The following is a 110,873-nucleotide window of genomic DNA, read 5'->3' as shown; positions in this document are numbered from 1 at the left end:
GACCCGCCCGGTGTCTGCGTGCACAGCAGCGGCGTGTAGCCCGCGCCGGTCAGCACCTGCTCCACGACCTGCGCGAGCGCCGGGAAGATCGGGTTGCCCAGCTCGGGCGTGATCAGCCCGATGAGCCCGGCGCTGCGCTGGCGCAACCGGGGCGGTCGCTCGTAGCCGAGCAGGTCCATCGCGGCGACCACCGCCTGGCGGGTGGCCGTCGACACGCCCGACTTGCCGTTGAAGACCCGGCTGACCGTCGCCTCGCTGACCCCGGCCTGCGCGGCGATGTCGCTCAACCGGGCGGTCACGCCGTCCATGTGGGTCCCTTTCCGTCGCGGCGACACGCGCAAACACGAAGGAAAGTCCTTGCAAAGACTTTCAGCAAGGCCTTGACGGTCACATTTCGGGCGCCAGGCCCGCTGAACCGAGGCAGAGCGCGGCTTGGCGGGCTCCGGCGGCCATCGCCGCGGCGATGCCCGTGCCCGCGAGGTGGGCGACCAGGAACCCGGAGACGAAGGCGTCACCGGCGCCGTTGGTGTCCACGATCTCCTCGACGGGCACGGCGGGCACGCGGTGGATCGCGCCGCCGACGACGGCCAGCGCGCCGTCCGCACCGAGCGTGGCCACGGCGGGCTTGTCGAGCGACTTGAGGAACACCAGCAGGGCGTCCCGGTCGGCGAAACCGTCGTCGTTGAGGAACACGTGGTCGGCCGCGTCGAGGAAGTCGCGGTGGAACTCGGCGGCGCCGTCGTAGTCGTGCAGGTCGCACCACACCGGCACACCGGCCGCACGGGCCGCGGCCAGCAGGGGCCGGGCGTGGTCGGCGAGGTCGATCACCGCGGCGTCGGCTGACGCCAGTGCCGCGAGCGCGCGCTCGTCGTGCTTCGGTTCGCGCAGCCGGGGGAGTTCCAGGTAGATCGACACCCGTCCGCCGTGCGGGTCCATCAGGTTGAGGTGCTGCTCGGTGGCGGTGTCGACCACCTCGGCGATCACCTCGACCCCGGCCCGTTCGAGCACGTCGAGCACCGAGCGGCCGGCTTCGTCGTCACCGATGACGGTCCGCAGGGTGACGTCGGCGCCCAGCGAGGCGAGGTTCAACGCCTTGCCGGCCGACGTGCCGCCGACAGTCGTGCGGTGACCCGCCGCGAACGCGGTGTGCGGCCTCGCTTCCGGCAACCGGTCCAGCACGACCAACCGGTTCCACGACACCGGACCCGCGACGAACACCCTCGGCCTGCGCATGGCCGCCATTGTGCGGGGTGATCAACAAGCCCGCCAACGCCGCACGAGCAAGGCTGCAAATGCTGTCTTGCTTATGTCTATAACTTCAGTGTTGACCAAAACGACTTTGCTTCCCGCCCAGGTGTGATGAGGTGGTGATCGCACGCTTCCGTTCCGTGACCAACGCCTGGACGGACAACCGCGTGCGCCACAGTTCCAAGTCTTCGAGAAGGGTCCTCGATGCAGCACACCAAGCAGCAGCGCAAGAAAACCGGCGGGTGGACCGCCGCTCCCGTCGCCACGGCGGTCGCCACGCTGGGAGCACTCGTCCTGCCCGCGTCCCCGGCGCACGCCGCCGTCATCGCCGTGCCGTGCGACGCGGCCGCGTTGGTCGACGCGGTGGCGGTGGCCGACGCCTCGCCGGGCGAAGACACCTTGACCTTGACGCCGAACTGCGTCTACACGCTCACCAGACCGGCGGTCGAGGGGGGATCGGAGGGGCTGCCCAGGATCATGGGCAAGCTCACCATCCAGGGCAACGACGCCACCATCCGCCGTGCCCCGGACGCGCCCCAGTTCCGGCTCATCTCCAACTGGGGCGACCTGACCCTCGACCGGGTCACCCTCACCGGCGGCCACGCGCCGGACGGGGTCGGCACCGACACCTCGGGGGAGGGGATGCCGGGTGACAGCGGTGGCGCCATCCAGAACTGGGGTCCGCTGGCGATCACCGACAGCGTGATCAGCGGCAACCGCGCCGGTTCGGGCGCTCCCGGTGCCGACGCCACCGCCACCACGGGTGCGGGCCGCGGCGGGCTCGGCGGCTTCGGCGGCGGGATCTCCTCCTTCATGTCGACGACGGTGCGGGCGGTCACCATCACCAACACCGTGATCACCGGCAACAGCTCGGGCGCGGGTGGCCGGGGCGGCGACGCCACGGGTGGGTCGACCGGTGGCCGCGGTGGTTCCGCGGGCTTCGGCGGCGGCGTCGAGAGCCTCAGGGGCGGTGCGCTGCGGATCGTCGGCAGCACGATCAGCGGCAACGTCACCGCCGACGGCGGTGCGGGCGGCTCGGGAGGCAGCGCCGGCGGCACGGGTGGGGACGGCGGCGGTGGCGGCGTGGGCGCGGGGGTCTTCCTGTCCACGCAGGAAGGCGTTGTCCTGAACCCGGTCATCGCATCGACCCTGGTCCAGCGCAACCGGGCGGGTCGGGGTGGTGACGCGGGCGCTCCGGGCAGCGGTGGCTTCGAGGGTTGGGCGGGCACCGGTGGCAGCGGTGGCGGGATCGGCGTCTTCTACGACACCTTGACCCTCGACGGCAGCAAGGTCGCCATGAACGGTGCGGGCGGCCCTGGAGCGGGTTACTTCCCCCTTCCGGCTTACGCCGGTGGCGTCTACGCCCTGAGCGCGCGGGTCGAGTCGGCCAACGGTGCCTACGTGCGCGGGAACCGGCCGGACAACTGCTCTCCCGTCGAGTCGGTGGTCGGCTGCGCGAACCCCCGCACCGCTCCGCGTGCGTACGCCCCGGCCGGTGACCGCCGGGTCGAGGACCTCGCGCTGGCGGTGCGCACCGCGGCGGCGACGGCGCGGTGAGCGGCCACCTCCAGGGGCGTGGTCGAACGATCTTCGGACCTCTGTTGACTCGATGATTTCAGTGATGAACAAAACTGGCATTTCACCGGCAGTGCGCCGGTAGGCAACGCCGAAAAACTGCCCGGAGCCCCGATCACCTCCGGAGGTGACCGGGGCTCCGGTGGCGGGTCAGGCTTGTTCGGACCACCAGCGGCGGCCCGTTTCGGGCAGGGTGGAGATCGGGTCGTAGTAGGGGTAGCGGCGGTCGAGTGCCTCGGGGTCGTCCAGTTCGATGCCGGTGCGGTAGTTCTTGGTCCAGTAGGAGATGCCCAGCTCGCGGTCGTACTCGTGGAGCTGGTGGACCCAGCGCTTGCCGACGTACGGGACGTCGCAGACGATGCGCGGCGTGGCGTAGCCGGGCAGGTAGCCCATGATCGCGTGCTGGAGTTCCTGCGCTTCCCAGACGGCGACGCGCCAGTGCTCGGCGTTGGGGATCATGTCGCACATGTAGAAGTAGTACGGCAGGATGTTCGCCTCGCCTTGGAGTGCGAAGCACAGGTCGAGCAGGTCGTCCGGGGTGGCGTTGACGCCCTTCATGAGCACGCCCTGGTTGCGGACGTCGCGGACGCCGACTTCGAGGGCGGTGCGGGCGGCTTCGGCGACGAGTGGCGTCACGGACTGCACGTGGTTGACGTGGGTGTGGATGGCGAGGTTGACGCCGCGGCGGCCGGCGGTGCGGGCGACGCGTTCGAGTCCTTCGACGACTTTGGGCTGGAGCCAGTGCTGGGGTAGTCCGGCGAGGGCTTTGGTGGCGAGGCGGACGTCGCGGACGGTGTCGATGTCGAGCAGTCGCATCAGGAACGACTCGAGTTGGGGCCAGGGGACGTTGGCGACGTCGCCGCCGGAGACGACGACGTCGCGGACGCCGGGTGTGCGCTTGAGGTAGTCGATCATCTGTTCTTGGCGGTCGACCGGTTTGAGCGTGAGCTTGTGCTTCTGGACCTGGGGGGTGGAGTTGCCGACGAGGTCCATGCGGGTGCAGTGGCCGCAGTACTGGGGGCAGGTGGAGACGAGTTCGGCGAGGACTTTGGTGGGGTAGCGGTGGGTGAGGCCTTCGACGACCCACATCTCGGCTTCGTGCAGGGAGTCGCGGGTGGAGTGGGGGTGGCTGGGCCAGTCCGGGTCGCGGTCGGAGCGCACGGGGATCATGTAGCGGCGGATGGGGTCGCGGAGGAAGGCTTCGGTGAACGCCTCGGGGTCCAGGGATGCGTCCGGGGCGATGGTGTTGAGCATGTGGGGTGGCACGAGCATGGACATGGTGGCTGATTGCTGCTGGTCGGCGGCCAGTTCGTCGTAGAACCGGTCGGTGAGCAGGTCGCCGGTGAGGGTGCGCAGCTGTTTGGGGTTCTTGACGCAGTTGGCGCGTTGCCACTGGGCGTCGCGCCACTGGGTGTCGGTGACGTCGCGCCAGCCGGGGAAGCGTCGCCAGTCGGGTTCGACGAGTTCTTGGCGCACGTAGGTGTAGGGCTGGAGGTCAGCCCTGTGCTGCGTGGGTGCGACCTCGTGCAGCGCAGTCATCCATGCTCCCTGTCGGTCGAGTGGCGTGAAGATATGCTGCCAGATGGCCGGTTGGGCGTAAATATTTCGGCAGGGAGCGTTTCGGGGCGTTCGTGCGTTGGGGTGGGTATGCGCGTGTTGGTGGTTGTGCTGGTCGGCTTGGCCGTGGAGGTCACCGCTCTGGTGGCGGCGTTCGGCGCCTGGGGTCTGCTGCCGACCCTGGGTCTGCTGGTGCTGGGCGGGGTGGTGGGTTCGGTGTTGATGCGTCGTGAGGGCGCGCGGACGATGGCGGCGTTCTCGGAGGCGTTGCGGACGCGTCGGGCGCCGCACCAGGAGATCGCGGACGGGGTGTTGATCGCGGCGGCCGGGTTGTTGATCGTGTTGCCGGGGTTCGTGAGTGACGTGGTGGGGTTGGCGTTGTTGTTCCCGCCGGCGCGGCGGTTGTTGAGCAGGCGGATGGCGCGGCGCGCGGAGGAGCGGGAGCGGGCGATGGTGTTGAACCTGCGGTACGGGCAGCACCCGATGGCGGGTGGTGTGGTGGTGGATGGCGCGGTCGTGGACGGCGCGGTGGTGGATGGTGATGTGGTGGAGGTGCGGCCGGAGTCGCCGTCGACTCGGCCGGAGTTGACCTGATCGGGTGTCGCGGGCGGTTTCGCGCTGCCGGAGTGGTCCGGCCGTTCCTAGGCTTCGCCCCGGGTTGTTCCTAGGGAGAGGTGGGGTCGTGTCGGGTGATCTGCGGATGGACAACGTCGATCGGGTGTTCGCGGTTTTCGACGTGGACGGTGATGGCGGGATCAGCTGGGGGGACTTTTCGGCGGCGGCTGTGGGCGTGGGCCGGGAGTTCGGGTTGGGTGTGGAGTCGTCCGAGGTCAGGGGGCTGGTGGCGGCGTATCGGGAGGTGTGGGAGTACATCGTCGGCGCTGATCTGGATGCTGATGGTGCGGTGAGCCGGGGTGAGTTCCGGGATGCGCACGAGGCGGGTCGGTTGTCGATGGGCGGGTTGTTGGAGAAGTGGTTGGCGGTGTCGGGTCGGAATTTCGAGTTGGCCGATCGTGACGGTGACGGTCGTCTGGACGGGAGTGAGTTCGCGGGGATCTACCGGGGGAACGGGGTGACGGATCCGCAGGTGGCGGCGATCGCGTTCGCGGGAATGGACCTGGATGGTGACGGGCGTCTGGATCTGGTGGAGTTCCAGACGCACGTGCGGGGTTTCTTCACGGAGGCGGACGTGTCGGCGAAGGGCACGCATCTGCTGGGTGATGTCTGACCGGTGGCTTCCGGCCGGGTGGGTGGTGGGTTCGGCGTGTCGGTCGGGGGTGGTGTGGGTACGTGAGACGGCATGACCGTCATCGGTGTGCACGCCTCGCATGAGCAGGTTCACCCTTCCGCGTTGTTGGCCGCGGTGCGGCGGGCGGAGGAGGTGGGGTTCGACGCGGCGATGAGTTCGGACCACTTCTCGCCGTGGAGTGCGCGGCAGGGTCAGAGCGCGTTCGCGTGGTCGTGGTTGGGTGCGGCGTTGGAGGCGACGGGTCTGCCGTTCGGGGTGGTGAACGCGCCTGGTCAGCGGTATCACCCGGCGATCATCGCGCAGGCGATCGGGACTCTGGGTGCGATGTACCCGGGTCGGTTCTGGGCGGCGTTGGGCAGTGGTGAGGCGAGCAACGAGCACATCACGGGTGGCGGGTGGCCGCGCAAGGAGGTGCGCAACGCGCGGTTGCGGGAGTGCGTGGACGTGATCCGGGCGCTGTTGGCGGGGGAGGAGGTCAGCCACGACGGTCTGGTGACGGTGGATCGGGCGCGGTTGTGGACCAGACCGGATGAGCCTCCGCTGTTGATCGGTGCCGCGGTGAGCGAGGCGACGGCGCGGTGGTGTGCGGAGTGGGCTGATGGGTTGATCACGGTGAACGCGCCGACGGAGCGGTTGGAGCGGATGGTCGCCGCTTACCGGGATGCGGGTGGTCGGGGGAAGTTGCACCTGCAGGTGCATTTGAGTTGGGCGGAGTCGGAGGACGAGGCGCGGTCGGTGGCGCACGAGCAGTGGCGGAGCAACGTGTTCGGGCCGCCGGTGTGCTGGGACTTGGATTCGGCGGAGGCGTTCGACGTGGTGTCGGAGGACGTCACGGTGGAGCAGGTGGCGGCGGTGGTGAACGTGTCGTCGGACTTGGGGTGGCACGCGAAGGTGATCCGCGAGTACGCGGAGTTGGGGTTCGAGGAGGTGTACCTGCATCACGTGGGGGTGGAGCAGGAGCGGTTCCTCGACGTGTTCGGCGAGCGGGTGCTGCCGGAGGTGCGGTCGTGAAGTTGACCAGGACAGCGGACCTGTGGTGGAAGAACGCCGTCGTGTACTGCTTGGACGTGGAGACGTTCCACGATTCGAACGGTGACGGGCACGGTGATTTCCGGGGGTTGATCGACAAGATCGACCACTTGCACCGGTTGGGTGTGACGTGTGTGTGGTTGATGCCGTTCTTCCCGACGCCGGATCGGGATGACGGTTATGACATCACGGATTTCTACGGGGTGGACCCGCGGTTGGGGACGCTGGGGGATTTCGTGGAGTTCGTGCGGACGGCGCGTGACCGGGGGATGCGGGTGATCGCGGACCTGGTGGTGAACCACACGTCGGATCAGCACCCGTGGTTCCAGGCGGCGCGTGATCCGGAGAGCCCGTTCCACGACTGGTACGTGTGGGCGGACGAGCCGCCGGCGGACGCGTCGGAGGGGGTGGTGTTCCCGGACAAGGAGAAGTCGCTGTGGACGTACGACCGGAAGGCGAAGCGGTATTACCTGCACCGGTTCTACCGGCACCAGCCTGATCTGAACGTGGCGAACCCGGCGGTGCGGGACGAGATCGCGCGGGTGATGGGGTTCTGGATGGAGTTGGGGTTGTCGGGGTTCCGGGTGGACGCGGTGCCGTTCTTGTTGGAGGCGCCGATCGATGCGCTGCCGGATCCGCACGACTACCTGGCCGATCTTCGCGCGTTCCTGTCCCGGCGCAACGGTGAGGCGATCTTGTTGGGGGAGGTGAACCTGCCGTACGCGGAGGCGATGGCGTTCTTCGGGAAGTCGGATGGTGTGGGTGACGAGTTGCACATGTGCTTCGACTTCATCGGGATGCAGCAGATGTACTTGTCGTTGGCGCGGGGGGACGCGAGTCCGTTGACGCACGCGTTGAAGGAGCGGCCGGAGCCTCCGCGTGATTGTCATTGGGCGACGTTCGTGCGCAATCACGACGAGTTGACGTTGGACAAGTTGACGGAGCCGGAGCGGCAGGAGGTGTTCGCGGCGTTCGGTCCGGACGAGGACATGCAGTTGTACGGGCGGGGGTTGCGGCGTCGGTTGCCGTCGATGCTCGGTGGTGATCTGTCGTGGATCAAGATGGTGTACAGCTTGTTGTTCTCGTTGCCGGGGACGCCGGTGTTGTTCTACGGCGAGGAGGTCGGGATGACCGAGGACCTCTCGTTGGAGGGCCGGTTGGCGGTGCGCACGCCGATGTGGTGGGACTCGGTGGTGGAGCAGCGTCGTGACGAGGACTCTCTCCTCGGGTGGACGCGGTTGTTGGTGGAGCGTTATCGGGAGTGTCCGGAGTTGGCGTGGGGGAAGTTCACGACGATCGACACGGCGGATCCGGCGGTGTTCGCGCACCGGTGCGAGATCGACGGTGGGACGGTGATCGCGGTGCACAACTTCGCCGACCGGGATGTCGAGGTGGAGTTGCCGAAGGTGGAGGGTGAGCTGACCGATCTGCTGGTGGACGGCACGGTGACGCCGAAGGACGGGACGGCGAAGGTGGAGCTGGGCCCGTACGGGTGTCGGTGGTTCCGTCAGGTGGTGAGCCGGTAGCCGTGGGCGGGGCGGTTGGCCATGCCGTAGCCGGGGGAGGACTTCGGCTTTGCCGGTGGTGACGAGGTGTTCGAGTAGCGGCGGGCGCTGACGCGGGAGAGTCCGGCGTCGTCGTCCACGACGAGGGTGCGCACGGGGGTGGGGTGGGGTGATCCTGGGGCCGATGGCCGATGGCCGAGGAGCAGGTGCGGCGCACGCTGCAGATCGGCCAGGGCGACCCGGCCGCGCTGGTCACCAGCCCGTTCGCGGCGGTCGCGTACGCGGCGCTGGCCGTGGTGCTGGTGGTGGCGGTCGTCCTGCGGGTCCGCCGCCGCGCCTGAACCGTCCGCCCCGCGTGCCCGGCCCGGGAACTCCCCGGGCCGGGCACGTCGGCGTTCCTGTTCGGTCGTCCACAGTGTGTCCCTTGCGGAATCTCGCCCGTTCACGTGAAGATATCCGCGTCCTGACCCTGTCGACCGAAGGATTTCCATGACTTCGCCGTACGGTCTGCACCGCGTCCTCGATCCCGCCGGGGTGCTGCCGCAGCAGGCGCACCGGCTGGACGCCACGCCGGTGTGCGGACCCGACGAGGTCGTGGTCGACGTGTCCCGGCTCAACCTCGACGCCGCCTCCTACCGGCAGCTGCGCGAGCAGTACGGCGTCGACGGCGTGCGGCGGGCCGTGCTGGACATCGTCGCCGCCCGCGGCAAGATGCAGAACCCCGTCACCGGATCGGGCGGCATGCTGCTGGGCACCGTCCGCGAGGTCGGCCCCGACTCGCCCCTCGGGCTGCGCGTCGGCGACCGGATCGCGACCCTGGTGTCGCTCACCCTCACCCCGCTGCGTCTCACCGATGGCCTCGCCCGCTGGGACGGCGCCGACGAGCAGGTGCCGTGCGAGGGCACCGCGGTGCTGTTCGGCCGCTCCATCGCCGCCGTGCTGCCCGACGACCTGCCCGAACAGCTCGCCCTGTCGGTGCTGGACGTGTGCGGGGCGCCCGCGCTGACCGACCGGGTCGTGCGCCGCCGCACCGCGCCGTCCGTGCTGGTGCTGGGCGGCGGGGGCAAGTCCGGGTCGCTGTCGCTGGCCGCCGCCCGCCGCGCCGGCGCCTCCCGCCTCGTCGCGCTGGTGCCCACCGAGAAGGAAGCCGACGCCGTCCGCTCGGCGGGCCTGGCCGACAGCGTCGTCGTCGCCGACGCCCGCGACCCCCTCGCCGTCGCCGCCGCGGTCGGGACGCGGGTGGACGTGACGGTGGTGTGCGTGGACGTGCCCGGCTGCGAGCACGGCGCGATCCTGGCCACCGCGGACGGCGGCACCGTCGTGTTCTTCTCCATGGCCACCTCCTTCCCCGCCGCCGCGCTGGGCGCCGAAGGCCTCGCCGCCGACGTGGAGATGCTCGTCGGCAACGGCTACGTGCCAGGTCACGCCGCGTTCGCCCTCGACCTGCTGCGCGCCGAACCTGCCGTGCGGGCGTTGTTCGAGCACCGGCAGACTCAGCAGGCGTGACTACAGTGAACGGCGCCTCCGCGGCGACGAGCGCGTCCACGCGCCTGCTCGTGGGGGGACGAATCCACTCCCCGACCGCCCCCGACGCCACCGCCATGGCGATCACCGACGGCACCGTGACGTGGCTCGGCCAGGACGCCGCCGGCCTCGCGCTGCACCCCGACGCCGACGTCGTGCGGCTCGACGGCGCGTTCGTGGCACCCGCGTTCGTCGACGCCCACGTGCACGCCACCTCCGCCGGGCTGCTGCTCACCGGCCTGGACCTCACCGGCTGCCGCTCCCTGGCGGACCTGCTCGACGCCGTGCGTGCTGCCGAGGGCCCCCTGGTCTGGGGACACGGCTGGGACGAGACCCGCTGGCCGGAACGCCGCCCGCCCACCCGCGCCGAACTGGACGACGCCGCCCGCGGCGCGCGGGTCTACCTGTCGCGGATCGACGTGCACTCCGCCCTGGCGTCCACCGCGCTGCTCGACCTCGCCCCCGACGCCCGCACCGCGGACGGCTTCAGCCCGGACGGGCCGCTGTCGCGCGCCGCGCACCACCACGTGCGCCGTGCCGCGAAGGCCGCGATCCCCGCCACCCGCCGCCGTGCCGCCCAACGGGCGTTCCTGGAGCACGCCGCGTCACGAGGCATCGCGTCGGTGCACGAATGCGCCGGACCCGACATCTCCGGCCACGACGACCTCGCCGACCTGCTCGCCACCGACCTGCTCGACGTCGTCGGCTACTGGGGCGGCACCGACCCCGGCGACCTGCCCGTGCGCGGCCTGGCGGGCGACCTGTTCGTGGACGGCGCCCTGGGCTCCCGCACCGCCGCGGTGTGCGAACCGTACGCCGACGCCGACACCACCGGCGCGCTCTACCTCGACGCCGACGCCATCGCCGAGCACCTGGTCACGTGCACCCGCGCGGGACTGCAGGGCGGGTTCCACGTCATCGGCGACGCCGCCGTCGCCGCCGTCGTGGACGGCTTCGCGAAAGCCGCCGCCACGGTCGGCGTGCCCGCCCTGGCCGCCGCCCGCCACCGCCTCGAACACCTCGAGATGGTCACCCCCGAGCAGGCCGACCGGCTGGGCTCCTGGGGTGTCGTCGCCTCCGTGCAACCCCTGTTCGACCGCGAGTGGGGCGGCCCCGGAGGCATGTACGCCCAGCGCCTCGGCGTGGAGCGCGGCACCGCGCTCAACCCGTTCTCCCGGCTCGCCGCCGCCGGCGTGATCCTCGCGCTGGGCTCCGACGCCCCCGTCACCGCCGTCGACCCGTGGGCCACGATCAAGGCCGCCGTGCATCACCGCACCGAGGGCCACGGCCTGTCCCCGCGCGCGGCGTTCACCGCCCACACCCGCGGCGGCTGGCGTGCCGCCGGCGTCGACGACGGCGTCACCGGAACCCTCCAACCCGGCGCGCCCGCCACCTACGCCGTGTGGGAGGCGGGGGAGCTGGAGGTCGCCGCCCCCGACAGCCGCGTGCAGCGCTGGTCCACCGACCCCCGCTCCCGCGTCCCCGCCCTGCCCGCGCTGGACGGCCCCGCGCCCACCTGCCTGCGCACCGTCCTGCGCGGCCGCACCGTCTACGACCGGGAGGCCTGACGTGCACTCCCGACCCCGTGACACCGGACGACCGGCCGCCCACGACACGCCGCGACCGGCCGCCGCCGGACACCCCGAGCCGTCGCCCGCACCGGGACCGCGGCAGCGGACCCGGACCGGCGACCGGCCGTGTCCAGCAGCACCGTGACCGAATCCAGCCGACAGGAGTGAAACCGATGGCGTTGCTCGACCTCGACCCCCGGGTGGTCGCCACGGCGCGGGAACTCGCCGCCAAGGCCGCCGAACCGGTGGTGGCGCTGGCCAAGGCCCACACCACGGTCGCGGTCGAGCGCGCCACGCTCCGCCTGGCCGGCATCACCGGCGCCGACACCACCCACCGCGCCGGCGACGTCCCCTGGGTCAACCGCGTCGTGGACACCGTGCGCGAGCACTGCGGCCTCGAACACGGCGTCGCCCTGCCCGTCTTCCACGCCCTGCGCGAACACGACCTGACCAGCCTCACCCACCTCGCCGAGGCCACCGCCGCCGGCCAGGTCCGCTACACCCTGCCCACGGGCCGCGACCGGGAACGCGCCCGCAAGGCCGCCACCGCCGCCGTCACCCGCGGCCTGCGCACCGTCGACCGCAACCGCGCCCACCGCGACAAGCTCGTCGCGAAACTCGGCGACCCGCCACAACGACCCTGGATCTACCTCATCGTCGCCACCGGCGACATCGACGAGGACGTCGTCCAGGCCCGCAACGCCGCCCGCGCCGGCGCCGACGTCATCGCCGTCATCCGCTCCACCGGCCAGTCCCTGCTCGACTACGTCCCCGAAGGCGCCACCCACCACGGCTTCGCCGGCACCTACGCCACCCAGGAGAACTTCCGCATCATGCGCGCCGCCCTGGACGAGGTGTCCAAGGAAGTCGGCCGCTACGTGCGCCTCACCAACTACGCCTCCGGGCTGTGCATGCCCGAGATCGCCGTCCTGGCCGGCCTGCAACGCCTCGACATGATGCTCAACGACTCCATGTACGGCATCCTGTTCCGCGACATCAACCCCGTCCGCACCTTCGTCGACCAGCGCTTCTCCCGGCAGGTCCACGCCCGCGCCGGCATCGTCATCAACACCGGCGAGGACAACTACCTCACCACCGCCGACGCCGTCGACGCCGCCCACACCGTCACGGTCTCCCAACTGCTCAACGAGCACTTCGCCCACGAAGCGGGCCTGCCCGACCACCTCCTGGGCCTGGGCCACGCCTTCGAGATCAACCCCGACCTGCCCGAGTCGTTCCGCCTCGAACTCGCCCACGCCCTGCTGGCCCGCGAACTGTTCCCCGACGCGCCGCTGAAGTGGATGCCGCCCACCAAGCACATGACCGGCGACGTCTTCCACGGCTACCTGCTCGACGGGTTCTTCACCCTCGCCGGGCTGCTCACCGGCCAGTCCATCCTGCTCGTCGGCATGATGACCGAAGCCGTCGTCACCCCGTTCCTGTCCGACCGCGACCTCGCCCTGCGCAACGTCCGCTACGTCCTGGGCGCCGCCGGCGGCCTGCGCGAGGACTTCCGGCCCGCACCGGACGGCCTCATCGTCACACGCGCCCACCAGGTCCTCGGCGAGGCCGTCGACCTGCTGCACCGCATCGTCGACGACGGGCTGCTCGACGCCATCGCGGACGGCACGTTCGGCCTGATGAAACGCCCCGCCACCGGCGGCCGGGGCGCGGACGGCGTCGTCGAGAAAGCCGACGACTACCTCAACCCCGCCGCGGACCTGCTGGAGGCACACCCGTGAAGCGCCACGTCCGCCCCTACGGCGACACCACCGGCGACGGCATGGTGCAGACCTCGTTCACCCTGCCCGTCCCCGCCGGACCCCAGGCGGACGGCGCCGCCCAGCAGCTGGCCAACAAGATGGGCATCGACCCCGCCATGGTCGTGCACTCCCACCCCATCGGCGACGACTTCACCTTCTTCGTCGTCTACGGCTCCGTGCGCCACATCGTCGACCTCGACGACGTCCGCGTCGTCGAACGCGACTACCCGCTGCTGCCACCCGCCGAGGTCAACACCGCGATCAAGAAGCTGCTGCGCCGCAAACTCGTCGTCGTCGGCGCCTGCATCGGCACCGACGCCCACACCGTCGGCATCGACGCCATCCTCAACATCAAGGGCTTCGCCGGCGAGAAAGGCCTCGAGTACTACCGCGAGCTCACCGTGGTCAACCTCGGCGCGCAGGTCTCCGTGCCCGACCTCGTGCGCCGCGCCCGCGCCGGGAAAGCCGACGCCGTCCTCGTCTCCCAGGTCGTCACCCAACGCGACGCGCACCTGCTCAACACCCGCGAGATGGCCGCCGCGTTCCGCGAGGCCATGGGGGAGCGGCGGCCGCTGCTCATCGCCGGCGGACCGCGCTTCGACCCGCTCATGGCCGCAGACCTCGGCGTGGACCGCGTGTTCGGCCGCGGCACCACCCCCGGCGAAGTCGCCAGCTACCTCGTCCACGCCCTGCAGCACCGGAAGGAACACGCGTGAGCCTCACCGAGGGATCCGCCACCGAAGGATCCGCCACCGAGGGATTCAGCGTCACCCACCGCCGCTACGTGCCCCACGCCCACGCCCACTACGGCGGCGCGCTGGTCGACGGCGCCTACTCGCTCGGCCTGTTCGGCGACGTCGCCACCGAGCTGCTCATCCGCACCGATGGCGACGAAGGACTCTTCGCCGCCTACTCCTCCGTCGAGTTCCTCGCGCCCGTGCGCGCCGGCGACGTCATCGAGGCCACCGCCACCCTCGTCCGCGTCGGCACCCGCTCCCGCGAGATCGACTTCGAGGCCCGCGTCGTGTGCCGCTCCGCGCCCGACCGGGGCCCGTCCGCCGCCGACGTCCTCGACCCGCCCGTCGTGGTCACCCGCGCCCGCGGCACCGTCGTCGCCCCGAAACGCTAGCCGGGCCCGTACGCGGGCTCGGTCGGCTCCTCGCACACGTCGACCAGGTTCACCCGGTACTCCCGGCGCAGCTGGTCGGCCAAAGCCTCGACGTCCACGCCGAACGCCTCCACCACCCGCGCCGACGCCGGCGTGCGCTCCACCCGAGCCGCGTCGGCCAGGTCGTGGTGCCCCGCCGCACGCAGCCGCTCGGTCAACCGCTCGTGGTTCTGCGCCTGCGTGCGCTCCTCGCGCACCTCGCGCACCCGCTCGTCGTCGCGCAGCGCGTCCACCGCCCGCCGCATCTCCTCGTCGGAGTCGAACAACACCTGCAACGACGCGCAGTACGGGCCGGCCGTGCCCGCGACCCGCCGATCCGACCCGGACAGCACCGCCAGCAAGGCCACCCCCGTGACCAACGCCAGCACCACGGTCGACAGCAGCGGTCCGCGCAACACGCACACCACCCTGCCACGGACCGTCGTGACCCGGCGACCGCACGTCACCCCGCCGTGGCGCCGCCCGCCGCCGCACCCCGCCGGGCCTCTGCCACTATCGACGCGTGATCAGCATCGACCCCGCCTCGTCCGTGCCGCCCTACGAACAGGTCCGGTCCCAGCTCGCCCGCCGGATCACCGACCGCGACCTCGCCGTGGGCACCCGCCTGCCCACCGTGCGCGCCCTGGCCGCCGACCTCGGCCTGGCCGTCAACACCGTCGCCCGCGCCTACCGCGAACTCGAGGAAGCCGGCCTCATCGACACCCGCGGCCGCGCCGGCACCGTCGTCAGCGCCGCCGGTCAGACCGGCCGCGAACAGGTCCTGCGCGCCGCCCACGGCTACGCCGCCACCGCCCGCGACCACGGCCTCACCACCGACGAAGCCCTCGACATCGTCCGCGCCGCCCTCACCGACACACCCCACCCGTAGGGTGACGCGGGTGGCCACCGAACACCCCGGCGACCCCGCCCGGACCCTCGCCGTGCTGTGGCGCACCGCCGACCGCGCCGCCCGCAAGGACCTCGGCGTGGACCGCATCGTCGCCGCCGCCGTCGACCTCGCCGACACCGAAGGCCTCACCGCGCTGTCCATGCGCCGCGTCGCCGAACGCCTCGGCGTCGGCACCATGTCCCTCTACACCCACGTCCCCGGCAAAGCCGAACTCGTCGACGCCATGATCGACGCCGTGCAGGCCGGGACCCCGCGGCCCGCCGAGGTGCCCGGCGGGTGGCGCGGCCGGCTCGCCCGCATCGCCCGCGACAACCTCGACCTGCACCTGCGCCACCCCTGGCTGCTCGACGCCACCACGCACCGCGCCGTCCTGGGCCCCCACACCGCCGCCAAGTACGACTACGAACTGCGCGCCGTCGACGGCATCGGCCTCACCGACGTCGAGATGGACGCCGTCCTCACCCTCGTCCTGGGCCACGTGCGCGCCGCCGCCCGCGTCACCGTCGACGCCGCCCGGACCCGGCAGCGCACCGGCCTGACCGACGAGCAGTGGTGGCAGGCCGCCGCGCCGTTGCTGGCCAAGGTCCTCGACCCGGCCCGGTTCCCCACCGCCGCCCGGGTCGGCGCCGCCGCCGGAGAAGCCCACGGCGCCGCCCACGACGGCGACCACGCGTTCACCTTCGGCCTCGACCGCGTCCTGGACGGCATCGAAGCCCTCGTCCGCACCCGTCAGTAGGGCCGCTTGGGCATCATCACCCACAACACGAGGTAGATCAGGAACTGCGGCCCCGGCAGCAGGCACGACAACACGAACGCCCACCGCACCGTGCTCGCCTTCCACCCGTACCGCGCGGCGAGCCCCGCACACACACCCGCGATCATCTTCCGGTCCTGCGGCCTGGTCAACGTGGTCATGCCTCCACCTTCCCCGCGCGCCCAGCCCACGACATCGGTGGGCACCCTGATCCCTACCCCGACCCGCCGGCCCCCAATCCCAGGGCAACCCCACCCCGCCCCACACGTCCACCCACGACACCACCGGCGGGGGAGGAGCCGGCCGGCCCTGGACGCCGCAGCCCCGCCCACCCGACATGGCGTGAACCCGCACCGCGGGGGAGCAGCCGCCGGTGTCCTACCGGTACCGGGTCGGGTGAGGTGGCGGCGCGGGCTGGCTGCGGGATCGTGACCGGCGGCTCGTAGGCTGACCCGGTGGTCGCAGCTCCCGTGACGCCCGATCAGCCCGTCGCCGACACGCCCCCCGCCCGACGCCGGGACGTGCGCGGCACGCTGCTGCGGCTGGTGCTCGCCGCCGCGGGCGGTGGCGCGGTGTTCCTCAGCTTCCCCCCGCGCACCACCTGGTGGCTCGCGCCGGTCGGGTTCGCCGTGCTCGGCGTCCTGCTGCACGGCCGCCGCGCGCGTGCCGGGTTCGGGCTCGGGCTGGTGTGGGGACTGGGGTTCATGGCGCCGCTGCTGCGCTGGACCGGCGAGTTCGTCGGCCTCGTCGCCTGGCTGCCGCTGGCCCTGCTGTGCGCGCTGCTCATCGCCATCGGCACCGCCGCCGTGGCCGTGGTGTCGACGCTGCCCGGCGCGCCGCTGTGGATGGCGCTGGTGTGGGTCGCCGACGAGGCACTGCGCTCGGTCGTGCCCTTCGGCGGCTTCCCCTGGGGCAAGATCGCGTTCGGCCAACCCGAGGGCTGGTACCTGCCGCTGGCCTCGATCGGCGGCGCGCCGCTGGTCGGGTTCGCCGTCGCCCTCACCGGCTTCGGCGCCGCCCACCTGGTCCGCGACTGGAAACTCGGCGTGCCCGCGCTCGTGCTGCCCCTCGCGGCCGGTGTCGCGGCGTCCGCGCTCGTGCACACCGACCCCGACCAGGGCGCCGCCACCGTCGCCGCGATCCAGGGCAACGTGCCCCGCGCCGGCCTGGACTTCAACGCCCAGCGCCGCGCCGTGCTCGACAACCACGTCGCCCGCACCCTGCGACTCGCCGAGGACGTCGCCGCCGGCCGCGCCGAGCAACCCGACCTGGTCATCTGGCCCGAGAACTCCTCCGACATCGACCCCTTCCGCAACATCGACGCCGCCAACGAGATCCGCCGCGCCGTCGAGGCCATCCGCGCCCCCGTCGCGGTCGGCGCCGTCGTCATCGACCCCGACGACAAGCTGCCCCGCAACACCGTCGTGCTCTACGAACCGGGTGTCGGCGCCACCGACACCTACACCAAACGGCAGCTGCAGCCCTTCGGCGAGACCATGCCCTACCGCGAGTTCTTCCGGATCTTCAGCGACACCGTCGACCGCGCGGGCACCTTCCAACCCGGCACCGACCCCGAGGGCTTCACCATGGGCCCCGCCAAGGTCGCGCTCGACACCTGCTACGAGGTCGCGTTCGACGGCGTGGTCCGCGACTCCATCACCGAAGGCGCGAACCTCATCGCCATCCCCACCAACAACGCCACCTTCGGCTACACCGAGATGACCTACCAGCAGCTGGCCATGTCCCGGATCCGCGCCGTCGAGCACGGCAAATCCGTGATCGTCGCCGCCACCAGCGGCGTCAGCGCCATCGTCGCGCCGGACGGGGCCGTCACCGCCAGGACCGGCATGTTCACCCCCGACGCGCTGGTGGCCACGGTCCCGCTGCGCGGGGAGGCTACGCTGGCCACCCGGCTCGGCGCATGGCCCGAGTGGGTGATGACCGCTCTGGGCCTGATGGCCGTGGCGATCGCCTTGACAGTGACACGACGACGGACGCGTCCGACCCCCGGTGCCGGGGTCGGCGAGGAGGAAACGGATGGCGGACCAGCAGGCGCAGCCTGACCGCGAGCTCGGGCCGGTGCTGGTGGTGATCCCGACCTACAACGAGCGGGACAACATCGGGAAGATCGTGAAGCGGCTGCACGCGGCGCTGCCCCGGGCGCACGCGCTCGTGGTCGACGACGGCAGCCCGGACGGGACCGGGCAGCTGGCCGACGACATGGCCGCCGCGGACGACCGGGTCCACGTGCTGCACCGCACGGAGAAAGCCGGACTGGGCGCCGCCTACGTCGCCGGCTTCCGGTGGGCGCTGGAACGCGACTACGCGGTCGTGGTGGAGATGGACGCCGACGGCTCCCACGCCCCCGAGGACCTGCCGCGCCTGCTCGACGCCCTGCGGGACGCCGACCTCGTGCTCGGCTCCCGCTACGTGCCCGGCGGCAGCACGGTCAACTGGCCCAAGTACCGGGAACTGATCTCCCGCGGCGGCAACGTGTACTCCCAGATCGCGCTCGGCGCGAAGGTCAAGGACATCACCGGCGGGTTCCGCGCCTTCCGCGCCGAGGTCCTCGAACGGCTCAAGCTGGGCACCGTCGCCTCCCAGGGCTACTGCTTCCAGATCGACCTGGCCTGGCGCACCATCGAGCTCGGCTACCGCGTCGTCGAGGTCCCGATCACGTTCACCGAGCGTGAGATCGGCGAGTCGAAGATGAGCGGCAACATCGTCCGCGAAGCGCTGTGGCGGGTCACGAAGTGGGGCGTGCGGCGCCGCGCGACCCAGCTGCGCGACCTGTTCACCGCCAAGTCGAAGACCCCCAGCAGCCGCTGACACCACAGCACACCCGGTACACGCGGAGGGGCCCGCCGGAACGGATTCCGGCGGGCCCCTCGCACGTCACACTGGTCAGGCGGTGCGGGTGCGCCGCCCCTTCAGCTCCTCCAGCCGCTCGTCCAGCAGCTCTTCGAGCTCCGGGATCGTGCGCCGCTCCAGGAGCATGTCCCAGTGCGTGCGCGGCGGCTTGACCTTCTTCTGCTCCGGCTCGGCGCCGTCGATGATCTTCGACTCCTGGCCGTGCAGGCGGCACTCCCAGGTGTGCGGGATCTCGGCGTCGTCGGAGAACGGGACCTCGAAGTCGTGGCCCTTGGGGCAGGCGTACCGCACCGACCGGCGCGGGGCGAGGTCGTGATTGCGGTCGGTCTCGTAGCTGACTGCTCCGAGCCGGCTACCCCGTAGAACGCGGTCGGCCATGGCGGTGTCCTTTCGCTCGGCTCAGGGCCGGGGCCCAGGCTTGTTGCTCACCGAGTGCAACGATCGGACTGCTCCGTTCGTTCCCGGCTTCACGGTCATCGTCGCCCACAGTGACGTCTTTCACCCGTCAACGAAGGCTTCCTCCTAAGGGATGCAATCGCGGCCGGTTCGTGACGCGTTATCAAGCTACCGGGCGACCCCATCACACTGATGGAGCAGTCCTGGCAGAAGTCGTGCGGCTGCGACAGCTTAGACCGACCACGCAGGGCGACGTTACGGCGGGTTTAACTCGCCGGTAGTGACGTCTGTCATGGTCACGGTCACGCAAAGTTATTCCGATGAGTTTCGGGGCCACCGCCACGCAGGGTGGCGGCACGAGTGTGGTGGGTGGCGGACATGAGGATGAATCACCCGTCCGGACCGCACCCAAACGTCCAATCGGACGCTTTACCCGTTCGATAACTTCAGTGTCACCCGAAAGTGTACTTTTCGGCGAGGCGGTCGAGCAGCTCGCGTTGGGCCTTCACCACTTTTACCCGCGCTTCGACAAGGGAAAACCAGGCGACGCGGTCCACTTCCGGGAACTCGCGGTGCACACCGGACCCGCGCGGCCACTCCAGGGTGAACGTCCCGGGAACCACCCGTTCGGGGTCGAGGTCGGCGGCCAGTGCCCAGGCGGTCACGACCTTGCCGCCGGACTGGCGCACCTCGCCCAACGGCACCAGCTCGCCGGCGGGCACCGGCAGGCCCAGCTCCTCGGCGAACTCGCGGCGGGCGGTGGCCTCCGGCTCCTCGTCGCCCTCCGGCTCGCCCTTGGGGATCGACCAGGCACCCTCGTCCTTGCGCGCCCAGAACGGCCCGCCCATGTGCCCCAGCAGCACCTGCCGCTGTCCGTCGACCACCCGGTGCAGCAGGATCCCCGCACTGCGCCCGCCCGTCACGCCCACGCCCCCGACCCACGCCCAGTCCCCGCACACCCGGCCCTCATGCGCACAGTGTGGCGGTGGCGGGGTGTCAGGTCTTGCGGCGGGTCCGCATGTGGATCTGCTCGCCCTGCTTGCCGAACAGGCTCAGGATCTCCACCGGCTCGCCGTCCGCCGGGCCGAACCAGTGCGGCAGCCGCGTGTCGAACTCCGCCGCCTCCCCGGCGACCAGCACCACGTCGTGGTCGGCCAGGATCAGCCGCAGCCGCCCCGACAGCACGTAGAGCCACTCGTAGCCGGTGTGCGTGCGGGGATCCGGCTCACCCCGGTCCGGGATGATCATCTTGAAGGCCTGCAGGCCGCCCGGCTGCTGGGTCAACGGCAGCACGGTCATGCCGTTGCGGCGGATCGGCACCGGCCGGATCCGGGGATCACCCACCGGCGGCGCGCCGACCAGCTCGTCCAGCGGCACGCGGTGCGCGCGGGCGATCGGCAGCAGCAGCTCCAGGCTCGGCCGGCGCTGCCCGGACTCCAGCCGCGACAGGGTGCTCTTGGAGATCCCCGTGGCCGCCGCCAGGTCGGCCAGCGTCGCGCCCCGGCTGGTGCGCAGGTGCCGCAGCCGCTCGCCGACCTTGTCCAGCACCTCGTCGGTCGGATCGTCGGCGAAAGGGTCGTCGTCACTCATGTGGTGTCCCGGTTCCGGCAACAAGGATTGTCCAGTGTGGGACGCCGGGACGGGCCGCGTCCACCCCCGGGCGCGTCCACCCCGGGCGTCAGGTGAGGCTGAGCTGGTGGGCGTCGACCGTGGCCGGGCCGAGGTCGCCGGTGCGGTAGTGCGTGCGGCACAGCACCTGGTAGCGCACCTCCACCAGGTCGGTCGCCGCGGTGTCGGCGACCAGCACCGTGTCGCCGGCCCGCACGACGTCGCCGTCGTGGACGCGGGCGTTGAACCGGCCGGGGCGCCCGCACCAGCACAACACCTCCACCTGGATGGCGTTGAGCTCGTCGGCCAGCTCGAACAGCCGCTGCGAGCCGGGGAACAGGCAGCTGCGGAAGTCCGTGGCCAGGCCGAAGCAGTACACCTCCAGGTGGGCGTCGTCGGCGAGCTCGGCGAGCTGGTCGACCTGCTCGGCGGACAGGAACTGCGCCTCGTCCACGATCACGTAGTCCACCCGGCTGCCGCGCGCCCAGTGCTCGCGCACCAGCGCGCACAGGTCCATGTCCTCGTGCACCTCCAGCGCGTTGCGGGCCAGGCCCATGCGGCTGGAGATGGTGGGGGTGCCGGAGCGGTCGTGCCGCACGAGGAGCAGCCCGCGGCGGCCCTGACGTGCCTGGTTGTGGTCGATCTGCAGGGCCAGGGTCGACTTGCCGCAGTCCATGGGCCCGAAGAAGAACCGCAGCCTGCCGGTGGGCGTGAGACCGCGGCCGGCCCCGGCGGCGGGCACGGAGGACAGCGCGTCGGTCGGGTCCGGGGCGGGGATGATCGGTTCCACGGCGGGCCACCCTAATGCGCGGTGCCAGCGGGGGCCGCCGCGACCTCCTCCGTGCGGTGGACGGGGCCGTCCCGCCGCCGGCGGCCGATCCGCGCGGGACCGGTCGCGGGCGGCGGAGGAGGAGTCGTGCGCGGGATCGTCACGGCGGCGCGCGGCCCGCAGGCGGTGCCGGGCGGTCAGCGGACGGCGACGGCGTCGACCTCGAACAGCATCCCGGGCAGGGCGAGGGTGGCGACGCCGAGCAGGGTCTGCGCGGGCGGCCGGTCGCCCCAGACGCGGCGCACGTGCTCCAGCAGCACGGCGAGCCGGTCGGCGTCGTGGCCGACGACGTAGGTGCCCAGGCGGGCGACGTGGCGGTAGTCCAGGCCGGCCGCGCGCAGGGCGGTGCCGAGGTTGGCGAACGCGCGGCCGACCTGCTCGGCGAAGTCGTCGGACACGACGTGCCCGTCGGCGTCGGAGCCGTACTGGCCGGCGACGAACACCAGGTCGCCGGTGGTGGCGGCGAGGTGGCTGTAGCCGTAGCCGGTGGGGTCGTGCAGCGCGTCGGGGTTGGTGAGGGTGTGCGGCACGGTGGAGGGTCCTTCCGGTCGGGGTGGGGGGTCAGGTGAGTCGGGCGCGGGTGGCGGCCGGGGCGTCGGGATCGGCGCGGCGCACGTCGGCGTCGAGGTCGGCGAGCGTGCGGGCGGCGAGTTCACGGCGCCAGGCCAGGTCCGCGCGGGCCATGGCGGTGTCGATGGCGCAGCGGGTGGTGTGGGGGCCGCCCGCGCGGATCTCGGTGCAGCGGAACGCCGGGTCGGCCCCGTCGACGGCCGCCACCACGTCCATCAGCGTGACGGTGTGGGGTGGCCGGTCGAGCAGGTAGCCGCCGCGCGGGCCGGGGGTGGAGCGCACGATGCCGGCGCGGCCGAGGGCCTGCAGCTGCTTGGTGAGGTAGGCCGGGGGCAGGCCGTGGTGCGCGGCGAGGCGGGCGGCGGGGACGGGGGTGTCGCCCGCCCACGCCAGGTCCAGGCAGCAGTGCAGGGCCCACTCGACGCCCTCGGTCATCTTCACGACGACCACCCTAGCCGAATCCTGGACATCAAATATCCAGATTTATTGCCGAGATATACCGCTTCGCGATATAACCTGCGGTGTGAGAGGTATGTCGGAGCAGGTGTTCCTGGTGCTCACCGCGTTGGCGGAGGAGCCGTTGCACGGCTACGCGATCGTGCGCGCGGTCGACGGGCTGTCGGAGGGCCGGATGCGGCTGCGGGTCGGCACGCTCTACGGGGTGCTGGACCGGCTGGTCGCGGAAGGCCTGGCCGAGCGGGACCGCGAGGAGGTCCACCAGGGCCGGCTGCGCCGCTACTACCGGCTGACCGACGCCGGGGTGCGGGCGCTGTCGGCCGAGGTGGCCCGGCTGTCGGCGAACGTGCGCGCCGCGTCGTCGGTGCTCAGGGCGAGGGGGGCGCTGTGAGATCGAACCTGGAACGTCGCTACCGGGCGCTGCTGCGGCTGCTGCCCGCCTGGTACCGGGCCGAGCGCGAGGAGGAGATGGTCGGCATCTTCCTGGCCGACCGCACCGACGACCTGGACCTGGAGCACGGCTGGCCCGGCTGGGGCGAGACGGGCGCGACGCTCGCGCTGGCGGTGCGGGTGCGGCTGGGCGCGCGCCGTCCGGCCGGCACGGTCGCGCGGCTGCTGGGGCTGACCGGCCTGCTCGGGCTCCTGGTCGCCGCGGCGCAGTCGTGGACCGTGACGCTGCGCAGCGGCTGGGCGGTCGACACGCAGGGCTGGTGGTTCGACCTGGCGGCGGTGGCCGCGTTCGCGGCGCTGGTGGCGGGACGGCGCGCGCTGGGCCGGGTCGCGGCCGGGCTGCTGGGCGCGATGGGCCTGGTACCGGTGGTGTGGTCGGTGGCGGTGGGGTTCCCGCCCTGGCTGACGCTGCTGTGGTACGCGCCGACGTGCGTGGCGGCGGTCGCGGTGGTGGCGGGCTTCCACCGGGAGGCGCCGCCGGTGCCGCGGGTGTGGTGGGCGATCGCCCTGACCGGGCTGGTCGCGGGCGGCGCGTCGGTGCTGTTCGCGCCGGGGCTGTCGTCGACGACCGTGCTGGCCGCGTGGCTGATCGCCGCGGTCGTGGTGGCCGCGTTCCGGCCCTGGTCGGTCCGCCGGTCCGTGCCCGCCGCCTGATGACCACGCCCGCCCGGGACGAGCGCCCGGGCGGGCGGGCGGTCACACCTTGGCCGGCACCGGGTTGCCGGTGGCGGCGATCGCCTTGCGCACCGGCACGAAGATCAGCAGCACGAGACCGATGACGAAGAACGCGACCAGCGAGACGATCGCCAGGCGGAACGAGCCGGTCGCCTGCCCGACCGCCGCGAACATCGCCATCCCCAACGGCGACGACGCCCGCTCGCCGACCTCGTAGAGGGAGAAGTACTGCGCCTCCCGGCCCGGCGGGATCATCTGGCTGAACAGCGACCGCGCCAACGCGTTCGTGCCGCCCAGCACCAGCCCGATGCCCACCGCGAGCCCGTAGAACTGGACCTGCTGGCCCGCCTGGACGAAGTACGCCGCCCCGACCACCACGATCCACACGCACAGGCTGGCCATGATGGTGCGCTTGGCGCCCCACCAGCGGGCCACCCAGCCGTGCAGCATGCCGCCGAAGAACGCCACGAACTGCACGATCAGGATCGTGGTGATCAGCACCGTCTCGTCCAGCCGCAGCTCCTCGCGGCCGTACTGGGCCGAGACGTTGGCCACCGTCGCGATGCCGTCGGCGAAGATCAGGTAGGTGCCCAGGAACGCCAGCGTGAGCGGGAACATGCGGGCCTGCCGCGCGGTCTGGCGCAGCTCGGCGAACCCGGCGGTGATCACCGACGCACCGGCCTCGGTGCCGTGCGGCGGCTGGTGCCGCTTGAGCCGGGCCAGCGGGATCAGGGTGAACCCGGCCCACCACAGGCCCGAGATCACGAACCCGATCCGCACCGCCGCGCCCTCGCTCACCCCGACCGCGTCGTGGCCCAGGAACAGCCCCAGCTGCACCACCAGCGCGAGACCCCCGCCCAGGTAGCCGAACGCCCAGCCGCGGGAGGACACCGCGTCGCGTTCGTCGGGGGAGGCGATCTCGGGCAGGAACGAGTAGTAGACGACGATCGACGCGCCGTAGCAGATGTTGGCCAGCACGAACAGCACCACGCCCAGGTGCCAGTCGTCGCCGCTCACCGCGGCCAGGGCGGCGGTGGCGACGGACCCGGTGAACGCCAGGACGCCGAGCATCCGACGCTTGTTCTGCGTGCGGTCGGCGATGGCACCCATCACCGGCAGCACCACCACCTGCACGATCGTCGCGAACGCCACCAGGTAGCCGAACAGCGACCCGGCGGGGAAGTACAGGCCGAACAGCGAGATGTCGCAGCGCTCCAGCGCGCCGTCGACGCAGGCGTCCGGGCCGTTGCGGGCGGTGTCGGCACGGGCGGCCTCCGAGGCCACCGCCGTCAGGTAGCGGGAGAGGAACACGGTGATGACCGAGGTCGGGAACACCGAGTTCGCCCAGTCGTACCAGATCCACCCGCGCTGTTCCCGCTTGCGGTCCACGGCGGGTGCGGTGCTGTCGGCCACGCTCATGGAGGCGGACTGTATATCGCCCGCCACCCGATGGTGGTGATCACCACCAACCTGTTGCCAACCGGCCTCCCGCGGGTCACGCGGCGCCGCTCAGCCCGCCCACGCCCGCCGCTCGACCAGCACGTCGCGCAGCCGGTCGGGCCGGTCGGTCACCAGCCCGTCGACCCCCAGGTCCAGCAGCCGCCGCATCTGCGGCTCGTCGTCGATGGTCCACACGTGCACCTCCAGACCGCGGCGGTGCGCGGCACGCACGAACCGGCCGTCGACCACCAGCAGCCGGCCCTGGTTCACCGGCACCTGCGCCACCATGCCCCGCACCGGCAGCCCCACCAGCGGCACCCGCCCCGCCGCCCACAGCGCACCCGCCGACCGGGGACCCATCGACGTCAGCAGCCCCGGCCCGCCCAGCCTGCGCAACCGGGCCAGCCGCTTCTCCGAGAACGACGCCAGGCACACCCGGTGCAGCGCGTCGCACCGGCGCAGCACCTCCAGCACCGGCACCACCGCCGAGTCGGCCTTGACGTCGATGTTCACCAACGCCTCCGGCAACTCCTCCAGCAGGTCCTCCAACCTGGTGATCGGCTCCCGCCCGCCCACGTTGGCCCGCCGCACCGCCGACCACGGCTGCGCCGCCACCAAACCCGTCGCGTCGGTGGTGCGGTCCAGCGTCGCGTCGTGGTGCACCACCACCACACCGTCCGAGGTAGCGTGCACGTCGGTCTCCAGGTACCGGTAACCCTCCGCGGCGGCGCGGCGGAACGCGGCCAGCGAGTTCTCCATCCCCGACAGCTCGTCGAGGTGCCAGCCCCGGTGGGCGAACGCCCGGGGGTGCGGTCCGGACAGGTACGGGTGGTTCGCGGTCACACCCGGAGTCTGCCCTGGCGGCGTGGCGCGAGGGTGACCGGTGGGTAGCGGGCTACCGTCGCGCGCCATGGAGTTGGTGACCGAGGCCGTCGCGGCGCGCCGTGAGGAAGCCAGGCACTGCGCCTGGTGCGGACGCCGCCTGCCCGACAGCGGCCGGATCGGGCGGCCACGCCGCTACTGCGCGCAGCCGTGCCGGCAACGCGCCTACGAACGCCGGGCCGCCGTGCAACGCGGCGGGCTGCCCGAGGACGCGGTGGTGCTGTCCGCGGGGGAGCTGGCCGACCTGCAGGACCGGCTGTTCCAGCTGCGGTGCGCCGCCGAGGACGTCGCCACCGCCGCCGCGGACGGTGCGGACGGCACGGAACTGCGGCGGCTGGCGGGGGAGCTGGTCGACACCGCGCGCGGTCTGGAGCGGTTGCGCTGAATCGTGTCGGCTTGCCCACCGCGTGTGGTCTCGACCATCATGGCGCGCGGGTGGGCGAGGAGGGGCGCGTGAACGGCAACGGCGCGTTGCACCGCGAGGTGCTCGACCGGGCCGACGTCGGTTTCGGTGTGACGGACGCGAACGGCACGCTGGCCTGGGTCAACCCGGCGCTGGCGGAGATCCTGGGCGTACCGGTGGACCACGTGGTCGGCCGGTCGCTGCCCGCGCTGCTGCCCGGCGCCCCCGAACGGCCCCGCTCCGGTCTCGCGCTGCTCACACCCAGCGCCTACCGCAAGGGCCACCGCTGGCTGGAGGTCACCTGCCAGCACCTCGACCCCGACTCCGACGAACAACTGCTGTACCGGGTGGTGGACGTCACCGCGTGGCGCGACCGCGAACTGGAAGCCACCCACGAGGCCGACGCGCTGCGCCGCGCCCAGGTCCTGGGCCGCATGGGCACCTGGGAGTGGCACGTCGCCGAGGACCGCGTCGTGTGGTCGGACACCCTGCTGGAGATGTTCGGGTTCGACCCGGACACCGAGCTGGACTTCGACGGCTACGCCGCGCTCGTGCACCCCGACGACCTGTCCATGATCCAGGCCACCCTCGAAGAGGCCATGCGGTCCGGCGCCGGGTTCTCCTACACCCACCGCATGCTGCTGGCCGACCGCACCGTCGAGCGCTGGTTCGAGTGCTTCGGCGAGGTCGTCCCCGACGAGGACGGCTCACCGCTGCGGGTCCTGGGCACCGCGCACGACATCACCCGCGCCCGCCGCGTGCACGACGAACTGCTCGCCCTGGCCGAACAGGACCCGCTCACCGGCCTGGCGAACCGGCGCGCCGTCACCCGCGAACTGGAACGCCAGCTCGCCGGCGGCGGACCCGGCGCGATGCTGCTGCTGGACCTGGACAACTTCAAGGACGTCAACGACCTGCGCGGCCACGCCGTCGGCGACCGGCTGATGAAAACCCTCGCCTCCGCCCTGCGGTCACGGCTGTCGCCCTCCCAGCTGATCGGCCGGCTCGGCGGCGACGAGTTCGCCGTCGTACTGCCCGGCGCCACCCCCGCCGACGCCGCCCGCGTCGCCGAAGGACTGCGCGATGCCGTAGCCACGCTGCCGCTCGTGGGCGCCGCCCGCAGCCTCACCGTGTCCACCGGCGTCGCCGAATACGGTCCCGGCGACACCTGGGAACTCGTCCTCGCCAACGCCGACCTCGCCCTCTACGCCTCCAAAGCCGCCGGCCGCAACCGGGTCACCGTCTACGAACCCGGCCACTACGCCGACACCGCCAAACGCGTCTCCGTGCTGGACCGGCTGCGCGCCGCCCTCGACCACGGCGGCCTCGCCCTGCACGCCATGCCGATGGTGGAACTGGCCACCGGCACCACCCTCGGCCACGAACTCCTGCTGCGCCTGGAAGACGGCCAGGACCCCTACCTCGGCCCCGCCGAGTTCCTGCCCGAGGCCGAACGCTCCGACCTCGTCCTCGACATCGACCGGTGGGTGCTGTCCACCGCCATCGACGCCCTCGTCGGCCACCCCGACCCCGAACTGCGGTTCAACGTCAACATCTCCGGCCGCACCCTCGAAGACGAGGACTTCGGCGGATTCGTCCTCGACCGGCTCGCCACCGCGGGCGTCGCCCCCGGCCGCCTCGGCCTGGAGATCACCGAAACCGCCGCCGTGACCAACCTCGACGCCGCCCGCGCCCTCGCCCTGCAACTGCGCGGCTTCGGCTGCCGCATCATCCTCGACGACTTCGGCTCCGGCTTCGGCTCCTTCGTCCACCTCAAACACCTGCCCATCACCGGCATCAAGATCGACGGCGAGTTCGTCCGCGGCATCGAGGAACGCTCCACCGACGCCGTCCTCGTCGCCGGCATCGTCCGCATCGCCCAAGGCCTCGGCCTGACCGCCGTCGCCGAATGGGTCGAACGCCCCGCCCAGGTCGACGCCCTCGTCCGCCTGGACGTGCGCATCGGCCAAGGCTTCCACCTCGGCCGCCCCCTCCCGCTGGCACAGGTCCTCTCGGCCCAGCCGCAGCCACCGAACGGCGCATTGTCGCCACACCTGACCGGTGCGGAGGATGGGGCGCGTTCCTGATCTCCGCCGCCCTCCCCGATGGGAAACCACCGCCGTGCCCGGTACCCCCGACAGCCCCGCGCGCGGTGTCCGCCGCGTCGAGCTGAGCACCAGCGACCCCGAACCGATCGCCGAGTTCTACGCCCACCTCCTCGGCTGGGTGATCATCGCCGAACCCGACGGCTCCTTCACCGGCTGGGTCGGCGACCGCCTCGCCACCCGCGTCCACCCCGGCGACCCGGGCTGGCGCATCGTGTTCGCCGGCCCCGAACCCCGCGACCTCGACCCCACCGCCGCCATCGACACCGGCCGCGTCCTGCACGGCCCCTGGGCACCCCGACCCCGCCCCGGCGAACCCTGCTGGGTCGAACTCATGACCACCACCCCCGCCGACGACTACTGGGCCGGCGAACTGGGCTGGCACGTCCGCGACCCCGACGCCGACTTCACCCTCTACGACGCCACCATCGCCGGCGACCGCCGCCCCGTCGCCGGCCGCCTCACCGCCACCGGCGGCTGGACCTGCTACTTCTCCGTCCCCAACGCCACCACAGCCGCCGCCGACGCCACCACCATGGGCGCCACCATCCTCATCCCGCCGAAAGAAGTCCCCACCGGCACCGTCACCGCCATCGCCGACCCGGCCGGCACCGTCTTCGCCCTCCTGGAAAACCCCACCGGCTGGGGCGGCACCTGGTCCTCCACCCAACAAGCCCACGCCTAGGCCCAGCACCCCGCCGACTCTTCTGATCTTTCTCAGTCCACCAACCCCGGCGGAAACCCACCGGTCGCGATCGGCCCCCACCGGTCGATCGCGACCCGGATCAGCGACTTGCCCTGACGGCGCATCGCCTCCCGGTACTCGTCCCAATCCGGGTGCTCACCGGCGACACACCGGTAGTAGTCCACCAACGGCTCCAGCGCCTCCGGCAGATCCAGCACCTCCGCCCGCCCGTCCACCTGCACGTACGGGCCGTCCCACTCATCCGACAGCACGCACACCGTCACCCGCTCGTCCCGCCGCGCGTTGCGCGACTTCGCCCGCTGCGGGTACGTCGACACCACGATCCGGCCCTCACCGTCCACCCCGCACGTCACCGGCGACACCTGCGGCCGCCCATCAGCACGCGCCGTGATCAACAGAGCACGGTGCCGGGGCCGCAGGAACGCGACCAGGTCGTCTCGGGACACGATGTCAGCGGTGGCGATTCTCGGCATACCCACCAGCCTAGGAGAAGAACACCCGACGAGAAGATGACCGCGCCTACCACGCGACCGGCGACGGCCCGCTGAACCACCCACACCGGGGGAGCGGTGCTCAGGCGCGGCTCATGATGTCGGCCACCACCTCCGCCTTCGCATCCGCGTACTGCTGCACGTACGTCCACTCCCGCGCCGCCAACTCCCGCTTCGTCCGCTCGTACAACACCCGATCCGCCTCCGACGCCCGCAACCGGTCCCGGAACGCCACCATCCGCCCCACCTCCGGCTCACCCGCCGTGAACACGTGCAGGTTCACATTCGTGTCCGGCCCCTTGAACATCCGGTGCTCCAACCACCCCGGCTCCCGCAACCTCAGCACGTACCCCGCCGCCTCCAACGCCGGCACGTACGACGCCTCGTCCGCCGAGTCCGCCACCGACAACACCACGTCCACGATCGGCTTCGCCGCCAACCCCGGCACCGACGTCGACCCCACGTGCGCCAACCCCACCACCGCGGCACCCAACGCACCCCGGATCCGCGCCGCCTCCCGCTCGTACAACCCCGGCCACGCCGGGTCGTACTCCACCAACACCACCCGACCACCCAACCTCGGCGCCACCCCCACGTGCGCCGCCCGGATCTCCTCCTCCGACAACCCCACGACAACCCTCCCGTCACCGAGCCGACCGACCGACCGGCACAAGGCTCTCACCGCGGCAACGGTGACGACCCACCCACCGCGAACAGATCACCCACCGACCCCACCCGCTCCCGCACCTCGTCGGCCAGGAACACCAGGTCCTCCACCACCCGGCACGCCGCGACCTCCTCCCACGACACCGGCGTCGACACCGACGGCCTCGCCCGCGCCCGCAACGAATACGGCGCCACCGTCGTCTTCGCCGGGTTGTTCTGCGACCAGTCGATCAGCACCTTCCCCGTCCGCTGAGCCTTCGCCATCCGCCACACCACCTCGTCCGGCGACTCGCCCGCCAACCGCTGCGCCACCCCCTTCGCGTACTCCGACGTCCGCTCCGGCGACGACACCGACACCGCCGCGTACACCTGCAACCCCTTCGACCCCGACGTCTTCACCACCGGCGCCAACCCGTCCTCCACCAGCACCTCCCGCACCCGGCACGCCACCCGGCAGCACTCCACCACCGTCGCCGGCTCACCCGGGTCCAGGTCGAACACCACCAGGTCGGGGGAGTGCCGCCCACCCCGCGCACCCACCGTCCACTGCGGCACGTGCAACTCCAACGCCGCCAGGTTCGCCAACCACACCAACGTCGCCAGCTCCTCCACCACCACGAAATCCGCGTACTCCGCACCCCGCGACGACCCCGGCGTCTCCACCCGCACCGTCCGCACCCACTCCGGCGCGTGCGACGGCGCGTTCTTCTCGAAGAACGACTTCCCGTCCACCCCGTTCGGATACCGCCGCACCGTCAACGGCCGACCCTCCAGATGAGGCAACAACACCGGCGCGATCCGCGTGTAGTAGTCGATCACCTCCGCCTTCGTGAACCCCACCTCCGGGTACAGCACCTTGTCCAGGTTCGTCAGCTTCAACCGACGCCCCTCCACCGCCACCACCGCGTCAGCCGTCACCACGCCGCACCTCCCCGGGCACCCTGTCCGGCCGCAACCCCCGCCACGTCGGGAACCGCATCCGACCATCCGCCGTCCACTGCCGGTACGCCACCTCACCCACCAACTCCGGACGCACCCACCGCGCACCCCGAGCCCGCTCCCGCGGCACCTCCGACACGAACGGCGACCGCGCCACCCCCAACGCCGACAACCGCGCCGTCAACCGCTCCAACTCCGCCTGGTCGAACCCCGTGCCCACCGACCCCGCGAACACCAACCCGCCCTCACCGTCCGGGATACCGAGCAACAACGACCCCACCACCCCCTTGCGCTTGCCCTCACCCGGCCGCCACCCCCCGACCACCACCTCCTGCGTCGCCACCGCCGTCACCTTCACCCACTGCGGCGACCGCGAACCCGGCACGTACCGCGAATCCAGCCGCTTCGCCACCACCCCCTCCAACCCCTGCTCCCGACTCGCCGCCAACACCGCCGCCCCCTCACCCGGGAACGCCCTCGGCGTCAACCAGTGAGCACCCCGCAACCCCAAACCCTCCAACAGCTCACGACGCCGCGAATACGGCAGGTCCAGCGTGGGGGAGCCGTCCAGGTGCAACACGTCGAACACCAGGAACGTCACCGGCGTCCGCGCCACCAACCGCCGCGCCTGCGCCTCCGACGCGTGCATCCGCCGCTGCAACGCACCGAAACTCGGCCGACCACCCTCCAACGCCACGATCTCCCCGTCCAACAACACCTGCGTCGCACCCAGCTGCTCACCCAACCCCTGCAACTCCGGGTACGTCCCCGTCACGTCATTGCCCAACCGGCTCGTCAACCGCACCCGGCCACCCTCGACCCGCGCGACCGCCCGCACCCCGTCCCACTTGAACTCGAACGCCCACTTCGACCCCGGCCCCGGCAACTCCGCCGCCGGAGTCGCCAACATCGGCGACAACGACTCCGGCAACGGCACCCAGTCCGGCCGCACCGGCTCGTGCCGCCGCCGCACCATCCACTCCTTGCCCTCACCCTCCCCACCGGCCGCATCACGGCGGAAGAACACGAACTCGCCCTCCACCCGCGACCCGTGCAACACCACGTCCACCTCGCGGTCGGACCACTTCACCGTCTCGTAACGACCCCGGTCCCAGATCACCATCCGACCCGCGCCGTACTCACCCTTCGGAATCACCCCCGAAAACGACGCGTACTCCAACGGGTGATCCTCGGTGCGCACCGCCAACCGGATCGTCCCCGGCTCCGGCGGCAAACCCTTCGGCACCGCCCACGACACCAACACCCCGCCCCGCTCCAACCGCACATCCCAGTGCAGCCGCGACGCGTGGTGCTCCTGGATCACGAACGTGTCGTCACCACCACTCGGCAACACCGCGTCATCACCCGGCACCGGCTCCGGCGTCCGCCCCGGATCCCGCTTGCGCCGGTACTCCGAAAGATCCCCACCCATCCCGCGCCGCCACGCCGTCAGGCGGGCTTCGCCTTCTTCTTCGCCGGAGGCTTACGCGACGACCCAGACGACCCCGACGAGCCGGACGAAGCCGCCTTCTTCGCCGCGGGCTTGCGCGCCGCCGACTTCCCACCCCGCGCCGACTTCGCCTGCTCCACACTCCGCTCCAACGCCGTCATCAGGTCGATCACCTCACCGGCCTCCTCCACCTCAGGCCGCTCCGGCAACTCCGCACCCTCCGCCTTCGCCGCGATCACCTTCTGCATCGCCTCGGTGTAGTCATCGCTGAACTCATCCGGATCGAACGACCCCGCCATGCTGTCCACCAACGACGACGCCATCTTCAACTCCTGCGGCCGAACCTCCACATCCGCACCCAAGAACTCGAAATCAGGCTTGCGCACCTCATCCGGCCACAACATCGTGTGCATCACCAACAAATCATCACGCGCCCGCAACATCGCCAACGTCTCCCGCTGACGAATCGTGATCTTCACCACCGCGAGCTGCCCACTGCGCTCCAAAGCGGTCCGCAACAACACATACGGACGCGTCGCCGCCTTGTCCGGCTCCAAATAATAGGACTTCTGAAAATAAATCGGATCGACTTCCTCGACCGGCACGAACTCCAACACGTCGATCGCGTGATCGGTGTTCAACGGCAACTTGTCGAGATCCTCGGCCTCCAACACCACGACCCGACCGTCGTCCAGCTCGTAACCCTTCGCGATATCGGCGTAGGCGACCTCCTCGCCGCACACCTGGCACACCCGCTTGTACCGGATGCGCCCACCGTCCTCCCGGTGCACCTGGTGGAACCGGAAGTCGTGCTCCTCCGTGGCCGTGTACAACCGGACACCGATCGTCACCAACCCGAAGGAGATCGCCCCACGCCACACGGACCTCATGCCACGTGACTACCCGCGAACAGCACGATCCGCACCAGCACGTCACCCGAACGGACTAACAATCAGGCATGCCGCGACCACCACCGAGGCACCCTCAACCACCCTCACGCCACAACCGCCCCGACCGCACCCGCTCCACACTCCGCCGCAACGCCACCCAACAGATCCACCCCCGCACTACACACCGAACACACCCGCCGATGCCGAACCACGCCACACAGCCCTCATGACCCCTGCGCACACCCGTGCGAACATCGACTCGCCCAAGTCACCCGCACGGACCAACCCACCTCACTCCTGCTGCGGCAACCGCGCCAACGACGCATACGTCCGATTACTCGCCACCGCCGCCCGCCGCTCCCGCGCCGTCGCCTCGATGTAGTTCTGCGACGTCGCCAACGACGCGTGCCCCAACAACGCCATGATCTCCGACGCCGTCGCCCCGTCCTCCGCCAACCGCGTCGCGAACGTGTGCCGCAACGCGTGCAGGTTCGCCCCGGACGGCACCCGATCGTGCAACCCCGCCCACCGGAAGCACGACCGCACCAAGTACTCCAACCCACCCCGCCCGATCGGCTCACCATGCCGATCACGCAACAACGCCGACCCCCGATCGAACCGACCCTGCGGAAAACGCCGCCGACACGACGCCACGTACTGCTCGATGATCCGATCCATCGCCGGCTCGATCGGCACCGACCGATCCCGATTCCCCTTGCCCGCCACGTGCAACCGCCGCTCACCGGGCCGACCCACCACCGACGCGTGCGTCAACGTCCGCATCTCCGCGGACCGCAACCCCGCCACCAGACCCAACGCCAACACCAGCACATCCCGCTCCGGCCACGGATCACGCCCACGCCGCGCACCCTCCGCCGCGGCCGCCAACAACCGCTCCGGCGTGTCCTCACCCCGCAACGGCTTCGGCACCAGCGGGGGAGTCTTCGGCCGGGCCACCGCCCCCATCGGATTGCCCGCCACCAGCTCCTCCGCCACGCAGAACGTCAAGAACTGGTTCCACGTCGACCACGCCCGCAACACCGACGACTTCGCGTGCGAATCCGCGAACACCCCGAACGCCGCACGCAGGTTCCGCGCCGTCAGGTCCGACATCTCCAACAACTCCGGGGGAGTGCCCGCAGCCTCCGCCAACAACGCCGTGACCCCGGCCAGGTCACGCCGGTACGCCGCCGTCGTGTGCGGCGAATCCTTCCGCGGCCGACGAGCGAGGAAGAACGACTCCTGAGCGGCAAGCACCAACATGTCGATCTTCCTACCGCACACCACCGACAAAACCCGCCGACCGCACCGCGACGACGCGCACCAGAGGGGGAGGGGAGCGGGACGGAACGGCAGCCCGAGCCGACACCTCGCGGGGGAGTTGACGTGCCTGACCCCGCCTCCCGAGCGCCGCGTCGACTCCGACGTGTCGACCACGCACCGATCCCCGGTCACTTCATGATCAATTCATGGATAATTGCCATTATCCATGAATCGCGGGTCCGGAAGGGGTGGAGGCCCCGACCGGGGGATGCCACTCCCGAACGCTCCGCCGGCAGCCGATCTGCCCCCGAAACCGACATCCTGCGCACTACGCGACACATCACGCTCATCTTGGCCACCAGACAAGGCCACCGAAGGGCTTTGGCGCCCACCGAGGACCCGACCCTCGATGATCAACACTCAGGTGCGAGCCGGCCGGGCATGCCGTCCCGACGCCCGCTGACGCCACCCAGGATCCGTCACTGTGACGTTTCTACGGCGGTGTGCCGGAGCGACTTGGCAACTGCCACCGGCCTTCCGGCCCGGCACGCCCCGCCGCCAGCCCTCGAGCCCGGCCTGCCGGCGTCGTGCGCACGAAACGTCGAGGCGCGTGGCGGCGGCGCGGACGACGCGTTGGCGACGGTGTCGTGCGCGCGTGCAGCACCTGTGTGTTCGCGTGGCCGGTCCGCAGCCTCGTGCCCCTGCCGACCGGCCCACCCGCAACGCCGATAATCTACATTATGTTAAGTAAGAGGTTCAGGGCCGCTTCCCCAGCACGTCGAAGTAGTGCGCGTTCTCCATGACGCCGAGCACGTTGCCGAACGGGTCGACCACGCTGGCGGTGATGTAGCCGTCGCCGCGGACCTTCGGCTCGTCGTGCGGCGTTGCGCCGAGTTCGGCGAGGCGGTCCAGCGTGGCCCGCAGGTCGTCGACGGCCCAGTACGTGATCGCCCCGGCCGGTCCGCTGTGCACGTCGTGCGGTGCGTAGTCGCTCTTGACGATGCCGAACTCGTGCTCGTAGTCCCCGATCCGGAACTCGATGTAGCCGCCGGGGACCTTGAAGTACGGCTCGATGCCGAGCAGTTCGGTGTACCAGGCGGCTGCGGCGTCGAGGTCGTCGGCGAAGAAGCTGGTGGTGGTGAGTCCGCGGAGCATGGTGGTCCCTCTTCCGGTGTCCTGTCGTGTTCGTCGCTTCTCCCCCAGCTTGGCGGTCAAAGTGCTCACCGATTGAGCACTTTTCGGGCGAGACTGGGTCCATGCGTGCGGACCGTTTGGTGGCTGTCCTGTTGTTGATGCAGGCGCGGGGGCGGGTGACGGCGGCGGAGTTGGCCGGGGAGCTGGAGGTGTCGGTGGCGACGGCGCGTCGGGACCTGGAGGCGTTGTCGTCGGCGGGTGTGCCGGTGTACCCGCAGCCGGGGCGTGGTGGTGGTTGGCGGTTGGTGGGGCGTGCGCGGACGGATCTGAGCGGGTTGACGGCGTCGGAGGCGCGGGCGTTGTTCTTGTTGGTGGGTCCTGCGGCGTCGGGGTCGCCGGAGGTGCGTGCGGCGTTGCGGAAGTTGGTGCGGGCGTTGCCGGAGACGTTCCGGGAGGGTGCGTTGGCGGCGGCGGACGCGGTGGTGGTGGATGTGGCGGGTTGGGGTGAGGTGGGTCGGGGGCGGCCGGGGTTGGTGGGTGTGTTGGAGGAGGCGGTGGTGGGGCGTCGGCGGGTGGTGTTGGTGTACGAGGGGCGTGGTGGGGTGCGGTCGGAGCGGGTGGTGGAGCCGTGGGGGTTGGTGGACAAGGACGAGGTTTGGTACTTGGTGGCGGGTACGGGGGCGGGTGAGCGGACGTTCCGGGTGGATCGGGTGGTGTCGGCGCGGGTGACGGAGGAGGTGTTCGAGCGGCCGGTGGGGTTCGACTTGTCGGTGGCGTGGGAGCGGGTGGTGTCGGAGGTGGAGCGGCGGCGGGGGTCGGTGTCGGCGGTGGTGTCGGTGGAGCCGCGGTTCGCGCACGTGTTGCGTGATCAGTTCGGGCGGCATTGCGAGGTGTTGGCGGAGGTGGGTGGTCGGGCGAGGTTGCGGTTGTCGGCGCCGGCTCCGCTGATGATCGCGCAGGTGTTGGCGGGGTGGGGTGGGTTGGTGGAGGTGGTGGAGTCGGGGGCGGTGCGGGCGGAGTTGGCGCGGTTGGGTGCGGAGTTGGTGGCGCTGCACGGTTCCGGGTGAGGCCGCTCCCCCGGGTCGGCGCGGGGTTCTCACATCCGGTCGTGGATGCGGTTGCGCATGGGCTTGTCCTCCAGTGCCTTCAGGGCGGCGTCGACGAGGGTGGTGAGGGGGTAGGGCAGTTCGGCGTCGAGGTCGTGGGCGGCGGCGGTGGTGGCGGTCCACTCGGTGTCGAGGGTGGGGAGGATGGCGCGGGCGTGGTCGGTGAGGTGGACGATGCGGCGGCGGGCGTCGTCGCCGGGTTTGAGGTCGACGAGGCCGTCGCGGCGCATCTGGTTGACGGTCTGGCTGACGGCGGAGTGGGTGATGCCGATGGTGTCGGCGAGGTCGCGGATGGACAGCGGTCCTCTGGTGTGGACGAGGTGGATGACCGGGGTGTAGCGGGGGCGGAAGCCCGGTAGGCCGAGGTCGGTGTAGACGCGGGCGACGTCGCCTTCGAGGAGGTCGAGGAGGTGGCGGAGGCGGGTGCCGAGGTATTGGCCGGCGGGCGTGTGGTCCACTCCCCTAATGTAACAGCGCTGTTGTATCTGTGAGGAGGGGTGGATGTACCCGGAGATCGAGCCTTACGAGCACGGGATGTTGGACGTCGGTGACGGCAACCTCGTGTACTGGGAGGTGTGCGGCAACCCGGAGGGCAAGCCGGTGGTGTGCCTGCACGGTGGGCCGGGGGCGGGGTGCTCCCCCGGCATGCGTCGGCAGTTCGACCCGGAGGCGTACCGGATCGTGCTGCTGGACCAGCGTGGCAGCGGGCGGAGTCGGCCGCACGCGAGCGAGTACTCGACGGACCTGTCGGTGAACACGACGGCGCACCTGGTGGCCGATATCGAGTTGCTGCGTGAGCACTTGGGCATCGAGCGGTGGATGGTGTTCGGCGGGTCGTGGGGTTCGACGTTGGGGCTGCGGTATGCGCAGCTGTTCCCGCACCGGGTGACGGAGATCGTGCTGGTCGCGATCACCACGGGCCGGTATGCCGAGCTGGACTGGTTGTACAACGGGCTGGGGATGTTGTTCCCGGAGCAGTGGTCGAGGTTCCGGGACGGTGCGGGCGAGGGTGCGACGGATCTGGTGGCGGCTTATCACGCGCTGCTCAACGACCCGGATCCGGCGGTGCGGGAGAAGGCGGCGACGGACTGGACGGACTGGGAGTCCTCGATCGTGTCGCTGGACCCGGAGTACGAGCCGGGGCCGCGGATGGCGGATCCGGCGTGGCGGATGGCGTTCGCGCGGTTGTGCGCGCACTACTTCAGCCATCGGGTGTGGTTGGCGGACGGGCAGGTGTTGGGGGACGTGGAGCGGTTGCGCGGGATCCCGGCGGTCCTGGTGCACGGTCGGCTGGACCTGCAGGGTCCGTTGTGGACGGCGTGGGAGCTGGCCCGGGCGTGGCCGGACGCGGAGTTGGTGGTGGTGCAGGGCGCGTCGCACGCGGCGTCGGACCCGGGGATGGCGGAGGCGGTGCTGGCGGCGACGGACCGGTTCGCGCGGCGCTAGCTAGGGTCGCCAGACGGTGGTGGTCCTGACCGTGACGCCTTCGAGGTCCGCTGGTACCGGTACCCCGAATGCGTCGACCCGGGTCCAGTTCTCGGGCATGAAGGTGCGGTGGGGGTCGCCGACGAGGACGAGGGTGCCGCGTCGGTGGGCGGCGAGGAGGAAGGGTTCGACGCGGGCGGCCATGTCGCGGTCGTAGAAGACGTCGCCGGCGAGCAGTACGTCGGTGTCGGGTTCGGTGTCGAGCAGGTCGCCGGGGGTGATGGTGAGGGTGACGTCGTTGGCGCGGGCGTTGAGGGCGATGGCGGCGGCTGCGACGGGGTCGACGTCGTTGGCGGTGACGATGCCGCCCGCGCGGGCGGCGGCGACGGCGACGAGGCCGGAGCCCGATGCCAGGTCCAGGACGCGGCGGCCGGCGACCAGGTGGGGGTGGTCGAGCACGTGTCGGGCCAGTGCCTGTCCGCCTGCCCAGGGGAACGCCCAGAACGGCGGTTCGGGTGACCCGGTGCGTTCCCAGAGGGCGACGATGTCGTCCGCGGTGCGCAGGACGATCTCGGGGGTCAGCGGGACCGGTCGCGCGCTGGTGACGGAGAGGACGAAGTCCTGCACTACGCGGAGAGCCTTTGTGGTTCGACGGCCCGGGAGAGCCCGTCCAGTGACAGTCCGACCGCGTCGCACAGGGCGGCTACGGTGAAGAACGCCGGTGTGGGGATGCGGCCGCGTTCGATCTTGCGCAGCGTCTCGACCGAGATGCCGGCCGCGGTGGCGACGTCCACCATGCTGCGTTGTCCGCGGGCTCGGCGGAGCAGTTCGCCGAGGCGTTCGCCGCGGTCGCGGTCGGACTGGGTGAGTGGCTGTCGCACCATGCTGTGATAGTAATACCGGTATTACTATCACGGTTGGGAGCTTGTGGTGATCGAGTTGAAGAGCCCCGGCGAACTGGACGCCATGCGTGCCGCGGGGGTCGTGGTGGCCGACGCGCTGGCCGCGGTCCGCGAGCACGCGACGGTCGGGGTGTCGCTGCTGGAGCTGGACGGGATCGCCCACCAGGTCATCCGTGACGCGGGTGCCGGGTCGTCGTTCCTGCACTACCTGCCGTCGTTCGCGCCGACGCCGTTCCCGGGTGTCATCTGCGCCTCGGTGAACGACCTGATCGTGCACGGCATCCCCGACCGCTACCGGCTGCGCGACGGTGACCTGGTCAGCATCGACTGCGGCGCCCACCTGGACGGCTGGCACGGCGACTCGGCGGTCAGCTTCGTCGTCGGTCGGGCCGAGCCCGCCGACCTGCTGCTCATCGACACCGCCCGGCGGGCGCTGGAGGCCGGGATCGCCGCCGCCGTGCCGGGTGCGCGGATCGGTGACGTGTCGCACGCGATCGGGGTGATCGGCCGTGCGGCCGGGTACGGCATGCCCGCCGACTTCGGTGGCCACGGCATCGGCCGGGCGATGCACGAGGCGCCCGGTGTGCCGAACGAGGGCGCGCCCGGTCGTGGCCTGACCCTGCGTCCCGGTATGACGATCGCCATCGAGCCGATGTTCCACGCCGGTGGGAGCGACGCCTACTACGCGGCCGAGGACGGTTGGGCGCTGCACACCGTCGACGGCAGCCGTGCCGCCCACGTCGAGCACACCGTCGCGGTGACCGAGGACGGGCCTCGCGTGCTCACAGCCCCCCGGCAACCCGCAGCACCGCGCCGGTCGTGAACGAGGCGGCGTCGCTGAGCAGCCAGGCGACCGCTTCGGCGATCTCCTCCGGCTCGCCGGGTCGGCCGAGCGGGATGGCCGAGGCGACGCGGTCGGGCCGGTCCGGTACGCCGGACAGCTCGTGGATCCCGGTGCGGACGGTGCCGGCCGCGACCGCGTTCACCCGGATCCCGCGCGGGCCCAGTTCCTTGGCCAACCCGACGGTCATCGCGTCGACCGCCGCTTTCGTCGCCGCGTAGTGCACGTACTCCCCCGGTGACCCCAGCGTGGCCGCGGCCGACGACAGCGACACGATCGACCCGCCCGCCACCAGGTCCCGTGCCGCGCGTCGTGCGCACAGCAAGGCGCCCACCACGTTGACGTCCACGACCCGGCGCAGGTCCTCGGTGCGCAGGTCCGCCAGCGGGCCGACCGGGCTGGTGATCCCGGCGTTGACGACCACCCCGGTGACCTGTCCCAGTTCGGCGGCGGCGTCGAACAGGGCGTCGACGTCGGTCTCGTCGGACACCTCGGCCCGCACGGCGAGCCCGTCAACCTCGCGTGCCAGAGCTTCGGCCCGGTCGGCGGCGGCGCGGTAGCCGAGCACGACCCGGTGGCCGTCCGCGGCCACCCGCCGCACCACCGCGGCGCCGATGCCCCGGCTGCCGCCGGTCACCACGATCAGGCCAGCCATGCCGTGACCTCCGCGTCCACCACGTCCTGCGCGGTCACGAGCATGTGCGCCAAGCCGGGTACGTCCACCAGTCGTGCGCCCGGGACGGCTGCGCACAGCTCCGCCTGCACGGGCCGGAACGCCGGGTACTCCTGTTCGCCGCGCACCACCAGCAGCGGCACGTCCAGTTTGGGTGTCTGCGCCAGCAGGTCCAGCGGTTCCACCGCGGCGCGCGAGGCGTCCGTCCAGTCGTAGGACTCGATCGCGCCGACCTCGATCGACGCCTCCACCACCGCCTGCACCCGCACCGCCGGGTTCACCACCGCCACCCGCCGCACCGGCACCACGCCGCGCGCGGCCGTGGTCAGCGCGATGTGGCCGCCCGCCGAACCGCCCACCAGGTCCACCGGCCCGTCGTCGCAGCCCAGCCGCTCGACCGCCGCGGCGACCAGGCCGGGCATCGCCGCCACCGCCGATTCGACCATCGCCGCGTACCCGTCGACCACCTGGTCCGGGCCCTCGCCCCACGGCGGCAGCGCCGCGTACAGCCGCCACGCGTCGACACCGGTCAACGGCAGGGCCTCGGCCATCGCCTCCGGTGTCCCCGGCTCGCCCATCAGGTGCCACACCACCACCAACCGCCGGCTTCCCGTCGCCGGCGGCACCGCAAGGAACCGCACCCCGGCGGCCTCACCCGTGATCGTCATGGCCCCGAACCTACGACCCCGGCGGCCCCGATGGCGTCCACCCAGCGCGAACACCGCCCACGCACAGCCACCGCAAGCCGCCCGAACGCGTGAATCCCCACCCCGATGTCACTCGAACGGCCCCGCCAGGGCACCCTGAAGGTGTGACCGAGCCGCGTTGCGCCGCGATCTCCGCGGACCTCGACGAACCCCAGGCGGGCACCGCCGCGACCGCCACCGCCTGGATCTGCCTCGAACAACCCGGTCCCTGGGGACGCGACGCGCTCACCCAGAGCAGGCTCGACCCCGCGCTCGGCGCCGAACTGGCCCGCCGCGCCGCCGACACAGGGGTCCGCGTCCTGCTCATCCGCCGTCCCGGCCGCCACGCCGACACCCACCACGACGCACCGCGCCGCGTCTACCTCGCCGCCACCACCCCCGGCCGGCCCCGGCTCGAGCAGGCCGACCTGGCCGACCCCGCCGCCCTGCTCGACCTGGACTTCGCCGCCCTCGCCGCCGGAGAGCCCGCCGGTCTCGGCAGCCCCGTCACCGGGCCGCTGCTGCTGGTGTGCGCCAACAGCCGCCGTGACGTGTGCTGCGCCCTGCGCGGCCGGCCCCTCGCCGAAGCGCTCGCCGCGGCCCGACCCGACACCGTCTGGGAGTGCACCCACACCGGTGGCCACCGCTTCGCACCCACCGGCGTGCTGCTGCCCACCGGCTACACCTACGGCCGCCTCGACGCCGAGTTCGCCGCCCGGCTGCTCGACGAGGCCGCCCTCGGCCGCGTCGTCACCGACCGCTGCCGGGGCCGCTCCACCCACCCGCCGCGCGGTCAGGTCGCCGAACTGGCCGTGCGCGACCTGACCGGTGAGCACCGCGACGTGCTCGCCGTCCGCGGCGACACCGTGCAGCACGTCGACGGCCGCGCCTGGAGGGTCACCGTGGAGGCCCGGGACCTACCGGCCACCCGGCCGGCCAGTTGCGGTGCGGCGCCCACCCCGGCCACCGGGCTCGTCGCCACCGCGGTGGAGCGGCTCGTCCCCGTCGGCTGACCCGGCGCCCGGTACGGCGGCGTGGAACAGCCCCAGCCCCACCGCGTACGGGTCGTCCAGCCCCACCGTCCGCAACGCCGCCTCCGGCAGCGCCAGCAACGACACCGCCACACCCAGGAAGTAGGCGTCCAGCAGACCCGCGTCCCGCGTCGTGCTCGACAACCCCGCCGCCGCGTGCAGCCCCGCGCCCGCCTCCGCGTTGGACACCGCCATCCTGCCCAGCGCGGCACGCACACCCGGACGGCGCACCGCTTCCAGGTACAGCTCCACCATCGCCAGCAGCTGCGTCGGATCCTCGACCACCGCGCGCCGCAGCAACGCCGGGTACAGCTGCGCCACCTCCGCGGGCGAGATCCCCTCCGGTGTCGTCTCCCTCAACCGCCGCACCGCCGCGGCGTGCAACGCGGTCATGCGGGCCGCCGCGGCGCCCAGCAGCGCGTCCCGCGTCGGGAAGTAGTTCTTGGTCGTGCCCTCCGGCACCCCGGCCGCCCGGTCCACCGCGCGGTGCGTCAGCCCGCGACCGCCCTCCGCCGCCAGCACCGAGATCGCACAGTCGCACAGCAGGTCCCGACGGCTCGTCACGGGGACGGGACACTAGCCGATCCCGCACCGCCCGCCGTCGCCACCACCCGCCCCGCTTCCAGCACCAACCACACCCCGCACACGCACCGCACGTAGTCCACCCGGCCGTGCGACGACACCGGGTACACGCGCTCGGCACTGGGCCACCCGCAACAAGGGCATCTGGTGTTCACCCCACCAGCGTGGTGTCATGGTTCAGTGCATTTCAACCCTTACGGAGGGGCCGCGGCGGAACTCGCCGCCGCGCTCGTCAACGCCGACCCCGACAGCGGCGCCGCCGACCTGCTCGACCTGCTGCGCGAGCACGGCTACAAACCCGTGGGCGCCCTCGACGAGCGGCAGGCCCGCGACCTCACCGCCTGGGCCGCCCGCCTCTCACCCGTCTTCGACCACACCCCCGACCAGGTCGACCTGGTCAACGACCTGCTCGCCGAAACCGCAGCCAAGCCCTACATCTCCACCCACGACGACCGGCCACCCCACCTGCACTTCGCCCCCGAACACGCGCCCACACCCCACCGCGTCCGCGCGTTCACCGCCGCCGGTCTCGCCCACGCCGTCTGCGCCGACCCCCGCCGGCTGGGCCGCTGCGCCCGCCCCGGCTGCCGCACCGTCTACGTCGACACCTCGCGCAACGGCCGCCGCCGCTTCTGCACCACCCGCTGCGCCAACCGCGTCCACGTCGCCGACCACCGCACCCGCACCGCCTGACCCACGCTCACTGCATGACGCGGCGGCCGAAGCGGGCGCTGCCGAACTCCGCCGCCTCGCCGATCAACGCCGAGCCGACGTCCGTGCGGCCCCGGAACCACGCGTGCCGGAACCACGCGTCCTGGTGGAACACCACCTCGCCGAACAACGCCCGGCCGCCGAACCGCACGTGCCGGAAATCCGCCCGACCCGACACCTCGGCCCGCCGCAGGTCCGCCCGACCCGACACCTTCGCCCGCGCGAACACCAACTGGTCGGCCACCTGCGCCGACCGCAACGACACGTTCCCCGCGAACACCGCCAGCCCGAACGACACCGACCGCGCGAACAGCGCCTCGGAGAACACCGCGTGCCGCAGGAACCGCGCACCCGCGAAGTTCGCGTCACCCGTCACCGTCATCGCCTCGAACCGGGCGTCACCCACGAACACCGCGCCCATCAGGTCCACCTGGTTCACCCGGCACCCCGACAGGTCGAGGTCCACCAGGATCGCGCCCGGCGCCACCACGTCCATCCCCGGCCAGAAGTCCGCACCCGGCCGCAGGTGCGACACCAGCTCCCGCTGCACCGCGGTGCGCCACGGCGCGTCCAACCCCCGGCTCACCCCGCCCCGCAACGCCGCCAACCACGCCGTCACCACCGCCTGCCGCCGCCGCGGCACCTGCCGGCCGATCTCGGCCAGCAGCAGTAACCCCTCCTCCTCACCGGCCCGGAACATCCGGTTCGCCTCACGCCACACCGACAGCGGAGCCGGTGCCGCACCCGCCCGCGGCTCCACCCGCCGCCGCGCGTGCTCGTCCAACAACGTCTCCGAACGCGACGCGCGCGCATGGCGCACACCAATCCAGACGATGACCAACGCCACCGCCAACGGACCCAGCCACGACGACATACCCCCGATCATGCCCCTGTCGCGTACGTCGACGGGCGTAGTTCCCGTCACCGCTTCGTGCCCGACGCCGGGACACCCGTCCGAGCGGAGCATCGACGGCATGGAACCCACCCGCACGCCACGCGCCTCCGACACCGACCGCGAGCTCACCGCCGCCCGGCTGCGCGACGCCGTCGGCGAAGGCCGCCTCACCCTCGCCGAAGCCGACCACCGCATCACCGCCGCCTACGCGGCCGTGCACCGGCACGACCTCGACGTGCTCACCGCCGACCTGCCCGCACCGCCACCACCGCCGGCCGCGCCGCCCGCACGCCACCGGCCGCCGCTGCTGCCGGTCGTGCTGCTGGTGCTCGCCGTCGCCTGGATCGCCTCGCCCCTGCCGTTCCCGTGGCCCCTGCTGCTGATCGCCCTGCTCGTCCACCGCGGCCTGCACCGCCGCCGCACCCGGCGGCACGACCCGATCACCCCCGCGGCCTGATCCACCCGCGGCCCGTCCTGCCCTAGAGTCCGGCACATGGACCTGACCGACGCGTGCTTCGCGGGCGCCGCCCGACAGGCCGAGCTGCTGCGATCCGGCGCGCTCACCTCACGCGACCTCGTCGCCGAATGCCTGCGCCGCATCGACCGGCACGACCGCGACCTCAACGCGTTCCGGCTCGTGTTCACCGAACGGGCCCTCGCCGAGGCCGACCACGCCGACGCCCAGCGCGCCCAAGGCCGCGACGCGCCCCTGCTCGGCGTGCCCGTCGCGGTCAAGGAAGACCTCGCCCTCGCCGGACTGCCCACCACCAAGGGCACCGCCGCCGTCGACACCACCGCGCCCGAGGACGCCGAGATCGTCCGCCGCCTGCGCGCCGCCGGCGCCGTCATCGTCGGCCGCACCCGCATGCCCGAACTCGGCCTGTGGCCGTTCACCGAGTCCACCTGGGCCGGCGCCACCCGCAACCCCTGGTCACCCGCCCACTCGCCCGGCGGATCCAGCGGCGGGTCCGCGGCCGCCGTCGCCGCCGGCCTCGTCGGCGCCGCCATCGGCACCGACGGCGCGGGCTCCATCCGCATCCCCGCCGCCTGCACCGGCCTGTTCGGCCTCAAACCCCGACGTGACCACGTGCCGCTGACCCCCGACCGCGACGTCTGGAACGGCCTGGTCGCCGCCGGACCCATCACCCGCCACGTCGCCGACGCCGCCCTCCTGCTCGACGTCCTGGCCCCCGGCCACGACCACACCGCCGCCGTCACCGACACCCGCACCCTGCGCATCGCCGTGTCCCTGCGCACCTGGGGACCCGGCATCCCGGTCGACCCCGAGGTCCGCGACGCCGTCCTGGACACCGCGGGCCTGCTCGCCGACCTCGGCCACGACGTCACCCGCGTCGACCGCGACCTGCACGACATCACCGGTCCCGCCGCGTTCGCCGCCCGCTACCTGCACAGCGCCGCCACCACCGAACAGGCACTGGACCGACCCGACCGGCTCGACCCGCGCACCCGCGCCGTCGCCGCCCTGGGCCGCGCGCTGCCCGCACCCGCCGTGCGCACCGCCCTGGCCCAGACCGCGAAACTCACCCGCGACGCCAACCGGCTGTTCACCGACCACGACCTGCTGCTCACCCCCGTGCTCACCCGACCGCCCCTGCGCGTGGGCGAGTGGAACCGGCGACCCACCGTCGCCGCCCTGCTCGCCGCCGCCCGCATGACCACGTTCCTGCCGCTGTGGAACATCACCGGCAACCCCGCCGCGTCCGTCCCCGCCGGCCACACCCGCACCGGCCTGCCCCTGGCCGTGCAACTCGTCGCCGCCCCCGACGACGACCGCACCATCCTCACCGCCGCCGGCCAACTCGAACGCGCCCACCCCTGGACCGACCGCCGCCCACCCACCACCTGACCCTCAGAACGCGCGTGTCCCACGTTCGCGTCGTGCGTGTCCTACGTTCAGGACCCCCGAGTTCAACGCTCGGAACGGCTACCGGTCGAGCTCCGCCTGCCACCGCCGCAGCCATTCCGGCACGCGGCCACCCGACACCGCGTCCGACTCGCCCCGCACCACCTGCCGCAGCACGTCCCGCGCACCCGCGGCCAACTCCGCCAGCACCTCCTCGCGCACCACCGGCCACTCACCCGACGACGACGCCGTCGCACGCAACCGCGCATACGTCTCCCACTCCGGACGCGCCGCGAACGCCCGCCGCCGCAACCCCACCGCCCGCCCCACCCAGCCGGCGCGCAGGCACTCGTCCACCCCCAGATCCACCAACCGGGTCGCCGCCCCACGCCCACCCGTGGCCACCAGACCCCGCTCCACCCACTCCAACGCCTCCGCCGACCGGCCCGCGTCCCGCAACACCGTCGCCACCTGCAGGTAGTGCCACCCCGACGACAAGTCCTTCGACAACACCAACACCTGCAGGTCCACGTCACCGGTGTGCTCGGCCAACTCCTCCATCACCCGCAGCAACGCCCACCGCTCCCGGTCGTACCGGCCGGTCTCGCCGAACCCGATCACCGGCAACCGCTCGAACCGCGCCACCGCCTCCGCCCGGTAGAACGCCAACCCCTCCGCCCCCAACGACGACGCGTAGGACGCCAACCGCACCTCCGGCGGCTCGGCGAACCCCGTCTGCACCCGCAACAGCCACGCCGCCAACTCACGCCCGTCCACCGGCGGACCGTCCGCGCACGCCACCGCGTGCAGATCCAGCACCCGATCCACCAATCCGGCCAACGCCCCGCGCTGCGCACTGCCCTGCGCCGCCGTCACCAACACCTCGACCAGCTCCCGCGCCACCACCTCCGCTCCCGACCCGGCCCGCACCAACGCCGACAGCTCCGCCACCACCGACGCCAGCTCGTCCCACCGCGCCGGCCACGGCACGTCGACACGGGCCAACACGGTCGCCGCACGACCCGGTAATGCGTCCACCGCGACATCCAACCGCACCTCGGCCCACCCGACGAGACCCCGCCACCACGCCGACGACCACGCCCACCCGCCCCACCACGCGAAAGGGGCGCCGGCACCCGCGCCGACGCCCCACCCACCGAGTCCAAGATCACCAACCGGGCATCACTCGTGCAGCGACCGCGGCGGCTCCGCCTCCCCGACACCCACCTCACGCACCGGCGACCCCGCGCCCAACGCGCCCGGATCCGCCCCGCGCCGCACCGACGCCTGCTCCATCGGCCCCGGCACCTCCTTGCGCGCCACCGCCTCGGCCGCCCGCACCGCCTCGGCCACCGCCGGATCCGGCGCCGTGTCGAACCACTCCGCCACCGACGCGTCGTCCGCCTCCGGCGACGAGGTCACCGGCTGCTCGTAAGCGGGCGGCTCGTACCGGAACACACCGTCCTCGCCGGGCGCGCCCAGCATCTTCGCGAAACCCTCCAGCGCCTTGCCGTAGTCCGACGGCACCAGCCACACCTTGTTCGCGTCACCCTGCGCCATCTGCGGCAACGTCTGCAGGTACTGGTAGGCCAGCACCTCCGGCGTCGGCTTGCCCGCCTTGATCGCCGCGAACACCTTCTCGATCGCCTTCGCCTGACCCTGCGCCTGCAGGTACCGGGCCGCCCGCTCACCCTGCGCCCGCAGGATCGCCGACTGCCGCTCCGCCTCCGCGGTCAGGATCGCCGCCTGCTTCGCGCCCTCCGCCGACAGGATCTGCGCCTGCTTCTGGCCCTCCGCGGACTTGATCGCCGCTTCCCGCTGGCCCTCCGCGTTGAGGATCATCGCGCGCTTCTCCCGGTCCGCGCGCATCTGCTTCTCCATCGAGTCCCGGATCGAGGGCGGCGGGTCGACCGCCTTCAACTCCACCCGCGCCACCCGGATGCCCCACCGGCCCGTCGCCTCGTCCAGCACACCGCGCAGCTGGTTGTTGATCTGGTCACGGGAGGTCAGCGTCTCCTCCAGGCTCATCCCGCCCACCAGGTTGCGCAGCGTCGTCGTCGCCAACTGCTCCACACCCACGATGTAGTTCGAGATCTCGTACACCGCCGCCCGCGGATCGGTCACCTGGAAGTAGACGACCGTGTCGATCGACACCGTCAGGTTGTCCCGGGTGATCACCGGCTGCGGCGGGAACGACACCACCTGCTCGCGCAGGTCGATCCGGGCCCGCACCCGGTCGAAGAACGGCACCAGGATGTTCAACCCCGGCGCGGCGGTCGTCCGGTACCGGCCGAGCCGCTCGATCACCGCGGCCGTGGCCTGCGGGATCACCAGCACCGACTTCACCGTCACTATCAGCACGAACAGCACCAGAACCGCGATGACGATCAGCGTGGTGGTCAACTCTCCCAGCCTCCACTCAGGCCCCGGACAGCACCACTGCGGTCGCGCCCGAGATCTCGACAACAGTGACTTCGGCGCCGGGCTCGATGACCTCGCGGTCCAACGACCGCGCCGACCAGACCTCGCCACCGATCCGCACCCTACCGCCGTGGCCGTCCACAGTGGACACGACAACGGCCGTGCTGCCCACCAGGGCCTCCACCCCGGACCGGTGGCCCTGACCCAGCGCCATCCGGCGCTTGATCGCGGGCCGAGCGCCCGCCACCAGCCCCAACGACACCACGCCGAACACGATCGCGCTGACCACCACGTCCGCGCCCAACGCCGACGCACCCGCCGCGCCGAACGCGGCCAGACCCAGCATGACCAGCACGAAGTCGCCCGACAGCACCTCGGCCGCCACCAGGACGACACCGAGGATCAACCAGATCAGCGCGGCCACCGGTCCATCCTCGCACCTTCCGCCACCGGCGGTGCGGCGTTTCAGCCGGTCGGCTCGGTCACGAAGTCGATCAGCCGCTCCACCGCGCCGATCAGCGGCGTCTCCAGGTCCCGGAACCCCGACACGCCCGCCAACACCCGACGCCACCCCTCCCAGGGCTCACCCCAGCCCAGCGCCGCGCACACCCCCTCCTTCCACGGCACGCCCCGCGGCACCACCGGCCACGCCGCGATCCCCACCGACGCGGGCTTCACCGCCTGCCACACGTCCACGTACGGGTGGCCGGTGACCAGCACGTTCCCGTCCCGGACCGCCGAGACCAGCCGGGACTCCTTGCTGCCCGCCACCAGGTGGTCCACCAGCACACCCAGCCGCCGGCCCGGGCCGGTGCCGAACTCCGCGATCCGGTCGGCCAGCACGTCCACCCCGTCCAGCGGCTCGACCACGACGCCCTCCACGCGCAGGTCGTGCCCCCACACCCGCTCCACCAGCTCCGCGTCGTGCAGGCCCTCCACCCAGATCCGGCTGTCGCGGGCCGTGCGGGCACGCAGCCCCTCGACCTTCACCGACCCCGACGCCGTCCGCGCCGGCGCCGCCTGCGTCGGGGCGGGCCGCACCAACGTCACCGGCTGCCCGTCCACCAGGAAACCCGCCGGGCGCAGCGGGAACAGCCGGTGGCGGCCCTGCCGGTCCTCCAGCACCACCTGACCGTGCTCGAACCGCACCACCGCGCCGCAGAACCCCGACGCCGGGTCCTCCGCCACCAGCCCGACCTCGGCCACCACCTCGGGCACCGTCCTGCGCTTGCGGCCCGACAACACGTCGCGGCCGTAGTCGTGTGATCGCACGGCCGGCGACGTTACCGGCCGGCGGCCACCGAGGGGTGGTCGGGGAAGAACCCCGCGAACACCTCGCACCACGCCGCCAACCGGTCCCCGTCCACCACCGCCGACCAGCGCTCGATGCCTTCACGCAGGTCGGGGCAGGCGTAGGCGAAGTCGACCGCGTCCGACGCCGGGTCACCCACGCACGGCCGCGGGTCGATCGCCACCGGCCCCCGGTCACCCGCGTCCAGCACGTTGCCGAAGTGCAGGTCGCCGTGCAGCAACGTGACCGGCACCCGGTCCCGGGCCAGCGCCGCCGCCTTCGCGTGCGCCGCGTCGTGGTCACCCGGATGCCGCTCGCGCAGCACGCCGAACACGAAGTCCACCCGTTCGCTCAACGGCGGGAAACCCTCCGGCGGCGGGATGTGCAGCCCGCGCAGCACCTCGGCCAGCTGCGGGCCGTCCTCGGCGGGCGTGCCCGGCACCAGGCCCTCCAGCAGCAACGCGCCCCGCGCCGGCTCCGCGGCCAGCACCCGCACCATCCGCGGCGACGGCTCCCACGCCCGCAACGCCGCGTGCTCCTGCGCCGCGATCGCCGGCTCCGGCGTCACCTTCAACACCACCGGCTCACCGCCGCGCGTGCACAACACGGTGTGCGACGTGCCGCCGGACAACGGCCGCACCACCTCCAGGCCCCAGTCCCGGCACAACCCCGCCACCAGCGCGTCCACCCCGGCCAACCACGACCGCACCCCCGGGCCGAACCGCCGCACCATCCGCTCGTCCAACGACGCCACCCCGCCGCCCCCCTCAGCCGTCCAACCTCAGGATGAACTCCTCCACGTCCTCACCACGCCCCTCGGCGAACCCCACGTCCTCGCCCACCGCCACGAACCCGCACTTCTCCAACACCCGCAGCGACCCCAGGTTGTCCACCGCCGCCCGCGCGTACAGCGGCCGCAGCGGCTCCTCGCGCAGGAACAGCTCCAACGCCGCCGTCGCCAGCCCCTTGCCCCAGTGCTCCCGGTCGATCCAACAGGTCACCTCGGGCTCGCCGAACTGGAACAACCGGGCCACGTGCCCCACGACCTCGCCGTCGAACACCACCGTCCGCGCCACCGCCGAGTCGTCGGCCAGGATCCGCGCCCACCGCACCAGGAACGCCGCCCGGTCCGAGGGATCCGCCGAGGTGAACGCGGCCATCCGCACCGCCTCCGGATCACGCTGGTGCTCGAAGAACACCAACACGTCGGCGGCGGTCACCTCGCGCAGCTCCACGTCCACGCGGCAAGTACACAACACCCGCCCCCGACCCGGTGGAGATCCCCCGCACCCCGGCGTCGGCGAAGGTCAGAACGCGGGCCAGGGGATCGCCGGCCAGTCGTTGGACGGCTCCGGGTACACCCCCACCGCCAGCAGCTTCTCCACCCGCTCGGTCAACGCCCGCACCTCCGCGCGCGTCAGGTGCTCGTGCAGCCGATCGGCCAGCGGCCCGTCCAGGCACGACCGCAGCCGGCGCAGCGCCTCCACCGCGTCCCCAGGCAGTTCCTCGCCCAACCACCCCCACAGCACCGTGCGCAGCTTGTCGTCGCTGTGCAGGCAGATCCCGTGGTCCACCCCGTACACCGCGCCGTCCAGCGCGTGCAGCACGTGACCGCCCTTGCGGTCGGCGTTGTTCACCACCACGTCGAACGCCGCCATCAACCGCACCCGCGGGTGGTCGGCGTGCACCAGCACCGCCGGCTCCCCGTACCGGTCGTGCGCCCGCAGCACCGAACGCCACCCCGGCCGCACCCCGTCCACCGGCACGATGTCCACCAGGCCGTCGTCCTCGTGGGTCTCCACCCACAGCTGCACCATGCCCGACCCGAACGGGCCTTCCCGCAGCACCGTCGGCGGCACCAGGTGCACCCCGGCCGCCTCCGACACCAGGAACGTCGCCACCTCGCGGCCCGCCAGCGTGCCGTCCGGGAAGTCCCACAACGGCCGCTCGCCCCGCACCGGTTTGTACACGCACTGCGCGGTCACGCCGTCCAGGCTGATGCCGCAGAACAACGTCGCGTTCGACGCGTCCACCAGCCTGCCCTCGACCTCGATGCGGCCACGCCGCAGCAGGTCGAGCACCCCGTCGTCAGCCGGACCCACCGCCGCGCTCAGCCCTCGTCCGAACGACGGTAGCCGTTCTGCCGCGGGCACACGTGCCCCTCCGGGTCCAGCGGCTCCGAGCACAGCGGGCACGGCTTGCGGCCCGCCCGCACCACCCGGTCGGCGCGCTCGGCGAACGCCCGCGCCTCCACCGGGCTCAGGAACACCCGCACCGCGTCCGGACCCTCCTCGGTGTCGTCGAGCACCACCGCCTCGTCGACCTCCTCCTCGGTGATCGCGAGCAGTTCGATGACCACCGCGCGGGACTCGGCGTCCCAGCCCAGCCCCATCGTGCCGACCTTGAACTCCTCCTCGACCGGCACCGCCAGCGGTTCGGTGTCCCGGAGGTCCTCGGGGACCGCGTCGGGGACGTCCGCGCCGAACCGCCGGTGCACCTCCTCCAGCAGCGAGCCGATGCGCTCGGCGAGTACGGCGACCTGTTGCTTCTCCAGCGCCACGCTGACCAGCCTGGCCTCCTCGGAGGCCTGCAGGTAGAACGTGCGCTCGCCAGGCTGCCCGACTGTGCCGGCGACGAACCGGTCGGGCTGGCGGAATACGTGGATGACGCGTGCCATGACAACGACGACCCTAGGCCACGCGAGCAAGATCGGCAGCCCTGCCCCTCGCTTTTCGGCGACCAGCGAACATCGGTCCCGGTCGATCGGCGCCGGCCGGTCCGCCACGCGCCCCGCTAAGGTCGCCCCCGTGGTGAAGATCGCACCGTACGGAACGTGGACATCGCCCATCGCCGCGGCCGACGCCGCCGCGGCCGGTGGGGGCCTGCACTGGGTCGACCTGCACAACGGTCGTCCCTGGTGGGCCGAGGGACGACCCGCCGAGGGCGGCCGGGTCGCGCTGGTGCGCGACGGGCAGGACCTGCTGCCGCCGCCGTGGAACGCGCGCAACCGCGTCCACGAGTACGGCGGCCGGCCGTGGGTCGTGCTGGACACCCCGGAGGGGACGCGCGTGGCGTTCACCAACTGGGACGACCAGCGCGTCTACGTGTTCGACCCGGACGACCCGCGGCCCGTGCCGCTCAGCCCCGAGCCCGCCCGGCACCACGGCTACCGCTACGCCGACCTCACCGCCGGCCCCGACCACGCCGAGGTGTGGTGCGTGCGCGAGACCGTGACCGGTGACGCGCGCACCGACGTGCGCCGCGACCTGGTCGCGCTGCCCCTGGACGGCTCCCCGGTGCGGGTGCTGGCCGCCAGCCACCACTTCATGACCGGGCCCCGGCTCTCGCCCGACGGCCGCCACTACGCCTGGATCGGCTGGGACCACCCGCGCATGCCGTGGGACGGCACCGAGCTGTGCGTCGCCGAGGTCGGCTCGGACGGGCACCGGGTCCTGGCCGGCGGCGAGTCCGAGGCCGTGTGCCAGGTCGAGTGGGAGGGCGACAGCCTGCTCGCCCTGACCGACCCGGACGGCTGGTGGAACCTGTTCCGCATCGGCCTGGACGGCTCGTCGAAGAACCTCGCCCCGTGCGCCGAGGAGCTCGGCGGGCCGATGTGGCGGCTGGGCAACCGCTGGTTCGCCACCATCAGCCCCGGCCGCTACGCCGTGCTGCGCTCCGGCGCGCTCGCCGTGCTCGACGAGCGCAGCGGCACCGTCACCGACGTCGACGTGGACCTGCCCGCCTGGCACGCGCACCTGGCCGTGCACGACGGCGTGCTCGTCAGCGGCGCCGCCGGACCGCTCGCCGAGTCCGCCGTGGTGTCGCTGGACCTGTCCACCGGCGTCCTCACCGAGCACACCTCCAGTGAGTCGACGCTGCCGGTCGACTACCTGCCCGTGCCCGAGGAACGGGTGTTCAGCGGGCCAGACGGCGACGTCCCCGCCTACGTCTACCCGCCGCGCAACCCCGACTTCGCCGGGCCCGACGACGAGAAACCGCCCTACGTCGTGCACGTCCACGGCGGGCCCACCGGCCGTTCGGCGCCCGTGCTGGACGCCGAGCTGGCGTACCTGACCAGCCGCGGCATCGGTGTGGTCGCGGTCAACTACGGCGGCTCCACCGGCTACGGGCGGGCGTTCCGCGAACGGCTGCGCGAGCAGTGGGGTGTGGTCGACGTGCAGGACTGCGCCGCCGTCGCCCAGGCCCTGGCCGACACCGGTGACGCGGACGGCGAACGGCTCGCCATCCGCGGCGGCAGCGCCGGCGGCTGGACCTCGGCGGCGTCGCTGACCTCGGTGAAGACCTACCGGTGCGGCATGGTCGCGTTCCCCATCCTCGACCTGGCCGGCTGGACCGGCGAGGGCGGCGAGACCCACGACTTCGAGTCCCGCTACGTCGAGGGCCTGGTCGGGCCGTGGCCCGCGGCGGCCGACCGGTACGCCGAGCGGTCACCGTCGAACCGGGTCGACCGGCTGGCCGGGCCCGTGCTGCTGCTGCAGGGCCTGGAGGACGAGATCTGCCCACCCGAGCAGGCCGACCGCTTCGCCTCCGCGCTCGACGGCACCGGCATCCCGCACGCCTACCTCACGTTCGAGGGCGAGCAGCACGGGTTCCGCAAGGCCGAGACCATCGTCGCCGCGTTGGAGGCCGAGCTGTCGTTCTACGGGCAGGTGTTCGGCTTCACGCCCGAGGGGATCCCGCTGCTGGAGCTGCGCCGGTGACGGTCGACCGACCCGAAGCCCCACCCGCGCACGACCGACCGGTGGCGGCCGACCGACCCGAAGCCCCACCGACGCGCGCCGAACCGGTGGCGGCACCGACCGGTGGTGCCGCCACCGGGCCCGCGCTGTTGCGGTCGGGCGACCGGGTGGTGGTGGTCAGCCCCGCCGGACCGTGCCCGGCCGAACTCCTCGACGCCGGGGTCGCGTGGCTGCGCAAGTGGGGCCTGGACGTGCGGGTGGACCCCCACGCCCTGGACACCCACCCGACGCTGGACTACCTGGCCGGCCACGACGCCGACCGCGCCCGTTCGGTCGAACAGGCGTGGCTCGACCCGTCCGTGGCCGGGGTGCTGTGCGCCCGCGGCGGGTACGGCAGCCTGCGCATGGTCGACCTGGTCGACTGGACCGCCGTCGCCGCGCACCGCAAGGTCTTCCTCGGCTCCAGCGACACCACCGTGCTGCACGAGCGGTTCTGGCGGCACGGCGTGCCCACCTGGTTCGGGCCGATGATCGGCACCAGGGCGTTCGTGGAGGACGCCGACGCCCGCGACCGGCTCCGCCACGCCCTGTTCACCGGCGTCGCCGCCTACCGCGGGGTCGGCCTGGTACCCGGCGTCGCCCGCGGTGTCGCAGTCGGCGGCAACCTCAGCCTCCTCGACACCCCGCCCCCGCCCGGCGCGATCGTGCTGCTCGAGGACGTCAACGAAGAGCCCTACCGCCTCGACCGGATGCTCACCGGCCTGCGGCGGTCCGGCTGGTTCGACCAGGTCGCCGGACTCGTCCTCGGCTCGTGGACCGGCTGCGGCGACCCCTCCGCCGTACTCGCCGACCGGCTGGGCGGGCTCGGCGTGCCGATCGTCGCCGACGCCGGGTTCGGCCACTGCGACGGCCAGCTCACCGTGCCTCTCGGCGTACCCGTCGAGATCGACGGCCACACCGGCGAGGTCACCGTGGTGGCGTGACGATCCAGGTCCCCGGCGGCCGGCTCGCCACACCTGCGAGGGCCACGATCCACAAAGGACCGGATCCCCTCCTGAGAAGGTTGACCCCACCCGAGCCGATCGGTCGATCCCCCGGCGGCGCCAAGCGGACTACCCTCCGGCCTGCCGGCGGGCACCGCAACCTCGGACGCGCCGCAGCCCGTGCCCCACAGCCAACGCGAGGCACGCCCCACCGCCACCATCGGCGTCAAGAAGTACCGGCGCCGCACGTCGTGGGCATGGCCATGCCCACGACGTGCGGCCACCGCTGGCGCCCAACCGAGAGCGGACGCGATGGCAGGCACCATTCGCCCAGCCGTTGGGCGCGTCCCCCAGGGTTCCTGGGCGTCCCCAGCGAGTTGCCCTGACGGCTGCGGCGAGTCCTTTGCCCGATCGGGTGCACCTCGATCGTGGCCTCGGACCAGTGCCGACTGGCCGGTGGTCAGCGGTTGGTGGGTCAGAGGTGGTGGTAAGCCGCCAGTTGGTCAGTGGTTGTCGCGGAGCATCTGGTTGTCCCGCAGTGTCTGAGTGTCCCGCCGCACCTCCTCTGCCCGGTCGCCGATGGCCTGGATCTCGGAAGCCAACTCCGGGTGGGTGGCCCGCACCTTGGCCAGCGCCGCCATCAACGGCTCCAGCAGCGCGATGGCGTCGTCCTCCGCCAGCGCCTCGCGCACCACGACATCCACCTGACCGACCTGACCGGCGAGGCTGCGCAGCGACGCGGCGTTGTCGCGTGCCCACTGCGACACCGCCCGGTCGGCGGCGCGCCTGTCCCGTTCGGCACGGACGCGACCCTCGGCCGTCGCGCCCAGTTCCGACGGGCGCAGCCTCAGGTACCGACGCTCCGCGGCCTGCCTGCTGGCCACCCCCAGCGCGGGTGCCAGCTCGGCCCAGCTCGTGCCCAGCTCACGAGCCGCGGCGATCAGCTGCGGTTCCCACCCGGCCAGCTCATCGCGCAATTGCCGCAGAAGCACCAACGCGGACAGCACCTGCCCCGCGCTGAGGTCTTCCCCGGTGGCCACCGCCCGGACGGTCTCGTAGTCTCCGATCGCCATGACGTCAACTTACCGACGACATCAGGTGTTGTCAACCGGATGACGACGTGGTACAACTGAACCCGGCAGCGCAACACCAGCGCATTGACCAGACAAACCAGGAGGTGTTCCCGATGTTGATGCGCACGGACCCGTTCCGGGAGCTTGACCGGCTGGCGCAGCAGTTCTTCACCGGACCGGGCACCTGGTCGCGGCCGACGCCCATGCCGATGGACGCCTACCGCACCGGGGACGAGTTCGTGGTGGAGTTCGACCTGCCCGGCGTCACCCCGGACGCGATCGACCTCGACGTGGAGCGCAACGTGCTCACCGTGAAGGCCGAGCGTCGCCCCAACCGCACCGACGACGTCGAGATGCAACTGTCCGAGCGGCCACTCGGGGTCTTCTCGCGCCAGCTGTTCCTCGGCGACTCGCTGGACGTCGACCGCATCAAGGCCGACTACGACTCCGGCGTGCTGACGCTGCGCATCCCGATCGCGGAGAGGGCGAAGCCGCGCAAGATCACCATCGGCCAGACCGACGGCGCACCGAAGGAGATCAACGCCTGACATTCCGACGCCGTCGGCTACCGGACGTGCACCGGGTCTGCGGCAGGTAGGCCCGGTGCACGTCACCCTCATCCATGACATCCCGACCGGCAGGGCGAGCACCCGGCGGCTCGCACCCGAGTCGGCCCGACCAAGGCAATGGCCGATCCACGAAGCCCGCGAACCGTGGCAACACGCGCCGCAGGCCTCCGCTGGACGGCCCGACGCCTCCTCTGCGTGGCATGGCGATGGGAACGAACGGAAATCGGTGGATCGCGCCCGCCGGTTCCCGACAAGATCGCCGACCATGCGACCAGCGCCGGGGGAAGTCCTGCACTTCTCCGAAGACCCGACGATCACCAGGTTCGAGCCTCACGTCGCCGCCACCGCCCGGCAACCCGAGGCCTACGTCTGGGCGGTCGACCGCGCACGGGCGCCCGACTACTGGTTCCCGCGCCAGTGTCCGCGCGCGATGGCGTGGGTGGAGCCCACCACCAGCGCCCGGGACCGGGCCTGGCTGGGCGTCGAACGGGTGCACGCGATCGAGTTCGGCTGGCTGCGCCGAATGCAGACCGCGACGCTGTACGCCTACCGGTTCGACGTCCGCCCGTTCCGCCCGTTCGGTGACCCGCCCAACGCGCACGTCGCCACCGAACCGGTCGCCCCACTCGGCGCGCCCGAAGCGGTCGGTGACCTGCTGGCGTTGCACGAGGACGCCGGCATCGAGGTGCGGCTGATGGCCACCCTGTGGCCGTTCTGGCACAGGGTGGCCGTGAGCACGCTCGGGTTCAGCGGAATCCGCCTGCGCAACGCCCTTCCGCAACCGACCTGACCAACCGGACGGAAGTCGCGCGCCACCGGTCGCACCGGTGCCAGAACCGCCACTTCTACCTCCAGGAGACAGGGGGCATGCCTCATACGGTCAGGCGAAGGTTGCCCACATACCGACCGGTCGGTACCCTCGCGGCGTGGACGAACGGCGCATCGACGCGGTGGTGCTGGACTGGGGTGGCGTGCTCACGGTCTCCGTGCCCGCCTTCATCGAGGACTGGCTGACTTCGGAGAACATCGACCGGGACCGCTACGGCCGGACCATGCGGAGCTGGATGGGACGCGACGCGGCACCCGACAACCCGGTGGCCCGACTGGAGACCGGCGAACTCACCCCCGACGAGTTCGAGGCGCTCCTGGCCGCCGAACTCGTCACCCTCGACGGACGCGAGGTGGGGTCGAAAGGTCTGCTGCGGCGCATGTTCGGCAGCGCCCACCCCGACCCGAAGATGGTCGACCTGGTCCGGGAACTGCGCGCCGATGGCCTGCGGACCGTGCTGCTGTCCAACAGTTGGGGCGAGGGCTACCCCGAAGAACTGCTGCTGGAGCTGTTCGACACGATCGTGATCAGCGGGCGGATCGGGTTGCGCAAGCCGGACCCGCGCATCTTCCAGCACACTCTCGACCAGATCGGCCTGCCCGCGCACCGGTGCGTGTTCTTCGACGACGCACCCGTCAACGTCGAAGCGGCGCGGTCGGTCGGCCTGCACGCCCACCGGCACACCGACGCAGACACGACCCGCGCGGTGATCGCCCAGCTCACGGGAGTCGCCGCATGACCGAACTGCCCGGCCTGGACCTCGACCGGCTCGCCGCCCACCTCGGCACCGGCCCGTTGACCGGCGAACTGATCCCCGGCGGCCGGTCCAACCTGACCTACCGCGTCACCGATGGCACCCACCGCTGGGTGCTGCGCCGACCGCCGCTGGGCCACGTCCTGGCCACCGCGCACGACATGTCCCGCGAGCACCGCGTGATCAAAGCCCTCGCCGACACCGCCGTGCCCGTGCCGCGGGTCGAGCTGCTGTGCGAGGACGCCGACGTCATCGGCGCGCCGTTCTACCTGATGGAAGAGGTGCCCGGCGTCGCGCTGCGGCACCGCGACCAGTGCCCGTGGCTGACCCCGGACAAGGCCCGCGCCCTGTCCGAACGGCTGGTCGACGTGCTCGCCGACCTGCACGCCGTCGACCCGAAGGACGTCGGACTGGCCGACTTCGGCCGACCGGACGGCTTCCTCAAGCGCCAGGTCGCCCGCTGGGGCAAGCAGCTCGACGCCTCCCGCAGCCGTGAGCTGCCCGGCATCGACGAACTGCGCGACCGGCTCGCCGACAGCGTCCCCGACTCCGCGCGCGCCACGATCGTGCACGGCGACTACCGGCTGGACAACGTCCTGGTCACCGAGGACCCGCTGGACATCAGCGCGGTGCTGGACTGGGAGATGGCCACGCTGGGCGACCCGCTCGCCGACGTCGGCCTGCTGTGCGTGTACTGGAACGGCATCGGCGCGCGCGAGGACGACCCGATCACCGGCACCGTGCCGACGTTGCCCGGGTTCGCCGGCACCGACGAGCTGGTGCGCCGCTACGCCGAGCGCAGCGGCGCCGACACCGGCGGCCTGGCCTGGTACACGGCGTTCGCCTACTTCAAGCTCGCCGTGATCCTCGAGGGCATCCACTTCCGCTTCACCCGCGGCCAGACCGTGGGAGCGGGGTTCGACCAGATCGGCCAACTCACCCTGCCGCTGGTCCGGCAGGGACTCGCCGCGAGCTCAGGGGAGCACTGATGGACTTCGCCTACGACGCCAAGACCGAGGAACTGCGCGACAAGCTGCTGCGGTTCATGGACGAGTTCGTCTACCCGGCCGAACCGGTCGCCGAACGGCAGTTGGCCGAGGCCGAGGACCCGTGGGCGCGGCCGCCGGTGCTGGACGAGCTCAAGGCCGAGGCACGTCGGCAGGGGTTGTGGAACCTGTTCCTGCCCGACCCCGAGCACGGCGGCGGCCTGACGAACCTGCAGTACGCGCCGCTGGCCGAGATCACCGGCCGCAGCCCGCACCTGGCGCCCGAGGCGCTCAACTGCGCCGCGCCGGACACCGGGAACATGGAGGTGCTGGCGATGTTCGGCACCGAGCAGCAGAAGAAGCAGTGGCTGCGGCCGTTGCTGGACGGCGAGATCCGGTCCGCGTTCTGCATGACCGAGCCGGACGTCGCGTCCTCCGACGCCACCAACATCGCCACCAGCATCGTGCGTGACGGCGACGAGTACGTCATCAACGGCCGCAAGTGGTGGTCGTCGGGCGCGATGAACCCCAACTGCGCGATCTTCATCGTGATGGGCAAGACCGACCCCGACGCCGAACGCCACCGCCAGCAGGCGATGATCCTGGTGCCGCGCGACACGCCGGGCGTGCACGTCAAGCGCGGCATGCACGTGTTCGGCTACACCGACGCCTCCCACGGCGGCCACGCCGAAATCGTCTTCGACAACGTGCGCGTGCCCGCGGACAACCTGATCGCCGGCGAGGGCGAGGGCTTCGCGATCGCCCAGGCCCGCCTCGGCCCCGGCCGCATCCACCACTGCATGCGGCTGATCGGCATCGCCGAACGCGCGCTGGAACTCATGTGCCGCCGGGCCATCTCGCGCGTCGCGTTCGGCCGGCCGATCGCGCGGCAGGGTGTGGTGCAGGAGTGGATCGCCGAGTCGCGGGTGCGGATCGAGCAGGCCCGGCTGCTGGTGCTCAAGACGGCGTGGCTGATGGACACCGTCGGCAACAAGGGCGCCCACACCGAGATCCAGGCGATCAAGATCGGCACGCCGCTGATGGCGGAATGGGTGCTGGACAAGGCGATCCAGGCGCACGGCGCGGGCGGCGTGAGCCAGGACTTCCCGCTGGCCGAGCTGTGGGCGTCGGCGCGCACCCTGCGCCTGGCAGACGGCCCCGACGAGGTGCACCGGATGTCGTTGGCGAAGCGGGAGCTCAAGCGGTATCTGTGACGGGGTGAGCGACTACGACGTCTTCCTCGCCGACTGCCCGGCCCGCACGACGCTCGAGGTCGTCGGGCACACGTGGTCGGTCGTGGTCGTCGTGGCCCTCGGCAACGGGCCGCTGCGGTACGGGGAGCTGCTGGACCGGATCGGCGGCATCAGCAACAAGATGCTCACCCAGACCCTGGCCCGGCTGCGCGGCAACGGGCTGCTGACGAGCGCGGACGGGTGGCACGAGCTGACCGGGCTCGGTCGGTCGCTGCTCGCGCCCGTCCGCGCGCTCGCCGCGTGGGCGGAGGAGCACACCGGCGAGCTGCTCGACGCTCGGCGGGAAGGTCAGGACGCGCAGGCTGTGGGCTCGCGTGGTCGCGCCGGGGCGGGGTGACCACGCGAGCGTGCGGCGCGTGAGCACACGACCCGGGGCGTCCGGTCCGGCGCCGTGCTGGAGGCGGGCGGCGGGGGTGCAGGCCGAAGGTTGCCGCGCGGTGGGGCTTGGCGGTGGGTGTTCCGAGAGGGGGAGGCTGGGTGGGGGCCTAGGGCCGGGTCGAGGCGGGCCTTGTTGTTTCTTCCGACGTTTGAGGTGAATGATAACGCCGTGTTTTTTGACGCCGGAGTGACGATCACTCGATCGTGAACGCGGTAGTCGAAGAAGACGCAGGTCAGAGGGTTGCGGTAGGAACCGATTGGTTCCTGTGGGCGTGCGAATGTCGGGGGCATGAACCGTGTCTCCGTTGTCACCGGCGCGAATCAGGGCCTCGGATTCGCCCTCGTCGAAGGACTGGTGCGCCGTGCCGCGCCGACCGATGTCGTCTACCTCACCGGCCGGGACGCCGGGCGGGTGGCGGACGCGGCGGACAGGATCGGGCGCGGTCGTATCAGGACGCACGTGCTGGATGTCAGGGACGGGCAGGCTGTCGGTGCATTCGCCGATGACCTGCGGGCACGTCACGGTGGGGTGGACACCGTGCTGTCCAACGCGGCGGCGCGGCTCACGCCGGACGTGCCGTGGAGCGAGCAGGTCGGTCCGTTCGTGGACACCAACAACCTGGGCACCACGCGTGTGCTGCGCGCGTTCACGCCGCTGCTGCGCCCCGGCGGCGCGTTGCTCGTCGTCGCCAGCTCCTTCGGCACCCTGCGCCAACTGCCGACGCACCTGCACGGCCACTTCGCCGCACGGTCGCTGGACGACATCGACGCCACGATGCTCGCCTGGCGCGACTCCGTACTCGCCGGCACGGCGGCCGACCGGGGCTGGCCGCACTGGATCAACGTCCCGTCGAAGGTCGGCCAAGTGGCCGCCGTGCGCGCGATCGCCGCGCAACGCCGCGCCGCCGACATCGCGACCGGCACGCTGGTCGCCGCCGTCTGCCCCGGCCTGGTCGACACCGACGCCTCCCGGCCGTGGTTCGCCGACATGAGCGACGCGGCGAGCCCGGCCGAGGCGGCGGGGCCGGTGCTCGACCTGGCGCTCGGCACCCGCCGACCGGAGCACTACGGGGAGCTGGTCCAGTTCGGCCGGGTGCTGCGCTGGGCGTGAGGCACGGCGGCGAGCAGGGTGCGCGTGTAGTCGTGCCGCGGTGACAGCAGGACCTGCTCCACCGTGCCCTGCTCGACCAGCTCGCCCCGGTACATCACCGCGACCCGGTCGGCGATCGTCCAGGCCAGGCCCAGGTCGTGGGTGATGACCAGCGCGGCCAGGCCCAGCTCGCGGCGCAGTCGCAGCAGCAGCGCCAGGATCTCCCCGCGCACGGAGGCGTCCAGGGACGCCACCGGCTCGTCGGCCACCAGCAGCCGAGGTCCCAGGGCCAGGGCGCCCGCGATCACGACGCGTTGGCGCTGACCGCCGGACAGCTCGTGCGGCAGCGACGGGAAGAACAGCTCCGGCGGCCGCAGTTCGGCCTGCGACAACGCCTCGGCGACCCGCGCGGACTCGTCGCCGTCCACCCGGTGGATGCGCAGACCTTCCGCGACCGCCTCGTACACCGAGTGCCGGGGGTTCAGCGCGCTCGTCGGGTCCTGCAGCACCAACTGCACCTGCCGCCGGTAGGCGCGCAGACCCGACGCCGACCGGGGGAGTTCGCGCCCCTCGAACAGCACCCGGCCCGAGGTCGGCTTCCGCAGGCCCAGCAGGGTGCGGGCCAACGTCGTCTTGCCCGAGCCGGACTGGCCGACCAGCGCGACGATCTCCCCGGCCCGCACCTCCAGGTCCACCCCGGCCACGGCCTTCGTCGCGCCGAAGGACACGTGCAGGTCCGAAGCGCGCAGCAGCACCGGCCCACCGGCACCCTCAGACGGCGTGACCTGCCGTGACGCCGGATCGCCCACGGTCGGGAACGCCGCCGCCAACGCCTGCGTGTGCGGGTGGGTCGGCGACGTGATCACCTCCCGCGCCGGTCCTTCCTCCACCACCTGCCCGTGCCGCATGACGGCCAACCGGTCGCACGTCGACGCCAGCACCGACAGGTCGTGGCTGATCATCACCAACCCGATGCCCCGCTCGGACACCAGCCGCTTGAGCACGTCGAGCACCTGCGCCTGCACCACCACGTCCAGCGCCGTGGTCGGCTCGTCGGCGACGACCAGGCGCGGCTCGCACGCCAGCGCCATCGCGATCATCACCCGCTGCTTCTGCCCACCGGACAGCTCGTGCGGGTAGGCCCGCGCCGCGCGGGCGGGCAGCTCGACCTGGTCCAGCAGCGCCGACACCGACCCCGTCACGCCGTGCAGCCGCATCGGCTCGGCGATCTGCTCACCCACCCGGTGCACCGGGTTCAACGCGTGCATCGCGCCCTGGAACACCACCGACGCCGCCGCCCACCGCACGGCCCGCAGCCGGCCCCACGACATGCCCCGCACGTCCTCGCCGTCGAGCAGCACCTGCCCCTCGACGCGGGCGGTGCGCGGCAGCAGCCGCAGCACCGACATGGCCACGGTCGACTTACCGCACCCGGACTCCCCCGCCAGCCCCAGCGTCTGCCCGGCCGCCAGCCCGAGCGACACCGACCGCACGGCCGTCACCTCGCCGCGCGCGGTCCGGTAGTGCACGCTCAGGTCACGCAACTCCAGCAGGCTGCTCACCGCTCCCCCTTCAGCCGCGGGTTGAGCACCGTCTCCAGGGCCCGCCCGCACAGCGTGAACGCCAGCACCACGCACACCACGCCCAGACCGGGCGGCACCAGGAACCACCACGCCCGCTGCGACACCGCGCCGTGCATGTTCGCCGCGTGCAGCAGCGACCCCCACGACACCCGGGTCGGGTCGCCCAACCCCAGGAACGACAGGGTCGACTCGGCCACGATCGCGCTGGCCACGGTCAACGTCGTGTTCACGAACACCAGCGGCAGCACCGCGGGCAGCACGTGCCGCCCGATCACGTGCCCGTGCCCGCCGCCCAACGCCCGCGCCCGCTCGATGAACGGCCGCGCCTCCACCGCCAGCGTCTGCGCCCGCACCAGCCGCGCCGTCGCCGGCCACGACGTCACCCCGATCGCCAGCACGATCGTGCCCAGCCCGCGGGGCAGCACGGTCGACAGCGCGATCGCCAGCACCAGCGACGGCAGCACCAGGAAGAAGTCGGTGAACCGCATCAGCACCGCCGACACCCACCCGCCGAAGTGCGCCGCCGCGATCCCGACCACGGTACCGATCAGCACCGACAGCACCGTGGCCGCGAGCCCCACGACCAGCGAGATCCGGGTGCCCCACCACGTCAGCAGCAGCACCGACCGCCCGTTGTGGTCTGTCCCCAGCCAGTGCGACGCCGAAGGCGGCTCCCACGGCCGCGCGGTCACCCGCGTCACGTCCAGCCCGGACGCGTCGGTCACCAGCGGCGCCAGCACCGCCAGCACGGTGATCACCGCCAGCCCGATCAAGCCGACCAGGCCGCCGCGCTGGGAGGCGAACTCCCGCCACGTCGCCCGTGCCGCGGCCCGCCGCCGCTGCCACGCGATCGCCGTCACGACGCACGCACCCGCGGGTCGAGCACCCGGTACAGCAGGTCCGCGACCACGTTCATGGCGATCACCGCTCCCGCCAGCACCACGAACGTGCCCTGCAGCAGCGGCAGGTCCGGCCCGGTCAGCGCCTCGTAGGTCAACAGCCCCAGCCCGGGCCAGGAGAACACCGTCTCCACTGTGATCGCGCCCGACACCACCAGCCCCAGGTGCAGGAACACCAGCGTCACGGTCGGCAGCAACGCGTTGGGCACCGCGTGCCGCCGCCGCACCAGGTCGTCGCGCAACCCCTTCGCCCGCGCCGTGGTCAGGTAGTCGGCGTGCATCTCCTCCAGCAACGACGACCGCATCACCAGCAGGTACTGCGCGTAGACCACCGCGATCATGGTCAGGCACGGCAGCACCATGTGGTGGGCCACGTCCACCGCCTGCGACACGAAGTCCGACGGCGTGTCCGGGTAGCGCATGCCGCCGCTGGGGAACAGGTCGCCGGTGGCCAGCGACAGCAGCATGCCCAGCCAGAACGTCGGCATCGCCCACTGCGCCAGCGCCAGCCCGGTGGAGATCCGGTCCGACCGCGACCCGCGCCGCCACGCGCCCCGGATGCCCAGCCACAGCCCGATCACCACGGCCAGCACGGTCGACGTGCCGGTCAGCAGCACGGTCGGCCACAGCCGTTCGCCGATCAGCTCCAACACCGGCCGGCTGTAGACGTAGGACGTGCCGAAGTCACCGCGCACAGCCGCCGCCAGGTAGTCCGCGAACTGCTCGGTCAGCGGCTTGTCCACGCCCAGCCGGGCGCGCAGCTCGGCGAGCTGGTCGCCGGTGACCGGGCGGCCCCGCGTCATCGCCACCACGGGGTCGCCCGGGATCACCCGGAACAGCAGGAAACCCAGCGCGACCACGAACAGCAGGCTGACCAGCGCGCCGCCGACCTTGCCCGCCAGGTGCCGGATCACTCGCGGTCCTCCGCGCGCAGCCCGCGCCGCCGCCCCATCAGCCACACGCCGCCGACCAGCACGACCAGCGCGCCGCCGACCACGCCGAGCACCAGGCCGGTGTTCGAGCCGGTGTCGGAGCCCGCCGTCGCGACCGGTGTCGCGCCGTAGTAACCCCACACGCCGTTCTGCGCCATGATCACGCCGCCCGGGTCGGGCTGCACCGGGAACGAGGCGAACTTGTCGCTGCGGTAGGCCTCCAGCGCGTTGTCGTAGCCCAGCACCACGGCGGGCACCTGGTCGTAGAACCGCTGCTGCATCTCCAGCACCAGCTCGCGCCGCTTGGCCGGGTCGAACTCGGCGCGCTGCCGCGCGTACAGCGCGTCGTACTCGGGGTCGCAGAAGAACGTGTCGGTGGTGCCGCCCTTGCCGTCGGCGTTGGGCCGCTGGCCGCACGTGTGCAGCGACAGGATGAAGTCGGGGTCGGGGTTGGTGCCCCAGCCGGAGAACACCAGGTCGAACGTCCCGGCGGTGCTGGACTCGTTGAGCTGGTTGTCCGACACGATCTGCACGTCCACCGCGATGCCCAGGTCGGCCAGCGACCGCTTGACGAACTCGCCGGTCTGCTCGTCGTAGGCGCGGCTGGCGTGCCCGAGCAGCCGCAGCTCCATCCGCCTGCCCTCGGGTGAGACGCGGATGCCGTCCGCGCCGCGCGCGTAGCCCGCCCGGTCCAGGTCGGCGTTCGCCGCGGCCGGGTCGTACGGGTGCGCCGGTTCGGGCTTGAGGTGGTAGTCGCCGAACACGGGCGGGATCGGGCCGGTGCCGCGCTGCGCGTAGCCGCCGTTGACCCGTTCGATGATCGCGTCGAGGTCCAGCGACTTGGCGATCGCGCGGCGCACCACGACGTCCTTCAACGCCGGGTGCCCGTCACCGATGGGCTGACCGGCGTTCGTCGCGGCACCGGAGTTGATCACCAGCTCGTTGAACCGGCGTCCCTGCGCCTGGTTGCGGGTGATGCCCTCCTTGTCCTCGAGCGAGTCGAACTGCGCCGGACCCATCCGGTTGACCAGGTCGACCTCGCCCTTGCCCAGCGCCTGCACCGCGGCGTCGGAGGTCTTGTAGTAGGTGAACGTCAGCTCGTCGTACTCGGGCGCGCCGCGCCAGTAGTCCTTGTTGGCCTTGAACCGGATGAACTCGTTGGCCCGGTACTCGGTCAGGACGAACGGCCCGCTGCCCACGACGGGGGTCTGGTCGTTGCGGTACTCGCCGATGTCGGTGACCTCCGACCACACGTGCTCGGGCACGATCGGCACGTCCAGCGCGAGCATGGTGGCCTGCGGCTGCTTGGTCCTGATCACCAGGGTGCGGTCGTCGGTCGCGGTGACGGACTCGAAGGTGGCGGTGAAGCTGCCGTTGGCCGTGGCGGCGACCTCGTCGCGCATCATCAGGTTGTAGGTGAACGCCGCGTCGCGCGCGGTGATCGGCTGCCCGTCCGACCACTTCTTGCCCTCGGGCACGTGGAAGGTCCACGTCAGCCGGTCCGGCGAGGACTCCCACCGGTCGGCCAGGCCCTCCACCGGCCGCTGGTCCTTGACGTCGTAGGCGGTCAGGTAGTCGTACATCAGCCTGCCGACCTCGGTGCCCGCCTGGAAGATCGACAGGAACGGGTTGAGCGAATCCACCTGCTGGGTGATCGCCACCCGCAGGGTCACCGCCTGTTGCGCCGGCGCCGGTGTGGGCGCGAGCAACACCACCAATGCCATCGCCGCCGTGACCGCGCCGAATCGCCGGATACCCACAGTGACCGCCTCCCGCCCGTGAGTGGAAGTCAAGAAGTAACCACTACGTCGTGGCGCGCGTCAAGAACCGACATGGCCTCGGTACGGTGACGGCATGCGGATCTTGATCTCGGCGGACATGGAAGGGGCGACGGGGGTCACCTGGACCGCCGACGTCGTCCCGCAGACCGAGCAGTGGCAGCGGTTCCGCCGGCTGTTCACCGGCGACGTCAACGCCTGCGTCGCGGGCCTGCTCGCCGGCGGCGCGACCGACGTGCTCGTCAACGAGGCCCACTCGTCGCAGCGCAACCTCCTGCTGGAGGACCTGCACACCGGCGCCAGGCTGCTCACCGGGCGGCACAAGCCGCTGTCGATGATGCAGGGCGTCGACTCCGGCGTGGACGGCGTGGTGTTCCTCGGCTACCACGCGGGCGCCGGCCAGGAGGGCGTGCTCGCGCACACCTACCTGGAGAACTCGATCACCGGGGTGTGGCTCGACGGCGTGCCCGCGAGCGAGGGCAGGCTCAACGCCGCGCTGGCCGCCGAGCACGGCGTCCCCGTGCTGCTCGTGACCGGCGACGACAAGGCGTGCGACGACGCCCGCGACTACGCGCCCGACGCCGGGTTCGTCGCCGTCAAGGAGTGCGTCAGCCGCTACGCCGCCGTGTGCGCGCCACCCGCGGTCACCGCCGAGCTGATCACCACCGCCGCCCGTGCCGCCACGAACCGCGCCGGACGGGTGCCGGGTGCGGCCGCCCCGCACCGCGTCGAAGTGGAGTTCGACGCCACCCACCTGGCCGCCGCCGCGGCGGTGGTCCCTACGGTGGAGCGGGTCGGAACACGCCGGGTCGGGTTCGACGCCGAGTCCATGACCCTGGCGATGCAGGCGTTCAAGGTCGTCACCGCGATCGCCGCGGGGGCGGTGGAGGGCATCTATGGCTGAGGACGTCGTCGACCTGTGCGCCGCGCTGCTGCGGTTCGACACCACCAACCACGGCCGCGGCGAGTCCGCGGGCGAACGGGAGGCCGCCGAGTTCGTCGCCGCCCACCTGGACGCGGTCGGCGTGCCGGCCACCGTGCTCGAACCCGCGCCGCGCCGCGGCAACGTGCTGGCCCGCGTGCCCGGCACCGAACCGGACCTGCCCGCGCTGCTCGTGCAGGCCCACCTGGACGTGGTGCCCGCCGACGCCGCCGAGTGGAGCGTGCCGCCGTTCGCCGGCGTCGAACACGACGGCTACCTGTGGGGCCGCGGCGCGGTCGACATGAAGGACATGATCGCCATGGTGCTGGCCGTGCTGGGCGGCTGGTCCCGCGAGGGGCGCCGGCCGCGCCGCGACATCGTGCTCGCGTTCGTCGCCGACGAAGAGGACCGCGGCGAGTTCGGCGCGCACTGGCTGGTCGACCACCACGCCGACTTCTTCGCCGGCTGCACCACCGCGATCGGCGAGTCCGGCGGCTTCTCCTACCCCGTCGGCGGCCACCGCGTCTACCCCGTCGGCACCGCCGAGCGCGGCACGTCCCACCTGCGGCTCACCGCCACCGGGCGGGCCGGGCACGGCTCCCGCCGCAACGACGACAACGCCGTGGCCAAGCTCCTGGCCGCGCTCGCCCGCGTCGCCGCCATCGAACACCCCGTGCGGCTCACGCCCACCGTGCGGGCGTTCGTCGAACGGGTCGGCGCCGCGCTCGACGTGCCGGTCGACCTGGCCGACGTGGACGCCACCATCGCCCGCTTCGGCCCGGCCGCCCGCCTGGTCGAGAACACCGTCCGCAACAGCGTCACGCCCACCGTGCTGCGCGCCGGGTACAAGGTGAACGTGATCCCCGGCAGCGCCACCGCCGACCTGGACGTGCGCACCCTGCCCGGCACCGTGGACGACCTGCTGGCCTCGATCGACGCCGCCCTCGGCCCGGACGTGCGGCGCGAGTTCCTCGCCGACGAGCCGCCCGTGCAGGCGCCGATCGACTCGCCGTGGTTCGACGCGATGGCCGCGGCGCTGCGCGCGGAGGACCCCGGCGCCGTGGTCGTGCCCTACTGCCTGGGCGGCGGCACGGACGCCAAGGCGTTCACCCGGCTCGGCATCGACTGCTACGGCTTCGCCCCGCTGTCCCTGCCGCCCGGCTACGACTACCGCGCCATGCCGCACGGCGTGGACGAGCGCGTTCCCGTCGAAGGACTCCGCTTCGGCACCCGCGTCCTCGACCGGTTCCTCTCCTCGTAGCCCTCGTTCACCCGATCGGGGGGATCAGGCCGCGTATCCCCACCCTCCGTACCAGGCTCCTAGCTCGTGGAGTGATGGTGAAGGAGGCCGGCTCATGTTGGCGCGGATCACCAGGGCAGCGGTAGCGGCGGCGCTCGTCGTCGGTGTCACCTCGTGCGAGAGCGGGGTGTTCGACCGACCGGGCGGCGACACCACGACCGACCCGACGACCACCCGACCCACCGGAACCGACACGGGCACGACCACCACGACCACCACGAACGGGACCCGGTACGGCTGGTTCCTCCCCGAGGGACCGGATTCGCCGAGCTTCCCCGAGGACAACGTGTACCGGCCGCTGAAGTCGCTGGACTGCACGACGGCCCAGGCCACGCTCGACGCCCAGTGGAGGTCGATGACGAGCCCGCGCAACGTGCTGCTCTACCAGGCCGCCGTCCACCTGTGCCGGGGCGAGGAGTCGGCGGGCCGCGCGGTGTTCGACCGCGCCTCCCGGTACGGCTGGGCGGTGAACCACGGCGGCGACGGCAGCGGCGAGGTCGACTGCGCCACCTACCAGGCCGTGCGCAGCGTCCTGGAGCAGCGGGACCCCCGCTCCTTCACCTGCGTGGAGGGGCGACCGCCGGAGTGGCCGGACGACGTCGACCGTGACGACCCGCGCACCGACACCGACCGGACCACCACCAGCACCACTACGACGACAAGCACGACCACCACGACCACCACCCGCACGACGACCACCGGCACCACCACGACCACGACGACGTCATGACGGCGCCGGCCGACCGGGACGCGCCCGGCAAGGGCTCCGACCAGCCCGACGCGGTGCAGCGGGTCGGCGAGGCCCTGGCCAACGTCACCGTGCTCACCGGCCTGCTGGTGTACTTCGGCTGGCGGCGCAGCGACGTGCAGGCCCGCGAGCTGGGCGTCGACAGCTCCGTGCTGGGCATGTCCACCACCGACTACGTGCTGCGCAGCGTCGGGCCGGTGTTCCTGCTGCTGGCCGTCGTCGTGGGCATCGCCCTGGTCTGCCGGTGGCTGGAACCCCGCGTCCGGGCGGCGAGCGGGAAGCCGGGCAAGGCGGCCCGGGCGCTGTCGGCGGCACTGTCGCTGGCCTGGCTGCTGCTGCCCGCGCTGACCGTGGCGCTCGGCGTGCTGTTCCCGGTCACCAGCTTCTACGCGTTCCCGCTCGCGGTCGGCGGCGGGATCCTGCTGGCGCTGTACGCGAGCCTGCTGCGCCGCCCGGACCGGCACCCGGCCTGGACCAGGGTGATCGTCTTCGCCGTCGTGTCGCTCTCGCTGTTCTGGTCGGCGGGCAACTACGCCGAGGTCCGGGGCGTCGAGCTGGCCCGCGGCTTCGCCTCCGACGTGCACGGGCAGCCCGCAGTCGTCGTCTACGCCCGCGAACGCCTGCACATCACCGCGCCCGGCGCCTGCGAGGAACCCCTGCCCGCCGAGGGCTCCCGCTACCGGGTCCGCTACCGGGGCCTGCGCCTGTTCGGCAAGGTCGGGCCCAAGTACTTCCTGATCTCCGACGGGTGGACCCGCGAGCGCGGCACGGTCGTCGTGCTCGCCGACAACGACGAGATCCGCGTCGAACTGGTCCACGGCCCGCACCCGCCCGGCTGCCCCTGAGCGCTACCGGTCCGGGTCGGTGATCTCGCGCAACCTGGCCAGCGCGTCGAGCAGCGCCACCATCCGCGACCGGCCCAGGTGCGCCGTCCACTCCCGCTGCACCTCGGCGATCGCGGCCACGCCGACCGGGATGGCCCGCCGACCCCGCTCGGCCACCCGGATCAGCCGGGCCCGCGCGTCGGTCGGGTCCGGGCCGCGCTCCACGTAACCGGCGCGTTCGAGCTGGTCGACCAGGAACCCGGCGGTCTGCTTGGTGACCCGGGCGGCCTCCGCCAGCTCCGTCAACCGCGACCCGTCACGGCCGATCCGGTGGAACACGCGCGCCTGCGCCGGTGTCACGTCGTCGAACCCGGCCTCGGCCAGCGCGGCGAACACCCGGTTCTCCAGCTCGCGGTGCGGCAGGTACAGCAGCAGGCCGAGGTCGTCGGGCACGGCACTCCTTTGACATCGGTCAGAGAAGTCGATCACCCTATCGTGTCGTGCCTGCCGCGCGGTGCCGGTCGACGGTCTTCAGCGCGACGTCCACCGACACCGCACGTCGCGGCGGTCAGGCGGTCACGGGAAGTCGGTGCGCGCCTTGCGGACGAGCCGGTTGAGGTCGGAGCCGCCCGAGCACCAGTTCTCGGTGCCGGACAGGAACACCTCACCCGTCGCGGAGATGACGGCGACGACCTGCGTCTGGTCCCCCCACGTGCCGAACATCGGCGAGCCCGACTGCCGCTTCATGGCGTCGGCGGTGGTGGTCATGGCCCGCCCCGAGCCCAGGTCGAACTCGTCCTCGTCCAGCGCCACGCGCTGCTGGAACGTGGGGATCAGGCCCTGACCGGTGCCCTGCGGGACGTCGGTCGCGTAGCCCATCGTGTCCCACAGGTGATCGTCGTCCCAGCCGCTGTCGTACTCCCTCGTGCCCAGGAAGCCGAACGCGTCGCCGAGGCGCTGCTCGGTCACCAGCACCGCGTAGTCCTCGTCCAGCGTGGTCGCGCCCACGTCACCGATCTGCGTGAACGCCATCGCGAACGTCGCGTGGGTGCGGGCGCGGAAGCCGGTGCCGTGGCGGTGGACCTCGATGGTCTCGGCCTGGTCGGTGGACCACTCGACCACGTGGCTGGCGGTCAGGACGTGGCGGGGGCCGATGATCACCCCCGAACCCCGGGAGCCGAAGGCGGTCGTGATGAGGCAGACGCAGCCCCACGGGAAGGCGTGGTCGTTGTAGGTCCTGCGGTCGTCCGGGTGCCAGACGACCAGCGGCTCCAGCTCGGCCCCGCCGCGGTGGCGCACCCGCGGTGGCGGCGGCAGCTTGGCCTGTCGCGGTTTGCCCGCCGCCTCGACCCAGTCCGGGCGGTAGGACTCCACCGGGTCCGCGCCGATCCGGGTCCACGACTCCTGCGTCCGGTCGACGCGGCGGATCTCCCGGGTGTGCCGCGGTGGGCCCTCGAACAGCTCGCGGAACTCGTCCGGCGGCCGGGCACTCGCCCGCAGGCGGGGCCGGCGGACGAGGTCCTCCCAGCGCTCCGGGTACTCGGGCGATCCTCGCTGCGGCTCGTTCATCTCGGTGCTCCCTCTCGCGTCATTGCGGATGTAGATGAACTCGTCGCCGTCACCGGACGTGTATCACCGACGAACCAACATGACACGAACGAGTGACGCTCTCCTCGACTGTGGGCACACCACAGCCACCGACCGCCACGCTCCGCACACACCTAGTCGAGGCGGATGTGCTTCACCGAAGTCCACGTGCGCCGCACCCGGCCGCGCAGCCTGCCGTCGGTGTTCGGGCTCAACGCCAGCCCCGCCGACGCGGCGACGCGTTCCGCGGCCTGCGCCACGGTGAGGTGGTCGGTCCACACGTGCTCGGCGAACTCCGGCTCGCGCAGCCGCTCCAGGCAGCGGTCCAGCACCCGCAGCGCGAAGCTCTCCCGCCGCAGCGACACCTCCCGGCCGAGCACGACCCGCGCCGCACGCCCGAAGACGCGTTCCGACAGCCGCCGCACCACCGTCTCCCGCTCGGCCAACAACGCGAAGTGCCGCACGTCGTGGCCCCGGTCGCGCAACCCGCCCACGATCTCGCGGAAGTACGCGGGCTCCACCACCGTCATCGGCACCACGATCACCCCGTCGTGCCCGCTCGCCGCCCGGTCCAGCACCTCGACCACGCCCTGCCGCCACGACGCCAGGTCCTGGAAATCGCCGCGCAACGGCCGCGGCGTCATCCGGTGCAGCGCGAACCCGACGTGCTCGGGATCGCTGAGGAAACTGCCCGGCAGCCGCCGCTGCAGCTCGTGCGCGGTCTGCGTCTTGCCGCCGCCGAACGGCCCGTTGATCCACAGGAGCACGCCGTCGACCTTACGGACGCCGCGCCAGCCGGACGAGCTTGAGCGCCAGGTGCAGCTCCAGCCGGGCACCGCCATCGGCCAGGTCACGGCCGGTCAGCTCGGCGATCCGACCCAGCCGGTAGTACAGGCTGGTGCGGTGCAGGTGCAGGCGTTCCGCCGCGGCACGCACCTCGCAGCCGCAGTCCAGGTACACCTCCAACGTCCGCAGCAGCACCTCCGACAACCCGGCCAGCACCTCGTCGGGCGCCGCGCCGAGCAGCAGCCGGTACGCGCCCAGTTCGGACCACCGCACCCGGTCCGGCAACGCCGGGTCCAGCCGCGCCAGCTCCGCCGCCGCCAACGCCTGCTGGTAGGCCGCACCGGTCCGGTCCGGCGGGTGCGGATCGCTCACCCCGACGTAGCCCGGCAGGTCCGGCACCGCGTCGGCCGCGGGCACCGTGCGCACCACCCGCGGCTCCAACGCCACCACCACCCGCACCGGCGTCCGCTCACCCGCGGGCACCTGCGCCGCCAACGCCGCCAGCCGCCCACCCAGGTCGAGCCCGGGCACGTCGCCGAGCACCCACAGGTAGCCGACCAGCACCCCGTTGTGCCGCAACGGGAAACCCACCCGCTGCTGGAACCCCAGCGCCGCGTTCTCCGGCACCCGCACCGGCCCCGTCGCCGTCGCGATGCCGTGCTGCTCCTGCCACGCCGCGACGTCCGCCGGCACCCGCCGGGTCAGGATCGCCCGCACCCGGGCCTGGTCCACGTCGTCGGTCTGGGCGCTGTGCGCGACCACCCGGCCCGCCACGTCGTCCACCGACACCCCGCGCCCCAACACCCGGGACAGCTCGTCCAGCAGCTCCTGCATTCCGACAACTGTAGGAACAACTCCAGTCCGCGGACGGTCGCCCCACCCGACGCCGACGCCCTAGCGTTCTCGATCGTGACGAACAGCAGGATCGCACCCTGGGCCTCCCCGCAGGCACGACGCAGGCTCGCCGAGGTCGAAGCCGCCGTCTCCGCCGACCTGACCGCCGCCGGTGTCGCGAACACCGTCCGCAAGGCACTCGACGCGCACACCGCCCAGGTCGACGACGACGGGATCGTGCTCTACGCGGGCACCAACGTGCTCAGCCCCGCCGCCGCGGCCGCCGCGCGGGCCACCGTGTCCAGCCGGCCGAGCATGGGCTGGCCCGGCGAGAAGTACCAGGTCGGCCTCGACCACCTGGACACCCTCGAAGTCCTCGCGCCGATGCTCGTCGCCGACCTGATGGAAGGCCGGTTCGCCGAGGTCCGGCTGCAGAGCGCCACCCTGGCCAACCTCGCCGTCTACACCGCGTTCGCCCGTGCCGGCGACAAGATCGCGGTGCTGCCCGAGTTCGCCGGCGGCCACGCCAGCCACCACGCCCAGGGCGTGCCCGCGATCCGCGGCCTGACCGTGGTCGACCTGCCGTACCTGCCCGACGAACTCGACCTCGACTACGGCAGGCTGCCCGGGTTCCTGCGAGTGCACCGGCCGCGGATCGTGGTGATCGGCGCGAGCCTCATGCTGTTCCCGCACGACGTCGCCGCGGTGCGCGCGGCGGCGGACGAGGTCGGCGCGATCCTCGTCTACGACGCCTCCCACATGGCCGGGCTCGTCGCCGGCAAGGAGTTCCAGCGGCCCCTGCACGAGGGCGCGCACCTGATGACGTTCTCCACCTACAAGTCGTTCGGCGGCCCCTCCGGCGGCTGCGTCGTCACCCGCGACGCCGACCTGGCCGAACGCGTCTCGAACGTCGCCTACCCCGGCATGCTCGCCAACTACGACGCCGGACGCCTCGGCGCGCTCGCCGTCACCGCCGCCGAACTCGCCGAACGCGGCCCCGACTACGCGCGGGCGTGCATCGCCAACGCCCAGGCACTGGGCCGGGCGCTGGCCGACCACGGCTTCGACGTCGCCCGCCACGACGGCGTCTTCACCCGCTCCCACCACCTCGCCGTCGACGCCCTCACCCTCGGCGGCGGCGACGCGGCGGCCACGCTGCTCGGCGACGCCGGTGTCTACCTCAGCGGCATCAGCCTGCCGTGGCAGCGCATCGACGAAGGCCTGCGCGGACTGCGCATCGGCACCCAGGAGATCACCCGTCGCGGCTTCACCCCCGCGCACCAGCCCGCCATCGCCGAGCTGATGCGCCGCGCCCTGATCGACCGCGAACCGCCCGAGCGGGTCCGCGCGGACGCCGTCGCGCTGCGCCGCGAGGTCAACCGGGCCGGCTGACCGGCAGATCGCGGACGATCGAGGGGAGGCCGAATCGAGGACCGGAGTTGTCCGCGATGACGACTAGGGTGGCGGCGTGGCCGAGATGTTGACGACCCGGGCGTTGAACCGGGCGACCCTGCACCGCCAGTTCCTGCTCGAACGGGCGGACCGGACCCCGTGCGACGTGGTGGAGCACCTGGTCGGGATGCAGGCGCAGGAGCCGTTCTCGCCCTACTACGGCCTGTGGTCGCGCCTGCGGTCGTTCCGGCCCGACGAGCTGGGCGCGCTGCTGCTGGACCGCCACGTGGTCCGGGCGTCGCTGCACCGCGCCACGATCCACCTCGTCACCGCCGCCGACCACGGCCGGATCGAACCGCTGCTGCGGCCGTTCCTGCACCGCCGGTTCGCGTCCTCGCCGTTCGGGTTCGTCATGGACGGGCTCGACGTGGACGAGTTCACCGGAGCAGTCACCGCCCTGCTGGACGAACAGCCGCGCACCCGGCGCGAGATCGGCGACGCACTCGGCGCCCGGTGGCCCGACCGCGACGCCTCCGCCCTGGGCTACGCGGGCAGCTTCCTGGTGCCGTCCGTGCAGGTCCCGCCGCGTGCGGTGTGGGGCCGCTCCGGGGCGGCGCGGTGGACCACGGCCTCGGGGTGGCTCGGACCCGCCGGACCCGCCGCGTCACCTGCCGATTTCGTGCGCCGCTACCTGGCCGCGTTCGGCCCGGCCTCGGTCAAGGACGTGCAGACGTGGGCGGGCATGAGCCGGCTCAAGCCGGTGGTCGAGGCGATGGACGACCTGAGGGTCTTCACCGACGACCGCGGGCGCACCCTCTACGACCTGCCGGGCGCGCCGCTGCCCGACCCCGGCACGCCCGCGCCGGCCCGGTTCCTGCCCGAGTTCGACAACGTGCTGCTCGGCCACGACGACCGCACCCGCGTCATCTCCGACGAGGACTACCGGCGCGGGATCATCATCGGCGGCAAGCCGACCCTGCTGGTGGACGGCTTCGTGCACGGCACCTGGAAGCTCGCCGACGACGGCCTGGACGTCGAGCTGTTCCGGCCGCTGACCCGGGCGCAGCGGGCCGACGTGGAGGCCGAAGGCGCCGGGCTGCTCGAGTTCGCGGGCGTCGGAGGGGACGTCCGGCTCTAGGTTTGGACGATCGTCCAGTACGATCGTCCAATGACGGTTCGGGAACGGCTGCTGCACGCGGCCACGGAACTCATCGCCGAGAAGGGCTGGGGTGCGGTCAGCACCCGGATGCTGGCCGACCGCGCCGGCGTCGGTTCCGGCGTCGTGCACTACCACTTCGACTCCACGCAGGCCGTGCTGGTGCAGGCGTCGGTCGGCGCGCTGCGGTCCGCCGTGGACGGCCTCGCCTCGGTGCTGGAACGGGCGTCCACGCCGACCGAGGCGTTGGCGCTGCTGCTGGGCGCGTTGGACGGGCACGGCGGGCAGGAGCTGTTCACCGAGACGTTCCTCGCCGCGACCCGCAACGACGAGCTGCGCCACGCCGTGGGCGAGGTGCTGGTGGAGTTCCGCCGCACGCTCGCCGCCTGGCTGGCCTCGCGGAACGTGCCGACGCCGGTGGAGACGGCCGCGGTGCTGGCGGCCGCGGTGGACGGTGTGCTGCTGCACCGCGCGCTGTCACCCGACCTGTCCGCGGACGTCGTCGTGCCGGTGCTGGGCCGGGTGCTGCGGTGAAGGTCCTGATCAGCGGGGCGGGCATCGCCGGACTCGCGCTCGCGCACCGCCTGGGCACGCTCGGGCACGACGTCGTCGTGCTGGAACAGGCCGCCGCGCCGCGCACCTCCGGGTACATGATCGACTTCTTCGGCCCGGGCTACGACGCGGCCGAGCGGATGGGCGTGCTGCCGCGCCTGCTGGAGCTGGGCTACCGGGTGCGGGAGGCCGCGTACGTCGACGCGCGGGGACGCCGGGTGGCGGGGCTGAGCTTCGACCGGTTCGCACGGGCGGTGGACGGGCGGCTGGTGAGCGTGATGCGGCCGGACGTCGAACGCGCGTTCCGCGAAGACCTGCCCGCCGCCGTCACGCTGCGGTTCGGCGCCCGCGTGGTGGGGGTCGAGGACGGCGCGGCCGGGGTGGACGTGCGGCTGGCGGACGGCTCGACCGTGTCCGGTGACCTGCTGGTCGGCGCGGACGGCGTGCACTCGGCGGTGCGCCGGCTGGTGTTCGGCGACGGGCACGTCCGGTACCTGGGTTTCCACACGGCGGCGTTCACGTTCGACGACCCGTCGGTGCACGCGCTGGTGGACGGGCGGTTCTGCGTCACCGACACCGTGGGCCGCCAGGTCGGCTTCTACGGGTTGCGCGACGGGCGGGTGGCGGCGTTCACCGTGCACCGGACGCCGTCACCGGACCTGCCCGCCTCGGCCCGCGCGGCGGTGCTGGAGGCGTACGGGTCGCTGGGCTGGGTCGTGCCGCGGGCGTTGGCGCGGTGCCCGGAGGACATCTACTACGACCAGGTCGCACAGGTGGAGCTGCCGCGGTGGTCGTCCGGGCGGGTCGTGCTGGTGGGTGACGCGTGCGGCGCGGTGTCGTTGCTGGCCGGGCAGGGCGCGTCGCTCGGGATCGGCGGCGCGTACGTGCTGGCCGAGCACGTGGACGACCTGAGCGCCTACGAACGCGCCTGGCGGCCCGTCGTGGCGGAGAAGCAGCAGGTGGCACGGTCGGGCGCGCGGTGGTTCCTGCCCGCTTCGCCGTGGCGGCTGCGGGCGCGGCGGGTGGCGGTGCGGCTGTCGAACCTGCCCGGTGTCGACCGGGTGGTGGCCGCCGGACTCGTGGGCAAGCCGGTCAGGCTCGGCCGCTGACCCGGCCTCGGCTCACGCGCGTTCGGCTCGCAGGGCGTCCAGTTCGGCTTGCAGCCGGTCGAGTTGGCTCTCGGCCCGTTCGGCGCGGACGAGGGTCTGGGTGCGGGCTTGTTCCAGGGCGTCGAGGCGTTCGCGGGCGGCGCGTTCGGCTTGGTCGAGCTGGGCGCGGTGGGTGTCGCGCTGGTCGGTCAGCTCGGCTCGGGCGCGGTCGAGTTCGACGCGGGCGTCGTGGGCGGATTGCTCGGCGCGTTCGGCCTTGATCCGGGCCTGGTTCGCCGCGTCGGCTTCGGCTCGGGCGGCGGACCGGGCCTGCTCGACGCTCGCCTCGGCCTCGGCGACGGCCCGGTCGACCCGGGCTTGCGCTTCGGCTCGGGCGCGGTCGACCTGCGCCTGTGCGTCGTGCCGGGCCTGGTCGATCTGTGCCTGGGCGTCCGCGCGGACCTGGTCGACTTCCCGCACCGCCTGCCGCCTGGCCTGTTCGGCGTGGGCGACCGCGTCGGCCTTGGCCTGCTCGACCTGGGCTTGGGCGTCCCGGCGGATCTCGTCCACGGCGGCTGCGGCTTCCACGCGGATGGCGGCGATCTCCTGCTCGGCCCGTTCGACGGCCGCGTCGGCTTCGGCCCGGGCGGCGTCACGTTGCGCGTAGGCGGCCTCGGCGTCGCGTTCGGCTTGTTCGGCGGCACGGACCGCGTCCTCGGTGGTCGCCTCGGCGGCCTGTCGTGCCTGTTCGGCGTCACGCCTGCGCCGTTCCGCCTTCGCGACCGCGGCCTCCGCCTCGGCGACCCGCCGCGCTGCCTCGGCTTCGACCGCCTGCACCTGGCTCTCGGCCACGCTCGGATCGGCGATCGCCGACAGCTCCGCCACGGCTCCGGTCAGCGTGGTCGACATCTGCTCGGTCAGCACCCGGAACCGCTCCAGCAGTTCTTCGGCCCTGATCTTGCCCGCGGTGATTCCCTGCGGGCCTTTCGTCACGGTGACGATCTCCTGCTCCGCCTCCGCCGCCTGCGCCAACCGCTGCCTCTCCCGCCACGCCCGCCACCGGGTGTGTTCCGGCAGGTCGCAGTACTCCGCCGGGCGCCCCGGCCCACTGCCCCGGAACACCGGACGCGCGCAGCCGGGGTAGTTGCAGGTCAACGCGGAGGTCTCAGCCGTCGTCACGGCAATATCGTAGCACTAATTCGTCACAACAAACGTTACTGCACACAACGCAACGCTATGAACGTCCCTGTGCTTGCTTCCGATAAGGTTCACTTATCGGAAGCAAGCACAGGGATGGACGGCGGGCTGCTTCACGCGGCGATCGTGCCGTCCGGGCGGAGCTTGGCCAGCACGTCGACCACGGCGGAGGTCGCGCGCGCCGTCTCGGCCTGGCTGATCACCAGCGGCGGCGCCAGGACCAGCATCGGACCGTAGGGGCGGGCGATGACGCCGTGGCGCTTGCGGATCTCGAAGGCCACCTGCTCCACCGGCCCCCACGCCATCGGCTCGCGGGTGGTGCGGTCCGCCACGAGCTCGACGGCCGCGAGCGACCCCACGACCCGCAGGTCGCCGACCGCGGGCAGGTCGACCACCGGCGCCAGGCCGGTGCGGCACCACTCGGCGATCAGGTCGGCCTTCGACAGCAGGTTCTCCCGCTCGATGATGTCGATCGTCGCCAGACCCACCGCGCAGGCCACCGGGTGGCCCTGGAACGTGTAGCCGTGGAAGAAGCCGCCGGTGTCCAGCAGCGTCTGCGACACCTCGTCCGACATGATCGTCGCGCCCAGCGGCATGTACCCGCCGGCGATGCCCTTGGCCAACGTGATCATGTCGGCTCCCATGCCACGCCCCGGCGAGTCGAACCACGACCCGATGCGCCCGTAGCCGGTGACCACCTCGTCGGCGATCAGCAGGATGCCGTGCCGGGTCAGCAGTTCCCGCACCCGCGGCCAGTAGTCGGCGGGCGGTTCGAGCACGCCGCCGGCCGCCATCACCGGCTCGCCGATCATCGCGGCCACGTTGCCCGGGCCGAGACGCCGGATGGTCTGCTCCAGCTCGTCGATCAGGAAGTCGGTGGTGTCCCGGCCGCCGTAGAGGTCCGCCGCCCGATAGGGGTAAGGCGGCGAGACCCGCTCGACGTGGGGCAGGTTCGGTCCCACGCCCAGGTGCACGGGCGGGAAGCCGGTGAGCGTGCCGCTGCCGTAGGCGGTCCCGTGGAACGAGTAGTTCCGCGAGATGACCCAGGTGCGGTCGGTGTCGCCGCGCCGGTGGTGGTAGAGCCGCGCGGCCTTGATCGCCGTCTCCACCGCCTCCGAGCCGCCGCTGGTGAAGAACACGCGGTTCAGGCCGTCCGGCGCCAGGTTCGCGATGCGGGACGCGAGCCTGATCGCCTTGTCGTTGGTGAACTCCAGCAGGCTGGTGAAGTACTCCAGTTCGCCGATCTGCCGGGCGGCGACCTCGCCGAGTTCGCGGCGGCCGTGGCCCAGGGGCGAGTGCCACACGCCACCGCCGGCGGCGTCGAGCAGCTCGTTGCCCCTGGCGTCCCACACGGTGCAGCCCTGCCCGCGGACGATGACCACCCGGTCGGTGATGTCGCCGCGCTGCATGGAGCGGAACAGGTGTCTGCGGTCGAGGTCTTCCAGTTCGGTCGCCACCTCGGACGACGTCGTGGGCTCGTGGGTGATGGTCAACGTTCCTCCTGGGATCACGTCGGTGGACGGCCTGCTCACGCGGTGGCCAAGGCCTGGGCCGCCGGCAGCGGCGCCTTGCCCAGCACGAGGTCCGCGGCTTTCTCCCCGATCGCGATGGCGGACGCGTTGGGTGCGCCGCGACCGAGCGTCGGCATGACCGACACGTCGGCCACGCGTAGGCCGTCGATGCCGATCACCTTCAGCTCGGCGTCGACGACCTGGCCGATCGCGCAGGTGCCCGAGCCGTGGAAGATGGAGTGCGTGTAGCCGCGGACGTAGGCGCGCACGTCGGCCTCGGAGTCCGATTCCGGGGCGGAGTACCAGTCCTTGGTGAACCGGGACAGCGCCTTCTGCCGCGCGATCTCCATCCCGATCCGCGTCGCCGCCACGGCCGTGGCCAGGTCGTCCTCGGTCTGGTGGTAGTTGTGCTGGATCTTGGGCTTCATGGTGGGGTTGGCGGAGTCCAGCGTCACGGTGCCCCGGGCCTGTTGCGTCAGCAGCACCGGCCCGTAGGTGATGGCGTGCCCGGTGGGCAGGCCCAGGCCGCTGTCGGCGAACATCATCGGGCCGGAGAAGAACACCGCGTCCGGAGCGGCCAGCCCGGAGCGGGTGCGCACGTAGCCGCCGGCTTCGGGGCCGTTGGAGGTCATCGGGCCGGTGCCCTCCTCCTCGAACTGCCTGACGTACCGGGGGTCGTCGGCGATCAGGGTGCTGACCGGCTCGTCGTGGGCGAAGATCAGCGGTACCAGCGGGTGGTCCTGGAGGTTGGCGCCGACCCGGTCGTTGGCGTGGACGACCGGGATGCCGAGCTGACCGAGGTGGTCGGCGGGGCCGATGCCGGAGTGCATGAGCAGGTACGGCGAGTTGTAGGCGCCGGCCGACAGGATCACCTCGCGGTTCGCGCGGACGGTGAGGTTCTCGTCGAACCGGCGTCCGGTGACGCCCACCGCGCGGCCGTTCTCGATGACGATGCGGTGCACCTGGAAGTTCGTCCGCACGGTCAGGTTCGGCCGGTTCATGGCCGGGTGCAGGTAGGCGACCGCGGTCGAGCACCTGCGGCCGTTGCGCTGGGTGAGCTGGAAGTGGCCGAAGCCGTCCTGGGACTCGCCGTTGAAGTCGTCGTTGGACGCGAACCCGGCCTGTGCCGCCGCGTCCAGGAACGCCTGCGACTGCGTGTTCCGGCTGCGCCCTTCCGACACGCTCATGGGGCCGCCGGCGCCGTGGTAGTACGACTCGCCGCGCTCGTTGTCCTCGGAGCGCTTGAAGTACGGCAGCAGCTCGTCGTAGCTCCAGCCGGGCTGGCCCCAGCCGTCGTAGTCGAGCTTGTTGCCGCGCAGGTACAGCATCGCGTTGATCGAGCTGGTGCCGCCGAGGACCTTGCCGCGGGGCAGGAAGATCCGCCGCCGGTCGAGCTGGGGCTCGTCGTGCGAGTCGTAGTCCCAGTCGACCGAGGTGCGGAAGAGGTCGCCGAACGCGACGGGGATGTGGATGGTCTCCAGGTCGTCGGTGGGCCCGGCCTCGATCAGGCACACGGTGACATCGGGGTCTTCGGTGAGTCGCGCCGCCAGCACGCAGCCCGCCGAGCCCGCTCCGACAATCACGTAATCGTACATCCGGTCCTCCTCACGTCCGCCGTACGGCGGATTCGGGTGTGCGTGCGCCGTCCAGGCGCGGTTTTTCCGGGAAGCTCGGTCGGGTTCACGCCGGACCGGCAGAACGACGTTCTCGTGCGTTGGGAAAGGGCTGTCGCGGTGAGTGTTCCCGCTGTGTTCCCGCCCGGCCCGACAGGGCGATCACCGATGTGGTTGCCCATCCGGAAATCGTTCCCGTCAGGCCGGGCGGGATCACCACAGGTTCACCGCGATAACGCGTCTCGACATCGCGGATCGCGTCCGACGTGGAGAACGCGATCCGAGGGACGCGCCACATTTCGGATTGTGCGGCAAATGGATGGCCGTCGTCCGGATCACCGTTCGTGCCGGAACCCGCGACGGTTTCGGTGACGGATTCAGGCGGCGGTCAGTTCCGCCACCGCCTTCTTCCACTTGGTCTGGTCGCGTGCTTCGCGGGGACCGTTGATCTCCGCGAAGCGCACCACACCGGAGGTGTCCACCAGGAACGTGCCGCGCATCGCGATCCCGGCTTCTTCGAGGAAGACGCCGTACTTCCCGGCGACCTCGCCGTGGGGCCAGAAGTCCGACAGCAGGGGGAAGTCGTACCCCTGCTGCTCGGCCCAGGCCTTGAGCGCGAACGGCGTGTCGGTGGAGACGCCGACGACCTGCACGTCGTTGGTGGCGTACTCGCCGATGTCATCCCTGACCAGGCACATCTCGTCCTGGCAGATCGTGCTGAACGCGAACGGGTAGAAGATCACGAGCAGGTTCTTCTCCCGCCACAGCGACGACGCCGTCACCACCTCGCGGTTGTGGTCGCTCAGGGTGAAGTCCGGCGCCGGGGATCCGACCTCGACCGCCATGGCAGTCCTCTCGTCGTGTGGGCCTCAGCCCTTGATGGGGCTGCTGTGGTGGGAGATCAGCTTCAGCGTGCCGTCGGCCTGCTTGGCGATCACCCAGGTGACGCGGACCTTGCGCTCCGGCGCGGTGGCCGACTCGTCCGCGAGCTGGATGCCGCCTTCGCTGATCACGATCGCGGCGGTGTCGGTGAGGAAGTTGATCTCCAGTGGTCCGCCGCGGACCCGGGCTCCCCTGAGGCCGCCGCGGAAGCCTTCCGCCATGTACCGGCGGATGTCCTCGCGGCTGGTGAGCTGGGTGTCCTGCATCAGCAGGCTGCCGTTGTCGGCGAAGGTGTCGGCGAACATGTCGGCGTCGTTGCGCTCCCACGCCTCCTGGATGCGCATGGGGACGGTCAGCACCGCCTTCTCGTCGTCGGCGGTGAAGCCCCGGTAGTAGGTGGGGTCTTCGGGGACCCCGGCTTCGGCGAGGAGCTGTGAGGCGTCGCCCCACCCGTTGGTCGCTGTGGGCATGTCTGGCACTCCTTGGTTCTGTGTGGCTAGCGGCCGATTACCAGCGCAGGGTCGCGCCGTCGCCCCGAGGGCTGTTCTGGTAGCCCGCGAGTCGCCACTCACCGTCCTGCTTCACGCAGACCCACGTGGACCGCACGGCGCGCTCGGGCGCGATGTCGGTCTCGCCGGGGGCCAGGATGCCGCCGTGCGTGCGCAGCAGCGCGACGTCGTCGGAGACGAAGCGGACGTCGACCGGGTTGCCGGTGACGCCGGTGCCCTTGAAGGGGCCCGAGTAGGCCTCGCTCATGAAGGCGTGGATCTCCTCGCGGCCCTTCTTCAGCACGTCACCCGGAAGGATCAGGATGCCGTCCTCGGTGAAGGTGTTCGCGACGCCGGCGGCGTCGTTCTTCGCCCAGGCGCCGACGAGGCGCAGTGGGACGCCGAGGACTTCCTTCTCCTGTTCGCTGGTGAACGGACCGTAGTATGAATTGAGCATCGCCTCGCGATCGACGACGCTCGGTGCCGTACTGGTCATCGGTGACTCCTCGTTTCTTGGTGGACGTCGGTAGACAGGGGCCGGCACCGGCCGGCGCTACCGTCCAGAAGGGTGGAAAGCGACACACCACTGGTCTGTGACTATCGGAACCTGTTGCGACGTTCACCCACCCCTTGAATCATCATCACCCCGGTTTTTGCGAAGTGCCATCTTCACTCTTGCGCACATGACTACTGATTCGAGTTGCGCTGGAATTACCTGCCGTCCTGGATGGACGGATCCGCTCATCGGGCGTGGCGGAATTGCCATACGTGTTGTATTCGTTCCATTGGGTGATGGCCGGGGCCGCGCGGGACGAGGGCTTCGCGGGGTCGCGCCGGCCGGTTCGTGCCCGGCCGAGGTCGGCGTTCCGGCGGTGATCGAAAGGGGTAACCGGCGGGTCACCTCGTGGGAAAGGATGGGCCGCATGATCGTTCCCCTGGACCTCACCGATGACGGGACGGCGACCGCCGTGCACCGGATCGCGTTGCAGTCGTACGCGATCGAGTCGGAGTTGATCGGCAGCACGGCGATACCGGGTCTGCACGAGTCGGTCGAGGACATCCGGAGAGTGCCGTTGCGGTGGCTGGGCGGGTACGTCGACAACGACCTGGTGGCGTTCGTCGGCTTCGCGAAGGTGGACGGCGTGCTGGACATCGACCGGCTGTGCGTGGCGCCGAGCCACTTCCGGCTGGGGTTCGCCAGGCGGCTGGTGGAGCAGGTGCTGGCTGAGGGCGGTCCGGCGATCGTGTCGACGGGTGCGGCGAACGCGCCCGCGATCGCGTTGTACGAGGGTCTGGGGTTCCGGCTGGTCGACACGGTCGTGGTGGAGGGCGGGCTGCGGATCGCGCAGTTCGGGCATCCCGGGTTGATCTAGGACCGTTCCTGTCCTGGTCGGGTTCTAGCGTCGTCGCCGTGACCGAGTTCCGGGAGTTCCGCATCGCCGTGCCGCAGTCCGACCTGCACGTGTGCAGCGGCGCTGCCGACGCGCTGCCGTTGCTGCTGGTGCACGGGTGTCGGAACACGTTCTTCGCGAAGGTCCGGTGAGCGTCGTGGACGGGGTGATCGGCCGCCGGTTGCGGCGGCACTCGTTGGTGGAGCCGTCGGCGGACCCGGTGGCGGTGGTGCGGGCGATGTGCGGTGCGCACGCCCAGGTGATGTCGGCGGCGGAGTTGTCGATCGGGATCCGCACGACGCTGACCCGGCAGCGGGTGCGGGACGCGGTGTGGGTGGACCGGGCGTTGGTGAAGACGCGGGGGCCTCGCGGCACGGTGCACCTGCTGCCGGCGGCGGACCTGCCGATGTGGACGGGTGCGTTGTCGGCGTTGCCGCAACGGCTGCGGTTGCTGACCGAGGAGCAGACAGCGGAGGTGGTGGCGGCGATCGCGGACGCGTTGCGGGACGACGAGCTGACCGGTGACGAGTTGACCGAGGCGGTGGTGGCGCGGACCGGCGCGTGGGCGGGCGAGCGGGTGATGGAGGCGTTCGGCGGCACGCCGTGGCCGCGGTGGGTGGAGGCGATGGGGGTGGCGTCGAACCGGGGCGCGATGTGCTTCGCGCCGAACAAGGGCCGCAAGGTCGCCTACACGAGCCCGCGGCGGTGGTTGCCGGGTTTCGCGCCGGCAGCGGAGGGTGCGGTGGAGTTGCTGCACGCCTACCTGCGGTCGTACGGGCCGGCGACGGAGGCGCACTTCGCGAGGTGGCTGGCCGCGCCGAAGCGGTGGGTGGACGCGCTGTTCGAGCGGGCGGACGTGGAGCTGGTCGAGGGCGGTTGGGTGGTGCGGGGCGACACGTCGTGGCCGGACGAGCCGCCGGGCGGGGTGCGGCTGCTCCCCTACTTCGACGCCTACGTGGTGGGCAGCCACCCGCGTGAGGTGGTGTTCCCGGGTCGGGCGTTCGAGCGGGCGTTGTCGGGTGGGCAGGCGGGGAACTTCCCGGTGGTGCTGGTGGACGGCGTGGTGGCCGGGGTGTGGCACCAGAAGCGGTCGGGTCGACGGATCGTGGTGACGGTGGAGCTGTTCGGCGGGTTGTCGCGGGCGGGGGCGGCGGAGTTGGACCGGGAGGTGGCGCGGGTGGGCGAGTTCCTGGAAGGGCGGTCGGAGTTGGTCCTGGGCCCGGTGTCGGTCGGCGGTCACGCCTGAACCGCGCCGATTGGCACAACAGAAATTCCTGACCGTTGGTGGGGCCAACAAGTGGGTAGACTGCGGTCGCATGGAGACCTCAGGCGCGCCGCGGCGGCTGCGCGGCACGGCGAGCTGGCTGCTCGGGCAGGCCACGACCCAGGCGCACCGGCTGGTGTCGGAGGCGTTGGGCGCGGTGGACGCGCGGCGCTACCACTACTCGCTGCTGGCCGCGCTGGACGAGTTCGGCCCGGCCAGCCAGGCTGACCTGGGCCGGCGGGGCGGGCTGGACCGCAGCGACGTGGTGGCGACGGTCAACGAGCTGGCGGACAAGGGGTTCGTGGAGCGCCGGCCGGACCCGGGTGACAAGCGGCGCAACATCGTCAGCGTCACCCCGTCCGGCACGGCCCACCTCCGTCACCTGGACCGGGTGCTGGGGCGGGCTCAGGAGGCGTTGCTGGCGCCGTTGTCGGCGGCCGAGCGCGAGGAGTTGGTGCGCGTGTTGAACGTGGTCCTGGAGCACCACGGATGACCGGGTCGACGCGGGCGGTGGTGCTGAGCGGGCCGGGGCCGGTGGAGAACCCGGCCGTGGTCGGGCGGCCGGTGCCCGAGCCGCTGCCGGGGTGGGTGCGGGTGGAGGTGGGCGCGTCCGGGGTGAACCGGTCGGAGCGGGTCGGCGAGCTCGTCGTAGTGGTCTGAGAATTTTCTCCGTCGCGGTGTCGAAGTCGTCGCCGGCCGTTCGTGTAGAGGGTGCGGAAACCCTCCGACCTCGAGGAGCACGAGATGACCCAGTACCTGATCAGCGTGATCGAGCCCGCCGGCTACGACATCCCGGACCCGGCGGAGCTGGAGAAGATCATGAAGGACGTGCAGGCGGTGGACGCCGACATGCGGGAGGCCGGGGTGTGGGTGTTCGCCGGTGGTCTGCACGCGCCGGAGACGGCGACCACGCTGCGTCCGGGCGAGAACGGCGAGGTGCTGGTGACGGACGGCCCGTTCACCGAGAGCAAGGAGTTCATCGGCGGGTTCAGCATCATCGACGTGCCGGACCTGGACGCGGCGTTGGAGTGGGGTCGGCGGATGGGCGTGGCGTGCGCGCTGCCGGTCGAGGTGCGGCCGTTCCAGGACTTCGTCGGCTGAGGTGGAGCGTGAGGTGACGACGCTGACGTGACGGCGGTCGAGCAGGTCTTCCGGGCGGAGTACGGCCGGTCGGTGGCGGTCCTGGTCCGCGTCTTCGGTGACATCGACGTCGCCGAGGAGGCGGTCCAGGACGCGTTCGCCGAGGCGCTGCGGCGCTGGCCGGAGGCCGGTGTGCCGCCGAGCCCGGCGGGCTGGATCATCACCACGGCCAGGCACCGGGCGATCGACCGGTTGCGCCGGGAGTCCACGCGGGACGACCGGCAGGCCCAGGCCGCGTTGCTGCACGCCCGTGACGAGCCCGTGGAGGTGGGCGTGGTGGGTGACGAGCGGCTGCGGTTGATCTTCACCTGCTGCCACCCGGCGCTGCACCCGGCGGCCCGGGTGGCGTTGACGTTGCGGCTGCTGGGCGGGTTGTCCACGGCGGAGATCGCGCGGGCGTTCCTGGTGCCGGAGCCGACGATGGCGCAGCGGCTGGTGCGGGCGAAGGCGAAGATCCGCGACGCGCGGATCCCGTACCGGGTGCCGGGTGAGGCGGAGTTGCCCGATCGGCTGCGTGCCGTGCTGGCGGTGGTGTACCTGGTGTTCAACGAGGGCTATTCGGCCAGTTCGGGCGGCTCGTTGGTGCGTGCGGAGCTGTGCGCGGAGGCGGTGCGGCTCGGGCGGGTGCTGGTGGAGCTGATGCCCGACGAGCCGGAGGTCGTCGGGTTGTTGGCGTTGATGGTGTTGCTGCACGCCCGCCGTGCGGCGCGGACCGGCCCGGACGGCGGGCTGGTGCGGTTGGCCGACCAGGACCGGTCGCGCTGGGACGGTGCGCTGGTGGCGGAGGGGCGGGCGCTGGTGCGGTGGTGCCTGCGCCGCGACCGGCCCGGCCCGTACCAGGTCCAGGCGGCGATCAACGCCGTGCACAGCGATCCGCCGCCGACCGACTGGCGGCAGGTCGTGCGGCTCTACGACCACCTGATGGTGTTGACGCCGAGCCCGGTGGTGGCGTTGAACCGGGCCGTCGCGGTGGCCGAGGTGGACGGGCCGGAGGCGGCGTTGGCGCTGGTGGACGGCCTCACGGCGGGCAAGCCGCCGTTGGCGGGCTACCACCTGTGCCACGCGGTGCGCGCCGACCTGCTGCGCCGCCTCGGCCGGGACTCCGAGGCGGCGCGGGCCTACCGGCGGGCGTTGGACCTGGCGGGCAACGACGCCGAGCGCGACCTGTTGCGGCGCGGGCTCGCCGAGGTCACCGGAGCGGGTTAGCGGACGGGTCGCCGAACCACCGGTGCAGCCGGGCGTCCAGGTCCCGCTGGTCGTCGCCGACCCACGCGACGTGGCCGTCCGGCCGCAGGAGCACGGCGGGCACGTCCAGTTCGTCGGCGGTGTCGACGATGTGGTCGACGCGGTCGGCCCAGCCTGCGGCGGAGAGCAGGCCGGTCTGGTCGAGCAGCAGTCCGCGGCCGCCGCGCATCAGTTCGTAGAGGCGTCCTCGCCCGAGCGCCACGTCCTTCAGCCGCCGGCCGACCAGGTCGTGGCCGTCGCCGAAGTCGTAGCGGATGCCGATGGCGGTGATCTTCTCGATCAGCAGCCGGTTGACGTCCTCGACGTCCATCAGTTCCGCCAGCAGTCGCCGCACCGCGCGGGGGCCGGGTTCGGTGGACATCAGCTGCATCTGCGCGAGGGTGTTGTCCAGCACGGCGGCGGCCACGGGGTGCCGTTCGGCGTGGTAGGTGTCCAGCAGCCCGTCCGGTGCCCGGCCCTGGACCTGCGCGGCGAGTTTCCAGCCGAGGTTGACCGCGTCCTGCAGGCCGAGGTTGAGGCCTTGGCCGCCGGTGGGCGGGTGGATGTGGGCCGCGTCGCCGGCCAGCAGGACCCGGCCGGTCCGGTAGCGCTCGGCGAGCCGGGTGGCGTCGCCGAAGCGGGAGAGCCAGCGCGGCGAGTGCACGCCGAAGTCGGTGCCGGCGACCGCCTTCAGCTGCCGCTTGACCTCGTCCAGGGTCGGTGGGACCGAGCGGTCCTCGGTCACGCCGTCAGCGGGCACGACGACGCGGTACACGCCGTCGCCGAACGGCGTGACGCCGAACCGGGCCTGGGTCTTGCGCACTTCGGCCACCGCCTCGGCCAGTGTCTCCGGGGTCACGCCGATCTCCACCTCGCCGAGCAGCGTCTCGACGCGGGCGGGTTCGCCGGGGAAGGCGACGCCGAGGAGTTTGCGCACGGTGCTGCGTCCGCCGTCGCAGCCGACGAGGTAGCGGGAGCGCAGCCGCGTGCCGTCTGAGAGTTCGGCGGTCACCCCGTCGTCGTCCTGGTCCAGGCCGACCAGGGCGAGTCCGCGGCGGAGCTCGACGTCCAGTTCGGCGGCGCGGTCGGCGAGCAGGCGGTCGGTGGTGGGCTGCGGGATGCCCAGGACGTACGGGTGGGCGGTGTCGAGCCGTCGCGGTGCGGGTTTGGGGATGCCGGCGAAGAAGCCGCCGAGCGGGTGGCGCGTGCCGAGCGCGAGGAACCGGTCCAGCAGGCCGCGCTGGTCCATGATCTCGACGCTGCGGGCGTGCAGGCCCAGCGAGCGCACGACTTCGGTCGGTTCGGTGTCCTTCTCCAGCACGAGCACGCGCACGTCGTGCAGCCGCAGCTCGCAGGCGAGCATCAGGCCGGTCGGTCCGCCGCCGACCACGATCACGTCGATCATCAATCCCCGTTCGATGGCGAGCGCAGGCGGTTCGCGAAATCGGATTCTCGCAGGTCCTGGCTTCGGCGGGAGATTCTGCGGCACGACCGGGGTCTTGCCGCAAGACCCCCTGTGCGCTATAAGTTGAGCATGGCGGGGAGTGCGGTCACCTCCTCGCCGTTCGCGTTGCCGGCCGGCCGGTTCAGCGCAGGCGCCGGATCAGGTCGGCGACCTCCCGCGGGGTGAACTCCAGCGACACGACCCCGATCGTCAGCTCGATGGCGCACCGCGTCGGGTCGGGTGAGGACCGGGGGTGCCGGGGCAGTTCGACGCCGCTCTCGGCGAGGATCCGCTGCGCCGCGGCGGCGACGACGTCCTTGGGCACGGGCAGGTGGACGTGGAACAGCGGTGTCTGCGGCACCCGCGGGCGGGTGGTCGCGTAGCCGTCCGCGTTGATCGCGGCGGCCACCCCCACGGCGTGGTCGCGGAACTCGGCCATCCTGGGTAGCACCTCGTCCAGCCCCATCAGGGCGGTGACGGCGGCGTGCCACGAGTCGGGGGTGGCGCCGCCGAGCCTGCGCCGCCACATCGAGGCGGCGTCGACGGTCTCCCGGTCGCCCGCGAGGACCGCGCCGCGCACCCCTTCGAGGCCTTTGTAGAGGGAGACGTAGACGGTGTCGAACAGGTCGGCGATCTCGGCGAACGGCCGGTCGTAGTACGGCTGCGCCTCCCACAGCCGGGCGCCGTCCAGGTGCGTCGCGGCGCCGCGTTCGTGCGGCGCAGCACCGCGTGCGGGTCCTGGCGCAGCCGGGAGTGCTGGACCAGGGAACGGCGGATCTCGGAGGTCATGGCGGGAATCTGGTGAGGCGGGGAGGCGGTGCGCAAAGAGAATTGTGCGGCGAGGTGGGGTCGATGACGGGTGATACTGGCGTCATGGGAAAGACCTACGAACGGATCGAAGGACGCCTGCGCGAGTTCATCGAGGCGCAGCCGGTGTTCTTCACCGCGACCGCGCCGCTGTCCGCGGACGGGCACGTGAACCTGTCGCCGAAGGGCCGCCGGGGCACGTGGCGGGTGCTGGACGAGCAGCGGGTGGCGTACCTGGACTTCGGCGGCAGCCACGCCGAGACGATCGCCCACCTGCGGGAGAACGGGCGGATCACGCTGATGTGGTGCGCGTTCGACGGCCCGCCGAACATCGTGCGCGTGCACGGCACGGGTGAGCCGGTGTTCCGGGACGATCCGAGGTTCGCGGAGCTGGTGGCGGGGTTCGGCGACGCGGACGGGTCGGCGTTGCGGGCGGTCGTGGTGGTGACCGCGAAGCTGATCAGCGACACGTGCGGGTTCGCCGTGCCGTTCATGGACTACCGGGGTGAGCGGACGCTGCACGAGGAGTACTTCGACCGCAAGTCCGACGAGGAGTTCGCCGCGTACTGCGAGAACAAGGACTTCGTCGGGGTCAGCATGGACGGCCTGCCCGCGGTGCCGCTGCCGCTGCCGCCCCGCTAGGGCTGGGCAAACCGTTGGTGTCGCCGGTCGGGCGTGTGGCACGGTCTGCGCCGTGACGGAGTACGTGTTCTTCTGGGGACCCGGGTCGCGTTCCGGTGCGCCGGTCGGCGAGGAGTGCCTGAGCCAGTGGTGGGAGTCGCCGTTCACGGTCGACGGGCACACCTTCCGCACCGCCGAGCACTTCATGATGCACGGCAAGGCGCTGGTGTTCGGCGACGAGGACACCGCGCGGCGGGTGCTCGCGGCCGACACGCCCGGTGAGGCGAGGTCGCTGGGCCGTCAGGTGCGCGGGTTCGCCGAGGACACGTGGGTGGCGAACCGGCTGGACGTCGTGGTGCGGGGCAACCTGGCGAAGTTCGGCGCGCACGACGGCGCCCGCCGGTTCCTGCTCGGCACCGGTGACCGGGTGTTGGTGGAGGCGAGCCCGCTGGACCGGATCTGGGGCATCGGGCTCGCCGCCGACGACCCGCGCGCGGCCGACCCGGCGTCCTGGCTCGGGTCGAACCTGCTGGGCGAGGCCCTGATGGAGGTGCGCGCGCGGCTGCGCCGGGTGTGAGCGCGTCACCCGATGAGCTCGACCCGCCGGGCGTGCGCCGCGCCCGGCGGGCCCGTTCGCGTCCCGATCGGCGGTTGTTGGATCTACGCTGTCTGGGCGGCGAGTGGCGCCGATCACCTCGGGAAGGGGGCGGTCGTGCTGGTCGAGGCCCAGCGGAACCGCGGTGCCCTGCGCCGGGTGACGGGTCTTGCCCGCAGCACACCGGGCAGGCTGAGCCTGGTGGCCCTGCTGCTGATCGTGGTGAGCCTGCTGGTCGGCGCGGTGACCGCGTGGTCGGTGCAGCGCCGGTCGGACGCGCTGGAGGCGTTGGCCGACCGCAGTGAGCCGCTGGCGTTCGCCGCGCAGGAGGTCTACCGGGCGATGGCGGACGCGGACGCCACCGCGTCCAGCGCGTTCCTGTCCGGCGGGGTGGAGTCGGCGGCGCTGCGCGCCCGGTACGAGGCGGACGTGGCGAAGGCCGCCGCGGCGTTGTCGGCGGCGACCAGCGAGATCACCCGCTCCCCCGAGCTGACGCGGGCGCTGTCGACGTTGTCGGGCCAGTTGCCGGTGTACACGGGGCTGGTGGAGACGGCCCGCGCGCACAACCGGCAGGGCAACCCGGTGGGTGCGGCGTACCTGCGTGAGGCGTCGACGTTGATGCGGACGCGGCTGCTGCCGGCGGCGCGGGAGCTGTACGGGGTGGAGACCGGCAACGTGGTGCGCGACCTGGAGGACGCCGGGTCGCTGCCGTGGCTGGAGTTCCTGCTGGGCGTGCTCGCGCTGGTGGTGCTGGTGCTCGCGCAGCGGTACCTGACCCGCAAGACGAACCGGGTGCTCAACCCGGGGCTGGTGGTGGCGACCGCGTTGACCGCGATCTCGCTGCTGTGGGTGCTGGTGGCCAGCCTGCTGGTGGTCCACAACGCGTCGGCCAGCAAGAACGAGGCCACCGTGGTCGACCTGCTGGCGCGGGCCCGGATCGCGACGCTGACCGCGCGGGGCGACGAGACGTTGACGCTGGTGGCGCGGGGCAGCGGCGCGACCTACGAGGCGGAGTACGTCGAGGCCGACCGGGCGCTGGACGACCTGCTGGGCCGGTTGCGGCTGGTCAACGGGACACCGCCGGTGGTGGAGGCGGTGGAGCACCACGCGCGGTGGCAGCAGGCGCACCGCGAGATCCGCGCGGCCGACGAAGCGGGCGACTTCACCACGGCGGTGGCGTTGGCGCTGGGTCAGGACGCGCGGGGTGCGGCCACGGCGTTCGACGCGTTGGACTCGGACCTGGTGGACGCGATCGGCACGGCGCGGGCGGAGCTGACCGACGCGATCGGGCGGGCGCGGGCCGGGTTGGGCGGCACGGTGCCCGCGGTGGTGGTGCTGGCGCTGCTGGCGGCCGCGGCGTCGGTGTTCGGGTTGTGGCAGCGGTTGAAGGAGTACCGATGAGACGGCTGCTCGTGGTGCTCGCGCTGGTGGTGACGGGGTGCGCGCCGGTGCCCAGTGGTGCGCCGCCGATCGGTGGCGGGACCCCGGTGCCGCCGCGCCCGGCGGAGGCGGTGGAGCTGACGGCGCCGCCGAGCACGGCGGGCGTGCCGTCCGAGTCGTGCGATCCGACCGCGAGCCTGCGCCCGACCGGGCCGTTGCCGCCGCCGGGGCAGATGCCGGCCGGGTCGACCATGGCGCGGATCCAGCAGCGGGGCAGGCTGATCGCGGGCGTGGACCAGAACACGTACCTGATGGGGTTCCGCAACCCGTTCTCGGGCGAGCTGGAGGGTTTCGACGTCGACCTGGTGCGGGAGGTCGCGCGGGCGATCTTCGGCGACCCGGGCGCGATCCAGTTCACGGTGGTGACCTCCGAGCAGCGCGTACCGACCCTGGAGCGCGGCGAGGTCGACATCGTGGTGCGGACCATGACGGCGACCTGCGAGCGCTGGCGGAAGGTGAACTTCTCCACGGTGTACCTGCAGGCCGGGCAGCGGGTGCTGGTGCCGTCGAACTCCGACGTGACCGACATCGACGGGCTGGGCGGCAAGCGGGTGTGCGCGACGAAGGGGTCGAGTTCGCTGGCGAACGTGGCGACCAGGCCGACGAAGCCGGTGCCGGTGGCGGTGGCGCACTGGACGGACTGCCTGGTGATGCTGCAGCAGGGCCAGGTGGACGCGATCTCCACCGACGACACGATCCTGGCCGGGTTCGCCGCCCAGGACCCCTACACGAAGGTGGTGGGGCCGCAGTTCGCCGCCGAGCCGTACGGGATGGCGTTCCCGAAGGCCGACGAGGACTTCGTGCGGTTCGTCAACGCGCTGCTGGAGCGGCTGCGGGCGGACGGCACGTGGACGCGGCTGCACCAGCGGTGGCTCGGTGACCCGCCGGTCCCGCCCGTCGCCGTGTACCGGGACTGACATGGACACCCTGGACGAGGAGCTGGCGTCGCTGCGGCGGGAGAGCGACCGGGTGGCCGAGTCGTTGCTGGCGATGGAGGACCACCCGGGTCACCGGCTGCTGCGCGGTGCGGTGCTCACGGGCGGGTCGGCGCGGCGGTGGGAGGCGGCGAACGCCGGGATGGTGCGGCTGTGGGAGTGGTTCGACGTCTACCGCGCGGTGCTGCGGCAGGCGTCGGACACGCGGGACCCGGCGGAGCTGGCGCGGTTGCTGCGGGGCGCGGCGATCGCGCTGCCGGAGGCGGCGGTGCGCACGTTGACCGGGACCGCGGCCCCGCTGGTCACGCTCGGTGACCTGGTGGCGCGGATGAAAGCGGAGTACGCGCGGGTCACGGCGGTGTTGGCGGAGGCGCACGAGGCGTGGTCGCGGCGGTTGGAGCTGCTGGACCCGTTGACCGGGCAGCTGGCCGGGATCGACTCGGCGGGGGCGGCGCGGCTGCGGGCGGAGGTGGCGCGGGCGCACGCCCGTGCGGTGGCCGACCCGTTGACGCCCGATCCGGAGGTGGCGGGCCTGGTCGCTCGGGTGGCGTCGGTGAGCGCGCTGCACCGCACGTTCTCGTCACGGGTGCAGACGTTGTCGCGGCTGGTCGCCGAGGTGGAGTCGGTGCGGGCGCAGGCGGGCGAGGTGCGGGCGCGGGTGGTGGCGGAGATCGCCGGCGACCACCCGCCCGTGCCGGGTGAGGACGTGGCCGGGGCACTCGACGGGTTGCGGGGACGTTTTCCGGATGTGGCGGAAACGGACGTGGCGGCCGTGGAGGCGGCGGTGGGCGTGGCGTTGACGCGGGCGCGGGAGGTGTCGGCGCACCTGGCCGGGTCGCTGGAGCGCAGGTCGGAGCTGCGCGGCCGGTTGGACGCCTACCGGGCGAAGGCGGCCGGGCGCGGGTTCGCCGAGGACGCCGGGTTGGCGGAGCTGCACCGGCGGGCCCGTGACGTGCTGTTCGGCGTGCCGTGCGACCTGAACGCGGGCACGGTGGCGGTGCGGCGGTACCAGCGGGCGGTGCTGGCCAGGACGGAGGGCCGATGAGGACGTGTCCACGTGCCGGCTGCGGCGGGGCGATCGACGACGACGGCTTCTGCGACGTGTGCGGCCTGGAGGCCCCGGTCCTCGCCGCCACCGCGCCTGCCGCCGGTCCCGGTCGCGGCCCGGCCGAAGCGGCTCCCGACGCGCCGCCGGGCGGACGTGCCGCTGCGGGCGGCGGGCGGACCGGTGGCCCGGGTGGTGGCGCGGCCGGCAGGTCGGTGACCGGCGGTCCGGGCGGACCGGCCACCCGCGGCCCGAGTCGCGGTTCGGCGACGGGCGGTCGACCGGAGGCTCGCGGGCAGATGACCGGTGCGGGCGGTGAGGTCGGGGTCGGTGCGGACAGTGGGCCCGCTACCGGCGAGTTCCCGGGTCCCGGTGCCGACAGCGGGCCGGCCACGGGCGCTCACAGCGGTCCCGCCACGGGGCCCGGCACGGCGCCGTGGTCGCCCTCCGCGGCTTCGGCGGCACGGTCGCGGCGGGCGTCGGCACCTACCCGGTCGTCCGGCCGGGGCCGGTTGGGCGCGGGCCTGGTGGAGGTGCCCCGGGTGCCCTACCGGGATCCGAAGACCGCCGTCCTGACCGATCCCGAGGTGCCGGAGGCGAAGCGGTTCTGCTCCAGTTGCGGCAAGGAGGTCGGGCGCGGCCGGGACGGCGGGCCGGGCCGGGTGGAGGGGTTCTGCGCGCACTGCGGCCACCACTACTCGTTCACGCCGAAGCTGGTGCCCGGCGAGGTGCTGCACGACCAGTACGAGGTGCTGGGCTGCCTGGCGCACGGCGGGCTGGGGTGGATCTACCTGGCCGCCGACCACGCGGTCAGCGACCGGTGGGTGGTGTTGAAGGGCCTGCTGGACTCCGGTGACGCGGACGCGATGGCGGCGGCGATCGCGGAGCGCCGGTTCCTGGCAGAGGTGGAGCACCCTACTATCGTCAAGATCCACAACTTCGTGCGGCACGAGGACCGGGCCAGCGGCGAGCTCGTGGACTACATCGTGATGGAGTACGTGGGCGGCACGTCGGTCAAGGACATGATCAAGCAGTTGCGGGCGCGGGGCACGGGCACCGGGTCGCTGCCGGTGGCGCAGGCGATCGCCTACGCCCTGGAGGTGCTGCCCGCGTTGGGCTACCTGCACGGGGTGGGCCTGCTGTACTGCGATTTCAAGCCGGACAACGTGATCCAGACCGAGGAGCAGCTGAAGCTGATCGACCTGGGCGCGGTGCGGCGCATCGACGACCGGCACTCCCCCATCTACGGCACGATCGGCTACCAGGCGCCGGAGATCGGCACGGACGGCCCGTCGGTGGCCTCCGACCTGTACACGGTGGGTCGGGCGTTGGCGGTGATGAGCTTCCAGTTCGACTTCCGCGGCCGGTACAAGGAGTCGTTGCCGCCCGCGGACGAGCAGCCGTTGCTGCGCCGGCACGAGTCGTTGCACCGGTTCCTGCTGCGGGCCACGCACCCGGACCCGGAGGAGCGGTTCGCCACGGCGGAGGAGATGGCCGAGCAGTTGACCGGTGTGCTGCGGGAGGTGTTGGCGCAGCAGGACGGCCTGCCCCGGCCGGGTGTGTCGCGGCAGTTCACGCCGGAGCGGCGGGCGTTCGGCACGGAGGGCGGGTTGGACGTGCGGGCGGCGGCGACGGGGCTGCCGGTGCCGCAGGTGGACACCTCGGACGCGGCGGCGGGTTTCCTGGCGACGGCGGCGACGACGGGTGACCCGGACCAGGTGGTGGCGGCGTTGCGGGTGGCGCCGGTGCAGACGGTCGAGGTGCGGTTGCAGGTGGTGCGGGCGTTGATCGAGGCGGGCCGGGTGGAGGAGGCGGTGGGCGAGCTGGACGCGTTGGCGTCGCCGTTCGACCCGGACGACCCGCGCACACCGCTGCCGGACGACTGGCGGCCCGGCTGGTACCGGGGTGTGGCGGCGCTGGTGGGTGGTCGGGCGGAGCGGGCGCGGGCGGCGTTCGAGCAGGTGCGTGACGCGCTGCCGGGTGAGGCGGCGCCGAAGCTGGCGGTGGCGGTGTGCGCGGAGTCGCTGGGTGACGCCGACGCGGCGGCGGCCGGGTACGAGGTGGTGTGGCGGACCGACCACGCGTACGTGTCGGCGGCGTTCGGGCTGGCCAGGGTGCTGCTGGGCCGGGGAGAGCGGGACGCGGCGGTGGAGGTGCTGCACTCGGTGCCGGACACGTCGATCCACCACGTGGCGGCGCAGGTGGCGGCGGTGCGGGCGCAGATCGGCGCGGCCCGGGAGTGCGCGGGCCGGGGCGGCGAGGAGGCGTTGGCGGAGGTGATGGCGGCCGGTGCGAGGCTGTCGGGGTTGGAGTTGGACGTGGCGAGGCGGGCCGGGTTGACCGTGGAGTTGTTGGGTGTGGCGTTGGAGTCGTTGCCGGGCGGCGGTTCGGCGCCGGCGGGGACGCTGCTGGGCTGCGAGGTGAGCGAGTCGGGGCTGAGGTCGGGCCTGGAGCGCTGGTACCGGCAGCTGGCGCGGCTGGCCGACACCCCGGAGGAACGCATCGCTCTCGTCGACCGCGCGAACGCGGTCCGGCCCAGGACGTTGGTGTAGCTGATGGAATCCTGTCCCGAGTGCGCGTCGCCGGTGGCGTCGCAGGACCGCTTCTGCGAGGCGTGCGGGCGCAACCTGCGGGTGCAGCGGACACCGGTGGGTGGTCCGGGCGCGCAGTGGCCGCCGATGTGCGCGTGCGGTGGCGAGGAGTTCGACGCGGACGGGTTCTGCGAGCAGTGCGGTCGGGCGCGGCCGTCGGCGCGGGACCGGGTGGAGTTCGTGCTGCCCGGGGTGGCGGGGGTGAGCGACCGGGGCAAGCGGCGGCAGCGCAACGAGGACTCGATGGCGTTCGGCCGGGTGCGCGGGCGCGGTGTGGCGGCGGTGGTGTGCGACGGGGTGGCGTCGTCGGAGCGGGCCGAGCAGGCGTCGCAGCAGGCGGTGGACACGGCGGCGGACGTGCTGTTGACGGGGTTGCAGTCCGGGATGGACGCCGAGGCGTTGACGACCGACGCGGTGGTGGCGGCGAACGAGGCGGTGAGCCGGTTGGCGCGGCCGGAGGCGGCGGAGGTGGCGCCGTCCTGCACGTTCGTGTCGGTGGTGGTGACCGACGATTCGGCGACGGTGGGGTGGGTGGGCGACAGCCGCGCCTACCTGGTGGCCGAGGCGGGTGCGGCGCGGTTGACCACGGACGACACGTGGGCGGCGCAGCTGGTCGCCGAGGGGGTGCTGACCGAGGAGGAGGCGCTGACCGACCGGCGGGCGCACGTGCTGTCGCGGTGGTTGGGCGCGGACTCGGGGGTGGAGGCGCCGCAGACGGTGACGTTCAAGGTCCAGACGCCGGGGTTGCTGGTGCTGTGCAGCGACGGGTTGTGGAACTACGTGCCGGAGCCGGAGGACCTGCTGGAGGTGCTGCCGCGCGGGGTGCCGCCGATCGAGGTGGCGCGGGAGCTGGTGGAGGTCGCGTTGAAGGCGGGCGGGCACGACAACATCACGGTGGTCGTCGTCCAGTTGCGGGGTGGGCATGGGGCTTGATCTCGCGGTCGAGGTGTTCCAGAACGAGTACCTGCCGCGGGGGGCGGCGGAGGTCGACGCGATCGTCACGGTGACCGCGACCGGCGCGGCGGCGCGGGTGGTGCCGGCCGACGCGGCGGAGGTGATCATCGTCGACACGTCGGGGTCGATGGGTTTTCCGGCGTCGAAGCTGGCCGCGGCGAAGCGGGCGACGGAGGCGGCGGTCGACACGTTGCGCGACGGGGTGTGGTTCGCGGTGGTGGCGGGCACGGACTCGGCGCGCGTGGTGTACCCGCGGGCGGGTGGGCTGGTGGCGGCGGATCCGCGGACGCGGCTGGCGGCGAAGCAGGCGGTGCGGCGGTTGCGGGCGGACGGCGGCACGGCGATGGGCCGGTGGCTCGAGCTCGCGGACGGCCTGTTCGACGGGTATGCGGGCGGGCCGCGGCACGCGATCCTGCTGACGGACGGGGAGAACCAGCACGAGTCGCCGCACGAGTTGTCGCGGGTGCTGGAGGCGGTGGCGGGCCGCTTCACGTGCGACTGCCGGGGTGTGGGCACGGACTGGCAGGTGGCGGAGCTGCGCCGGATCGCCGAGGCGTTGCTGGGGACGGTGGACATCGTGGCCGACCCGGAGGGGTTGGCGGACGACTTCCGGTCGGTGGCGGCGACGGCGATGGGCAAGGCGGTGGCGGACGTGTCGCTGCGGTTGTGGACGCCGGAGGGCGCGGGGGTGGTGCTGCTCAAGCAGGTGTCGCCGGGGCTGTTGGACCTGACGGGGCGGCGCGTGGAGTCGGGGCCGCGGACGGGTGACTACCCGACCGGGGCGTGGGGTGGCGCGGAGAGCCGTGACTACCACCTGCGGGTGCGGGTGCGGCCCGCGGACGTGGGCGACCGGATGTTGGCGTCGCGGGTGAGCCTGGTGGGGCCGTCCGGTGACGTGCTGGGGCAGGGTCGGGTGCTGGCGGTGTGGACGGAGGACTCGGCGTTGTCGACCCGGATCAACCGGGAGGTGGCCCACTACACCGGGCAGGCGGAGCTGGCGGAGGCGATCCGGGACGGTCTGGAGGCGCGCAAGGCCGGTGACGTGGGCCGGGCGACGGCGAAGCTGGGGCGTGCGGTGCGGTTGGCGCACGAGTCGGGCAACACCGACACGGCGAAGCTGCTGGCCGGGGTGGTGGACGTGGAGGACCCGGGTACGGGGACGGTGAAGCTGCGGGCGCGGGTGGCCGACGCGGACGAGATGACGCTGGACACCCGGTCGACGGTGACCAAGCGGGTCCGGAAGGGCTAGGCGATGGCGACCTGCCCGGCGGGCCACGACTCGGCGACCGACGACTACTGCGACGTGTGCGGCGCGCCGGTGCCGGGTGGTTCCGGGCCGGGTGGGTCGGGGCCGGGTGGGTCGGGGCCGGTGGTGCCCGCCGGGGGTGTCGAGGAGACGTGTGCGGCGTGCGGTGCGGTGCGGGTGGGTCGGTTCTGCGAGGAGTGCGGGCAGGATTCGTTGAGCCCGGTGGTGGCCCCGAAACGGCCTGTGGTGGGCGGGCCGGTGGTGCCGGTGTCGTGGTACGTGACGGTGGAGGCGGACCGGACGTACTTCGAGCGGGTGGTGGCGGTGGGCGGGCCGGACGCGGGGGCGATGGCGTTCCCGCGGTTCTGCCCGCCGCGCCGGTTCGCGTTGTCGGGGCGGCAGGTGTCGATCGGGCGGCGGAGCCGGTCGCGGGGGATCTTCCCGGAGATCGACCTGGTGGGCCCGCCGGAGGACCCGGGTGTCTCGCACCACCACGCGGTGCTGGTGGCGTCGGGTGGTGGTTGGGCGGTGGTGGACGTGGGTTCGACGAACGGGACGACGGTGAACGAGGGCGACACCCCGTTGCCGCCGGACCGGCCGCACCCGCTGGAGCCGGGCGACCGGGTTCACGTGGGTGCGTGGACCACGATCACCCTGCACCGCTCAGGCGGCGAGCAGGCCTAGGGCGAGGGTGGCCGCGGTGAGCAGCCCGAACCCGGATGGCAGGCCGACGCGGCGGCCGTCGACGCCGAGTTGGCGTTGCCGGCGGACTTCCTGCGGCGGACTACGGCGTCGGGGCGAACGGCGACCGGGGAGTTGGCGCAGGGACAGGTCGGCGACCGGGTGCCGCGGCTGGGCCGGGCGCGCGGGGGCAGGTGGGCCGTCGCGCCGGTTTTCGCCGGGACGCCCGCACGGGTTGTCGATCACGAATACGGTTGGGGTCGTGCGGATCAAAGGGGGGCCCGCGATCTCGGGTACACGTCCGTCCTGTCCGGGCACGCGACCGTCCGGCACGGCGCCGACCCGGCGGGAGGGCTGATGGCGGACGCGGTCGACCTGGTGTTGGCGCAGTGGTCGGTGCAGCGCCCGGACGTCGACACCTCGCCCATGGCGGTGCTGGCGCGGGTGACGCGGCTGGCGCGGCTGCTGGAACGGGAGCTGCGGGAGTTCGTGGGCCGGTTCGACCTGGAGCCGGGCGAGTTCGACGTGCTGACCACGCTGCGGCGGGCGGGGTCGGCGCACGGCATGACGGCGGGCGCGTTCCTGTCCGCGTCGCTGGTCACGGCGGGCGCGATCACCAACCGGATCGACCGGATGGAGGCCAAGGGCCTGGTGGAACGCGTGCCCGACGCCGCGGACCGGCGGGTGGTGCGGATCAAGCTCACCGACCGCGGCGCGGAGCTGGTGGACGGGATGCTGGCCGAGCACATGCGGCACTACGCGCGGCTGCTGGAGCCGTTGGACGACGACACCCGGACGGTGGTCGCCGACGCGCTGCGGACCCTGCTGGAGCAGTGCGAGTAGGGGTCGCCGACTGGTGAGATCGCGTATTCAAATGTCGCGAGTGCTTCACCGAGGTTGCTGTGAGTGATCGTGAGCAGGCGAGCTCGTCCAGTCGGGAGCCCTGGTGCCGGTGTCGTTGTCGATCGCGGTCACAATGCGGTCGAGCCTCGAATGCTCGAATACGAAGTAAGCCCTGAGGAGAACAGCTTCGTACGCGAGCGAGGGTGTCTTGAACTTCTCGGCCGCACGCTTGCCGCTCTTCTTCCGAGGCCTCCACGCCAGGCCATCTCAGGCGTGATCACGGTCGCCCGGGGCGTAGCGGTTCCAGGTGGTTCCGGCTCTCGGACAGCGGGGCCTCGCGGGTGATGATCCGGGGCCGCGGCTTCGCGACCGCGGCCGACTGCGAGGGCAGGTCGTCGGTGGCGGTCTCGCGGACGCCGGCGGTCTCCGCGGTGGTGGCCGCCAGGCCGGCCGAGGATGTCCCAGATGATCACCCGTTCGGTTGATGTGGATGCCCTCGAGCACGCACCACTGTTGGCGCATAACTCGTTCGTGGAGAACACCAAGCGCAAGGAGCGCCTCGTGGTGGACCAGATTCGCACTATCGGCAAGTGGATCTCAGTCGATCCGAACACGCCCGAGATGAAGCTCGACGGCCTGGACAGCGATCACATCAAGTGGGGCGTCCCGGCCACGGGTGACCCGAACGCCGGGCGGAGCGAGTACGAGTTCACCGGCGCCCTCGCTCACACGAAACACGACGGCAGCAACAAGTTCGAGGTCACGCTGGGCACGTTCACGCACCACAACTACGTGATCTTAATGGGGCAGCAAACAGAATTCCAGGCGACTCTCGAAGTCGACATCGAGTTCAAGGACGATGGTACCAAGCACAAGTGCACCGTCGTTTTCTCCCACGTCGAAACCGTCAACTCGCCTGGTTACGTGGACGACAAGGTCAAATTGCCGGAGGTCTCCGGCAACGAGATCGTGCACATCGAAGGCGTCGAGTACAAGGTGTCGATCGTCGGTTTCCTGGTGGGCGGCCACGGCGAACCTCTTCCCCAATTCCTCAGCGGTGAGGGCAGGCACAACGAGGCCGACATCATCGCCAGGTTCGAGCGGACGAACCCGTTGGTCGGTGGCTGAACGTCGGATGGGCTTTCCGCCGCTACCGCCCGGGGTCGCCGACCGGTGATGTCGGGTATTCAACTGTTGCGGGTTCGCCGGCGAGATCACGGTGTGTGGTCGCCCGGGGCGTAGCGGCTCCAGGTCGTCGGCTAGCGGGGCACGGCGTCGAGGGCTTTGAAGATCCGCTTGTCGGAGACGGTGTAGCGGGTGCCGATGGTCTGGGCGAAGTAGCTCAGCCGCAGTTCCTCGATCATCCACCGCACCTCGTCGAGCTCGTCGTGCGGTTCGTCGGCGGGCAGGGCGGCGCGCAGTTCGCGGTACTCGGCGTGCACGGCGTGGACGCGGTCCATCCACTCCTGGTCGCGGCGGACGTTCTCGGGCAGCTTCTCCAGCCGGCGGGCGATGCCCTGCAGGTAGCGGTGCACGTCGACGAGCCGGTCGGCGCCGGCCTCGGTGACGAAACCGGCGTGCACGAGGCCGGTGAACTGGGCGCGGACGTCGGCCAGTGACTCCTCGAACACGGGGCCGCGCACGCCGTTGATGCGCAGTTCGACGTCCTGGGCGGCTTCCAGGACGCGGCGGACCTTGTGCACGACGTCGAACGTGGTCTCGCCCAGGCCGCGGCGGACGTGGTCGGTGAGTTCGGTGAACGCCGCTTGTGTCCACACCGGGCCGCCGGCGTCGCGCAGGAGCTTGTCGACGGCGGCGGAGATGCAGTCGGCCAGCAGCGGTGCGACGCCGCCGTGCGGGTTGCGGGTCAGGGCGAGCTTCTCGGCGTTGTTGAGGCCGCGTTGCAGGGTTTTCACCGGGGACGGGGTGGTGAGCAGCAGCAGTCGGCGGGTGCCGCGCCACATGGCCTGCCGCTGGCGGCCGGGGGTGTCGAGGATCTCCACCGCGACGGTGTCGCCCTTGTCGACCAGGGCGGGGTAGGCGGTGACGACGATGCCGGACCGCTGCCGCTGCACGGTGCGCGGCAGGTCACCGACGTCCCACGTGGTCAGGCCGGTGCGGGCGAGGTTGCTCGCGGCGGCGGCCAGCGTTTCGCGCAGCTGGCCGCGCAGCCGGGCCTTGAGCGCGGCGAGGTCCTTGCCGCGGGCGAGTTCGCGGTCGTCCTCGTCGACGATGCGGAAGGTGAGCTTGAGGTGCTCGGGTACCTGGTCGAGCTGCCACTGGTCGCGCGGCACGACGACGCCGGTCAACCGGCGCAGTTCCCGTTCCAGCGCGGGCAGCAGCGGTTCGTCGGCGTCGATGCCGGACAGCGCGGCGGCGGCGACGTCGGGGACGGGCACGAAGTTGCGGCGCACGGGTTTGGGCAGCGACCGGATGAGCGCGACGACGAGCTCGGTGCGCAGGCCGGGTACCTGCCAGGACAGCGAGTCGTCGGGCAGGGTGGTCAGCGCGGGCAGGGGCAGTTCGACGGTGACGCCGTCGACGGCCGCGCCGGGTTCGAACCGGTAGGTCAGCGGCAGGGTGAGGCCGCCGCGGCGCAGTTGGTCGGGGTAGGCGTCGGGGGTGACCGCGGCGCGGTCGTTGACCAGCATCGCCTTGTCGAAGGTGAGCAGGTCGGGCTGGGTGTGGCGGGTCTTCTTCCACCAGGTGTCGAAGTGCCGGGCGGAGACGACGTCGGCGGGCACGCGCTGGTCGTAGAAGTCGTAGACGGTGTCGTCGTCCACGACGATGTCGCGGCGCCGTGCCCGGTTCTCCAGCTCCTCCACCTCGGCGAGCAGTTCCCGGTTGCGGTGGAAGAACTTGTGGTGGGTGGTCCACTCCCCCTGCACGAGGGCGTGGCGCAGGAACAGCTCGCGGGACAGCTCGGGGTCGATGCGCCCGTAGTCGACCTTGCGGGAGGCGACGATCGGCACGCCGTAGAGGGTGACCTTCTCCAGGGCGACGGCGGAGCCGCGCTTGGCTTCCCAGTGCGGTTCGCTGTAGGTGCGCTTGACCAGGTGCCCGGCGAGCTTCTCGGCCCACTCGGGTTCGATCTTGGCCACCGTGCGGCCCCACAGCCGCGACGTCTCGACCAGTTCGGCGGCCATCACCCACTGGGGCGGTTTGCGGAACAGGGCGGAGCCGGGGAAGATCGCGAACTTCGCGTTGCGGGCGCCCAGGTACTCGGTGGCGGCACGCTTGCCCGGATCACGCTTGGGGACGTCCTTGACGCCGATGTGGGACAGCAGCCCGGACAGCAGCGAGAGGTGGATGTTGCGCGGGTCGGCGGGCTGGTCGTTGACGTGCACGCCGAGGGTCTTGGCGACCTGCCGCAGCTGCTGGTAGATGTCCTGCCACTCGCGCACGCGCAGGTAGTTGAGGAACTCGGCGCGGCACAGCCGGCGGAACTGGTTGCTGGACAGCTCCTTCTGCTTCTCGCGCACGTATTGCCAGAGGTTGAGGAACGCGGTGAAGTCGGAGTCGGGGTCTTTGAACCGGCCGTGGAACTCGTCGGCGGCCTGCTGCTTGTCCGAGGGGCGTTCGCGCGGGTCCTGGATGGACAGCGCGGCGGCGATGACCATGACCTCGCGGACGCAGCCGTTGCGGTCGGCCTCGATCACCATGCGGGCCAGCCGGGGGTCGACGGGCAGCTGGGCGAGCTTGCGGCCCAGCGGCGTGAGCTGCTGCTCGGCGGGCAGGATCGCGCCGAGCTCCTGCAGCAGCTGCACGCCGTCGGTGATGTTGCGCGCCTCGGGCGGGTCGATGAACGGGAACGCGGCGATGTCGCCCAGGCCGATCGAGGTCATCTGCAGGATGACCGAGGCGAGGTTGGTGCGCAGGATCTCCGGGTCGGTGAACTCCGGCCGGGCGTCGAAGTCGTCCTCGCTGTAGAGACGGACGCAGATGCCCTCCGACACGCGGCCGCAGCGGCCCTTGCGCTGGTTGGCCGAGGCTTGCGACACCGGCTCGATGGGCAGCCGCTGCACCTTGAGGCGGTGGCTGTAGCGGGAGATGCGGGCGGTGCCGGGGTCGACGACGTACTTGATGCCGGGCACCGTCAACGACGTCTCGGCGACGTTGGTGGCCAGCACGACACGCCGCCCGCGGTGGGGCTGGAACACGCGGTGCTGCTCGCCGAACGACAGCCGCGCGTACAGCGGCAGGATCTCGGTGTCGCGCAGCTCCAGCGCGGCCAGCGCGTCGGCGGTGTCGCGGATCTCGCGTTCGCCCGACAGGAACACCAGCACGTCGCCGGGCCCTTCGGCCTGCAGTTCGCGCACGGCGTCGCAGATGGCCTGCGTCTGGTCGCGGTCGGGGTCGGCGTCCGGGTCGTCGGGGTCCACGATCGGCCGGTAGCGGACCTCGACGGGGTAGGTGCGGCCCGAGACCTCGATGACGGGGGCGTCGCCGAAGTGCCGGGAGAACCGCTGCGGGTCGATCGTCGCGGAGGTGATGACCACCTTGAGGTCGGGCCGCTTCGGCAGCAGCTGCTTGAGGTAGCCGAGCAGGAAGTCGACGTTGAGGCTGCGTTCGTGGGCCTCGTCGATGATGATCGTGTCGTAGCGCGACAGCATCCGGTCGGTCTGGATCTCGGCCAGCAGGATGCCGTCGGTCATGAGCTTGACCAGCGTGTCATCACCGGACTGGTCGGTGAACCGGACCTTGTAGCCGATCGCGCCGCCCAGCGGGGTGTCCAGCTCCTGGGCGACGCGCTCGGCGACCGTGCGCGCGGCCAGCCGGCGGGGCTGGGTGTGCCCGATCTGGCCGAGCACGCCCCGGCCCAGCTCCAGGCAGATCTTGGGCAGCTGGGTGGTCTTGCCCGAGCCGGTCTCGCCGGCGACGATCACGACCTGGTGGTCGCGGATGAGCGCGGCGATGTCGTCCTTGCGGGCGCTGACGGGCAGCTCGGGCGGATAGGTGATCTTCGGCACGGCTTCGCGGCGCAGGGCGACGCGCAGCTCGGCGGCCTCGACGTCGGACTCGATCTCGGCCAGGACGGCGGCGCGCGCGGAGTCGTCGCGGACCTTGCGCGCCCCGTCGAGCCTGCGTGCCAGCCTCCGCTGGTCCCGCGACATCAGTTCGGACAGGCGTTGACGCAGGTCAGCGTGCGACATCTGGTTCATTTGGGTCAAGGATATCGAGGGTGGGCCGGTGGGGCTGCCGATTATCGGCCGGTCAGCGGCGCGAGTCGGGGTGCGCCCGCGGGCAGGACCCGACGAGGTAGCCGCCGTCGAGCCGCCCGCCGCCGCCGCTCCGGCGGCCGGGCAACCGCCCGTCCCCCGTCGAGTCCACCCGCGTGTCGGCGTCCCACTCGTCCATGGGAGCCACCCTAACGGGCGTTACCGATAGGTAGTTCAGCCGCGGTAGGGGCTGCTGCCGTCCAGCATGTCGGCCGCGGTCTTCGCGAGCTGCTTCATCAGGACGTTGTGCAGGCCGGGCCCGAAGCTGACCCGGGCGACGCCCAGCGGGCCCAGGTCCTTCGGCGCCGGCGCGCCGGGACCGTGCGCGATGTTCACCGGACGGCCGCCCACCGCCTCGACGAACTCGGCGATCCGGTCGCCGGGCAGCCGGATCGGGTAGACGCAGTCCGCCCCCGCCTCGAAGTAGGCCCGCGCACGACGCACGGCGTCGTCGAACGAGTTGTCGCCGTGGATGAACTCGTCGATCCGGGCGTTGATCACCAGGTCGGCGTCCGCGGCGCGCACGGCGCCCAGGAACGCGGCCTGCTCGCCGACGTCGACCATGGCCTTGGTGCGGGGGTCGGAGTCCTCCAAGTTGCAGCCCGCCGCACCCGCCTGCGCCAGGCGCTCGGCGATCCGGGCGGGCGGCAGGTCGTAGCCGCGCTCGATGTCGGTGGTCACCGGCACGTCGACGGCGTCGGCGATCCGGCGCACGGCGTCGAACGCCACGTCGGCGGGCATGGCGTGCCCGTCCGCCATCCCCAAGGCGGCGGCCACGGCGACACTGGTCGTCGCCACCACCGGGTGCCCGGCCTCGGCGAAGACCCGCGCGGAGGAGACGTCCCACGCGTTGGGCACCACCAGCGGGCTGCCCGGCACGTGCAGCGCCCGCAGCGCCTTGGCCGCCGCGGTCACATCGGTCCTGGTCACATCGGCTCCCGTCTCGACTCCGGGTCGCGTCGCCCGACGATCCGACCCGGGTCCACGTGGCGATCACGTGATCACCACGTCCGATACTGCCGGCTCCGCCCGACCCGGGGCACCGCGTCAGGTTGCTCTGCCGGGACCGACCCGGCCCTGACCACGGACGGGCCGTTCGCCGAGGCCAAAGAGCTGCTCGCCGGGTTCTACCTGATCGACGTCCCGACCCGGGAACGGGCGGTCGAGATCGCGGCCCGCGTCCCCGAAGCACAGCTGGGCCTGGTCGAGGTGCGGCCCGCGCGGCCCGGCCTGGACGACTTCCCGCGGTGACCCCGATCGGCCCCCTGCTGCGGGAACTCGCCCCCCGCGTCCTCGGCGCGCTGGTACGCCACCACGGCGACTTCGACGCCTGCGAGGACGCCGTCCAGGAAGCCCTGCTCGCCGCCGCGACCCGCTGGCCCGTCGACGGGACACCCGACAACCCCATCGGCTGGCTGATCACCGTCGCGTCCCGACGCCCGCCGACCCGCACGCACCCGACCCGACGGCTCACTCGTGCCACTCGCCGACCAGGACCGCACCCGCTGGGACACCACCCTCATCGCCGAAGGCACCCGCCTGGTCCGCGACGCGCTGACCACCACCGCGATCGGCCCTACCAACTCCAAGCCGCGATCGCCGCCCTGCACGCCGAAGGAACGCCGCTACCTCGAACAACGCGCCCGCGAAGAGTAGGAGGCGTGCGGTTGCGCCAACCACAACCCGCCGTTCGGCGGCTGGCGCGGCGGCGCACCGGCCGATGAGCTGGATCATGCGATGAGTCGGGGGACGACCCATCGAGGGGGAGTTGGCTTGTTCCGACCCGTGCCGGTGCCCGTGCTGCCGCCCAGCACCGCACTGGCCGACCTGGCGACCGCCGGCGAGCACCACGCCTGGCTGGCAGGCACCACCGGCGTGTTCACCAGCCGCCCGTCGGCACCACTGGTGCTGAGCTGGACCGGCGAGACCTGGCGCGAGGAACCACTGCCCGACCTGCCCGCACCGGCGAGCCTGTCCGGCGTGTCCGCCACCGCGCCCGACGACGTCTGGGCAGTCGGCAACAGCGACGGCCACCCCCTCGTCCTGCACTACGACGGCACCACCTGGCACACCGTCACCACACCACCCATCACCTGGGCCAAAGCCGTCGCCGCCGTCGCCCGCGACGACGTCCACGTCGTCGGCACCGGCCGCGACACCCTGCACTACGACGGCACCCACTGGCACGTCCGCACCGCCCTGTCCTCCGCCCGCGAAGGACTGCAGACCATCACCGCCACCGCACCCCACCACGTCTGGGCA

Annotated in this window: 122 protein-coding genes and 1 pseudogene (2 of these 123 only partly in view); 66 read left to right on the top strand and 57 right to left on the bottom strand. The window is 72.3% G+C overall.

Annotated elements, in window-relative coordinates; translation table 11 throughout:
• Together B0I31_RS07645 and B0I31_RS07640 are read right to left on the bottom strand one after the other, a co-directional pair.
• Nucleotides 1-308 carry the 5' portion of a LacI family DNA-binding transcriptional regulator gene (locus B0I31_RS07645; RefSeq protein WP_106614567.1) on the bottom strand. It extends 718 nt beyond the left edge of the window, so the window shows 308 of its 1,026 coding nt (coding positions 1-308); it begins with the start codon at nt 306-308; its stop codon lies beyond the left edge, outside the window.
• A 79-nt stretch (nt 309-387) separates the two neighbouring features.
• Complete coding sequence (locus B0I31_RS07640) at nt 388-1,233, bottom strand: carbohydrate kinase family protein (protein ID WP_106614738.1); 846 nt, start codon at nt 1,231-1,233, stop codon at nt 388-390.
• Nucleotides 1,234-1,452: 219 nt separating this feature from the next.
• Between B0I31_RS07640 and B0I31_RS07635 the strand changes: the two genes are divergently transcribed.
• Nucleotides 1,453-2,805, top strand: a complete 1,353-nt coding sequence (locus tag B0I31_RS07635; RefSeq protein ID WP_106614566.1) for a hypothetical protein — start codon at nt 1,453-1,455, stop codon at nt 2,803-2,805.
• Between the two features lie 168 nt (nt 2,806-2,973).
• On the opposite strand, the gene B0I31_RS07630 is transcribed toward B0I31_RS07635, so the two are convergent.
• Nucleotides 2,974-4,362, bottom strand: coding sequence for a KamA family radical SAM protein (locus B0I31_RS07630; protein ID WP_106614565.1), 1,389 nt, complete (start codon nt 4,360-4,362; stop codon nt 2,974-2,976).
• A gap of 108 nt (nt 4,363-4,470) precedes the next feature.
• Here B0I31_RS07630 and B0I31_RS07625 point away from each other — a divergent pair, with 108 nt between their 5' ends.
• The 4 genes from B0I31_RS07625 to B0I31_RS07610 all read left to right on the top strand — a co-directional run bounded on the left by B0I31_RS07625 (nt 4,471) and on the right by B0I31_RS07610 (nt 8,184).
• The gene (locus B0I31_RS07625) at nt 4,471-4,974 is read left to right on the top strand and encodes an FxsA family protein (protein WP_106614564.1); all 504 of its coding nucleotides are present in this window, start codon (nt 4,471-4,473) and stop codon (nt 4,972-4,974) included.
• An 88-nt stretch (nt 4,975-5,062) separates the two neighbouring features.
• On the top strand, nt 5,063-5,608 hold the full coding sequence (locus B0I31_RS07620; RefSeq protein ID WP_106614563.1) for an EF-hand domain-containing protein: 546 nt from the start codon (nt 5,063-5,065) through the stop codon (nt 5,606-5,608).
• Between the two features lie 72 nt (nt 5,609-5,680).
• On the top strand, nt 5,681-6,640 hold the full coding sequence (locus tag B0I31_RS07615; protein WP_106614562.1) for a TIGR03885 family FMN-dependent LLM class oxidoreductase: 960 nt from the start codon (nt 5,681-5,683) through the stop codon (nt 6,638-6,640).
• Nucleotides 6,637-8,184, top strand: coding sequence for an alpha-amylase family protein (locus B0I31_RS07610; RefSeq protein ID WP_106614561.1), 1,548 nt, complete (start codon nt 6,637-6,639; stop codon nt 8,182-8,184). Before B0I31_RS07615 ends, B0I31_RS07610 begins: the two co-directional genes overlap by 4 nt.
• Here the strand turns inward: B0I31_RS07610 and B0I31_RS40435 are convergent.
• Nucleotides 8,166-8,318: a hypothetical protein gene (locus B0I31_RS40435; RefSeq protein ID WP_181320037.1), complete on the bottom strand. Its 153-nt coding sequence runs from the start codon at nt 8,316-8,318 to the stop codon at nt 8,166-8,168. The genes B0I31_RS07610 and B0I31_RS40435 overlap by 19 nt on opposite strands.
• A 36-nt stretch (nt 8,319-8,354) precedes the next feature.
• On the opposite strand from B0I31_RS40435, the gene B0I31_RS07605 reads away from it, so the two are divergent.
• The 6 genes from B0I31_RS07605 (at nt 8,355) to kal (ending at nt 14,150) form a co-directional block, all read left to right on the top strand.
• A complete protein-coding gene (locus B0I31_RS07605) occupies nt 8,355-8,504 on the top strand; it encodes a hypothetical protein (protein WP_245949738.1) in 150 nt (49 codons plus the stop codon).
• A gap of 148 nt (nt 8,505-8,652) precedes the next feature.
• The gene (gene kdd / locus B0I31_RS07600) at nt 8,653-9,669 is read left to right on the top strand and encodes an L-erythro-3,5-diaminohexanoate dehydrogenase (RefSeq protein WP_106614560.1); all 1,017 of its coding nucleotides are present in this window, start codon (nt 8,653-8,655) and stop codon (nt 9,667-9,669) included.
• Nucleotides 9,666-11,255: an amidohydrolase gene (locus B0I31_RS07595; protein ID WP_245949737.1), complete on the top strand. Its 1,590-nt coding sequence runs from the start codon at nt 9,666-9,668 to the stop codon at nt 11,253-11,255. Before kdd ends, B0I31_RS07595 begins: the two co-directional genes overlap by 4 nt.
• A gap of 176 nt (nt 11,256-11,431) precedes the next feature.
• Nucleotides 11,432-13,000: a lysine 5,6-aminomutase subunit alpha gene (gene kamD / locus B0I31_RS07590; RefSeq protein WP_106614558.1), complete on the top strand. Its 1,569-nt coding sequence runs from the start codon at nt 11,432-11,434 to the stop codon at nt 12,998-13,000.
• Entirely contained in the window at nt 12,997-13,737 is a 741-nt protein-coding gene (gene kamE / locus B0I31_RS07585; protein ID WP_106614557.1) for a lysine 5,6-aminomutase subunit beta, read from the top strand. Before kamD ends, kamE begins: the two co-directional genes overlap by 4 nt.
• Entirely contained in the window at nt 13,734-14,150 is a 417-nt protein-coding gene (gene kal / locus B0I31_RS07580; protein WP_106614556.1) for a 3-aminobutyryl-CoA ammonia lyase, read from the top strand. The genes kamE and kal overlap by 4 nt, the downstream gene beginning before the upstream one ends.
• Here the strand turns inward: kal and B0I31_RS07575 are convergent.
• Nucleotides 14,147-14,587, bottom strand: a complete 441-nt coding sequence (locus B0I31_RS07575) for a hypothetical protein (protein WP_146173776.1) — start codon at nt 14,585-14,587, stop codon at nt 14,147-14,149. The genes kal and B0I31_RS07575 overlap by 4 nt on opposite strands.
• 104 nt (nt 14,588-14,691) lie before the next feature.
• Here B0I31_RS07575 and B0I31_RS07570 point away from each other — a divergent pair, with 104 nt between their 5' ends.
• Together B0I31_RS07570 and B0I31_RS07565 are read left to right on the top strand one after the other, a co-directional pair.
• Nucleotides 14,692-15,057: a GntR family transcriptional regulator gene (locus B0I31_RS07570; RefSeq protein ID WP_106614554.1), complete on the top strand. Its 366-nt coding sequence runs from the start codon at nt 14,692-14,694 to the stop codon at nt 15,055-15,057.
• A 10-nt stretch (nt 15,058-15,067) separates the two neighbouring features.
• Nucleotides 15,068-15,814 (top strand): TetR/AcrR family transcriptional regulator, encoded by a 747-nt coding sequence (locus B0I31_RS07565; RefSeq protein ID WP_106614737.1) that lies wholly within the window; start codon nt 15,068-15,070, stop codon nt 15,812-15,814.
• On the opposite strand, the gene B0I31_RS07560 is transcribed toward B0I31_RS07565, so the two are convergent.
• Nucleotides 15,808-15,993 carry a PspC domain-containing protein gene (locus B0I31_RS07560; protein WP_106614553.1) on the bottom strand — a complete coding sequence of 62 codons (186 nt, stop codon included), beginning with the start codon at nt 15,991-15,993 and terminating at the stop codon, nt 15,808-15,810. The two genes, B0I31_RS07565 and B0I31_RS07560, sit on opposite strands and share 7 nt — an antisense overlap.
• A gap of 294 nt (nt 15,994-16,287) precedes the next feature.
• On the opposite strand from B0I31_RS07560, the gene lnt reads away from it, so the two are divergent.
• On the top strand, nt 16,288-17,895 hold the full coding sequence (gene lnt, locus B0I31_RS07555) for an apolipoprotein N-acyltransferase (protein WP_181320036.1): 1,608 nt from the start codon (nt 16,288-16,290) through the stop codon (nt 17,893-17,895).
• Nucleotides 17,870-18,661, top strand: coding sequence for a polyprenol monophosphomannose synthase (locus tag B0I31_RS07550; protein WP_106614552.1), 792 nt, complete (start codon nt 17,870-17,872; stop codon nt 18,659-18,661). Before lnt ends, B0I31_RS07550 begins: the two co-directional genes overlap by 26 nt.
• 75 nt (nt 18,662-18,736) lie before the next feature.
• Here the strand turns inward: B0I31_RS07550 and B0I31_RS07545 are convergent, their stop codons facing one another.
• The 6 genes from B0I31_RS07545 to B0I31_RS07520 all read right to left on the bottom strand — a co-directional run bounded on the left by B0I31_RS07545 (nt 18,737) and on the right by B0I31_RS07520 (nt 22,547).
• Nucleotides 18,737-19,081 carry an RNA polymerase-binding protein RbpA gene (locus tag B0I31_RS07545; RefSeq protein ID WP_106614551.1) on the bottom strand — a complete coding sequence of 115 codons (345 nt, stop codon included), beginning with the start codon at nt 19,079-19,081 and terminating at the stop codon, nt 18,737-18,739.
• A gap of 470 nt (nt 19,082-19,551) precedes the next feature.
• Complete coding sequence (locus tag B0I31_RS07540; RefSeq protein WP_106614735.1) at nt 19,552-20,022, bottom strand: NUDIX hydrolase; 471 nt, start codon at nt 20,020-20,022, stop codon at nt 19,552-19,554.
• 73 nt (nt 20,023-20,095) lie between these two features.
• Complete coding sequence (locus B0I31_RS07535; RefSeq protein WP_106614550.1) at nt 20,096-20,689, bottom strand: helix-turn-helix domain-containing protein; 594 nt, start codon at nt 20,687-20,689, stop codon at nt 20,096-20,098.
• Nucleotides 20,690-20,777: 88 nt separating this feature from the next.
• Nucleotides 20,778-21,497, bottom strand: coding sequence for a thymidine kinase (locus B0I31_RS07530; protein WP_106614549.1), 720 nt, complete (start codon nt 21,495-21,497; stop codon nt 20,778-20,780).
• A gap of 176 nt (nt 21,498-21,673) precedes the next feature.
• The gene (locus B0I31_RS07525) at nt 21,674-22,066 is read right to left on the bottom strand and encodes a RidA family protein (RefSeq protein ID WP_106614548.1); all 393 of its coding nucleotides are present in this window, start codon (nt 22,064-22,066) and stop codon (nt 21,674-21,676) included.
• A 31-nt stretch (nt 22,067-22,097) separates the two neighbouring features.
• Nucleotides 22,098-22,547: an RrF2 family transcriptional regulator gene (locus B0I31_RS07520; RefSeq protein ID WP_219910623.1), complete on the bottom strand. Its 450-nt coding sequence runs from the start codon at nt 22,545-22,547 to the stop codon at nt 22,098-22,100.
• 91 nt (nt 22,548-22,638) lie between these two features.
• On the opposite strand from B0I31_RS07520, the gene B0I31_RS07515 reads away from it, so the two are divergent.
• On the top strand, nt 22,639-22,953 hold the full coding sequence (locus tag B0I31_RS07515) for a PadR family transcriptional regulator (RefSeq protein ID WP_073887515.1): 315 nt from the start codon (nt 22,639-22,641) through the stop codon (nt 22,951-22,953).
• Nucleotides 22,950-23,666 (top strand): hypothetical protein, encoded by a 717-nt coding sequence (locus tag B0I31_RS07510; protein ID WP_106614547.1) that lies wholly within the window; start codon nt 22,950-22,952, stop codon nt 23,664-23,666. Before B0I31_RS07515 ends, B0I31_RS07510 begins: the two co-directional genes overlap by 4 nt.
• A 42-nt stretch (nt 23,667-23,708) precedes the next feature.
• On the opposite strand, the gene B0I31_RS07505 is transcribed toward B0I31_RS07510, so the two are convergent.
• Together B0I31_RS07505 and B0I31_RS07500 are read right to left on the bottom strand one after the other, a co-directional pair.
• Nucleotides 23,709-25,106, bottom strand: coding sequence for an MFS transporter (locus tag B0I31_RS07505; protein ID WP_106614546.1), 1,398 nt, complete (start codon nt 25,104-25,106; stop codon nt 23,709-23,711).
• 90 nt (nt 25,107-25,196) lie between these two features.
• Nucleotides 25,197-25,970: a glycerophosphodiester phosphodiesterase family protein gene (locus B0I31_RS07500; RefSeq protein ID WP_106614545.1), complete on the bottom strand. Its 774-nt coding sequence runs from the start codon at nt 25,968-25,970 to the stop codon at nt 25,197-25,199.
• Between the two features lie 67 nt (nt 25,971-26,037).
• On the opposite strand from B0I31_RS07500, the gene B0I31_RS07495 reads away from it, so the two are divergent.
• The 3 genes from B0I31_RS07495 (at nt 26,038) to B0I31_RS07485 (ending at nt 29,202) form a co-directional block, all read left to right on the top strand.
• Nucleotides 26,038-26,394: a hypothetical protein gene (locus B0I31_RS07495; RefSeq protein WP_073887519.1), complete on the top strand. Its 357-nt coding sequence runs from the start codon at nt 26,038-26,040 to the stop codon at nt 26,392-26,394.
• Nucleotides 26,395-26,462: 68 nt separating this feature from the next.
• Nucleotides 26,463-28,499 (top strand): putative bifunctional diguanylate cyclase/phosphodiesterase, encoded by a 2,037-nt coding sequence (locus B0I31_RS07490; protein ID WP_245949736.1) that lies wholly within the window; start codon nt 26,463-26,465, stop codon nt 28,497-28,499.
• Between the two features lie 34 nt (nt 28,500-28,533).
• Nucleotides 28,534-29,202 (top strand): VOC family protein, encoded by a 669-nt coding sequence (locus B0I31_RS07485; RefSeq protein ID WP_106614544.1) that lies wholly within the window; start codon nt 28,534-28,536, stop codon nt 29,200-29,202.
• Between the two features lie 32 nt (nt 29,203-29,234).
• On the opposite strand, the gene B0I31_RS07480 is transcribed toward B0I31_RS07485, so the two are convergent.
• From B0I31_RS07480 to B0I31_RS07450, 7 genes are all read right to left on the bottom strand, one after another.
• Nucleotides 29,235-29,696 carry a PPOX class F420-dependent oxidoreductase gene (locus B0I31_RS07480; protein WP_106614543.1) on the bottom strand — a complete coding sequence of 154 codons (462 nt, stop codon included), beginning with the start codon at nt 29,694-29,696 and terminating at the stop codon, nt 29,235-29,237.
• Nucleotides 29,697-29,796: 100 nt separating this feature from the next.
• Entirely contained in the window at nt 29,797-30,345 is a 549-nt protein-coding gene (locus B0I31_RS07475; RefSeq protein WP_106614542.1) for a GrpB family protein, read from the bottom strand.
• 47 nt (nt 30,346-30,392) lie between these two features.
• Nucleotides 30,393-31,301, bottom strand: coding sequence for a non-homologous end-joining DNA ligase (gene ligD / locus B0I31_RS07470; protein ID WP_425444350.1), 909 nt, complete (start codon nt 31,299-31,301; stop codon nt 30,393-30,395).
• The gene (gene ligD, locus B0I31_RS07465) at nt 31,288-32,751 is read right to left on the bottom strand and encodes a non-homologous end-joining DNA ligase (protein WP_106614541.1); all 1,464 of its coding nucleotides are present in this window, start codon (nt 32,749-32,751) and stop codon (nt 31,288-31,290) included. The genes ligD (B0I31_RS07470) and ligD (B0I31_RS07465) overlap by 14 nt, the downstream gene beginning before the upstream one ends.
• Before the next feature lie 17 nt (nt 32,752-32,768).
• Nucleotides 32,769-33,659 carry a non-homologous end joining protein Ku gene (gene ku / locus B0I31_RS07460; protein ID WP_106614540.1) on the bottom strand — a complete coding sequence of 297 codons (891 nt, stop codon included), beginning with the start codon at nt 33,657-33,659 and terminating at the stop codon, nt 32,769-32,771.
• Between the two features lie 291 nt (nt 33,660-33,950).
• Entirely contained in the window at nt 33,951-34,922 is a 972-nt protein-coding gene (locus tag B0I31_RS07455) for a tyrosine-type recombinase/integrase (protein WP_106614539.1), read from the bottom strand.
• 756 nt (nt 34,923-35,678) lie between these two features.
• Nucleotides 35,679-36,077 carry a VOC family protein gene (locus B0I31_RS07450; RefSeq protein ID WP_106614538.1) on the bottom strand — a complete coding sequence of 133 codons (399 nt, stop codon included), beginning with the start codon at nt 36,075-36,077 and terminating at the stop codon, nt 35,679-35,681.
• Nucleotides 36,078-36,178: 101 nt separating this feature from the next.
• On the opposite strand from B0I31_RS07450, the gene B0I31_RS07445 reads away from it, so the two are divergent.
• On the top strand, nt 36,179-37,123 hold the full coding sequence (locus tag B0I31_RS07445) for a helix-turn-helix transcriptional regulator (protein WP_106614537.1): 945 nt from the start codon (nt 36,179-36,181) through the stop codon (nt 37,121-37,123).
• Nucleotides 37,124-37,152: 29 nt separating this feature from the next.
• Here the strand turns inward: B0I31_RS07445 and B0I31_RS07440 are convergent, their stop codons facing one another.
• Nucleotides 37,153-37,620: a MarR family winged helix-turn-helix transcriptional regulator gene (locus B0I31_RS07440; RefSeq protein WP_106614536.1), complete on the bottom strand. Its 468-nt coding sequence runs from the start codon at nt 37,618-37,620 to the stop codon at nt 37,153-37,155.
• A 43-nt stretch (nt 37,621-37,663) separates the two neighbouring features.
• On the opposite strand from B0I31_RS07440, the gene pip reads away from it, so the two are divergent.
• On the top strand, nt 37,664-38,608 hold the full coding sequence (gene pip, locus B0I31_RS07435; RefSeq protein WP_106614535.1) for a prolyl aminopeptidase: 945 nt from the start codon (nt 37,664-37,666) through the stop codon (nt 38,606-38,608).
• Here pip and B0I31_RS07430 read toward each other — a convergent pair whose 3' ends face one another.
• Complete coding sequence (locus B0I31_RS07430; protein WP_106614534.1) at nt 38,609-39,214, bottom strand: class I SAM-dependent methyltransferase; 606 nt, start codon at nt 39,212-39,214, stop codon at nt 38,609-38,611. It lies immediately after the preceding gene.
• Nucleotides 39,214-39,471 carry a helix-turn-helix domain-containing protein gene (locus tag B0I31_RS07425; protein ID WP_106614533.1) on the bottom strand — a complete coding sequence of 86 codons (258 nt, stop codon included), beginning with the start codon at nt 39,469-39,471 and terminating at the stop codon, nt 39,214-39,216. The genes B0I31_RS07430 and B0I31_RS07425 overlap by 1 nt, the downstream gene beginning before the upstream one ends.
• A gap of 46 nt (nt 39,472-39,517) precedes the next feature.
• Here B0I31_RS07425 and map point away from each other — a divergent pair, with 46 nt between their 5' ends.
• Entirely contained in the window at nt 39,518-40,312 is a 795-nt protein-coding gene (map, locus tag B0I31_RS07420) for a type I methionyl aminopeptidase (protein WP_106614731.1), read from the top strand.
• Here the strand turns inward: map and B0I31_RS07415 are convergent.
• Nucleotides 40,272-40,985, bottom strand: a complete 714-nt coding sequence (locus B0I31_RS07415; protein WP_106614532.1) for an SDR family oxidoreductase — start codon at nt 40,983-40,985, stop codon at nt 40,272-40,274. The genes map and B0I31_RS07415 overlap by 41 nt on opposite strands.
• Nucleotides 40,973-41,671, bottom strand: a complete 699-nt coding sequence (locus B0I31_RS07410; RefSeq protein ID WP_106614531.1) for an alpha/beta fold hydrolase — start codon at nt 41,669-41,671, stop codon at nt 40,973-40,975. Before B0I31_RS07410 ends, B0I31_RS07415 begins: the two co-directional genes overlap by 13 nt.
• 143 nt (nt 41,672-41,814) lie before the next feature.
• Here B0I31_RS07410 and B0I31_RS07405 point away from each other — a divergent pair, with 143 nt between their 5' ends.
• A complete protein-coding gene (locus B0I31_RS07405) occupies nt 41,815-42,702 on the top strand; it encodes a ferredoxin family protein (RefSeq protein ID WP_106614530.1) in 888 nt (295 codons plus the stop codon).
• On the opposite strand, the gene B0I31_RS07400 is transcribed toward B0I31_RS07405, so the two are convergent.
• Nucleotides 42,607-43,284: a TetR/AcrR family transcriptional regulator gene (locus B0I31_RS07400; RefSeq protein WP_106614529.1), complete on the bottom strand. Its 678-nt coding sequence runs from the start codon at nt 43,282-43,284 to the stop codon at nt 42,607-42,609. The genes B0I31_RS07405 and B0I31_RS07400 overlap by 96 nt on opposite strands.
• 198 nt (nt 43,285-43,482) lie before the next feature.
• On the opposite strand from B0I31_RS07400, the gene B0I31_RS07395 reads away from it, so the two are divergent.
• Nucleotides 43,483-43,995, top strand: coding sequence for a CGNR zinc finger domain-containing protein (locus B0I31_RS07395; protein ID WP_106614528.1), 513 nt, complete (start codon nt 43,483-43,485; stop codon nt 43,993-43,995).
• Between the two features lie 7 nt (nt 43,996-44,002).
• Here the strand turns inward: B0I31_RS07395 and B0I31_RS07390 are convergent, their stop codons facing one another.
• Complete coding sequence (locus tag B0I31_RS07390) at nt 44,003-44,887, bottom strand: pentapeptide repeat-containing protein (protein ID WP_181320034.1); 885 nt, start codon at nt 44,885-44,887, stop codon at nt 44,003-44,005.
• 100 nt (nt 44,888-44,987) lie between these two features.
• Here B0I31_RS07390 and B0I31_RS07385 point away from each other — a divergent pair, with 100 nt between their 5' ends.
• Nucleotides 44,988-45,365, top strand: coding sequence for a DUF1707 SHOCT-like domain-containing protein (locus B0I31_RS07385; protein WP_106614526.1), 378 nt, complete (start codon nt 44,988-44,990; stop codon nt 45,363-45,365).
• A 36-nt stretch (nt 45,366-45,401) separates the two neighbouring features.
• A complete protein-coding gene (locus B0I31_RS07380) occupies nt 45,402-46,775 on the top strand; it encodes an amidase family protein (RefSeq protein ID WP_106614525.1) in 1,374 nt (457 codons plus the stop codon).
• A gap of 78 nt (nt 46,776-46,853) precedes the next feature.
• On the opposite strand, the gene B0I31_RS07375 is transcribed toward B0I31_RS07380, so the two are convergent.
• From B0I31_RS07375 to B0I31_RS07340, 8 genes are all read right to left on the bottom strand, one after another.
• A complete protein-coding gene (locus B0I31_RS07375) occupies nt 46,854-47,810 on the bottom strand; it encodes a hypothetical protein (protein ID WP_181320033.1) in 957 nt (318 codons plus the stop codon).
• A 144-nt stretch (nt 47,811-47,954) separates the two neighbouring features.
• Nucleotides 47,955-49,175: an SPFH domain-containing protein gene (locus tag B0I31_RS07370; RefSeq protein ID WP_245949734.1), complete on the bottom strand. Its 1,221-nt coding sequence runs from the start codon at nt 49,173-49,175 to the stop codon at nt 47,955-47,957.
• A 16-nt stretch (nt 49,176-49,191) separates the two neighbouring features.
• Nucleotides 49,192-49,617 carry an NfeD family protein gene (locus tag B0I31_RS07365; protein ID WP_106614523.1) on the bottom strand — a complete coding sequence of 142 codons (426 nt, stop codon included), beginning with the start codon at nt 49,615-49,617 and terminating at the stop codon, nt 49,192-49,194.
• 41 nt (nt 49,618-49,658) lie between these two features.
• Nucleotides 49,659-50,465 carry a DUF3097 domain-containing protein gene (locus tag B0I31_RS07360; RefSeq protein WP_106614522.1) on the bottom strand — a complete coding sequence of 269 codons (807 nt, stop codon included), beginning with the start codon at nt 50,463-50,465 and terminating at the stop codon, nt 49,659-49,661.
• Nucleotides 50,466-50,476: 11 nt separating this feature from the next.
• On the bottom strand, nt 50,477-51,238 hold the full coding sequence (locus tag B0I31_RS07355) for an aminoglycoside phosphotransferase family protein (protein ID WP_106614521.1): 762 nt from the start codon (nt 51,236-51,238) through the stop codon (nt 50,477-50,479).
• Nucleotides 51,239-51,251: 13 nt separating this feature from the next.
• The gene (locus B0I31_RS07350; protein WP_106614520.1) at nt 51,252-51,725 is read right to left on the bottom strand and encodes a GNAT family N-acetyltransferase; all 474 of its coding nucleotides are present in this window, start codon (nt 51,723-51,725) and stop codon (nt 51,252-51,254) included.
• A 66-nt stretch (nt 51,726-51,791) separates the two neighbouring features.
• A complete protein-coding gene (locus B0I31_RS07345; protein WP_106614519.1) occupies nt 51,792-52,586 on the bottom strand; it encodes an SCO1664 family protein in 795 nt (264 codons plus the stop codon).
• An 8-nt stretch (nt 52,587-52,594) separates the two neighbouring features.
• Nucleotides 52,595-53,161 (bottom strand): DUF3090 domain-containing protein, encoded by a 567-nt coding sequence (locus tag B0I31_RS07340; protein ID WP_106614518.1) that lies wholly within the window; start codon nt 53,159-53,161, stop codon nt 52,595-52,597.
• A 130-nt stretch (nt 53,162-53,291) separates the two neighbouring features.
• On the opposite strand from B0I31_RS07340, the gene B0I31_RS07335 reads away from it, so the two are divergent.
• Complete coding sequence (locus tag B0I31_RS07335) at nt 53,292-55,205, top strand: prolyl oligopeptidase family serine peptidase (RefSeq protein ID WP_106614517.1); 1,914 nt, start codon at nt 53,292-53,294, stop codon at nt 55,203-55,205.
• Nucleotides 55,202-56,167, top strand: coding sequence for a S66 peptidase family protein (locus tag B0I31_RS07330; protein WP_342751458.1), 966 nt, complete (start codon nt 55,202-55,204; stop codon nt 56,165-56,167). Before B0I31_RS07335 ends, B0I31_RS07330 begins: the two co-directional genes overlap by 4 nt.
• Before the next feature lie 503 nt (nt 56,168-56,670).
• Here the strand turns inward: B0I31_RS07330 and B0I31_RS07325 are convergent.
• On the bottom strand, nt 56,671-57,240 hold the full coding sequence (locus B0I31_RS07325; RefSeq protein ID WP_106614516.1) for a hypothetical protein: 570 nt from the start codon (nt 57,238-57,240) through the stop codon (nt 56,671-56,673).
• A gap of 113 nt (nt 57,241-57,353) precedes the next feature.
• Here B0I31_RS07325 and B0I31_RS07320 point away from each other — a divergent pair, with 113 nt between their 5' ends.
• From B0I31_RS07320 to B0I31_RS07290, 7 genes are all read left to right on the top strand, one after another.
• On the top strand, nt 57,354-57,788 hold the full coding sequence (locus B0I31_RS07320; protein WP_106614515.1) for an Hsp20/alpha crystallin family protein: 435 nt from the start codon (nt 57,354-57,356) through the stop codon (nt 57,786-57,788).
• Between the two features lie 286 nt (nt 57,789-58,074).
• Nucleotides 58,075-58,599: a DUF6886 family protein gene (locus B0I31_RS07315; protein ID WP_106614514.1), complete on the top strand. Its 525-nt coding sequence runs from the start codon at nt 58,075-58,077 to the stop codon at nt 58,597-58,599.
• Between the two features lie 136 nt (nt 58,600-58,735).
• Nucleotides 58,736-59,377: an HAD family hydrolase gene (locus B0I31_RS07310; protein ID WP_106614513.1), complete on the top strand. Its 642-nt coding sequence runs from the start codon at nt 58,736-58,738 to the stop codon at nt 59,375-59,377.
• The gene (locus tag B0I31_RS07305; RefSeq protein WP_106614512.1) at nt 59,374-60,381 is read left to right on the top strand and encodes a phosphotransferase family protein; all 1,008 of its coding nucleotides are present in this window, start codon (nt 59,374-59,376) and stop codon (nt 60,379-60,381) included. The genes B0I31_RS07310 and B0I31_RS07305 overlap by 4 nt, the downstream gene beginning before the upstream one ends.
• The gene (locus B0I31_RS07300; protein WP_106614511.1) at nt 60,381-61,592 is read left to right on the top strand and encodes an acyl-CoA dehydrogenase family protein; all 1,212 of its coding nucleotides are present in this window, start codon (nt 60,381-60,383) and stop codon (nt 61,590-61,592) included. The genes B0I31_RS07305 and B0I31_RS07300 overlap by 1 nt, the downstream gene beginning before the upstream one ends.
• 4 nt (nt 61,593-61,596) lie before the next feature.
• Nucleotides 61,597-61,968 carry a winged helix-turn-helix transcriptional regulator gene (locus tag B0I31_RS07295; RefSeq protein WP_106614510.1) on the top strand — a complete coding sequence of 124 codons (372 nt, stop codon included), beginning with the start codon at nt 61,597-61,599 and terminating at the stop codon, nt 61,966-61,968.
• A gap of 330 nt (nt 61,969-62,298) precedes the next feature.
• The gene (locus B0I31_RS07290) at nt 62,299-63,120 is read left to right on the top strand and encodes an SDR family NAD(P)-dependent oxidoreductase (protein ID WP_106614509.1); all 822 of its coding nucleotides are present in this window, start codon (nt 62,299-62,301) and stop codon (nt 63,118-63,120) included.
• Here B0I31_RS07290 and B0I31_RS07285 read toward each other — a convergent pair.
• From B0I31_RS07285 to B0I31_RS07270, 4 genes are read right to left on the bottom strand one after another with little or no spacing between them, the layout of a single operon-like run.
• Nucleotides 63,075-64,661 (bottom strand): dipeptide ABC transporter ATP-binding protein, encoded by a 1,587-nt coding sequence (locus B0I31_RS07285; protein WP_106614508.1) that lies wholly within the window; start codon nt 64,659-64,661, stop codon nt 63,075-63,077. The genes B0I31_RS07290 and B0I31_RS07285 overlap by 46 nt on opposite strands.
• Nucleotides 64,658-65,542, bottom strand: a complete 885-nt coding sequence (locus B0I31_RS07280; RefSeq protein ID WP_073893176.1) for an ABC transporter permease — start codon at nt 65,540-65,542, stop codon at nt 64,658-64,660. Before B0I31_RS07280 ends, B0I31_RS07285 begins: the two co-directional genes overlap by 4 nt.
• Nucleotides 65,539-66,495 (bottom strand): ABC transporter permease, encoded by a 957-nt coding sequence (locus B0I31_RS07275; RefSeq protein ID WP_342751457.1) that lies wholly within the window; start codon nt 66,493-66,495, stop codon nt 65,539-65,541. Before B0I31_RS07275 ends, B0I31_RS07280 begins: the two co-directional genes overlap by 4 nt.
• Nucleotides 66,492-68,237, bottom strand: a complete 1,746-nt coding sequence (locus B0I31_RS07270; protein WP_425444353.1) for an ABC transporter substrate-binding protein — start codon at nt 68,235-68,237, stop codon at nt 66,492-66,494. The genes B0I31_RS07275 and B0I31_RS07270 overlap by 4 nt, the downstream gene beginning before the upstream one ends.
• Before the next feature lie 130 nt (nt 68,238-68,367).
• Here B0I31_RS07270 and B0I31_RS07265 point away from each other — a divergent pair, with 130 nt between their 5' ends.
• The 4 genes from B0I31_RS07265 to B0I31_RS07250 all read left to right on the top strand — a co-directional run bounded on the left by B0I31_RS07265 (nt 68,368) and on the right by B0I31_RS07250 (nt 72,106).
• Nucleotides 68,368-69,195: a M55 family metallopeptidase gene (locus B0I31_RS07265; RefSeq protein WP_106614505.1), complete on the top strand. Its 828-nt coding sequence runs from the start codon at nt 68,368-68,370 to the stop codon at nt 69,193-69,195.
• A complete protein-coding gene (locus tag B0I31_RS07260; protein ID WP_106614504.1) occupies nt 69,188-70,474 on the top strand; it encodes a M20/M25/M40 family metallo-hydrolase in 1,287 nt (428 codons plus the stop codon). Before B0I31_RS07265 ends, B0I31_RS07260 begins: the two co-directional genes overlap by 8 nt.
• A 94-nt stretch (nt 70,475-70,568) precedes the next feature.
• The gene (locus B0I31_RS07255) at nt 70,569-71,243 is read left to right on the top strand and encodes a hypothetical protein (protein ID WP_106614503.1); all 675 of its coding nucleotides are present in this window, start codon (nt 70,569-70,571) and stop codon (nt 71,241-71,243) included.
• Nucleotides 71,240-72,106, top strand: coding sequence for a hypothetical protein (locus B0I31_RS07250; protein WP_106614502.1), 867 nt, complete (start codon nt 71,240-71,242; stop codon nt 72,104-72,106). Before B0I31_RS07255 ends, B0I31_RS07250 begins: the two co-directional genes overlap by 4 nt.
• A gap of 3 nt (nt 72,107-72,109) precedes the next feature.
• On the opposite strand, the gene B0I31_RS07245 is transcribed toward B0I31_RS07250, so the two are convergent.
• The 4 genes from B0I31_RS07245 to B0I31_RS42510 form a co-directional block, all read right to left on the bottom strand.
• Complete coding sequence (locus B0I31_RS07245) at nt 72,110-72,538, bottom strand: MarR family winged helix-turn-helix transcriptional regulator (protein ID WP_106614501.1); 429 nt, start codon at nt 72,536-72,538, stop codon at nt 72,110-72,112.
• Nucleotides 72,539-72,661: 123 nt separating this feature from the next.
• On the bottom strand, nt 72,662-73,654 hold the full coding sequence (locus B0I31_RS07240; RefSeq protein WP_106614500.1) for a trypsin-like serine peptidase: 993 nt from the start codon (nt 73,652-73,654) through the stop codon (nt 72,662-72,664).
• Between the two features lie 152 nt (nt 73,655-73,806).
• Nucleotides 73,807-74,439 carry an AAA family ATPase gene (locus B0I31_RS07235; protein WP_106614499.1) on the bottom strand — a complete coding sequence of 211 codons (633 nt, stop codon included), beginning with the start codon at nt 74,437-74,439 and terminating at the stop codon, nt 73,807-73,809.
• Between the two features lie 10 nt (nt 74,440-74,449).
• Complete coding sequence (locus tag B0I31_RS42510; protein WP_106614498.1) at nt 74,450-75,292, bottom strand: PucR family transcriptional regulator; 843 nt, start codon at nt 75,290-75,292, stop codon at nt 74,450-74,452.
• 75 nt (nt 75,293-75,367) lie between these two features.
• Between B0I31_RS42510 and B0I31_RS07225 the strand changes: the two genes are divergently transcribed.
• The 4 genes from B0I31_RS07225 (at nt 75,368) to B0I31_RS07210 (ending at nt 79,501) form a co-directional block, all read left to right on the top strand.
• Nucleotides 75,368-76,684: a serine hydroxymethyltransferase gene (locus B0I31_RS07225; protein WP_106614497.1), complete on the top strand. Its 1,317-nt coding sequence runs from the start codon at nt 75,368-75,370 to the stop codon at nt 76,682-76,684.
• A gap of 85 nt (nt 76,685-76,769) precedes the next feature.
• A complete protein-coding gene (locus B0I31_RS07220) occupies nt 76,770-77,822 on the top strand; it encodes a winged helix DNA-binding domain-containing protein (RefSeq protein WP_106614729.1) in 1,053 nt (350 codons plus the stop codon).
• Between the two features lie 30 nt (nt 77,823-77,852).
• Complete coding sequence (locus B0I31_RS07215) at nt 77,853-78,374, top strand: TetR/AcrR family transcriptional regulator (protein WP_106614496.1); 522 nt, start codon at nt 77,853-77,855, stop codon at nt 78,372-78,374.
• Nucleotides 78,371-79,501, top strand: a complete 1,131-nt coding sequence (locus tag B0I31_RS07210) for an FAD-dependent oxidoreductase (protein WP_106614495.1) — start codon at nt 78,371-78,373, stop codon at nt 79,499-79,501. The genes B0I31_RS07215 and B0I31_RS07210 overlap by 4 nt, the downstream gene beginning before the upstream one ends.
• Before the next feature lie 12 nt (nt 79,502-79,513).
• On the opposite strand, the gene B0I31_RS07205 is transcribed toward B0I31_RS07210, so the two are convergent.
• The 6 genes from B0I31_RS07205 to B0I31_RS07180 all read right to left on the bottom strand — a co-directional run bounded on the left by B0I31_RS07205 (nt 79,514) and on the right by B0I31_RS07180 (nt 85,667).
• Nucleotides 79,514-80,659: a coiled-coil domain-containing protein gene (locus tag B0I31_RS07205; protein ID WP_106614494.1), complete on the bottom strand. Its 1,146-nt coding sequence runs from the start codon at nt 80,657-80,659 to the stop codon at nt 79,514-79,516.
• A 131-nt stretch (nt 80,660-80,790) separates the two neighbouring features.
• A complete protein-coding gene (locus tag B0I31_RS07200) occupies nt 80,791-82,170 on the bottom strand; it encodes an aminotransferase family protein (RefSeq protein WP_245949733.1) in 1,380 nt (459 codons plus the stop codon).
• Nucleotides 82,171-82,205: 35 nt separating this feature from the next.
• Entirely contained in the window at nt 82,206-83,783 is a 1,578-nt protein-coding gene (locus B0I31_RS07195; RefSeq protein ID WP_106614493.1) for a GMC family oxidoreductase, read from the bottom strand.
• Nucleotides 83,784-84,178: 395 nt separating this feature from the next.
• Entirely contained in the window at nt 84,179-84,646 is a 468-nt protein-coding gene (locus B0I31_RS07190) for a peroxiredoxin (protein WP_106614492.1), read from the bottom strand.
• A 24-nt stretch (nt 84,647-84,670) separates the two neighbouring features.
• On the bottom strand, nt 84,671-85,153 hold the full coding sequence (locus B0I31_RS07185; protein WP_106614491.1) for an SgcJ/EcaC family oxidoreductase: 483 nt from the start codon (nt 85,151-85,153) through the stop codon (nt 84,671-84,673).
• Between the two features lie 37 nt (nt 85,154-85,190).
• Entirely contained in the window at nt 85,191-85,667 is a 477-nt protein-coding gene (locus tag B0I31_RS07180) for an SgcJ/EcaC family oxidoreductase (RefSeq protein WP_181320032.1), read from the bottom strand.
• A 427-nt stretch (nt 85,668-86,094) separates the two neighbouring features.
• On the opposite strand from B0I31_RS07180, the gene B0I31_RS07175 reads away from it, so the two are divergent.
• The 7 genes from B0I31_RS07175 (at nt 86,095) to B0I31_RS07150 (ending at nt 90,172) form a co-directional block, all read left to right on the top strand.
• Nucleotides 86,095-86,544 carry a GNAT family N-acetyltransferase gene (locus tag B0I31_RS07175; RefSeq protein WP_181320031.1) on the top strand — a complete coding sequence of 150 codons (450 nt, stop codon included), beginning with the start codon at nt 86,095-86,097 and terminating at the stop codon, nt 86,542-86,544.
• A 38-nt stretch (nt 86,545-86,582) separates the two neighbouring features.
• Nucleotides 86,583-86,714 (top strand): epoxide hydrolase N-terminal domain-containing protein, encoded by a 132-nt coding sequence (locus B0I31_RS41155; RefSeq protein WP_219910621.1) that lies wholly within the window; start codon nt 86,583-86,585, stop codon nt 86,712-86,714.
• The gene (locus tag B0I31_RS07170; protein WP_245949732.1) at nt 86,711-87,808 is read left to right on the top strand and encodes a winged helix DNA-binding domain-containing protein; all 1,098 of its coding nucleotides are present in this window, start codon (nt 86,711-86,713) and stop codon (nt 87,806-87,808) included. The genes B0I31_RS41155 and B0I31_RS07170 overlap by 4 nt, the downstream gene beginning before the upstream one ends.
• 70 nt (nt 87,809-87,878) lie before the next feature.
• Nucleotides 87,879-88,319 (top strand): MarR family winged helix-turn-helix transcriptional regulator, encoded by a 441-nt coding sequence (locus B0I31_RS07165; protein WP_106614489.1) that lies wholly within the window; start codon nt 87,879-87,881, stop codon nt 88,317-88,319.
• Nucleotides 88,316-88,486, top strand: coding sequence for a hypothetical protein (locus B0I31_RS07160; RefSeq protein ID WP_181320030.1), 171 nt, complete (start codon nt 88,316-88,318; stop codon nt 88,484-88,486). The genes B0I31_RS07165 and B0I31_RS07160 overlap by 4 nt, the downstream gene beginning before the upstream one ends.
• Before the next feature lie 84 nt (nt 88,487-88,570).
• Nucleotides 88,571-88,927, top strand: coding sequence for a YciI family protein (locus B0I31_RS07155; protein ID WP_106614725.1), 357 nt, complete (start codon nt 88,571-88,573; stop codon nt 88,925-88,927).
• 27 nt (nt 88,928-88,954) lie between these two features.
• A complete protein-coding gene (locus B0I31_RS07150; RefSeq protein WP_106614488.1) occupies nt 88,955-90,172 on the top strand; it encodes an RNA polymerase sigma factor in 1,218 nt (405 codons plus the stop codon).
• Here the strand turns inward: B0I31_RS07150 and rox are convergent.
• Entirely contained in the window at nt 90,156-91,595 is a 1,440-nt protein-coding gene (gene rox / locus B0I31_RS07145) for a rifampin monooxygenase (RefSeq protein WP_106614487.1), read from the bottom strand. The two genes, B0I31_RS07150 and rox, sit on opposite strands and share 17 nt — an antisense overlap.
• Before the next feature lie 181 nt (nt 91,596-91,776).
• Complete coding sequence (locus B0I31_RS07140) at nt 91,777-92,310, bottom strand: beta-eliminating lyase-related protein (RefSeq protein WP_245949756.1); 534 nt, start codon at nt 92,308-92,310, stop codon at nt 91,777-91,779.
• A 197-nt stretch (nt 92,311-92,507) separates the two neighbouring features.
• Between B0I31_RS07140 and B0I31_RS07135 the strand changes: the two genes are divergently transcribed.
• From B0I31_RS07135 to B0I31_RS42500, 9 genes are all read left to right on the top strand, one after another.
• Nucleotides 92,508-93,083: a pyridoxamine 5'-phosphate oxidase family protein gene (locus B0I31_RS07135; RefSeq protein ID WP_106614485.1), complete on the top strand. Its 576-nt coding sequence runs from the start codon at nt 92,508-92,510 to the stop codon at nt 93,081-93,083.
• A gap of 52 nt (nt 93,084-93,135) precedes the next feature.
• Nucleotides 93,136-93,639: a riboflavin biosynthesis intermediates N-glycosidase gene (locus B0I31_RS07130; protein WP_106614484.1), complete on the top strand. Its 504-nt coding sequence runs from the start codon at nt 93,136-93,138 to the stop codon at nt 93,637-93,639.
• A 135-nt stretch (nt 93,640-93,774) separates the two neighbouring features.
• Complete coding sequence (locus B0I31_RS07125; protein ID WP_245949731.1) at nt 93,775-95,058, top strand: hypothetical protein; 1,284 nt, start codon at nt 93,775-93,777, stop codon at nt 95,056-95,058.
• Nucleotides 95,055-96,014: a glutamate ABC transporter substrate-binding protein gene (locus tag B0I31_RS07120; protein WP_106614483.1), complete on the top strand. Its 960-nt coding sequence runs from the start codon at nt 95,055-95,057 to the stop codon at nt 96,012-96,014. The genes B0I31_RS07125 and B0I31_RS07120 overlap by 4 nt, the downstream gene beginning before the upstream one ends.
• A gap of 1 nt (nt 96,015) precedes the next feature.
• Nucleotides 96,016-97,077, top strand: coding sequence for a hypothetical protein (locus tag B0I31_RS07115; RefSeq protein WP_106614482.1), 1,062 nt, complete (start codon nt 96,016-96,018; stop codon nt 97,075-97,077).
• Entirely contained in the window at nt 97,074-99,629 is a 2,556-nt protein-coding gene (locus B0I31_RS07110; RefSeq protein ID WP_245949730.1) for a serine/threonine-protein kinase, read from the top strand. The genes B0I31_RS07115 and B0I31_RS07110 overlap by 4 nt, the downstream gene beginning before the upstream one ends.
• A gap of 3 nt (nt 99,630-99,632) precedes the next feature.
• Nucleotides 99,633-100,601 (top strand): protein phosphatase 2C domain-containing protein, encoded by a 969-nt coding sequence (locus tag B0I31_RS07105; protein WP_106614481.1) that lies wholly within the window; start codon nt 99,633-99,635, stop codon nt 100,599-100,601.
• Nucleotides 100,591-101,871 carry a vWA domain-containing protein gene (locus B0I31_RS42505; RefSeq protein WP_106614722.1) on the top strand — a complete coding sequence of 427 codons (1,281 nt, stop codon included), beginning with the start codon at nt 100,591-100,593 and terminating at the stop codon, nt 101,869-101,871. The genes B0I31_RS07105 and B0I31_RS42505 overlap by 11 nt, the downstream gene beginning before the upstream one ends.
• A 3-nt stretch (nt 101,872-101,874) precedes the next feature.
• Nucleotides 101,875-102,552: an FHA domain-containing protein gene (locus B0I31_RS42500; protein WP_106614480.1), complete on the top strand. Its 678-nt coding sequence runs from the start codon at nt 101,875-101,877 to the stop codon at nt 102,550-102,552.
• Here the strand turns inward: B0I31_RS42500 and B0I31_RS39940 are convergent.
• Nucleotides 102,532-102,795 (bottom strand): hypothetical protein, encoded by a 264-nt coding sequence (locus tag B0I31_RS39940; RefSeq protein WP_146173773.1) that lies wholly within the window; start codon nt 102,793-102,795, stop codon nt 102,532-102,534. The two genes, B0I31_RS42500 and B0I31_RS39940, sit on opposite strands and share 21 nt — an antisense overlap.
• Nucleotides 102,796-102,906: 111 nt before the next feature.
• Between B0I31_RS39940 and B0I31_RS07090 the strand changes: the two genes are divergently transcribed.
• Nucleotides 102,907-103,392 carry a MarR family winged helix-turn-helix transcriptional regulator gene (locus tag B0I31_RS07090; protein WP_073893138.1) on the top strand — a complete coding sequence of 162 codons (486 nt, stop codon included), beginning with the start codon at nt 102,907-102,909 and terminating at the stop codon, nt 103,390-103,392.
• Between the two features lie 465 nt (nt 103,393-103,857).
• Nucleotides 103,858-104,520 carry a choice-of-anchor K domain-containing protein gene (locus B0I31_RS07085; RefSeq protein WP_146173772.1) on the top strand — a complete coding sequence of 221 codons (663 nt, stop codon included), beginning with the start codon at nt 103,858-103,860 and terminating at the stop codon, nt 104,518-104,520.
• 131 nt (nt 104,521-104,651) lie between these two features.
• On the opposite strand, the gene hrpA is transcribed toward B0I31_RS07085, so the two are convergent.
• From hrpA to B0I31_RS07075, 3 genes are read right to left on the bottom strand one after another with little or no spacing between them, the layout of a single operon-like run.
• Nucleotides 104,652-108,554, bottom strand: a complete 3,903-nt coding sequence (gene hrpA / locus B0I31_RS07080) for an ATP-dependent RNA helicase HrpA (protein WP_106614478.1) — start codon at nt 108,552-108,554, stop codon at nt 104,652-104,654.
• Between the two features lie 52 nt (nt 108,555-108,606).
• Complete coding sequence (locus B0I31_RS40430) at nt 108,607-108,750, bottom strand: hypothetical protein (protein WP_181320029.1); 144 nt, start codon at nt 108,748-108,750, stop codon at nt 108,607-108,609.
• A gap of 35 nt (nt 108,751-108,785) precedes the next feature.
• Nucleotides 108,786-109,541 carry an isocitrate lyase/PEP mutase family protein gene (locus tag B0I31_RS07075; RefSeq protein ID WP_245949729.1) on the bottom strand — a complete coding sequence of 252 codons (756 nt, stop codon included), beginning with the start codon at nt 109,539-109,541 and terminating at the stop codon, nt 108,786-108,788.
• On the opposite strand from B0I31_RS07075, the gene B0I31_RS07070 reads away from it, so the two are divergent.
• The 4 genes and pseudogenes from B0I31_RS07070 to B0I31_RS07060 all read left to right on the top strand — a co-directional run.
• Nucleotides 109,491-109,862 carry a YciI family protein gene (locus B0I31_RS07070; protein ID WP_245949728.1) on the top strand — a complete coding sequence of 124 codons (372 nt, stop codon included), beginning with the start codon at nt 109,491-109,493 and terminating at the stop codon, nt 109,860-109,862. The two genes, B0I31_RS07075 and B0I31_RS07070, sit on opposite strands and share 51 nt — an antisense overlap.
• 5 nt (nt 109,863-109,867) lie before the next feature.
• A pseudogene (locus tag B0I31_RS07065) lies at nt 109,868-110,050 on the top strand (sigma factor); the annotation flags it as partial.
• Between the two features lie 37 nt (nt 110,051-110,087).
• Nucleotides 110,088-110,267 carry a hypothetical protein gene (locus B0I31_RS40425; protein WP_181320061.1) on the top strand — a complete coding sequence of 60 codons (180 nt, stop codon included), beginning with the start codon at nt 110,088-110,090 and terminating at the stop codon, nt 110,265-110,267.
• A 117-nt stretch (nt 110,268-110,384) separates the two neighbouring features.
• A protein-coding gene (locus tag B0I31_RS07060) for a hypothetical protein (RefSeq protein WP_146173771.1) crosses the window boundary here: on the top strand, nt 110,385-110,873 show its 5' portion. 486 nt of this gene lie beyond the right edge of the window; only the first 489 of its 975 coding nucleotides appear in the window; its start codon is at nt 110,385-110,387; the stop codon falls past the right edge of the window.

It is taken from the genome of Saccharothrix carnea (assembly GCF_003014735.1).
Lineage (GTDB): Bacteria > Actinomycetota > Actinomycetes > Mycobacteriales > Pseudonocardiaceae > Actinosynnema > Actinosynnema carneum.
This window is presented reverse-complemented; position numbering and strand designations above follow the sequence as displayed.

Excerpts from the sequence above, each read along its gene's own strand:
- B0I31_RS07390 (WP_181320034.1), bottom strand. The coding sequence starts at position 44,887 with ATGTCGTCGTGGCTGGGTCCGTTGGCGGTGGCGTTGGTCATCGTCTGG.
- B0I31_RS07270 (WP_425444353.1), bottom strand. The coding sequence starts at position 68,237 with ATGGCATTGGTGGTGTTGCTCGCGCCCACACCGGCGCCGGCGCAACAG.
- B0I31_RS07425 (WP_106614533.1), bottom strand. The coding sequence starts at position 39,471 with ATGGTGCGACAGCCACTCACCCAGTCCGACCGCGACCGCGGCGAACGC.
- B0I31_RS07495 (WP_073887519.1), top strand. The coding sequence starts at position 26,038 with ATGGAGTTGGTGACCGAGGCCGTCGCGGCGCGCCGTGAGGAAGCCAGG.
- rox (WP_106614487.1), bottom strand. The coding sequence starts at position 91,595 with ATGATCGACGTGATCGTGGTCGGCGGCGGACCGACCGGCCTGATGCTC.
- B0I31_RS07320 (WP_106614515.1), top strand. The coding sequence starts at position 57,354 with ATGTTGATGCGCACGGACCCGTTCCGGGAGCTTGACCGGCTGGCGCAG.
- kamD (WP_106614558.1), top strand. The coding sequence starts at position 11,432 with ATGGCGTTGCTCGACCTCGACCCCCGGGTGGTCGCCACGGCGCGGGAA.
- B0I31_RS07385 (WP_106614526.1), top strand. The coding sequence starts at position 44,988 with ATGGAACCCACCCGCACGCCACGCGCCTCCGACACCGACCGCGAGCTC.
- B0I31_RS42505 (WP_106614722.1), top strand. The coding sequence starts at position 100,591 with ATGGGGCTTGATCTCGCGGTCGAGGTGTTCCAGAACGAGTACCTGCCG.
- B0I31_RS07315 (WP_106614514.1), top strand. The coding sequence starts at position 58,075 with ATGCGACCAGCGCCGGGGGAAGTCCTGCACTTCTCCGAAGACCCGACG.
- B0I31_RS07415 (WP_106614532.1), bottom strand. The coding sequence starts at position 40,985 with ATGGCTGGCCTGATCGTGGTGACCGGCGGCAGCCGGGGCATCGGCGCC.
- B0I31_RS07240 (WP_106614500.1), bottom strand. The coding sequence starts at position 73,654 with ATGAACGAGCCGCAGCGAGGATCGCCCGAGTACCCGGAGCGCTGGGAG.
- B0I31_RS07220 (WP_106614729.1), top strand. The coding sequence starts at position 76,770 with ATGTTGACGACCCGGGCGTTGAACCGGGCGACCCTGCACCGCCAGTTC.
- ligD (WP_106614541.1), bottom strand. The coding sequence starts at position 32,751 with ATGGGTGGGGATCTTTCGGAGTACCGGCGCAAGCGGGATCCGGGGCGG.
- pip (WP_106614535.1), top strand. The coding sequence starts at position 37,664 with ATGTACCCGGAGATCGAGCCTTACGAGCACGGGATGTTGGACGTCGGT.
- B0I31_RS07410 (WP_106614531.1), bottom strand. The coding sequence starts at position 41,671 with ATGACGATCACGGGTGAGGCCGCCGGGGTGCGGTTCCTTGCGGTGCCG.
- B0I31_RS07195 (WP_106614493.1), bottom strand. The coding sequence starts at position 83,783 with ATGTACGATTACGTGATTGTCGGAGCGGGCTCGGCGGGCTGCGTGCTG.
- B0I31_RS07445 (WP_106614537.1), top strand. The coding sequence starts at position 36,179 with ATGCGTGCGGACCGTTTGGTGGCTGTCCTGTTGTTGATGCAGGCGCGG.
- B0I31_RS07480 (WP_106614543.1), bottom strand. The coding sequence starts at position 29,696 with ATGCCGAGAATCGCCACCGCTGACATCGTGTCCCGAGACGACCTGGTC.
- B0I31_RS07155 (WP_106614725.1), top strand. The coding sequence starts at position 88,571 with ATGACCCAGTACCTGATCAGCGTGATCGAGCCCGCCGGCTACGACATC.
- B0I31_RS07265 (WP_106614505.1), top strand. The coding sequence starts at position 68,368 with ATGCGGATCTTGATCTCGGCGGACATGGAAGGGGCGACGGGGGTCACC.
- B0I31_RS07545 (WP_106614551.1), bottom strand. The coding sequence starts at position 19,081 with ATGGCCGACCGCGTTCTACGGGGTAGCCGGCTCGGAGCAGTCAGCTAC.
- ku (WP_106614540.1), bottom strand. The coding sequence starts at position 33,659 with ATGAGGTCCGTGTGGCGTGGGGCGATCTCCTTCGGGTTGGTGACGATC.
- B0I31_RS07120 (WP_106614483.1), top strand. The coding sequence starts at position 95,055 with ATGAGACGGCTGCTCGTGGTGCTCGCGCTGGTGGTGACGGGGTGCGCG.
- B0I31_RS07305 (WP_106614512.1), top strand. The coding sequence starts at position 59,374 with ATGACCGAACTGCCCGGCCTGGACCTCGACCGGCTCGCCGCCCACCTC.
- B0I31_RS07300 (WP_106614511.1), top strand. The coding sequence starts at position 60,381 with ATGGACTTCGCCTACGACGCCAAGACCGAGGAACTGCGCGACAAGCTG.
- B0I31_RS07255 (WP_106614503.1), top strand. The coding sequence starts at position 70,569 with ATGTTGGCGCGGATCACCAGGGCAGCGGTAGCGGCGGCGCTCGTCGTC.
- B0I31_RS07535 (WP_106614550.1), bottom strand. The coding sequence starts at position 20,689 with ATGAGTGACGACGACCCTTTCGCCGACGATCCGACCGACGAGGTGCTG.
- B0I31_RS40430 (WP_181320029.1), bottom strand. The coding sequence starts at position 108,750 with ATGGACGAGTGGGACGCCGACACGCGGGTGGACTCGACGGGGGACGGG.
- B0I31_RS07250 (WP_106614502.1), top strand. The coding sequence starts at position 71,240 with ATGACGGCGCCGGCCGACCGGGACGCGCCCGGCAAGGGCTCCGACCAG.
- B0I31_RS07290 (WP_106614509.1), top strand. The coding sequence starts at position 62,299 with ATGAACCGTGTCTCCGTTGTCACCGGCGCGAATCAGGGCCTCGGATTC.
- B0I31_RS07090 (WP_073893138.1), top strand. The coding sequence starts at position 102,907 with ATGGCGGACGCGGTCGACCTGGTGTTGGCGCAGTGGTCGGTGCAGCGC.
- B0I31_RS07640 (WP_106614738.1), bottom strand. The coding sequence starts at position 1,233 with ATGCGCAGGCCGAGGGTGTTCGTCGCGGGTCCGGTGTCGTGGAACCGG.
- B0I31_RS07340 (WP_106614518.1), bottom strand. The coding sequence starts at position 53,161 with ATGGCACGCGTCATCCACGTATTCCGCCAGCCCGACCGGTTCGTCGCC.
- B0I31_RS07190 (WP_106614492.1), bottom strand. The coding sequence starts at position 84,646 with ATGGCGGTCGAGGTCGGATCCCCGGCGCCGGACTTCACCCTGAGCGAC.
- B0I31_RS07165 (WP_106614489.1), top strand. The coding sequence starts at position 87,879 with ATGGAGACCTCAGGCGCGCCGCGGCGGCTGCGCGGCACGGCGAGCTGG.
- B0I31_RS07260 (WP_106614504.1), top strand. The coding sequence starts at position 69,188 with ATGGCTGAGGACGTCGTCGACCTGTGCGCCGCGCTGCTGCGGTTCGAC.
- B0I31_RS07550 (WP_106614552.1), top strand. The coding sequence starts at position 17,870 with ATGGCGGACCAGCAGGCGCAGCCTGACCGCGAGCTCGGGCCGGTGCTG.
- B0I31_RS07450 (WP_106614538.1), bottom strand. The coding sequence starts at position 36,077 with ATGCTCCGCGGACTCACCACCACCAGCTTCTTCGCCGACGACCTCGAC.
- B0I31_RS07110 (WP_245949730.1), top strand. The coding sequence starts at position 97,074 with ATGAGGACGTGTCCACGTGCCGGCTGCGGCGGGGCGATCGACGACGAC.
- B0I31_RS07215 (WP_106614496.1), top strand. The coding sequence starts at position 77,853 with ATGACGGTTCGGGAACGGCTGCTGCACGCGGCCACGGAACTCATCGCC.
- B0I31_RS42510 (WP_106614498.1), bottom strand. The coding sequence starts at position 75,292 with ATGCAGGAGCTGCTGGACGAGCTGTCCCGGGTGTTGGGGCGCGGGGTG.
- B0I31_RS42500 (WP_106614480.1), top strand. The coding sequence starts at position 101,875 with ATGGCGACCTGCCCGGCGGGCCACGACTCGGCGACCGACGACTACTGC.
- B0I31_RS07630 (WP_106614565.1), bottom strand. The coding sequence starts at position 4,362 with ATGACTGCGCTGCACGAGGTCGCACCCACGCAGCACAGGGCTGACCTC.
- B0I31_RS07615 (WP_106614562.1), top strand. The coding sequence starts at position 5,681 with ATGACCGTCATCGGTGTGCACGCCTCGCATGAGCAGGTTCACCCTTCC.
- kdd (WP_106614560.1), top strand. The coding sequence starts at position 8,653 with ATGACTTCGCCGTACGGTCTGCACCGCGTCCTCGATCCCGCCGGGGTG.
- B0I31_RS07105 (WP_106614481.1), top strand. The coding sequence starts at position 99,633 with ATGGAATCCTGTCCCGAGTGCGCGTCGCCGGTGGCGTCGCAGGACCGC.
- B0I31_RS07605 (WP_245949738.1), top strand. The coding sequence starts at position 8,355 with ATGGCCGAGGAGCAGGTGCGGCGCACGCTGCAGATCGGCCAGGGCGAC.
- B0I31_RS07135 (WP_106614485.1), top strand. The coding sequence starts at position 92,508 with ATGGGAAAGACCTACGAACGGATCGAAGGACGCCTGCGCGAGTTCATC.
- B0I31_RS07185 (WP_106614491.1), bottom strand. The coding sequence starts at position 85,153 with ATGCCCACAGCGACCAACGGGTGGGGCGACGCCTCACAGCTCCTCGCC.
- B0I31_RS07505 (WP_106614546.1), bottom strand. The coding sequence starts at position 25,106 with ATGAGCGTGGCCGACAGCACCGCACCCGCCGTGGACCGCAAGCGGGAA.
- B0I31_RS07085 (WP_146173772.1), top strand. The coding sequence starts at position 103,858 with ATGATCACCCGTTCGGTTGATGTGGATGCCCTCGAGCACGCACCACTG.
- B0I31_RS07515 (WP_073887515.1), top strand. The coding sequence starts at position 22,639 with ATGTCGGAGCAGGTGTTCCTGGTGCTCACCGCGTTGGCGGAGGAGCCG.
- B0I31_RS07455 (WP_106614539.1), bottom strand. The coding sequence starts at position 34,922 with ATGTTGGTGCTTGCCGCTCAGGAGTCGTTCTTCCTCGCTCGTCGGCCG.
- B0I31_RS07560 (WP_106614553.1), bottom strand. The coding sequence starts at position 15,993 with ATGACCACGTTGACCAGGCCGCAGGACCGGAAGATGATCGCGGGTGTG.
- B0I31_RS07175 (WP_181320031.1), top strand. The coding sequence starts at position 86,095 with ATGATCGTTCCCCTGGACCTCACCGATGACGGGACGGCGACCGCCGTG.
- B0I31_RS07625 (WP_106614564.1), top strand. The coding sequence starts at position 4,471 with ATGCGCGTGTTGGTGGTTGTGCTGGTCGGCTTGGCCGTGGAGGTCACC.
- B0I31_RS07115 (WP_106614482.1), top strand. The coding sequence starts at position 96,016 with ATGGACACCCTGGACGAGGAGCTGGCGTCGCTGCGGCGGGAGAGCGAC.
- hrpA (WP_106614478.1), bottom strand. The coding sequence starts at position 108,554 with ATGAACCAGATGTCGCACGCTGACCTGCGTCAACGCCTGTCCGAACTG.
- B0I31_RS07160 (WP_181320030.1), top strand. The coding sequence starts at position 88,316 with ATGACCGGGTCGACGCGGGCGGTGGTGCTGAGCGGGCCGGGGCCGGTG.
- B0I31_RS07635 (WP_106614566.1), top strand. The coding sequence starts at position 1,453 with ATGCAGCACACCAAGCAGCAGCGCAAGAAAACCGGCGGGTGGACCGCC.
- B0I31_RS07380 (WP_106614525.1), top strand. The coding sequence starts at position 45,402 with ATGGACCTGACCGACGCGTGCTTCGCGGGCGCCGCCCGACAGGCCGAG.
- B0I31_RS07325 (WP_106614516.1), bottom strand. The coding sequence starts at position 57,240 with ATGGCGATCGGAGACTACGAGACCGTCCGGGCGGTGGCCACCGGGGAA.
- B0I31_RS07180 (WP_181320032.1), bottom strand. The coding sequence starts at position 85,667 with ATGACCAGTACGGCACCGAGCGTCGTCGATCGCGAGGCGATGCTCAAT.